This window comes from Candidatus Hydrogenedentota bacterium, from assembly GCA_013359265.1.
Classification (GTDB): domain Bacteria; phylum Hydrogenedentota; class Hydrogenedentia; order Hydrogenedentales; family SLHB01; genus JABWCD01.
The window spans coordinates 57672-173014 of the sequence record JABWCD010000022.1 but is presented as its reverse complement, the minus strand read 5'-3'; the positions used below and the strand labels follow the sequence as shown (position 1 = coordinate 173014).

Here is a 115343-nt window from a genome sequence, read left to right as displayed (position 1 = left end):
GCCCCTGCCGTTGACGCGGAACACGAGCGTGTTCGGCGTGCGCCACTCGTTCACCGTCTTCGCGTTGAAGAACCCAAGCAGGATGTTGCCCCCACCCTTCTTCACGGTGATGTTACCGGACGCGCTCATGGGCGTATCCAGCGTCATCGGCGCAAGTGGCTTGGCATAATACGCGGGATGCCCATCCGGTGTGATTGTCCCGCCGATGGTCCCACCCAACGACGGGGTATCGGAATACGCGGTGTACCCGAAATCTTGAACCACGGGACGCATCTCGATCGTCGAGCGGTTGTTCAGCCCGTCCCACCCGGGATCGGTGTCAAAATGTTCGGTCCGTTCCTCGGCGATTGCCGCAATCGCCAGGAGAAGCGTCGCCAGGAATCGCATCGGATTTTGAGTCGCGATTGACATCGATCGGTCTCCTTCAAGTGACAGGCCCCGACAATACTGCGCTAACCGTCGCCAGCGAACAACCGTGCGCGCGTGCCGAGAAATTCCCTCGCAACTCCCAGTTCCTATCGACACGATCGAGAATTGGCCCCTGTCCTCCGAGGCGCGCTACTTGGGGGCGTCGAAGAATGGAGCTTCGTGGGCGAGGCAATTGCGGCTCACGTACATACCATCACCCGCGCTGCCTGTATACTCGCCACCGTGAGGCGCGTTCGCCGGACGAGGGAGAATGGTATCATGTGCAGCATTCCAGTTAACCGCTATGTTGCGATGTTCTCGGCCGCGGTCCTGTTACTGGCGGGAGGCTATGCGTCCGCCGAGTTGACGGACGAAAGCGTTGGTACGCGATCGCAGCGGCCACCGAAGACAATTCGGGTCGACAACGACGATCTGCAACGCGTGGTTGACGCCGCGCCACCGCATTCGACGGTGGTCTGCAACTCGAACCGGCAACGCACACTCTCGGCGCAGGTGACGATACGAAAGCCAATCACGATCCAAGGGATCAATGCACGTCTTCCGGACGGCCTCGGAAACACGGCGCTCCTGGTCGTCGAAAGCGAAGGCGTTTCGATCACCGACTTTGAACTGACGGGCAACGCCGACACGGTGAACCAGGCCGTGCGCAGCCCGCTCATCATTGTTCACGCGGGGAATTTTCGCATCGAGCGTGGAACGTTCATCAACAGCGCGAAAGACGGCGTAATGGTCAATGGCCCGGGCGCGAAAGACGGTGACATAGTTGGTGGCGTTGTGCGGGATGTAGTAGGCCGCGGCGTGGTGCGCGATGTCGTGTCCATTGGTGGCGGCGGGGCCGCCCATACTATCCGCAACGTGCTGGTCGACAACGTGCGTGCGTACGACAGCAGCTTGCGCGGGGCGGTCGAGGTCAGCGACGGCACGGCGAACATTACCGTGCGAAACGTGTATGCGGAACGCTGCGTGTACGCGGTCGATGTCCAAGACCACGGAAAGCCGGACGAGATTAATACCAACGTTTTGATTGAAGACGTGCGGGCGTTCGACTGTAAACACGCCGTGCGGACCGCCAATCACCCGCACGGGCACTCGAACCTCACCATTCGCGATGTGATGAGCGAACGGTGCGCGCAGCCGCTCAAGATTTCCAATACGTGCGGACTCACGCTGGAAAACGTTCGCATCGCGGACCATCCCGCGGAGACGATTCCCGTCACCGTCACGCGTTGTGACAACGTGTGGATTCACGGCGTAGCCATTACGAACAGCGCGCACGCGGGACCCGGCATCGTTGTCGATGACTGCAACGAAGTATTGATAGACGGTATCGGCGTACACGGCGATGCAAGCGCGCTTACTGCCGCGGTGATTGTTCGCGTTTCGACTGAAATTAGGGGGCTGCATATCCACAACGTATCCGCCCGTGGGGTGAAAGAGGCGGGGATCATCCTCGAAAAGTCCACCGATGCGGCGACGATTTCCGAAGTCATCATTTCGGAGAACCGTGCGACCGTGATCGAGCGCAGCGGGGGATTGGCGACCGAGATCGAGCGGAATGTATTGCCGCCGAAATAAGTTCATATACGGCAAGGGCTTTTCGCGGACCTGACATGGAGCGCGCAGCACCGCGAATTCAATTCCCAGATTGGGCCGCTGTTTGGCCGGGAACGCCGCGGCGACATACAATGGCATGGCCAAACGAGTTGCGGGCAAAACGGATGTGGACGGTGAAGTTATGCTGCAAATGATTCGACACAAATCGGTGATGGTATTGCTGATGGGCGTCGCGCTAATCGCGGCGGGAATCCTCGGTCAGCCGCGGATCGCGGTGCAGGGCGCGGAGGCGGAAACGGCGAAAGAACAATCCGGGAGTTCATCCATGGTGACGGTGCGCATCATAAACAAGGAAGGCAGACTCACGGGGCCGGTCAGCGTCCCGCGCTTGGAACTTAGCGACGACGAGTGGCAGAAGCGCCTGACGCCGGAGCAGTTTCGGATTGTCCGCGCGAAAGGGACGGAACGGGCATTCTGCGGCACACTGCTCGACAACAAGAAGCACGGCTACTATCTTTGCGTCGCGTGCGGATTACCGCTGTTCCACTCCGGCGCGAAGTTCGACTCGGGCACCGGCTGGCCGAGCTTCTTTCAGCCGGTCGGAAAAGAGAACGTGATTGAAGAGTCGGATGTCTCCCACGGCATGGTCCGCACGGAGATTCTCTGCGCGCGGTGCGACGGCCATCTCGGGCACGTGTTCGAAGACGGACCGAAACCCACGGGCCTGCGCTACTGCCTCAATTCGGAATCGCTGAAGTTCGTTGACGATGCCGATGCGGCGTCGGCGGGCGAGGAAGTTCCGCCGCAGGCGTCGCTTGGTCCGGAAAAATCGGATGCCGCCACGGAACCCAAAGCAGTGACGCGCCTTCCCTTGCCTGCGAATGACACGGCGCTTGCGGCGGCGCCGGGGGAAGCCAAGGCCGTGTTTGCGGGGGGATGCTTCTGGTGCACTGAAGGTGTGTTCGAGAAGTTGGACGGCGTGAACGATGTAATGTCGGGCTACGCGAACGGCGATCCCGAGCGCACGACCTACGAAGAAGTCTGCGAAGGCGACACCGGCCACGCCGAATGCGTCCAGATTACGTACGATCCGTCGAAGATCACGTACGGGCGTCTGCTTCGCATCTTCATGGGCACGCACAATCCGACGCAACTCAACGCGCAAGGGGCTGACCACGGCACGCAATATCGTTCGGCAGTGTTCTACACGGACGACAAACAGAAAGAAGTCGCCGAATCGTATATCAAGGAACTGTCCGGCACGACGCTTTTCGGCGGCAAAAAGATCGTCACCGTGGTCGAGCCGCTCAAGGGCTTCTACCCGGCGGAGGACTACCATCAGGATTTCGTGAAGAACAATCCGAACTATCCCTACGTCCGGGCATACATGCCGGAAAAGCTGAAGAAGCTCGAGGAATTACTGAAGGATTGAGCGCGGATGCGGCGATGTTGCTGCATGTGAGTGGAAATGTTCTCGCGACAGGGCGGTAGAATGGGCAGTCGTTCGGGACGGGGGAAGCAGAATGGAGGTGCGCGACATGAAGCCGATTCGTGTGGTGATGCTGTGCTGCGCTATTGCCATTTGTTTCGGAGTGTCATTCTTTGCCGGGGTCGTGTACGCGGCTGACCAGCGGCTCACTGACGCCGATGGCAACCTGGAAAAGGCCATCGCGCTACTCCAGGCGGCGGAGAATCCCGGTGTTGAACCACCGTTCGGCGGGCACGACAAAAAAGCAATCAGTCATGCCAAGAAAGCGCGCAAACATATCGCCGAGGCGATCGCGTACGCGGACGGTATGCGCTAGGGGTTATCACCGCGTATGCTGATGCCACATTGGCGCCGTTCCACGATAGGGCTTGGTGCGGCGTGCTTTGTGCTACTCATGTTGTGCGGCTATCTCGCCGCCAGGTGGACTTCTCTGGTCGTCCACACCGCGTTCGCCGAAGACCAAATTCGAGTATTTGCGGACGCGGCCAATCGCGCGGCACGCGCCGAGCCGGGGGAAGCCGCCGACAGTCTTGCATACGTGATCGACTACTACCCGTCGGGCACGAAGCAGGCGACCGGATCGCGGCTCGATGCGTTAGTTGAAACAGCGCGGGATTCTGCGATTCTAAGCATCATTCGCTCACTGAAGGCCAAGACGGGAGAGAATCACGGCGAGGACCCAAAAGTTTGGGTAAAGAAATATGGGACAAAGTAATCCGGTCACCGCAGAGGGCTTCTACATTACCAAGACAATCTTTCCGAATTGATCGCCATTTTCCATGCGCTCCTGCGCGGCGCGCGCGTCGGCGAGCGGAAAGACTTTGTCGATGACCGGCTTCATCTTCGCCGCGGACACCGCCGAAACCATCGCGCGGAACTCTTCCTGCGACCCCATAGTCGATCCCATAACGCTGATGTGGTTCCAGTACAGGGCGGCGATGTCGACTTCCGCGGTCTTGCCGGTGGTGACGCCGCAGTGCACGATGCGGCCCCCTTTGCGCACGCTGGCGAAGTTGATGGGCCACGTGCCCGCGCCAGTGGTATCGAGCACCAGATCGACGCCGCGCCCGTGCGTGATGCGCTTTACCTCCGCGCCGACATCGGGCGTCTTCGCGTAGTTGATAAACGCATCCGCACCCATTTCACCCGCGCGTGTCAGTTTATCCTGCTTCGACGACGTTACGATTACGCGCGCACCCATGAGCTTCGCGAGTTGCAGCCCTGCGATTGCGACGCCGCCGCCGATTCCGTGAATCAGCACCGTCTCCCCCGCCTTCAATTGCCCACGCGTGGTAAGCATGCGCCACGCTGTGAGATAGGCCAGCGGGAGCGCGGCGGCTTCCTGCGTGGACAGGTGTTCCGGCGCGGGCACGAGGCATACCGCGGGGACAGCGGCGTTTTCCGCGAACGTGCCCCATCGTCCGAGCCCAACGATGCTATAGCTTGAGCATTCGCTGTGATCGCCGCGCAGGCACCACTCACAGCGACCACACCACAGCCCGGGATTCAGCACCACCCTGCTGCCAATCAGCGTGCGGTCCACCCCGTCGCCCACGTCCAGCACGGTCCCCGCGGCATCCGAACCGAGCACATGCGGAAAGGCCAACGTCAGCCCCGGCCTTCCCTTTCGCACCCAGATATCGAGATGGTTCAGGGCCGCGGCCTCGACATCGACGAGGGCCTCGCCAAAGCCGATTGTCGGGTTTGGCACGTCGCCAACGGAGAGTTGGTCAAGTTCTCCGTGGGAGCGAATATGTGCGGCGCGCATGGCGGTCTCCTCGTTGGATTAGCAACAACGTTGGGTTGCAACAGCCGGCGGTCCGGCTCGGTCGGAGCCTCGCCCCACCCGGCGAGGGACACGGCGTAACAGTAAGTCTAGCAAAGTGTGGAACTTATCGACAAGCGGGGACCCATATTCAATTAAATCAATACCGTATATTCCGCTAATCACGAAAATTCTTGCTAATTGGCGATAAATGTGATAGCCTTTCTCTGGCGTCCGTGGCAGGAGAACCGTCTCATGGAACTGGAACTAATACTCGCGCACATTCAGGAGCACGCAGCACAGTACGGGGTGGTTGCTGCGATTGTGGCGCCCCTGCTTTATTTCACACGCCGGTGGACATGGGGGCCGATTCAGTGGGTGCTCGAGTTGATCGTTTACTTTGGCATCTTCCACACGATCCTGCACTATGTCGTCGCATTGACCGACTGGTTCCAGTTCGAGTCGCAGATGAAGATGCTGGTCCAGGAGAAAGTCCGAATGGGGTACATGACCCCCTTGGCGGCGCCTTGGGAAATGGAAGCGTATAACCCGCAGTGGCTTTTCTATCTTGAGTGCGCTTCCGTCGTGTTGATAATTGCCGCGATGTTCCGGTACCGTCCCATGAAAACGCAGAAGCCTCTGCCAAAGCGCGAGGCATTGCGGAAAGGGGTCGCACCGGGGGTACGTCCGCCGACGTCCACTGTCCGCCCGAAAGGCTAAATCGCGGATGACAGATTTCTTCGTTCGGGGCGCCATCTCGAACGTGTTCACGGTCTGGGACGACCAGGGCCGGTTCGACCCGGATGGCCAGCGCAACCTCCTTGACTATCTCTACGACGCGGGTTCGATTTCCACCTATTTTGTTCGGTCCGGCATGGGCCAGATGTACGCCTACCAGTATGACGACGTGAAGGCGATGGCGTCGTTGGCGTGTGCGCATCTTGCCGGGCGCGCGCCGGTGCTGGTGGGGACCGCGGGGATTTGGGACAAGAACTACGACAAGCGGCCGGACCCCGGCGTGTTCATGCAACAGGCCGTTGAACTCAGCCAGTTTGCGGAGCAGCAGGGCGCGGCGGGCGTGGTCCACACGATGCCGGAAGCGTTATTGCCGCGAGACGGCGAGACGCACGCGGACGTGATCCTGCGTTATTTCGAGCGGATCAGCGACGCCGTCCAGGTCCCGATCTGGCTCTACCAACCGCCGGGCACCCAGAAGGAATACTGCGTAACCATGGATCTCGCGGTACGCCTCGCGGAAATCCCGCGCGTCGCCGCGATGAAAGTGTCCACGGTCGACGCGCAGTACATCTACAACCTGTGCTACGCGATGGCCCCGCTCGGTTTCAAGTTCATCGCCGGATCGGAGTGCGGGTTTCTCGCGGCGCTGTACGCAGGTGCATCGGCGTGCATCGGACAGGGCTGCACGCTGAATCCCGTTACCATCAAGGCCATTCAGGATCGATACGAGGCCGGGGACCAGCAGGGCGCTATAGAGGCGCAGCGCTCGACCAACTATCTCGTCGAGGTAGGCGTGAGCACGGTCGAATGGTTCAAGCGCTACATCACTGACCGCGGCTACCCGGTCTCGACGCATGCGCGCGACATGGGCGCGAACCCGTACGTCGGCGCGCCAGCGCCGTTGACGCAAGACGCGTACGAGTCGTTCAAGGCGGTCTTTGAGGCAGAATTGTTGAAGTTTGACACTGTGCCGCCGCGGCGATAACTCCTCCGCTTAGTTCACGCTCTCACGAGCGGGTAGTCCGCTTCACACCATGCACGGTAGCCGCCGTCCATCGACACGACATTGGTGTAGCCCATCTTCTGAACGGCGTCCGCTGCGAGGGCGCTGCGGTATCCGCCGCCGCAATACAGGACAATGTCCGCGCCGGAATCGGGGACTTTGGTTTCGATGTCGCGTTCGATGACGCCTTTGCCGATATGGATTGCACCGGGCAGGTGGGATTTGGCGAACTCGGATTCCTCCCGCACGTCGACGAGGAAGAACCGGTCTCCCGCGTCAAGCCGCCGCTTCAAATCGGCAATCGTGCATTCGCGAATACGTGAGCGGGCGTCGTTAACAATCGCCTCGAACCCGGGACTATGTTGTTTGGCCATGACACTTCGTAGGCTCCAAAAAAGTTTACTCCGTGTACAATATCATGGAGCGAGGGAAGTCCATGAACGACATCACACCGGCCAATGACGGTCTGACGGGCCACCGAATCGGTCAATTTCAGGTGGCGCGCCGCTTGGGGGCAGGCGGGATGGGCGAGGTGTATCTCGCGCGAGACGTTTCGTTGGGGAGGCCGGTGGCGCTTAAGGTGTTGCGGCCTGCGTGGGCGCGCGAGCCGCAGTTGGTCGAGCGGTTCCATCGCGAGGCGCGCGCGGCGGCGCAGTTGAGCCATCCCCACATCGTGCAAATATACGCGGTGGGCACGACGGACACGGTGACGTACATCGCGATGGAGTTTGTGCAAGGCGCGGCGCTGGACAGCGTACTGCGCCAGCATGGGGCCCTTCCGTGGCAGCGGGCGCTGAGCATCACAGGCCAGATTGCGTCGGCACTGGAAATGGCGCATGCGCGGGGAATTATTCATCGCGACATCAAGCCGGCAAACATCCTCATCGATCAACAGGGCCGTGCGCGGGTCACGGATTTTGGCGTCGCGAAGGTCATCGGGGCGAACACGCAACTGACGACCGACGGCACGCTGATTGGCACGCCGGAGTACATGTCTCCCGAACAATGCGGCCTAGGCAAGGTCACGCCGGCGAGCGATCTCTTTTCGCTTGGCGCGATGCTGTATGAAATGTTGACGGGATCGCTCCCGTTCACCGGCGAAACGTATGCGGGCGTCATTCGAAGTGTCACGCAAGACACGCCACGGCCCTTGGACGATCTCGTCATGGGCGTGCCGAACAGCGTGGTCTTCATTGTCGGAAAACTGTTGGAGAAAGACCCCGCACGACGCTACGCGACGGCGACGGAACTGATCGAGGACCTGTCGCGCATTGCGTCGGGCAGCGCGCCGCTGATCGATGTTACGGCGCAACCGGTTGCGGCCTTGCCGCCGCCTCGCGCCAAGCACCGCCCCCTGGTTACGACGAAAACGATTGGGATGGCTGCAGCGCTTGTCGTCGTGGCCGTCGGCATAGCGGCGGTTGGGTTGAGCGCGCGGTCGGATTCCGGCGCTTCACCGGCGACTGCTCCGACGCCGGCGGCGGACCCGGGCCAGGTCGAGATTGTAGCGCCGGCGACGCAAACGGCGGTTGCGCCGCTCGGACCTCCAGCGGGTATGCCCGGTCCACCTCCGCCGCTTTCCGCGCGGGAAGTGCTTACGCGCCACGACCTGAACCTCGACGGGCAGATCGTGGCGTCCGAACTGCCTGCGGAAGTACGGCCGCACCTGATGATGTTGGACACCGACAGGGATGGCGTGCTGACGCTGAAGGAACTGGAGGCCGCACCGCAGCGGCGGCCACCGCCGCAGGGCGGGCCGGGGGCGCATCCGCCTCCCGGTGACCCGAACTTCCCGTCGCAGGCCGGGGCACAAGGGCCGCCACCCCCGCCGGGGGCACAAGGGTTTGGGGCACCGCCACCTGGACCGCCAGGGCTTGGCGGGTCGAGGCCTCGACCTCGCTAGCGGGGCCAAACCTTCGCGTTTGGTGTTAAAGCCGGGAGAGTTGTTTGCCGAAAACTACGGCATGGTGAAGTTTGGAAGTTTCGATGGAAGAAAAGACTGCGCACCCCGGAAGCCTCGCCGGAAAGCGGCTGGGCAACTACCAAATCCATAGCCGCCTTGGGAAAGGTGGAATGGGCGAAGTGTACATAGCGCACGACATTCCGCTCGATCGGCCGGTCGCGCTCAAAGTGCTTCGCGCGGGTCTGGCGCACGACGAGCAACTGGTCGAACGCTTCCACCGCGAAGCGCGCGCGGCAGCGAAGTTGAACCATCCGAACATCGTGCAGATTTACGCGGTTGGCACGGAAGACGGCGTGCCGTATTTCGCGATGGAATGGATCGATGGCGCACCGCTCGATACGGTGTTGAAAGAGCAGGGCGCAATCCCGTGGCAGCGCGCCATGAATATCGTTGGCCAGGTCGCGTCCGCTCTCGAGACGGCGCACGCGAGGGGCGTCATCCACCGCGACATCAAACCGGCGAACATACTGATCGACAAGCGGGAACAGGCGCACGTCAGCGATTTTGGCGTCGCGAAAGTTCTATCCGCGCGGACCCAATTGACGACGGAAGGCACATACATCGGGACGCCGCAGTACATGTCGCCCGAGCAATGCGGCATGGGCGAGATATCGCCCGCGAGCGATCTTTTTTCGCTCGGCGCGACCGCGTATGAAATGCTAACCGGCGCGGTTCCCTTTGAAGGCGACACGCCGGCGACGCTGATTCGAAAGATCACGCAGGACCCGCCCAAGCCGCTCGATGACATGGTCATGGGCGTACCGGATTCGGTGAAGGTACTTGTCCACCGTCTGTTGGAGAAGGACACGGAGCGGCGGTATCAGTCGGCGCATGACGTGCTAACCGACCTCGCGCTGATCAAAGCGGGCACGGCGTTGAAACAGACTGTCGCGATGCGGGCGCCGGAGAACTCGCCTTCGCGCATACCAACGAGACGGCGCGCGTCAATGCGCACAATCGCAATCGTTGCCGGAGTTCTACTTCTTGCGGTCATGGCCGGTGCGGTGGGCCTTCGCGAAAAGCGGAAGCAGACGGAGCAGCGGAACCAGGCGAAAGCCGAGGCATCCGCGAGCGCCCCGGCAAGCGCCGAGGATGCGCTCGACGGCGCATCGCTGCCCGCGCCAGGCGATGTGATCGCGCGTTTCGACGCCAATCGCAGCGGAGCCGTCGAACCGGAAGAAATGCCGGCCAACGCAAAGGGTGTCCTTTTGAAGGCGGACCGCGACGGCGACGGCACGGTGACGCGCGACGAGATCATGGCGATGCGAAAGCGATTGGCCGGGCAGTTTCTCGGCGCGCGAGACCGCGCGGACCAACGGCCAAATCTGCGGAAGGACACGATCCAGCCGGAGGACGTCATGCTTTTGTATGACAAGAACGCGGACGGCGTCATCACGCTGGACGAAGTGCCGGCGGAACTTGGCAACTTTTTCCGTGCGAACGATCTCAATCGGGATTCGAACGTGACGTTACAGGAGATTGAAGAGAATCGCGCCAGAATCCTGCAGAGGCAACCGAAACGATCCGGCACGCAATGAAGCCGGCACCGTATCGCCCCGCTTGACTTTTGACCGTTCACCCAGATAATCATCCGCAGCGGGGTGAGATAGTGCGCCATATGCGCGCACCCGCAACCGCCCGGGGAGCGACATGGCCGCGACCACACGCGTTTACGTAACGAAGGATAGGCTGTCCGCGCGAGTGGACTGCATCGTGGATTCGGGCAACGTAAACGAAACCGTCGCGGACGTGTTGGTGCAAAGCGCCACCATGGGTATTGATCCGCCGTTGAAGGCGGCGAATATCCAGGCCGCATTGCTTGCGGCGGCGTCGAGCGGTCCGCACGTTGCAGGGTTGGTGTTGTCGCAGGGGACGCCGCCGATTCCGTCCGTGCCCGGCTCGCTTTCGTGGGAGCGCGACTTTTTCTCCGCGCCGTTTGTGGAAAACCCCAAGACGGGCAGGGTGGACTATCGCCAGCACCTCGATAACAGTATTGTTGCGTCGGGCGACATCATCGCCACATTAACCCCTCCGAAGCCCGGCACGCCCGGGTTGGATGTATTCGGAAAGACCATCGCTGTCGCGAAACCGGGAGGACCGAATGTCCGCGCGGGCGAAGGCGTGGAATTCGATGGGGCGACCAATACGTTTGTTGCGACCACGATCGGACGCGTGCGATTTGCGAAGGGCGTTCTATCCGTCGACCGCACGTATTCGGTCAAGGGCAGCATTGGAATCAAGACGGGGCATGTCAATTACCCGGGGGCGGTGGACGTCGCCAAGGATGTCGAGCCGGATTCGATACTCGAGGCGGGCGGTACTGTACACGTGGCCGGGGCCGCGGAGGAATGCATTATAGAAGCGGGCGGCGACGTTCTGATCGGGCACGGAATCATTGGCGGCGGCAAGACCAAGGTCCACGCCGGAGGAAGTATTGAGGCCGCGTTTGCAGAACGCGCCGAGATTGTTGCGGGCCACGACGTTCGAATTCGGCGCGAATTGATCCAATGCTTGACGAACGCGCACGGCGCGGTACTGATTCCGGACGGGCAAATCATCGGCGGCAGGGTGAATGCGGTGTTCGGGATCGATGCGGGACAAGTCGGCAGCCACGGGGACGTGCCCACGACCTTGATCGCGGGGGTCGACGCGACATTGCAGGAGCAGATTGCGTCCCGCCACGCGGATGCGGACGAGTGCCACGAGGAGATCGTACAGCTTAACGAACGAATCGCGCCGTTCAAGGCGCGGGAAAGCACGCTTTCCTCCTATTTGAAGGACAAGATGGATGCGTTGCTGAGGGACCTCGCGAAGGCGGAGGCCCGGCTCGAACAAACGACTCACGAGCTTGAGCAGCTCACGGCGCAGTCCAACGAGCGAGCGAAGTCCGTCATACGAATTCGGCGCAAGGTGTACCCCGACACGCACCTTCGCATCGCGTACGCGAAACTGGACGTGGAGCGTGAGATGGACGGCCCTCTCGTGGCCCGGTTGAACGATGAGGGCGAATTGGTGCTCGAGCCGGATTCGAGCGCATAGCGCTTGGGATTCACGCTGTTGGTCGTCGTTGCGCGCCCGCACGCAAGCATGTAAAAGTCTGTGAATCCTCTCCGTGGCTCACGCCAGCAACCGCACCTACTCCGGCAGCGCTCTGAAATTGCGCACTGTGTAGTGGCAGCCCGCCGGATGTAATTGGCACTGAGTTCCGATTACGATTACGAGTCGCCATAAAGCACTGCTTCACGCAAAGTCGATTGAAATTGGTGGAGACCAAAGGACCGAAGGGACCTAAAGGACGAGAGGCGTGACCACTTGTATCAATGGTAGCACGAGCACGAGAATACGGTACACGCAAGTCTGAAACGATTTTGAAGCGCGCGAAGCGCCGCGGCACATCGCGGTTCAATTAGGGAGGAGGGTCCGTCTGCGCATGTCCAAGCCCGTAGTACTGGCTGTTGCGGCACACCCCGATGATATCGAGCTCATGATGGCGGGGACGATGCTGATGCTCGCCCGCGCGGGCTGGGAAGTGCATTACATCAACCTATGCAACGGATCGATGGGAACTGCCGAGCACGATCGTGACACGATCGTTGCGATTCGCGCTGAAGAAGGGCGCGAAGCCGCGCGAATCCTGGGGGCGACGTGGCACCCGCCCATGGTTGACGACCTTGACCTCTACTACGACCGATCCCTTCCGCGCCGGCTCGGCGCGGTAGTGCGCGATGTGAAACCGGCGATTATGCTCGTGCAGTCGCCGCAGGACTACATGGAAGATCATATGAACGCGTGCCGTGTGGCCGTGACCGCTGCGTTTTGCCGCGGCATGCGCAACTTCATCACCGACCCGATTCGCGAGCCGGTTGCCGGGGAAGTCACGCTGTACCACGCGTTGCCATGGGGTTTGCGCGATCCGCTGCGCCGCGTCATCCGCGCGGGTCAGTATGTGAATATTGAGCCGGTGCTCACGATGAAGCGCGCCGCGCTGGCCGCGCACAAGAGTCAAAAGGAATGGCTCGACCGAAGCCAGGGTCTCGATAGTTACCTCACGACGATGGAAGATATGGCGCGTCAGGTTGGGCGCATGTCCGGCACGTTCGATTGCGCCGAAGGCTGGCGCCGCCATCTGCATCTGGGATTCTGCGCCGAAGGCGCCGACCCGTTGGCTGACGCGCTCGGCAATTCAGTCGTTATTGACGAAGCCTACGAGCGAGCCCTGGACCAATGACGCGCGATTGTCCCGTGCAACGATTCGGCGCTGCGTTCGGCGTCCTTTGCCTGTGTATCTGGAGCGAAGCAGGCGCGGCGAGATTTGACGCGAGCGCTCTATCCCCGGACGAGGCGGGGACCTTGTCGGAGGCGCGCGCGATCATTGAGCGCGTGCGAACGGGCGAGGTTACGCTGCGTGTCATAGACGGTTCCGGCGCGCCGGTCGCAAACGCGCCGATTACCGTCGAACTGAAGCAGCACGCGTTTCTCTTCGGGTGCAACATTTTCGGGTTTGACGAATTCGCGAGCGACGCCGAGAACGAGGAGTACAAACAGCGGTTCGAGGAACTATTCAATTACGCCACGACGGGGTTTTACTGGAAGTCGTACGAACCGATACGCGGCAAGCCGAACTATGCAAAGACGGACGCGATAGTGGCGTGGTGCAAAGCGCGCGGTATTCGCGTAAAGGGGCATCCGTTGCTGTGGGACCATGAGGCCGCGGAACCGGTATGGTCAGACGGCCAGCCGAGCATGGACATCCAGCAGCAACGCGTACGCGAGATCGTGTCGCGCTACAAGGGCGCGATTGACTATTGGGAAGTGGTCAACGAACCGTCGCACGTAACCGGTGTTGCGATAGACGGACCCTACCGTTGGGCGCGAGAGTCCGACCGGAACGCGCACCTCATCGTCAACGACTACCACGTCATGGCGGATGGATACCGCCCGTTCTTCGAGCTTCTTCAGAATGCGATCGACAACGCAATTCCATTTGACGGCGTCGGCATTCAGGCGCACGAACCGCGCACGATGCGATTTCCGCTGCATCGCGTAAAGGCCACGCTGGACACGTATGCGACGCTTGGCAAGTCGATCCACATCACCGAATTTACGCCGACGTCCGCCGGCGCGCCGATTACCGGATCGACGATCAAAGGCAACTGGAACGAACAAAGGCAGGCGGAGTACGCCGAACAGTTTTACACAGTTTGCTTCGCGCACCCGGCAGTCGCGGCGATCACGTGGTGGGACCTGTGCGACGCGAAATCGTGGTTGAAAGGCGGCGGTCTGCTGCGCGATGACCTCTCCCCGAAGCCTGCGTACGACGCATTGAAGCGGCTCATTCGCGAGCAATGGCACACGCGCGAGAGGGGCGAGACCGACGGGCAGGGAACCTTCTCGCTGCGCGGCTATTTCGGGTCCTACCGGGTCGAGGTCGGGAAGGACGACGGAATGCTGTCGGCGGAGATTCGATTGGAGGAGAAGACGAGATCGCCGATGGTAGTCACAGTGGAATGACGCGGTTATCGATCGCGATTTCGAGTGGAAGTTTACGCGGGTATCAGCCGGGCGTGAATGAAGCTGGCGGTGGCCAAAGGACCCAGCGCGGCTTGTGGCCGCAACCAAAGAGTTTTGTCAATCAATTTCAAATTTGAGATTGCAGAATTTCAGAGAGCACCTCGATGAAGCAATGGAGCTTACGCGAGGAGTGCAAAACTTCGTGGATATCTTTGCCGGAATCGATGCAAGGGCCTCTAACATTAATGCCAAAACCCCTTCAGGGTACATTCCCCAATGGGGAGTGGTTGGTACCCAGGGTAGCCCCGCCTGCGTCGGAGCGACTTCGGCGGGCCAACCTTGGGCTGCGCGCCGAAACCCCTTCGGGGTAAACGCAAAGACGTCATGATTGTTAGAAGTCCTAAAGGACCAAGAGCACCCAAACGGCGAGGGACGGATTCGAGTATTTTGCGAGTAGTGATTCGCAGTGGTTCATTCCGCATGGAATTGTTGGTAAAGCCGATGCGCAGTCTGTCATTCACGGAATTCACGTGCTGACCGCGAAGTAATCGGAAAACTTGGAGCCGGGCCGTTAACACCGTACTCGAGATGCTGGGCGAGCGTAACCTGATTCCATCGCTGGGAGCCTTGTATCTCTCGTTCGAGTGGGTCGTGCGAATTGTGATGCTGGTATACGTGCCGCAGCGCCGTAGTCCCGCCGCTGCGCGCACGTGGCTGCTCTTCATCTTTTTTCTACCCGTCGCCGGACTTCTGGTCTATTGGTGGTTCGGCCGCATCTACGTGCCGAAGAAGCGTCTCGACCTGCAGAAGCGCGCGTCGGACTGGGTGCGCGAAGCCATCAAACAGTGGGACGTGCAGCAGGCCCCGGAGACGCGCGTGGTTCCGACGGTGGTTGGGCAGGCCGCGCGCCTTGCGAAAGCCCTCGGGCAGTTTCCGGTTGCGGCGGGCAACACGGTCGAGCTGATCGACGACTACGACAAAAGTATCCAATGCCTTGTGGACGACATCGATGCCGCGCGGTCGCACGTGCATTTGTTGTTTTACATATTTTCGGACGACGCAGTGGGACAGCGCGTGACGGAATCGCTTGGGCGCGCGGTGAAGCGGGGCGTTTCGTGCAGAGTGCTTATCGATTACCTCGGGTCGCGCCCGTACCTGGCACGGCTCACGGCGGAAATGCGCGAGGCTGGAATCGAAGTCACGCCCGTAATGCCGGTGGGCCCGTTCCGATCGAATGCGGCGCGGTTCGATCTGCGCAACCATCGCAAGATTGCGGTGATTGACGGAATCATCGGACACGTCGGGTCACAGAACATCGTGGCCGCCGATTTCAAGCCCGGTCTCGTGTTCGAAGAACTGGTCGCGCGCGTGGAAGGCCCGGTGGTATCGCAGTTGCAGGTGTCCCTGCTCGCGGACCGCTACTTTGAGATAGGAGAGCTCATCGACGACAACTCGCTCTTTCCGCACCCGCACGCCAAAGGTACGGCGCACGCGCAGGTGTTGCCCAGCGGGCCGGGCTTTGCGGGGGGCGGAATACAGAGCCTTATCGTGGCCATGATCCATGACGCGGAAAAGCGCGTCGTTATTACCACGCCGTACTTCATTCCCGACGAACCGCTCTTGCAGGCGATGCGCACGGCGGTGTCCACCGGCGTTGAAGTGCACCTTATCCTGTCGGAACAGCGCGATCAGTTTTTCGTGGGGTTCGCGCAACAATCGTTCTACGAAGAAGTGTTGGAGGCGGGCGTTCACATCCACCTCTACCAGCCCCGTTTCCTTCATGCCAAACACATGACAGTGGACGACTCGATTTCGGTAATCGGGTCGAACAACGTGGACATCCGATCGTTCGCGTTAAACAACGAAGTTTGTCTCATTGTGTACGACGAGGACGTCGTTCGGAAGCACAGGGAGATTGAGGCGCGCTACTTTGCGAACAGCCGTGAACTAACCCTTAAAGAGTGGAACAAGCGCCCGATTGTCAAGCAGGCGTTTCAAAGCGTGTGCCGATTGGTGGATTCGCTGCTGTGACGATCGCTTGGAGACTCGATGTCGTGGAGCAATTTAAGAAACGTCGTAGCCGGTACGTCCCATGAGGCTCGGTGCAAATCGAGTGTGCGATCACGATTACGAGTCGTAATGAACAGAGTTCCCCCTGAGATTATGAAAAGTTGAGCCGTGCGCTTTCAGCGAGCGGTGACAGGGGTGTGGACATTTTCCAGGGGCAATGCCCCTGGCTAGGGTTGCATTGCGCCTTTGGCGCGCGGGACGATTGGTGCGTTTTCGGATTAGTTGTCATACCCCTATCGGGGCACCCAGAAACCGTGAAGATGCAACTTCAGATTTGAAATCTCATATTTCAAACCAACACGAGCGGGATGTCTAAAAGGTCCATTTTCGGAAATACAGGATTACGATTACGAGCACGAGAATTCAGCGATGTAATATCTCGAATTGCATTAGTCGGTCATCCAATTGCGGACCAGATAGACAATCAGCCCAATCAGCAATCCAGTCAGCAGCGCTGTCACGAGCAACGACGCCGCGGCGCCCGCCTTGGTCTGTGTTCCGCGCGCGGATTTCGCTCCCCAGACGTAGGCGATGCTGGGGTCCGCCCTCAGGTTGCCGAGGTTCGCGCGAAAGACTGGTTCGTAAGCGGGAAAATCGGGAGCCAGCGCGAATGCACTCGCTCGGATGAGGCCCTGTTCCGTCGGCGCGCACGCGAGCAACCCCGAAACCGGCCCTACCGTCGCGACGTTCGCCTCAGCGCGAAGCCAGAGCAATTTGGTCTCTTGGTCAAATACCGGCGCGTCGATGCGAAATCCTGTGGCAATCGATCCGAGATTTCGTTGTTCATTGCGGGCCACGGCGGACATGTCGATTTTTTCTGCCTGCTCCAGTGTTGCCTGCGGCAGTCTGCCCGTACGCCGGTTTTCGACGAGGATGTAGGGATAGGTGAACCACTCGCCCGAATTCGCCTGAAAACCGTAGTCGTATCGTTCGATGCCGGCGTTTGGCGCGAGACTCTTAACGGTTGCCGCGTATTCGTCGAGCACATCGCGCGGGATTTCGATCCAACCGTCCGGTATCGTCATCGAGAATTCCGGCTTCTGAATCGCTTGGTCCGCTGACGCAATACCGGCGATTGACAGGACAATCAGGAATACGGAGATTCTCGCGGTAAGTCGGCGGTCCATTCGGGTTGGATGTATCACGCTTACGCATCCCTGTCGCGGCAAGTGTACCGTATCGTCCTATAACAGTCGAGTCTCACTTGTCATGGCGCACGCGCGATGGTAGGTTGATCTGCAATGTCTACCGCCCCTCAATACGCGGCCGAGGGCGCCAAACGGCGCGAACGCGGGCCGTGCGCTGTACGCGCGTCGTCGTTCTTTTCGATCGTTATGCTCATTGGTTGTCAATCGCTTCCGCCACAGCCCGCGGAATCCGACGCCACGCTGTCCGCTGAACTCGCATCGGCATATGAATCGATCGTCGTCCCATTTACGAAGCAATATTGTCTTGCGTGTCACGATGCGGAGGAGATGAAGGGCGATATCGATCTTGAATCGTTCGAATCGCCGGGCGCGGCGTTGGCGGAAACGGAACTTTGGGACCGTGTCCGTGCGATGATTCAGTCGGGCGAGATGCCGCCCAAGAAGCGGCCACAACCGAAGCCGGACGAGGTTGCCTTGGTTGTGGAGTTTTTACTTGAGCACGGGAAATCCCAACGAGTCGCGATGACGCCTGACCCCGGCCGGGTTACGGTGCGCCGGTTGAACCGCGCGGAATACAACAACACGGTTCGCGACTTGCTTGGCGTCGAATTCCGGCCAGCGGACGATTTTCCGGCGGACGACAGCGGGTATGGTTTCGACACGATCGGTAGCGTGCTGTCGGTGTCGCCGCTGCTCTTGGAGAAGTATCTCGCAGCCGCCGAACGCATCGCGCGTGATGTCGTTATGCGCGAATCCTGCGATAACGACGCGAGCACGCGGCACTTCGTCTTGACCTGCGAGCACCCGGACAAGCCGCATACGAAGGCGTGCGCACGGCGCGTACTCGAGCCGCTCGCGCGTCGCGCATACCGGCGTCCACCGACCGCGGAAGAAATGAAAAAGCTAACGGGATTCGTCGGGCTTGCGGCCGAGAGTGGCGACGGCTTCGAGCAAGGCGTGGAGATTGCGTTACAGGCGCTGCTCGTGTCGCCCCAGTTCATCTATCGCATCGAGCACAACGAGCCGGCGCGGTTCGGCAAGCGCGACCGCCGGCTTGAAGACTACGAACTTGCGTCGCGCCTTTCGTATTTCCTGTGGAGCAGCATGCCGGACGACGAGTTGTTGGACACGGCGCACGATGGCGCGCTCCGCAATCCGCGCGTGCTGCGCGAGCAGTTGCAGCGCATGCTTCGTGATCCGAAGTCGGCGGCGCTGGCGGACCACTTCGCGGGGCAATGGCTCGAGTTCCGCAACATGGCCGTGGCCGATCCCGATCCGAAACTGTTCCCTTCCTTCGACAACGCGCTGCGAAGCGCAATGACGCAAGAGACGTCGCTGTTCTTCGGGGCGATCGTCCGCGACGACCGCAGCATTCTGGAATTCATCGACGCCAACTACACGTACTTGAACGAACGACTCGCCCGTCATTACGGCATCGAGGGAGTCACGGGCGACTCGTTCCGGCGTGTCGCGGTGAATCCCGGGCAGCGTGGCGGCGTGCTTACGCACGCGAGTGTTCTTACGGTGACGTCGTACCCCACGCGCACGTCGCCAGTGTTACGCGGGGTGTGGGTGCTGCAAAACATCCTCGCCGCGCCCCCGCCTGCCCCGCCGCCGGACGTGCCGGCGCTCGAGGCGGCGAATATAGACCCCAACGCGCCGATGCGCGAGCGCCTGGAAGCGCACCGGAAGAACGAGAGTTGTGCGTCGTGTCACGCGCGGATCGATCCGCTCGGGTTCGGCCTCGAGAATTTCGACGCGATCGGTGCGTGGCGCACGACCGAGGGGGACCGGCCCATAGACAATTCGGGCACGTTGCCGGACGGTCGCTCGTTCTCAGGGGTAGAGGAACTCAAGAAAATGCTCATGGAGCGCAAAGACGATTTTGCTCGATGTCTGGCGGAGAAAATGCTAACCTACGGACTCGGAAGAGGTCTTGAGCCGTACGACGCGCCGGTGGTCGACAAGATTGTCGCCAACGTGGCGCGGAACGAGTATCGGTTCTCCGCGCTCGCATACGAGATTGTAAGCAGTCTGCCATTTCAAAAGCGCAGAGGCGAGGATGAAATCGGTGGCGACGATTCTGCAGAGGCGAAAACTGGATCGTAGGACGTTTCTTCGCGGCGTTGGCGCTTCGATCGCGTTGCCCATGCTGGACGCGATGGCGTCCGCCGCGCCGAGGCCGCCGGTGTCCGCTTCGCCGGTTCGCATGAGCTTCGTGTACATTCCGAATGGCGTCATCGTGGAAGACTGGACGCCCACTAGCGATGGCACGGAATTCGCCCTGCCGCACATTCTGGAGCCGCTCGCGCCGCACCGGGACCACGTGAACGTCCTGAGCGGCCTCGCGCAATACAACGCGCAATCGCTGGGCGACGGCGGCGGCGATCACGCGCGCGCGGCGGCGGTATTCCTTACCGGGGTACACCCGAACAAGACCGACGGCGCGGACATACGCGCGGGCATTTCGGTGGATCAGATCGCCGCGCAGCAGATAGGCCGCCACACGCGGTTCCCGTCCCTTGAACTCACGTGCGAACCCGGCAAGCTTGCGGGGAATTGCGACACAGGGTATAGCTGCGCGTATTCGAACAGCATTTCGTGGCGCACCGCAACCACGCCCAACCCGCCGGAAGGCAACCCGCGCGCGGTGTTCGAACGTTTGTTTGGCGGCAACGCCGAAAACGTCGATCCGTCCACGCGCGAGAAGCGTAAGAAGTACAGGGGTAGTATCCTCGATTTCGTGTTGGAGGACACGCAGGCGCTGCAAAAAACACTGGGGCCGAGCGACCGGCGTAAACTCGACGAGTACCTGTACGCCGTGCGCACGTTGGAGCGGCGGATCGAGTCCAACGAACGATTTGCGGCGGGCGAGGTAGACCTCGACGTACCCGAGAGTGCACCGAAAGACTTTGGCGAATACGCGCGGCTCATGTTCGACTTGCAGGTCCTCGCGTTCCAGACGGACCAGACGCGGGTGATAACTTTTATGGTGGCGCACGAGGGGAGCAATCGCGCGTACCGCGAAGCGGGAGTCACCGGCGGCCACCACGGCATCAGCCATCACCAGGGCGACCCGGCCAAGATCGCGGACATCCGCAAGATCAACCGGTATCATATGGAGCAGTTCGCGTATTTCGTCGAGCGGCTGAAATCCACCGAGGATGGCGACGGGTCGCTGCTCGATCATTCGATGGTGGTGTACGGCAGCGGCATCGGCGACGGAAACCGGCACAACCACAACGACCTGCCCATACTGCTTGCCGGCAATGCGGGCGGCAAGGTTGCAGGCGGCCGTCATATTTCGTACGCGAAAGACACTCCGTTGAACAACCTGTACCTGAATATGCTCGAACATGCGGGCATTCCCACCGAAAAACTCGGCGACAGCACCGGCAGGCTTGACTATCTCAGCGGAGTCTGACGTTCGGAGCGCTACTGTATCGGCGGTCCGTAGAAGTCCATCGTAAGTTCGTACTGATTTTTGTCGTCCAACGCGATCTTCATTTTCCACGCGTAGGCCGAATCAACGTTGCCGTCGCCCTCCTTATGCACAACTTCCAGTGTCTGCGAGTCGCCGAATACGTCGTTGTTCATCCCCGCCATGTAACCCATAACCGGTACCTTGGAACGGAACTCGACTATGACCTCGTCTTCGGCGACGTCATCCTTGCCGGCGCGCATGGCATTTGACCGCACCTCAAATTTGTTGAACATGGAGTCGTCGTAGTCGGTGAAGTGCTCGAAGGTACATGGCGCGCCCGGCGTATTGCAGGTCGCAACCACACGAACACTGGCGATCTTGTTGACCTGGCCCTTGGGACATCCCATCAAACACAGTGCGGCAATTAGACACAGGAACATCATCCTCATCGCACTTCCCTCGCTTTTAGAAGTACTGCGCCACGTTTAGCCTTGCACCGGCACCTTGCTCGAACGGCACGTGCGGCCGCTTTTGCGACGATAGCACGGGGTCCGAGATTCGGCAATCGAAATCGGTTCCGTGGAGGTGGGGCGCAGTCGCCGGGGGGGCGGCGTCGGGAGCCTGGCACAGCCACAGGGAGTCTGCATACCAACACTTGGAGGCGTGTAAATGCTTTTAATGTGAATTAATATTTTTATTAGTTACGACTATTGATTAATTGTGATACGAGCGTGCCTTACAGGACATAGTGGTAGATAGAGTTGGCGGGCCAATTGTTTCATTTGCGGGGTATTCGGTGTAGAATGTGGTAGTATTTGGACTGGTGGTGGGAGAAGTGGCATGGAAAGACAGGAAAATTATTGACAAAGTTCTATGATTGCTCCATAATACAACGGACTGAGGAGGTTGTGTTTGGGACTGATTGCTTGGCAGCGGCCCCTATGCGAGACGGGCGCTGACCGCAAACGCGCGCGCAATGCGCCATGGGAACTAGTCGCATGAAACGAACGGTAACGGCGATAGCGCTTGTCATAGCGATGGTGTTCGGGGCAACGGGATGCCCCGTGAACTATGCGATCATTGTGAGCATTCCGGACCCGGTCCTGGAGGCGGCGATACGGGCGGAGTTGGGAATGCCGTTGGGCTTCCTCACGCGCGCCGACTTATTGCGTTTGCGCCAGCTCGACTCGCGGGGCACGGGCATTTCCGATTTGACGGGGCTTGAGAACGCGACGAACCTGACCTTTCTTGATTTGAGCGGGAATCCGTTTTCCGACATCACCCCCATTGCCAGTCTCGTCAATCTGCTGAATCTGAACATCGACGGGACGGACGTATTCGAGCTCTCCGCGCTCGCGGGCCTCATCAATCTCGATTCGTTGAGCGCGTGTGGGACTTTGGTGACGGACATCCAGCCGCTTGTGACCAATTCCGTGAATGGCGGGTTGGGCACGGGCGATTTCGTCAATCTCACCTGTAGCGAATTGAGCGACCAGGCCAACGATTTCGATATTCCGTTTCTGCAATCGGCCGGCGTCAACGTAGTGTGCTGCGGAAGCTGATGCATCGCGGCACGTCAACATACGCAAGTACCTAGCGATACGGCCGCGGGCCCGCGCCTGCGGCTGCTTGCCGGACCACGGCGCGGTCCGGCCTAGGGCTTGTGCCAGTGAAGTGGCGGCACGGTAGCGCTGCTTCGTTTCGGAGGTACGTCAACCATGTATCGACTAACGGGTTGGGCGAAAGCGGTCGCCGTCGTGCTGGGCTGCGCGGCGCTGATGGGCTGTCCCACCGGCGGCGGAACGGTATCCGGGCTGGCTGTGAATCCTGCTGCGGTCAATTTCGGCAGCAACGGCACGAAGGAAGACATATCGATTTTTAACACGGGTGCGGGTGTGATCGCGTGGACGTTAACGGAGAATATTGCGTGGCTGAGCGCGAACGTTACGTCGGGCACAGTGACGACTGAAATTGACCATGTGAAACTTACGGTCGACCGCGACGGACTGGCCCCGGGCACCTATACCGGCAAGATTGCGATTTCTTCTGCGACGACAACGAAACAGATCAACGTGGCGATGACGGTTGCGGGCGACCCTGATTTCGAGGTCGATCCGTTGACGATTAACCTCTTGAATAACCAGGAGGAAGCCGAATTCACGATTACGAACACGGGCGAGGGTCCTCTAACGTGGAACGTGAAACTGCAGGACCCTGACGACCCGAATTCGACCATCCCCTTCCCCGATTACCTCATGATCGATCCCGCGTCCGGCACAACGCAGCCGGGTAACACTTCGACCATTGACGTCGCGATCGATCGCGACTTGTTGGATGACGGGATTTTTGGGCTTGTGCTGCTGATCGACACGAACGCAGGCGACACGCAGGTCACAGTCAACATTACGCAGGGCGCGAGCGCGTCGATTGGTGTAGAGCCGTCGGTGCTTGATTTCGGCGAGACGGAAAATACGCTGACGTTTGACGTGTTTAACAACGGCGAGCCGGGCAGCGTGCTCGATTTCACGCTGTCGACGGACCGCCCCGATCTGATTTTCTTCGATCCCGCGGACGGCACGAGTATCGGCACGGACAATATTCTGGACTACGATCGTGTGCCCATCACGGTGACGATCGACCGAAACGCGCTGACGGGTTCGAGTGACGGCGGCACGATCACCGTGTCCGGCATTGGCATCGACCCGGTGGACGTCGTGATCAGCGTGACGGCGGCGCCACTTGGATTCGAGGGCGCCGAGAACCGTACACGCGCGCCGTTCATCATGCGCTTCGTGTTCCTCATGCGGGACGCCTTGGGCGACGCCATCGATTCGACCGACCCGGACGTGTTCGCGGAACTGCAGACCGCCTTCTCGATTCAGGAAGACGGGATCGATCTCGATACGGACGAAACGAACCTGTTTGTCACGTCGGCGGAGAACCTGCGGTACAACATCGCGCTGCTGCTGGACTATACGGGCAGCATGTTCAACGCCGGCCCGGGCAATGGCGCGGTTATTGAACAAATGGTCACGGCATCGCTGGACTTCATCGAAGACCTGCCCGATTCGTGGCGCCTGGCGATCATGGAATACCACGACCGTCAGCAGACGGACCGCTTGGTACACAACTTCTCGACGTCCAAGGACTCGTTGAAGGCGGGACTTCAGGCGTTCCAAGTGCCGATCGGCGAGAACGGCGCGTCCGAAGTCTATGACGCGATCATCGACGCGTGCCAGCGCATCGAGAACGAAGATATCGGCGTGCCGTCCTTCGACGACGCAGACGTTCGGGCGCTCATCTTTATTTCGGACGGGCGCGACACATCGAGCATCGCAAGCCTCGAAGAGTGCATTACCGCCGCGACGGACCGCCGCGTGCGCTTGTACCCGATTGGGTTTGGCCAAACGGTGAATGCTTCGCCGTTGATTCAGATTGCGACGCAGACCGGCGGGCATTACTACGCGGCGCCAAATGCGGCCGAACTCGTCAATCTGTTGCAGAGCGAAACCGGCGCGCCAGGAAATCCGCCGGGCCTGATCATTACGGAACTGCTGCGCCAAATTGTGCTGACGTACATTTCTCTCTTCCAAGAGGGATCGCACAACTATCTGATCACTGCCGAGTACCAGGGCATTATGGGTTCGTTCCAGCGGGATGCCGTGATCGCAATCGGCGGCGACGTGCGCGCGGGCCAATTGAGCCTGCGCACCGCGGGCATTCAGCCGGATGGCACGGCGGACCTATTTATTCGGGCCGATTACGTACCGCGCAACATCAGCCAGATCAAGATCAAATTGCTCAGCACGGAGCAGTACACGCTCACGATTGATCCGGACGGCCTGTTGGACGGTTGGTTCCTCGTGAACAATGGAGGCGGCGTGTACACGGCGTTGACGTCCGAGACCACGCCGTTGAGGTACGGCGCGTTTGGCAACATGTTCCGGGTTCAATTCACCGGCCTGAACACGACCGACATCGTTCCGGTGGTGTTCCGAGTGGACAACCAGATTTACGTGAACCCGCCGTTCACGAAGTTCTTCCAGTACCCCGACGGAATTCTCGTGCAGGAAGGCTCGACGCAGGCTTCGGTCATCCCGATTCTGCTTGAAGACGGGTTCGATCCCGACGCGGTAAACGCGTGGGACCGCGACGAAGACGGTACGCCGGACTTCGATGATTTGTTCCCGGACGATGATACGCAGTCATAACGGAAAGGTGGAGACATCACAGCCTCACGCGAACCAGGCAAATCGCCGCATACGCGTTTAGGGAGTAGGTCCATGAGTCGTCGATCAGTAGTAACGCTGCAAATTACCGCGCTGATTGCCATGTTGGGCGCGGCGGGCTGTCCCCCTGGAGGTGGCACATCGAGCACGCCTGTTTTGTCGGTAATTCCGGCGGCGTTCAATTTTGGCGTGAACAAGGACGAAGACAACTTTGCAGTACAGAACGCGGGCTCGGGCGTGCTGGTGTGGTCGGTAAACGAATCGATCGATTGGTTGTCGGTTTCCCCTAGCAACGGCAGCACGCCGGTGGGCGGGCCGTCGATAGCGACGATAACGGTAGACCGGACCGGCCTTGCGCCGGGCACGTATACGGAGGAATTCTCCATCGCGTCCAACGGTGGCACGCGGACGATTTCCGTAACAATTAAAGTCAGCGAAGAGCCGCTCCCCCCCACGCTGTCGGTAAATCCGACCGAACTCGACTTTGAAACGACAGACACACTAATCGAGTTGGATGTCGAAAACGACGGAGAAGGTACGGTTAATTGGCAATTGACGGAAAACATTCCGTGGCTGACGACGTCGGTAACGTCGGGCGCGACGACAATGGCGACGCCCACGACGGTTGTGGTGACGGTGGACCGCACGGGGCTTGCTCCGGGTCAGTACACCGAGAATATCGAGTTTACGTCGGATGGCGGAGACATCACGGTACCGGTAATGATGCAGGTGCCGGGGCCGACGCCGCTGTTGGCCGTGAACCCGACCTCGTTGGATTTCGAAACGAACACGACGCAGTTGCAGTTCACCGTGCGCAACTCGGGCACGGGCACGTTGACCTGGGACATTGACGAGTCGATCGCGTGGCTCACAGTGGACGTGACGAGCGGATCGACGACGAACGAGACCGAAACCATCACCGCGACGATTGACCGGACCGGTCTTGCGCCGAACGATTACAGTGGCATCATTGCCGTGACGAGCAACGGCGGCGCCGCAAACATCGCGGTAGACATGACGGTCGCGCCGTCGCAACTCGTCGTCGTACCGACCACGTTGAACTTTGGAAAGTACGCGACCGACAAACTGCTGACAATCAGCAATGGCGGCACGGGCACCGTAAATTGGTCCATCGACAATTCGGGCTTCCCCGGCTGGCTTATTCTAACGCCTCCGCTTTCCGGCGATGTGACCGGCGAGACAGATGGCGTAATCGTGTCAGTCGATCGCACCGGGCTGTCGCCTGGGCAGTACTCACACACGTTTGCCGTAACATCGGACGCCGGAGACGTAAACGTGACCGTGAACATGACGGTCGCGGAAGTGCCGGTGCTCACTATTGACACGGGCTTCCTTAACAACAGCAACGGTCCGCTCGCGCCGCTCGGCGACGAAGACACGGAGTTCGATTTCACGATTACTAACAGCGGCACAGGTACGCTAAATTGGAACATCGATCCTAACGACTTCCCCGAATGGCTGAACATCGCGCCGGTAGCGGGCGAGGTACAGGGCGCCCTCGAGGTAGATACGGTCACGATAACCGTCAGCCGCATCGGTCTCGCGCCGGGCGGATACTCGGCGATGATTCCGGTAACGTCGAATGGCGGCAACAAGACGCTGGAAGTGACCATGCAGGTCCCGTTACGTCCGATTATTGGCGTCATACCCGACAACCTGGACTTTGGGCTCAACGCCGATACAGGGTCGGTATTTGTCGGCAACGTCGGCGATGCCGGCACGGTGCTGAACTTCCTCGTGGTTTCCGATCGGCCGTGGCTCTTCCTAAGCCCCGCGACGGGCACCAGCATCGGCACCGACAGCATCATAAAGGACTATCAGACGATAAACGTCTCGATAGATCGCAGTGAACTCGAGAGCTCCGGCGGCACGGGCACGATTACCGTATACGCGCTCGACGCGCTTGGAGAGATTGACCCGAATATCGAACCGGAAACGATTACCGTATCCGTTGAGGCGGCAGAATTGTCCTTTCAGACGCCGCTGGTCAGCACGCGCATCCCGTCGATGATGCGTTACTCGATGATCATGCGCGACATTCGCGACGAATCGTTCATCATGGACCCGCTCCTGATGACGGACGTGTTCCGCATCTTTGAGGACGGCATCATCATCGAAGAGCCGTCGGAAACGACGCAACAGGTCTTCCTGCAGAACAGCACGCTGACCGAGGCGTTATCGGACGAACGAATCGATCTGCGCATCCGTACGGTGCTGTTGCTCGATTACTCGGGTAGTATGAGGGACTCCGCGATTGCGGCGGGAACCGATATTCAGAGCCTTTACGAATTGCTGGGTTCGCAGTTTATCGACGACTTCTTCGACTACTTCGTGAACGTGGAACGCGGCTTCGCCACGATGGCAATCATGGAATACCACGATCGGAACACGGCTGCCACCCTTGTCCAAGGGTTCACGAGCGATCCGATCGTGCTGAAGACAGCCCTTCAGAACATCAACATCGTGGACAACGGCGCGTCGGCGATCCTGCCCGCGGTCCAGTCGGCGAGCCAGGCCTTGTCCGACGCCGACTTCCCGTACATAGGGTTCGACAACGCCGACATCCGCTCGATAGCGCTGTTTTCGGACGGACGATTGACGACTCCTCCGGGCGAGATTCAGGACTATGTGGACATACTTGTCGCGCGCCGGGCGCGCGTCATGCCGGTGGGCTGGGGCCTCGAAGTCAACCACGAACCGCTGGCGCGCCTCGCGTCGAGCACGGGCGGCCACTACTACCTGACCAAGCCCGACACGAACAACATTCCGACGGTGGCGAACTTTTCGAATCGCATTCTCGATCTGAACCGCGATCTCGCTTCGCACACGGTGTTGAGTTACGTGACCCTCGGAGAGGAAGAGAGTGTGCCGATTCGATTTGACGGCGCGCTGAACGATCCGAACGACGACCCGGATCAGGGCTTGATTCAGGGCATATCCGACGAGCAGAACATCAATCTCGCCGGGATCGTGGGCGACATCCTGATGGGCCAGATATCGATGCGGACGACGGGTGTCGTGTCCGGCTCGACCACGGTGACGCTGCGCGCGGATTATGTTCCGCGAAACGTGAACAAATTCCAGTTTACGCTCACGACAACGGAAGCCTTCGCCATTGGCATCGTGCCTCACGCCGAGGGCGGGCTGGTAGAAGGCTGGACGCTGACGCCGTTGGGCGGGGGCGTGTATTCGCTGACATCCCCCACTCCGCAGGACGTATTGCCCTATGGGTCCTACGGCGATCTTGTACGCCTGACCTTCGGGGCGGTGGGATCGACACCGTTCACCGTGGCGTTGAACGTCGACAACACGATTTACAGCAGCGACGCGGAACCGAAGTACTTTATTTATCCCGACACCATTGACGTGGATACGGCGCCGTTCCTTGCACCCGCGTTCCCCACGCCATCCATTACGCCGACAACGATCGCGTTGGGCACGGCGACCAATTCCACAATTATTAACGTGCGCAACATCGGCGGCACGTACCCGTATGGCGCGTCGCCGACGGTGTTGTTGAACTGGTTCGTAGACGAGATTCCGGTGTTTGTATCGAACGTTACGCCGGACAGCGGCTCGCGGTCGACCACAGTCGGTACAGACAGTGCGCTCGTAACGGTGAATCGCACGCTCAATCAGGGCACGTACACGGGTACGCTGGTCATCAATTGGGAAGACGGCGATCTGAACGTGAGCGGAAGTTGGCCGATTGTCATGACCATGACGATTCTGCCGCCGGTCTTGGCAACGAACAATGTCGGCAACCTCGCTTTTGGAAGCATCTCGCAATCGGGCGGGAGTGTGACGCAGACGTTCGACGTGCTGAACACCGGCCAGAGCACGCTGGACTGGGCAATCGTGACTGCCGGACTGCCGGCGTGGATCGAATCGATTCTGCCCGCGAGCGGCACGACGATCAACGGCGAGATCGACGTCGTCAGTGTAACGGTCGATCCGACAGCGGTCGCGCCGGGTAGCTATAACACGTCGTTTAACCTGCTGAGCGACGGAGGAAACACTTCGGTACCGGTGAGCGTGACCGTAACGCTCTGAGTACCCCTTACGAAGGAATGCGGCGGCTTGGCCCTCGTTGCCAAGCCGCCGCGTTTTTTCGCCGGTGCGCTTGTGACGGTTATGGTCCGAGGTATGCGGATTTGTCGCCGGTGTCGAACAACTGATTGTTCTCCGGCCCAAACCACCCCACGCCGTAGCGCCGGTTCTGGCCGCCGTAGATATTCTCGTCGGTAGTCCAGCCGTAACGTTCGCTGGTGATGTGACCATCGCACCAGACGACATTCACGCGGAAATCGTGGCGGAAGTGTATGCTTGGCGACGCGAAGCCCCACGCGGGGTTGCCCTGGGGCGAGTCATTCGTCACGAAATGCGGCGGTTCGAGGAATCCGTACTCCGCAATGTACCCGTCCTGCGTGATGGCCGCGTCGGCGAACATGATCGTGCGGGTGGGTTCGCGGATGCTGCTATCGAGCGCGGTCTTGCGCGGCGCCTTCATCCAGTCGAACTTGTCGTATTTCCCGCCCACGTATGAGCCGTTGTAGCCGTAGCCGCCCGTCCCCGATTCGAACGCATTCGGCACTTCGCCACGCCGGCGGAATTCGGTGAACACCGGGCATTCCTTCACGCGCGCGTCCGGCAGGTACTCGGCCAGCGGCCCCTTCTTGGGGTCGAAATCGCTGTCCGGGCTGTCCGTTTCGCGTACGCCGTGCCAGCGCGTGCGCCCACCGAAGCCGTTATTGATGTCCGGCGCGGCGGGCACGTAGTAGCCTTTGTGCTCGTCTGCGTACATGGTGTTTGCCAGGTAGAGTTGTCGCAGGTTGTTGATGCACTGGGTGGACAACGCCTTGCGCCGCGCCTTGGACAGGGCCGGCAAGAGCAGCGCGGCAAGAATACTGATGATGGCGATTACGACGAGGAGTTCGACGAGAGTGAAGCCAGAAGTTCGATAGCGATTACGGGCACGAATTCGAGCGCGGAGGGCAGCGAACGATCCGGGCCTCGGGATTCCCCGCGCCCAGCGAATGGACAATACGTGATGCATACATTTTCCCCTGCGGCAAGGCATGCCTTACCGCCCTATTTGCGGTGCGCGATTGGGCGCACCATCAATTCGGTTTCACGTGCGTGAATAGGGGGATCAAAGAAGGCAGGAACGCAGGCGGTTGTGCCCGTCCTGCTGCAACTTTTTTCCCGCGAAGTTGCGCATGGATGCCGCCCGCCCGGAAACCTTTAAGGCGGGGGCGATGCGTTCGTGGGCTGGTCTTCTGGCTTCCGGATCGTCCTACCTCCCGCGTCTTCCCATCCATGCTCGAGCCTTTGCTCGGTGGCGGACAGTGACATTGTGCGGGTTTCGTCCCCGGTTACAGCAGCGCGTCTGCGACGGACTTGCACCGTCTTCCCTTAAGCCCACGCGCTAATGTCTGGTCTCGAGTGGTTCCCTCCTTTCTTCGCTCTTCTTGCGACAAGTCGAGTATACGGTCAACCTGGGCGACTGTCAATGGACGCGCAGTTGTTGAACAATCATGATCTTCTGCCAGATTTTCTGGGAGAGTCCGGTTGTGAGGTCTTCGAGTTCCGTCACTGCGTCGAGCGCCACGGAGTCGTCGAAATCCTGAACGTAGAATGCGCCGATTTTGCCCGTAAGCGAGAGCATTTCGCTACAGTAATTGAGGTAGCGCGCAAGGGCGGCGGGTGTCAGCTTAACGTTCGGCGAGTGTGCGGTCGGTTCGGCGCCAATGATGCGGTCCGGGTCTTTGGTGAGTTGGTGCATGTCGATGACGTGGGCAAGCGCGCGCAACTCGTGTGCGGCCCTCAGGGCCCGCGAGCGGCGCACGCGATTCTCGATGGTAACCAAACTGAAGATTGCGCCGCCGGACAGGACGGCGACGTTCATCGCCCCGTCAAGAATCTGAACGAACTGCGCAATGTCGAAGGGCCCTACGTGCGGGCGCAGTCTGACAAACATGATCACGCATGCGACGAGCATGATCGCGATGAACACAAACACGGCATACCGCAGCCACACGATTGGTTTGACGATTTCCGCCGCCCGCGCTTCTGCGTTTTTCGCGATGTCGGTGAGTTCGGCGGCGACTTTGCTGAGGCCGGAATCGGGAAAACGCTCGCCAATGCGAAGGCGCAATTGTTCGGCCGTCGCGGCAATGCCGGTGGTCCTCAATCTGCGGTACATACCATCCCCCAAAAAATCCCGAACGCAACTATATCACCGATGCATTGGACATGGGACCGTTGACAATTCACGTGGCCGGAACCATACTCCACGCCTGTTCAGATGTCGGGACGTCCGCAATGCCACTTTCCAGCACACAGCGCGATTTCTTGAAGCGCATCGCGCACCATCTTAAGCCGACGGTGTACATCGGCAAACAAGGCGTTACGCCAACAGTTGTCCGCGCCGCCGACGAGGTGCTCACGGCTCAGGAATTGGTGAAGGTGAAGTTCGTCGACCGCAAGGACGAGAAGCGCGCGCTGGTAGACGAGCTTTCGGCGGCGACGGATTGCGAGGTTGTCGGGATTTTGGGGCATATAGCGACGCTGTACAGGCGGCAGCCGGACGACGATAAGCGACGGATTGACTTGCCGCGTTAGGAGGGGGCGCGCCGCGCAAAGTGCGAATTCTGCGTCCATTGCGTTTGGTGGCCACTAGCGGTAGAATGACAGTAAGTCAAATGTGCAGAGGAGCACGACGCTAATGAAGACTCTGGCGCCACGAATTCTCGCAGTTGCCGTGCTGGCATGCTTCGCTATCGTGATGTTTGCCATCTGTTTCCCCGGTGTTGCCAACGCGGGCGACGCCGGTACGGGCGGCGACAAGGCGCTGGCCGAGAAGAAGGGCCTGGAAGGGCTTTTCAAAGGCAAGGGAGTGAAGGCAGGCGATCCGCGTCTTGCCAAACCGTGGCAGAAGTATCTCGCGTTGGGATCGGTCGCGGTTACGGTAATCGTGTGGAAGTTCCTGTAATCCGAGCGTTTGTCAGCGGGGTGACGGTCCATTCATACCTTCGGCGCGCAGCCGTAGATACGCCTTGTAGAATGCCCAGACGGTGAGCACGGCGGACACAGAAATCCTCCTACTCGACGACGAGGTCGCCGTGTGTGAGGTGATGCGCGCGCATTTGGACACGTTGGGCTTCCGATGCGCCGTGGAAACGTCGCCCGCCAAGGCCCTTGACCGCCTGCGCCAGCACACCTACGGGCTGTTAATCACCGACCTGCGCATGCCCGGGATGGGCGGGTTGGAAGTCGTCCAACGCGCCAAGGAAATCGACCCGGACATGGCGATCGTCGTGGTGACGGCGATGATGGACATCGCGAACGCAATTGACGCGATGCACACGGGCGCGGACGACTACGTCGTCAAACCTTTCAATCTGGGGGAGATTGGCCGGGCGGCAACGCGCGCGCTGGAAAAACGCGCGATCACCATCCAGAACCGACAGTACCAGGAAACGCTGGAGAACCGCGTTCACGAAGCCACGGAAGACCTGGAACGCGTCACCGCAGAGCTTCGCGATACGAAGCAGTACCTCGTGAACCTGCTGCACAGCACGGTCGACGCGATTGTGACGACGGATGGCGCCAACCGGATCGAATTCATTAACGACGGGGCGCTGCGGATGCTGGGATACTCGGAACGAGAGCTGCTTGGCCTCGATGTACAACACTTGTATTCGGGCGGTAAGAATGAAGTCGCCCATTTGCGGCTGAAACTGCGCGAGGAACAGGTCATCCAGGATTACGAAACGGAACTACTGCGTAAAGACCGATCGCGCGTCCCGGTCAACGTATCCTTGTCGGGCCTGCTTACAAACGACGGCAAACATACGTCGATACTGGCCATTTGCAAGGACATTACGCGCCAAAAGCAACTCGAACGGGAATTGAAAGAACTGTCGTCAAAGGACAGTCTCACCGGCCTGTATAACCAGCGTTGCTTCTATGATCGAATCGACGACGAGATTGAACGCGCAAAGCGGCAGGGCCGTCCCCTATCCCTGCTGTTGTTCGATATTGACAAATTCAAGGGGTATAACGACACGCGCGGCCACCTCGAGGGCGACAAGGCGTTGCAGGCGGCGGCAGTCGCCATCATGCGGAGCACGCGCACGCACGTCGATGTTGGGTTCCGGTACGGCGGCGACGAATTCACGGTGATACTTCCGGAGGCGGACGAGCAGGTTGGTACGACGATTGCCGAGCGTATTCGCCGCAGTTTCGAGGCGCAGTTGCTCGACAGCCTGACATTGAGCATTGGTCTCTGTACGTACCGCGGCGAGATGGACGTACAGACGCTTATACGCACGGCGGATGAAATGATGTATGAATCGAAACGCGCCGGTGGAAACCGGGTAACGGTGCATCGCGCGGCGGCGCAGGCCGCATCGTAACGGGAACGGGGGCTGAGCGGAACGGGTACGTTTCGCACATCGGGGTGCAATGAAATTCGGAATTTGCAGCGAGATTTTCAAGGATTGGAACGACATTGGACGCACGATCGACTACGTGAAACAGGTTGGATACGACGGTCTCGAGATCGCACCGTTCACGTTGTCGAAATACGTAACCGATATCCCCGCGTCGACACGCCGCGAAATCGTATCGCGCGCCGAAGGGGCAGGCCTCGAAATCTTGGGCATTCATTGGGTGCTCGTCGGCCCGGACGGCATGTACCTCACGCATCCGGAGCAGGAAGTGCGCGATCGGACGGCACAGTACCTCGTCGATCTGGCGCATTTTTGCGGTGACGTTGGCGGACACATCATGGTGTTTGGATCGCCCAAGCAGCGCAACGTGATGGAGGGCGTCACCTATCGGCAGGCGTTCGGTTACGCGGCCGAGGTCTTCGAAAAGGCCATGCCTACGTTCGCGGAACGCGGCGTTACGTTGTGTATGGAGCCGCTGGCGACGACAGAGACGAATTTCTGCAAGAACGCGGCGGAAACCGTGGAACTGATCGAGCGCATCAATCATCCCAATTTTCAATTACTGCTCGACACGAAGGCGATGACCGACGAACCGGAAGGGCGCCCCGCGACCATTCGGAAGCACGCAAAGTACCTCAAGCACTACCACGCCAATGACGCGAACCTCGAGGGACCGGGATTCGGCGACGTGGACTTCGCGCCGATTTTCGAGGCATTGCATGACATCGGGTTCGAGGGCTATGCCTCGGTGGAGGTGTTTAAGTTCGATCCCGGCCCCGAAGCCATCGCGGCGCGCAGCATCGAGTACATGAAGCGCTTCAACTAGTGCGCGCCGTCGAGGGCCCACTCACGGCGCTTGCGGCAGGCCCCGCCGTGTAGTAGACTCCACTCCAACCGGGCGCTTCCACGAGAGGTGGGAGTGCCCGTGTATTTTTTTGCGAGTGGGATTGTTCTGGCTCCCGCCGTATTTGGTAAAATTGGTGTTTCGTGAGGGGTTGACCGCTGTGTCCCGGCGTGTGGTGGACGCGAGCCCGCGTTGTCCGCGCAGTGGGGTTGGAGAATGGCATGCCGAAGGTTTCCACGTTTACCGTTGTTCCCAAACTGCCGCCGGCCTTGGAGCCGCTGCTGGCCCTGGCCAATAACCTCTGGTGGTGTTGGGACCACGAAGCGATCGAACTGTTCTACCGCGCCGACCGCGCGTTGTGGGAGTCGACCGGGCAAAACCCCGTGAGCATGCTCGGGCAAGTCACGCAGAACCGGCTCGAGGAACTCGCGCAGGACGAAGGTTACCTCGCGCAATTGAGCCGCGTGTTCCAACGGTTCGAGCAGTACATGAAAGCGACGCCGTGGCACGACAAACACCCGGACATGCCGAAGGACTTTAATGTCGCCTACCTTTCCGCGGAGTTCGGACTTCACGAATCCGTCTGCGTTTACTCGGGCGGCCTGGGCCTGCTCGCCGGAGACCATTTGAAGTCCGCGAGTGACCTGGGACTGCCGCTCGTGGGTGTGGGAATGTTTTATCGCGAGGGCTATCACCGCCAGTATCTGAACGCGGACGGCTGGCAGCAGGAGCGCTATCCGCGCAACGACGTATATCAGTTGCCGCTCAAACTCGTGCGCGACAAATCGGGCGCGCCGCTCATTATTTCGCTGCCGTTCCCGGAGCGAGTCGTGAAGGTCCGCGTGTGGCGATGCGACGTTGGGCGCACACCGCTGTTCTTACTCGATACGGATTTCGACGCAAACGATCCGGACGACCGCGAGATCACGGGGCAACTGTACGGCGGGGACCGCGACACGCGCATTCGCCAGGAAATCGTGCTGGGCATGGGCGGCGTGCGCGCGTTGCACGCCATGGACATTCACCCGACCGTCTACCACATGAACGAAGGGCACGCGGCGTTCATGACGCTCGAGCGCATCAAAGACCTCATGCGCGGCGAGGGGCTGACCTTCGATCACGCCGTCGAGGCCGTGAAGACCGCCAGCGTGTTTACGACACACACGCCGGTTTCCGCGGGTAACGACATGTTTGCGCCGGAAATGATTTCGCATTACTTCAAGAAGTTCTGCGACGAGACCGGCGTCAAGACCGACGATTTGCTTGCGTTGGGTCGACAGGACCCCAACGACGCGCGCGAGCCGTTCTGCATGACGGTGCTCGCGCTGAGACTTTCGACGTACGCAAACGGTGTGAGCAAGCTTCATGGAGAGGTGGCGCGCGATATGTGGGCGCGCACGTGGCAGGGGGTGCCGGTGGAGGAAGTGCCGGTCACGTCCATCACGAATGGGGTCCACTCGAAATTCTGGATTTCGCGGGACCTGAGCGGGCTGTACGATCGCTATCTGGGACCGTCGTGGATAACCGACCCGAGCGACACGGAAATCTGGTCGCAGATCGACGACATCCCCGATGCGGAACTGTGGCGGACGCACGAGCGGCGCCGCGAACGGCTCGTGAATTTTGCCCGCCGGCGGCTCGCATCGCAATTAAAAGCGCGTGGCGCGTCGAACTCGGAGATCGCGGCCGCGAGCGAGGTGCTCGATCCGGAGGTGTTGACGATCGGCTTTGCACGCCGGTTCGCCACGTACAAGCGCGCAACACTCTTTCTCGCGGACCAGGAGCGGCTCGTGCGCATCATGAAGAACGAGAAGCGGCCGATTCAGTTCATCATCGCGGGAAAGGCGCACCCGCAGGACAACCTGGGCAAAGAAGTCATCCGCGCGATTGTCCATTTCGTGCGCGAGCGCGACATGCGCAATCAACTCGTGTTCATCGAAGATTACGACATCAATGTGGCGCGCTACCTTGTGCAGGGCGCCGATTGCTGGCTGAACAATCCCCGGCGCCCCATGGAGGCAAGCGGCACGAGCGGCATGAAGGCCGCGGCCAACGGCGTGCTGAACATCAGCGTGCTCGACGGGTGGTGGTGCGAGGCGCAACCGATGGGCGACGTGGGTTGGAGCATCGGCCACGGCGAGACGTACGCAAACACCGACGAACAGGACCATGTCGAAAGCCAGATGCTGTACGAACTACTCGAACGGGAAGTGGCCCCGACGTTCTATGACCGGACGCGCGACAACCTGCCGCGCAACTGGATTCGGATGATGAAAAACTCCATCCGCACGATCTGCCCGATGTTCAATACGCACCGAATGGTGACGGAGTACGCGGACCGGTTTTACCTGCCGTGCACCGTTCGGAGAAACGAATTGCGCGCGGACAAGCGCAAGCGTTCGTCGGTGCTCACCGCGTGGAAGCAGAAGGTGAAGACGAGCTGGGAAAAGGTTCATTTTCTCACCGTCGAATCGGGGCCGACGGAAGCGTTGCCGTTTCACTCGCACTTGCCGGTCCGCGCGGATTTGTTCCTGGACAAACTCGTCGACGCTGACGTGGAAGTCGAAGCGTATTACGGCGACGTGGACACGTTTGGACGAATCACGGCCGGCCGGGCAACACCGATGCGGTGTATCGAAAAACTGGACGGGAGCATTTACCGCTTCGAAGGCTCCATATTGTGCGACAAAACGGGGCAGCAAGGATTCACGGTGCGTGCGGTCCCGAAACACGCGGACCTTGCGCAAAAACACGAAACCGCACTGATCTGTTGGGCGTAGTTTTGCTGGCCGTCGAAACAACCGTCTTGACGAGGATTACCGGGCATGATCATCGTTATGGCGACGCGCGCGAAGGATGACATCGCGCGCGTCGTCGGCAAAATCGAGGAATTGGGGTACAAGGCGCACCTGATCGAGGGGGTCGAACGCACCGTCATTGGCGCGGTCGGCGACGAGCGTACCAAAGCGACGCTGCTCGAGGCGATCGAGTCCATGCATGGCGTCGAGAGCGTCATGCCGATCCTGAAACCGTACAAACTCGCGAGCCGCGAGATGCAGCCCGAGGACACCGTTATCACCGTCAACGGTGTGCAAATTGGCGGCGGCACGTTTTGCGTCATGGCGGGGCCGTGCTCGGTCGAATCGCGCGAGCAAATCCTCGCGTCGGCGCGCGCGGTGCGGGATGCCGGCGGCCGCATGCTGCGCGGCGGCGCGTACAAACCACGCACGTCGCCGTATACGTTTCAGGGCATGGAAGAGGAAGGTCTCCGACTGCTCAAAGAGGCGCGCGAAACGTCGGGCCTTCCCGTCGTCACGGAAGTGATGACGCCGGAGCAAGTAGCGGTGGTTGAATCGTATGCGGACATGCTCCAGGTCGGGGCGCGCAACATGCAGAATTTCGCGTTGTTAAAAGCGGTGGGTAGAGCGCGCAAGCCCATCTTTCTCAAACGCGGGATGATGGCCACGATCTCCGAATTGCTGATGTCGGCGGAATACATCATGTCCGAGGGCAACCGCGACGTGGTTCTGTGCGAACGCGGCATCCGCACCTTCGAGACGGAGACGCGCAATACGTGCGACATCTCCGCGGTGCCGGTCCTGAAAAAGTTGACGCATTTGCCCGTGTTCCTGGACCCAAGCCATGCTACGGGCCATTGGGACCTGGTTGCGCCCATCGCGCGCGCCGCAGTGGCTGCCGGGGCCGACGGGCTGATGGTTGAAGTGCACCCGCGTCCGGTGGAAGCATTGTCGGACGGCGGACAGTCGTTGAAGCCGGAGCGGTTCGCGGAGTTGATGAGGAACTTGCGGCCGTTGGTCGAACTAATGGGAAAGAAGCTCTAACACGCCATGACCGAAAACGAGATTGACGAACACGACGAACTGGAAGCGGTCGAAACGCTGGGCCGCGACGAATCGCGCCAGGCGATCCACGCGCTTCTGTTTGTAAGCGACCGGCCCGTGAGCGCCGAGCGCATCGCGGAAGCGCTGGGCGACGTCGACAAGGAAGTCGTCGTGAACTTGCTCGACGAAATTCGCGAGGAACTACGGGAGTCCGAGTCCGCGTACCAGTTGCGCGAGATTGCGGGCGGTTATCAGCTTGTTACCAATCCGAAGTTTGCGCCGTACATTCGCCGCATGCTGCAAATCAAGAAGAGCAACAAGCTCTCGAAGACCGCACTCGAAACACTGGCGATTATCGCGTACAAACAGCCGGTCACGCGGGCGGAAGTCGAGTCCGTGCGCGGCGTAAGCGTGGCGTATGCGTTCGATACGCTCCAGGAAAAGCGGCTCATCAAAGTCGTCGGGGTGGCGGAAGTGCCGGGCCGGCCCAAGCTGTACCGAACAACCGAGGAGTTTCTGGTCCACTTCGGCATCAAGAGCCTTAAAGAACTACCCTCCATGGAAGAAATCCGCGAGATGGCGTAGGGCCTATGCGGCTGCAACAGTTCATGGCAGCGTGCGGCGTGGCGTCGCGCCGAGCGTGCGAATCGATCATCACCTCTGGGCGCGTAACGGTCAATGGCCAGACCGCTTCACTGGGCCAGAGCGTCGATCCGGCGCGCGACGATGTGCGCATTGACGGGAAGTCCCTCCGAACGGATCAGAAAGTCTATGTCCTGCTGAACAAGCCGCGCGGGGTTATCACGAGCGCGCGAGACACACACGGGCGGAAGACGGTGCTGGACTGCGTGCAGGACGTGCGTGCGCGAGTATTTCCCGTTGGACGACTTGACTACGATGTCGAGGGCGCTCTCCTGATGACCAACGACGGCGAATTGGCGTACCGGTTGACGCACCCCAAGTATGTGATTGAGAAAGTCTATCTCGCCTGGGTCAAGGGGAGGATGACGCCAGAAACTGCGATCGCGCTGGAGAAGGGCGTCAAACTCGACGATGGCATGACGGCGCCGGCAAAGGTGCATATCCTCTCCGTCGGCGAACGCTCGACGCAGGTTCGCCTTGTGCTCACCGAGGGGCGCAAGCGCGAGGTCAAGCGCATGTGCTTGCACGTCGGGCATCCCGTGATTGAGCTGCAACGCATCGCGATTGCCGGCGTGAAGGTAAAAGGAATGCGGCCTGGCGAATGGCGCTACCTGTCCGGTGCGGAAGTCGAGGGGCTGCGGAAACTGACGGGGCTATCCGCGTCGAAGTGACATCCGTCACATTGTACGCCTACTTTGCGGCAAGCAAGTTTGGCTTCGACCAGACAATACGGGCGAGCAACACGCGCGCCGTAACTCCGGGCTTCAGCGCGTCGCCAAAAACTCCTTCGGCGTCGGTGACCCAGGACTCGTTCTGATTAACCGTTGTCGCGCCGAAGTTCCCGAAAGTCGCGCCAGTGTTCGGCATCAGTATCTTTTCCGTTTCACGCATTACGACGAGCTTTTCCGGGTCAACCTGTGCCATAAAAAGCGGCGCGCGGTTGCGGAAGACGTTGTCGTTATTCGCGCCGCGCCGTGTATAGATGAGGAACAAGCCGTCGCTGTGCGTGAGCCAGTGCTGCTGCGTGTTGTAGCTGCCGAGTTCCGCCCCGTCGTCGAACGTCCAGTCCTTGATTGGTTCATAGTGCATGCCGTCTTTGCTGGTGGTGACGTATCCTTTCACGTCGTTGCGAATCGTCAGATAATAGGTTCCGTTGTAGAGCGCGATGGACGGCTCGCATAGCCCCCGCTCGACATTCAGATGCATGTCGTTGCCGTACTCGATGACGCGTAACGTGTCGCCGTCGAAACTGCATTTGAGCACGGTCACGGAATAGACGCCGTTCGGTGAGCTCTTATAGTAAATGGGCAGGAGGATATTGCCGTCGTCCTGAACAATCCATTGCGAGCAGCCCGGGCCGGAGATGTAGAATTTGGTGTCGTTGTCCGTGAGTTCGACCGTGCGCCAGCCGGACCACGCGCGCGTGAAGGGATCGTGCACGGCGTACGCGGTTTGCAGCGATCGCGGCTTGTCCTCGAGTTGCTCGCCGGTCTTGCTGTAGCGCAACTGCAGTCCAAGCACGATGATTTTGCGCGACTGCGGATGCCAGCCCGGCGTTGCATCGCACACGGCGATGGTTTCGCCGCTATCGCCTTCGCGCCACGCCAACTCGGGAACTTCTCTCGGCCCCTTCCACGTCTTGCCAAGGTCCTCCGTGAGCATGACGTACATGCCGGAGTAGTAATCGCTGGCGTTCAGATGGCGCTGCAATGTGATACCTACGGATGGCATGCCGTCATTACCGTCGCCGGGCACGGCGGCGGCGCGCGGGTGGAACCAAATCCAATCGCCGCCGTCGTAGGATGTGACGGTTTCGAGCTTAACGTCGAAGGGAAGGACGCTTACGTCTGCGAAAACGGGAAGCGTCCACAGATTGCACGCAAGAACAGAGCATAAGAATAAACTAAGCTTCCCCTTTTTTGACACATCCATCATTCGTGCAATCCGTTCCTTTCTTTCGCCTCTGTCCTCGTCAACCGAGTCATGTGAATGCCGCCGGGACGCCCGTCCATTGCGCGACCGTGAAAAGCCTGGACCCGTGTACGCGGTGGGTGTTGTGTCCGGCTGAAGTGACAAACTCGACCTCGGCAGTACGCATTGCGTAACCCACTACTGACTCTCGGCAATAAAGCCGTGGTAACGGCCCATCCAGTAGGGCAGCAGGAAGGCCGCGCCATCGTCTTCGCTCCGGCCGTCGCCGCCGCGATCGGGTTCGTAGGGGTCCCCGTTCCATTTTTGGAAGCAGCGTTCATCGGCGGGAAGGACGCGGGTGAGGACGGGATCGCCGAACCGGTTTGAACGTCCAAGAAAGTCGACGTCGGCGCGGCGGCTGTTCTTTTGTTCCCACGTACGGCGGTCTGTTGGAATCTCGATTAGATTCTGGATTGCCTCCATCATTTCAACTTGCTGGGGATCCACCGTCGCTGTGACGAAGGCATAGAAACTCGGCTTTTCAGGCCACACGATGCGGTAGTGACGGCGGACGCCTTGTGTAAGCGCGTTGAGAATAACCGGGTCCTTCTCCAGTTGCAGGATTGGATACCACGCGACGTAGCCGAGTTGATCGTCGGAGTGGTTGTTTTCATCCGGCCATTCCTTCTTCGAGAGCAGTACGTTGCTCAGGTAGTGGTGGTCGAGAATCAAAGTTTTGTAGTGGTCGAGATACTTTTGATCGCCGATGACATGATAGCTGGTACGCAGAAACGAGAGCATCTGGAGCGCGTTGAGGCCATGTTCCGCGTAGTCGCGCGGCTCGCCGTTGAGGTTTTCGGGATTCCAGAATCCCCAGCGCGTGCGTTCGCCGTTCCAATCGATGAGCCGGTAGTTGTTTGCGATAAGGTAGTCGATAAGCTTCCGGCATTGCTCGACGCAAAGGGCCTTTTCTGCGGCGTCATGCCGCGCAACGTGCTCGAAATACGCGAAGAATGCCAGAAAATGGCCATCGATCTCGTCGCTTGACGTATCGCTTTTCCAATACATCTTTCCGTCGGGCGTAGGCCGCCATTGCCTGCGGTTTTCAGGTCGATCCGCATCGCGCTTGCTCCCTTCTTCCGGCGGCAGTACGCTGCGCGCAACGAGGCCGGGTATGCCGGACGCATTTTGCAGCATGTAGAGCGCGTGCATGCCGCGCTTGGCGGATTCCATCGCAGCCGGATTCTTGGTCGCGCCGTAGGCAAGAGACATCGCCGCTACGTGGTATGCCGTCCACAGTCCGTCATTGTCGTTGTCCCCAATCGTATGCGAGGTGGGATTCAGCGCGTCATTGAGGACGCATTCGGCGACAAGGTCGTAGCGCCGGTGGCGTTGGTTGACCAGTTTTTCGATGGTGTGGGCGCGCTCGAGTAGCGTGGTTGTTCTCACTTCGATGGCGCCGATGCCGGCTGATGTGCCGGCATAGACTCTCTTTCCGTCCGGGCTGACCGCGATCGCGGTGACGTTGTCGTCGGGGAGGTAGCGTTTGCCCTGACGATAGAACCATTGGCGTCCTTCTTCATATGGGCGGTAGTGGACGACGCCCATGGACGTTCCGATCCATAGACGATCGCTTTTGTCGAGCGTCAGACAAGTGATGTCCTCGTATGGAAGCCCATCGCGGCCACGAATCGCCACCCAGGTACCGTCGGCATTTCGCTTGCTCAAACCGACGGGCGTGCCCACCCAGAGCGTACCTCTTGAATCCACCGCGAGGCCGGTGATCGTTGTGGAAAGCGGTCCATTGACACCGTAGTAGGGCCACTTCTCGGACTTCACGCCTGTCTGCCCGTGGGCTAAACCGTTGAGCGCATTTCCAACTGTCCAAACAGTATTTCCAGTTTGCGCTATCAACATACGCGTTGTTTTGTCCGTACGCGCGACCCAACCGGAAGCCATAAGGTCATACGACGTTGCGACGCCTGCTTCGTCGGCATACGACGCGACCAAGCCGCCGGAGTTGTTGATGGCAAGGCTACTGACCGCCGTGTTGCGCGGATTGGGAATCGACTCGCCACGCACATGTTCTTCGAACGGTGGGACGACGATTGGAAACTGCCACGGCTGCGAGGACCGTGGGTCACGCGTCATATGGTCCGACGCGTCGAGCGGGGGCACGACATTGTCCAATGGCGGCGCGGCGCCCAACAAATCGCTTCTCGCGGCGGTAGTGATTTCGGCGGCCAGCGCGGACGCGCAAACCAGTAGCAGTGAAAGCCAACGCATAGGTTTCCCTCCCGGCGCGTTTCCCCCTAAGTGTCCTGCTGCGCCGGAGCACGACGCATAAAGCATATCAAAACTACTGCTCGGCGTTTAGCCGGCGGAATTTCTGAACGCGGTGGGTTTTGTCTTCGTCGGCCACGTCGGAGAGATAGAGATTGCCTTTGGAATCGATAGCGGTCCCGTGGACCCAGGCGGTCATGCCGGGTATCCAGTTGCCGTCTGCGCAGAGGGGGAAGGCCCATTGCTCGAGGGCGCGGCCGGTTGTATCGAACTTCATCACGATTTGATCGTGTGGGGGGTTGCCGAGGTTGCCGCGGTCGGTCCAGCGCGCGGGCGTCGAGCCGCTGACGACGATTTCGTCGTTCGGCAGTATCACGATTCCCCAGGGATTGATCAGATTGCGCCATTGCGCGAGCGACTTGCCGGATTGGTCGAAGACCTGAATGCGGCAGTTGTTGCGTTCACAGACGTAGAGCAGTCCCTTTGAGTCCATCGCGATCGCGTGCGGCTGGCTGAGGTCGCCCGCACCAACGCCGATCTGCCCCCAGCTCTTGATGAAGGCTCCGTTCCTGTCGTAGTGGACAATGCGGTTGTTGCCGTAGCCGTCGGTGACGAATACGTCGCCGTTGGGAGCGATGGCCATATCTGTCGGCATGTTCAGGTGGGTTTCGTCGCGCCCGGGCACGTCGGGCGTACCAAGGGTGAGGAGTAGTTCGCCCTTCTCCGTGTATTTGCGCACCGTGTGGCGGCCATAGTCAGCACACCACACGTTGCCGTCAGCGTCGATCCGAATGAAGTGCGGACGCTTAAACTCGCCCGTCCCCCAACTGAACAGGAAGTCGCCGCTCTCCGCGTCATAGACCTGTACCGGCGGGTCCTTCATGTTAAACGTCCACACGCGGTCCTGCTTGTCCACGGCCACGCCGGTTACGACGTACCATTCGACATCGGCGGGTTTCTTGGGCCAGTCAGGTACGAGGTCGTAGCCGTTCGCGAGATTGATCTTTGGATACGCTGCGAGGACGGTGGTGGTGAGAGCAATCGAAGTAATGAATACGCGAGCGATCGTTCCACATCCCCCTTTATCCCCCTTCCAAGGGGGACTAAGCATTGATTCGCTCATGGGTATCCTCACTTTGCATTGGACTCCGTTTCTTTTGCGGGACTCGAGGGCACATCCGCGGAATTTGGTTTGACGATTGCCGCCAGTTTCGGGAGTACTTCAAAGGGCGGTTCCTTTCCATTTTCGCGGCGCGTGAAGAAGTTGAACATGGAGATGCCATCCGCGCCTTCCGATTTCAGATGCTTCGCGATTTCTATGTAGGTATTCGGATCCGGCTCGACTTCGATTGACGCGTAGAGCGGCATCGTCGCTGGAATGGATTCGCGGTACGGCTTTAACGCGAGCGGGAAATCGTTCCGAAGGTAGTGCGAGACGATGATGAAATCCACCAGGCCTTCATTTGCCCATGCGATCGGATCGAGTCCGACGGCGCGGTTTTGTTCGACCTTCGCCAGCACACGCGCGGAAAGCAGTAACGGCCGGCCGCGCTTCTCCCCCACCTCGCGCGTCATCGTGCGGACATCGCGAAGCCAGGCCGTCATTGTGGCGATGTGTTTCTCGCCTTGGTCCTGCGGGAAGTAGATTGGAAACCGCTGAAAATCGAGGTCAAGGCCGTCCATATTCGGGTACCGTTCGCAGCACTCTCGCAATTCCGCAAGCCGCAGCGCGCGGACTTCCGGCACGGCGAAATTCATTGCGCCCGGAAACCACGTCCCCACGATTGGACTTGTCCGCGGCCCCAAGATTTCGATAAAGACCGGCAGCAGGGGATCGCCGAGTTTGCCGACGCGCCACTCCGGGTGCTCGCGCCAGAACTTCGAAACGATGAGGCTCGTATCGCCGTTCTCGACGTCGTGAATCTCGTTGAGCCTCCATGTGACGAACGCCTCCATACCTTTCGATTTCGCGCGGTCGAGTACCAGGCCGATGGGATCATGGCCGGCTTCCGCCAGCGCGTATAGATTGGCGATTCCGCGCTCGTTACTCGATTTCTTGGCCTGCCCATCCTCGATCAGCTTCGCCAGTTCTGCTTTCGGTAGCAGGCCGCCAATCTTTTCGGTGATTTTACTCGGGTACATTAGCGTCATGCCGTAGTTCGGACAGATGAAATACGTCGTGACCCCGGTGCCCGCCACTTCGTCGACGTAGGTGTACACGTCTTCAGGTTTCATAGGGGGCTGCTTGTCGATGAAGATGTTGCCGCCGTCGCTGTTGTAGATGAAGCGGAATGCCCGCTCCTCCGCTTCGACGAAGGCACCCAATTGCGCGACAAGCGCGAGCGCAACTGCCGCCCTCACAGATACGCCAGGCATCACGCAGACGCTCCCATCCCGAGTTTGCCGCACGCTGGAGCTATGCGGCGTTTTCCGCGGACACGACCCGATACGCAAGCCCGGCAAGCGCCGCACCGAGAATGGGACAGACCCAAAACATCCACAACTGTTGCAGCGCCCAGCCGCCTTCGAAGATGGCGGTGGCCGTGCTGCGCGCGGGATTGAGCGAGGTGTTGGTCACAGGAATTGTCACGAGCAGGATCAGCACGAGACCGAGGCTGATGGCGATCGGCGCGAAACCCGCGGGGGCGCGTTTGTCGGTAGCGCCGAGGATGATCGTCATAAACATGAATCCGGTGACGACCTCGGACACGAAGCCTGCAACCATCGAATAGCCGCCGGGCGAATGATCGCCGTAGCCGTTCGAGGCGAAGCCGGCGGCCGCGGAGAATCCGGCCTTGCCGCTTGCTATGAAATAGAGTACGGCAGCGCCGGCTATCGCGCCCAGCAACTGCGCGATGATATAGGGGACCAAGCGAGCGGAGGGGAATCGCCCGCCGAGCATCAACCCGATGGACACCGCGGGATTCAGGTGGCAGCCCGACACATGCCCGATCGCGTAGGCCATCGTCAGCACTGCAAATCCGAACGCGAACGATACGCCAAGAAGCCCGATGCCATTCGCCGGAGATGACAACGCCATCACCGCACTGCCGCACCCGCAAAACACCAACCACCCTGTCCCGATGAATTCAGCCGCAAGACAATTGCCCAGTTTCATTGCCGCCGCCTTTCGTTGTGCGCGAGACGCGCCGAACCCAGAACCCATGCACCGTTACACAACCGCGGAACAAGAATCGCCAGCAAGATTGACTAGCGAAACGCACCAAGACAGATCGGAACGAGCCTTGCCCTATGTCGGCCCGCCCAACATTATTCGACGAATCTATTCTAACGGCTTCAGAGCGATCTTGCGTACAAAAACTTCGGCGCCTTCGGATTGGACCTGAATGCGGCCATTCGTAGGTTTGACGTCGAGGGCTTCATTCACAAGAACACCGTTCAACTCGACGCGAATCGTGTTTCCTCGCGCGACGACGCGAATCGTGTTCCACTCGCCGTGCGGCTTCTCGACATCGTCTTTGCCGCGAAAGTCGATGGTGTCGGTCCATTCCGGGTCGCGTCCCCACCAATCGATGCGGCCCTTGTTGATGGTGTACGGTTTGCCGTCTTGCTTGTAAACGTGGGGTGTTCCCTCGGTAACCTCCGCGGTTGGACACGTCAACTCGAAGGTTTTCGAGCCGTCGCCCACAACCAGGAGGTCTCCGGTGCCCCCCTCGATCATCTGCACTTCGATGCCGTGCATCCAGACGCCGCTGTAGCCGCCGTCTTCGCCGATGGAATGAATGAGAACGCCGCTGTCGCGCGCCGCCTTTTCGCGGTCGCCCCACGTTTTCTGGCCCCACTTGAACTCGACCGTGAGTTCGTAGTTTGCGAACTCGTCCTTCGACGTGATGCAGCCCCATTCCTCGCCCGAAATACGGATCAGGCCATCCTGAACGGTAAACACATTCTTCGGGTCGGCGTCGCGGCCACGGTCGCGAAGAAAGGTGTAAAACTTCGACAGGTCTTTCCCGTCGAACAGCACCACGGGATCGGCTGCTTGCGATACCAACGCCCCCAAGCTGGCACCGAGCATGAACAGGAAGGCGAATCGGCGCATGAAACTGCCCTTGTAGGTTGATGGAATTGACGAAAGCCAGTGTAGCGGCGATGGGACAGCAGTTCCAATTGGCTGGCCTTCAGATTATGGGGTCGGCACAAGCGGGCGGATTCGCTGGCGCGCGGCGGCATTCTGCCCGCGGCGGTCTAAGTTGCGGAATATGCGGACTATTTCTACAATCATCTCTGGCGGGGTCTAGTTGCTGCAAGGGAGATCGCGATGAAGACGTATTTGCAGGGAAAACAGGGAGCGCGCGTTCGCATGCTGGGCACGGGCTGGCTCGCGTCGGCGTGCGCATTGGTCGCCTTGGGGGCCGGTACTTTGGCCTCGGCGGAAGAGGCCAAAGTCGACTTTAACAAGGACATCGCGCCGATTCTGGCGGCGACGTGCGTGAAGTGTCACGGGCCGGAAAAGCAGAAAGCGGGACTGCGCCTCGATAGCCACGAGGCGATGATGAAGGGCAGCGAAAACGGCCCTGTCATCGTCGCGGGGAAGCCCGGAGAGAGTACGCTGTGCAAGCTTGTCTCGCTGCCTCCCGACCATCCGGACCGCATGCCGGTCAACTCTGACCCCCTGAAACCGGAGCAGCTTGCGCTCATTGCCAAGTGGATCGAACAAGGCGCCATCGTACTCGCGGCGGACGCGCCAGCCCCTGCTCCCGCGCCCGCGCCCGCAGCGGACGACGTGGATTTCGTACGCGATATCTACCCGATTTTTGTCGCGACCTGCATCAAGTGCCATGGACCGGAGAAGCAAAAGGGAGAGCTTCGCCTGGATTCGGTCGAGGCCATTAATGCGGGTGGCGAGAACGGACCAATTGTCGTCGCCGGCAAACCGGGTGAGAGCAAATTGTGTCTGCTGATCTCCAAGCCCAAGGGCGATCCGGACATTATGCCCGCGAACGGCGATCCGCTGACCCCGGAACAAATCGCGCTGGTCGCGAAATGGATTGAGAAGGGAGCGGTCCTGCCCGAAAAACTCCCGGACGCAGCGGCGGCCCCCGCCCCCATTGTTGCGACAGCGCCCGGCGCTGCCGCGGGTTCGGAAGCCGAGGCAGAGACCGTTCTCCTTGCCAAGCTTGCGGAAGGCGTTGAACCGGCCGCGCCGGAGGCAATCGCCCCGGTGAAGGAAATTGGCGGCCTTGCGATGCCGCTTGACCTGAAGTCGCCCCTGCTCTCGGTAAACCTCCAGTACGGGGCGGACAAGGTGAACGACGAAGCGCTCGCGAAATTGGTCGCGCTGGCGCCGCAAATTACGTGGCTGAACCTCGCGGGGACCAAGGTCACCGATGCGGGTCTGCCGCAGCTTGCCAACCTCAAGAAGCTCACGCGCCTCCACCTGGAACGCACGGAGATCACGGACGCCGGAGTCGCAAACCTCGGCGCCCTCGATAATCTCCAGTATCTCAATTTGTATGGCACCAAAGTCAGCGATGCGAGCATCGACGCACTTCAGAAAATGGCGTCGTTAAAGAAGCTGTATGTCTGGAACTCGCAGATCACGAAGGAGGGCGCGGCGAAGCTGAAAGAGGCGCGTCCGGACCTGTACGTCAACCTGGGTATTGAACAAGCGCCGCCCGCGCCCGCGCCTGCCGCTGGCACCGTCGATTTTGCGAAGGACATCTTCCCCATTCTTCAGGCCAAATGCATCGGGTGTCACGGCCCGGAGAAACAGTGCGGCAAGCTGCGCCTCGATTTGCCGGAATGCATCAAGGCGGGCGGACAGAGCGGACAGGTTGTCGTTGCGGGCAAGCCCGGCGACAGCCCCTTGTGCGTTCGTGTGCATCTGCCCAAGGAAGACGAAAAGCACATGCCCAAGGAAGGCGACCCGTTGACGGCGGAGCAGTTGGCGCTCGTGGCCAAATGGATCACCGAGGGTGCGGTATTACCTGAGAAACTGGCCGACGCATCGGCGCCCGCTGATGCAAAGCCTGCAGTCGACCTGGCCCTGTTCTTCGATGCGGACGGGTGTTGCGCAAAGGCAAAGGCCGAAGGCAAGGAGTGCGACCATCCATGCTGTGCCGACGCGAAGGCAAAAGGCGAGGTCTGCGCGAAGTGCAATCCGAATGGCGCGAAAGCCGCCACACTCGCCAAGTCATTCGATGTGGACGGCTGCTGCGCGAAGGCGCTTGCCGCGGGGAAGGCGTGCGATCATCCCTGTTGCGTCGAGGCCGCGGCAAAGGGTGAGTTGTGCGCGAAGTGCAATCCCAACGGCGCCAAGGCGCTGCAAGTCGCCAAATTCGACGCAGATAGTTGCTGCGCCAAGGCCGCCGCAGAAGGCAAGCCGTGCGAACATCCCTGTTGCGTGGAAGCGGCAGGCAAGGGTGAAATCTGCGCGAAATGCAATCCGAACAAGGCCCGCGAGAAGGTGGCGGCGAATTTTGACAAGGACGGGTGCTGTGCGAAGTCCGCCGTGGAGAATAAGGATTGCGAGCATCCGTGCTGCGTCGAGGCGCGCGCGAAGAACGAGATTTGCGCGAAATGCAATCCCAATTTTGCCAAAGCCAAGTTAAGCAAGTTGTTCGACGCGGACGGGTGCTGCGCAAAGGCATGCGCCGACGGCAAGGACTGCGAGCATCCGTGCTGTGTTGAGGCGCGTGGGAAAGGCGAGGTTTGCACAAAATGCAATCCCGGCGCGGCGGAGAAACTGAAGGCCGACGCGGCCCAGCCGCCGGGCGACGCCAAGCCTGCCGTTGCACCCGACGGCGACAAGAAGAAAGTTGCCTCGCTCACCTACAACCGCACGATCCATCCCATCCTCGCCGATAACTGCTTTACCTGCCACGGACCCGACAAGAACTCGCGTAAGGGGGACCTTCGGCTCGACGTGCGCGAGGCAGCAGTCGAAGTGCGTGAGGGCCGGGCCGCCATTGTGCCGGGGAACAGCGCCGCGAGCGAGTTGGTGCGCCGCATAACGTCGTCGAATGCGGACGACGTTATGCCGCCCACCAACTCGGGTCACGCGCTAAAGTCGGACCAGATCGCGAAGCTAACGGAGTGGATCGATTCGGGCGCGGAATACGAGCCGCATTGGTCGTACATCGCGGTGACACGCCCGGAAGTGCCTGCGGCATCCAACGACGGCTGGATTCGAAACCCTATCGACGCATTTGTGCTCGCCAACCTCGATGCGCATGGACTGAAACCGTCTCCGGAAGCCGATCGTGTGACGCTGATTCGCAGGGCAAGCCTCGACCTCCTCGGCCTCCCTCCCACGCCCGAGGAAGTCGATGGGTTTGTGAACGATGCGTCGCCCGATGCGTACGAACAATTGATCGACCGTTTGCTTGCGTCGCCGCAATATGGCGAACGCATGGCGGTTAGTTGGTTGGACTGGGTGCGGTACGCGGACACCAACGGCTACCACGGCGACGAACCGCGCATCGTGTGGCCGTATCGCGACTACGTCATCAAGGCGTTCAACGAGAACATGCCATTCGATCGGTTTACGATCGAACAACTCGCCGGCGACCTGTTGCCGAACTCGACGCGCGAACAGAAAATCGCGTCGGGCTACAACCGCCTGAACCAGCTCACCGCGGAAGGCGGCGCACAGGCGGCGGAATACGTTCAGAAATACATGGCCGATCGCATCCGCACGACTACGTCGGTGTGGATGGGTTCAACGTTCGGGTGCGCCGAATGCCACGACCACAAGTTCGACCCGACCACGATGAAGGATTTTTATTCGTTCGGCGCTTTCTTTGCCGATATTCAGGAAAAGGGCGTCTACGTCGCCGGTGGACCGTGGGACCCAACATTGGAACTGCCGGATGAGGCCCAGGCCACGGAAAAGGCCGAATTGGAGACGGCGGTCGCATCCTTGCGGCAGACGCTTGACACCCCTACCGACGCCCTCGCCGCCGCGCAGAAGACGTGGGAAGCGCGGCACCGCACGGAACTGGCAGAGGCGTACAACGATTGGACGATGCTGTTGCCCGAATCGATTACGGCGGAAGGAGGCGCAGTCCCGACGGCGGGCAGCGATCTCGCGATTGCGCTTTCGGGAGCGGACCCGGCGACAAACATCTACACGGCGATCGTTCCGGTGAACCAACGCGCGATCACCGGAATACGCCTCGAATTGTTCACAAACCCCAAGAGCGGAAAACTGTCGCGCGCGGGCGGAAACGGTAACATTGTCCTTACCGGCTTTGAGGTTTCTCTTTCCGAAACACCCGACCAAACGATACCGATAGCGTCCGCACAGGCGAGCTACGAGCAGCCCGATTTTCCGGTGAGTGCCTCAATCGACGCCGATCCGGCGACCGGTTGGGCCGTGTCCGGACACGAGATTAAAGGCAAGAACCGGTACGCCGTATTCACGTTCGCGGAGCCGGTTGCCGGTGGCCCGGGCACACGGCTCATTGTGCGCATGAAGCAGCAATCGGGATTTGTAAACCACACCATTTACAAGTTCCGTTTGTCGGCGACGACGGTCGAATCACCCGGACTCGCCAGCGCGATCGGTACCGACGCAAAAATCTCGGAGTTACTGCTGAAAGACCCGGCGAGCCGCACCGTCGAGGACAACGCCGAGATTGCGAAGTATTACCGCGGCATTGCGCCCGAATTGGAGGCGACGCGTGTCGAACTCGATGCGAAACAAAACCGCCTTGCCGCGCTGAAAAAAGAAATCCCGACAATGCTCGTGGCGAATGCCGCCGCGCCACGCGAAGTGAAGATTCTGCCACGCGGAAACTTCCTGGATACGACCGGGGAAGTGGTGCAGCCGGCGACACCGCACTTTCTGCCCCAAATGCAGATAGCGGACCGCCGCGCCACGCGGCTCGATCTTGCGCAGTGGCTCGTCGCGCGCGAGAACCCCGTCACCGCGCGCACGACGGTGAACCGGTTCTGGAAGATGTATTTCGGCGTCGGTCTGTCGAAAGTGCTCGACGATCTTGGCGCGCGCGGCGAATGGCCGGTGAACGCGGACGCGCTCGATTGGCTTGCTGCGGAATTCATGGACAGCGGTTGGGATGTGAAGCACATAGTCCGGCTTATGGTCACGTCGGCCGCATATCGGCAGTCGTCGCGCGCTACGCCGGAGCTCAACGCGGTGGACCCCTTCAATCGCCTGGCCGCTCGCCAATCGTCATATCGCCTCGCCGCGGAGGAGGTGCGCGACACGACATTGCGTATCAGCGGGCTGCTGTCGGGCAAGATCGGCGGGCGTACGGTGTTTCCCTACCAACCGGAGGGATACTACGCGGACTGCAACACGTTTTCGGAACCCGCGCGTTGGTTTACCAGCGGCGGCGAGGACCAGTACCGCCGGGGGCTGTACACATTTTGGAAAAGGTCGTTCCTGCATCCGAGCATGCTCGCGTTCGACGCGCCCACGCGCGAGGAATGCACCGCTGAACGTGTGATCTCGAATACGCCGTTGCAGGCGCTGGCCCTGTTAAACGATCCGAGCTATGTGGAAGCTTCGCGCGTGTTCGCGGAGCACATTCTCGAGGAAGGCGGCGCGACACCCGAGTCGCGCATACAATACGCGTACAGCCGCGCGCTGTCGCGCAGCGCGTCAGCGGACGAGGTGACAGTCCTCGCCGCCCTGTGCCGAAAGCACTACGAGGAATTCGCCAAAGACAAGGAGTCGGCAACAAAAGCTATTTCGGTTGGCCAGGCGCCCGTGCCCAAGGAGATTGACTCAGCGGAACTCGCCGCCTGGACGTCCGTCGCGCGCGCAATTTTGAACCTGCACGAAACGATCACAAGGACATAGGCGGGTTACGATGCACCCATTTCAAGAACACGCCCTGCAGCTCACGCGGCGCCATTTCCTCGGGCGCACCGCGAAGGGCATTGGCAGCGTCGCGCTGGCGTCGCTGTTGAATCCGGGCCTGTTTGCCGAAGCGGCGCCGGACGAGTCGTGGCGCGGCGTAGTGCAGCCGCTGCACTTTGCGCCCAAGGCGAAGCGCGTGATCCATCTGGTTATGTCCGGTGGGCCTTCGCACCTCGAAACGTTTGACTACAAGCCCAAGCTCGGCGAGATGGCCGGAAAGCCCATGCCGGAGTCATTTACGAAGGGCCAGCCAATTGCGCAGCTACAGATCGAAGCGCAGCTAAAATGCCTTGCGCCGCAACATGCGTTCCACACATTCGGAAAGTCCGGCCAAGTCATCAGCGAGATTTTTCCACATATCGCGAAGATTGCGGACGACATTTGCATCATCCGCTCGATGCAGACCGAGCAAATCAACCACGATCCCGCGAATACCTTCATGAACTCCGGCACGTCGATTTCGGGACGGCCCAGCATGGGGTCGTGGGTGTTGTACGGACTGGGCAGCGAAACGCAGAACCTGCCCGGCTTTGTTGTGCTCACGTCGGCGGGCGGCGGGCAGAACCAGCCCATCGCGGCTCGCCAGTGGCACAGCGGTTTTCTGCCGAGCAAATTCCAGGGGGTAAAGCTGCATTCCTCGGGCGATCCGGTGAACTACGTCGCGAACCCGCCGGGCGTGTCCGACGCGCAGCAACGCGATGTCGTCGATGCGATTGCAGAGCTGAACGCGATCCGGCAGGATTCGGTCGACGACCCCGAAATCGCCACGCGCATCAGCCAATACGAAATGGCGTTTCGCATGCAATCGAGCGTACCCGACCTCGTCGATTTTTCGGACGAGCCACAGCACATACGGGACCTGTACGGCACAGCGGGCGGGGACGGAACCTTCGCGTCGAACTGCCTGCTTGCGCGCCGGCTCGCCGAACGCGGCGTGCGGTTCATTCAGGTGTACCATCGCGGTTGGGACCATCACGGCGGCGTGAAGCAGGGCACGGCCACGACGGCAAAACTCACCGATCAGGCAAGCGCGGCGCTGGTAACCGATCTCAAACAGCGCGGTATGCTGGACGACACGCTCGTGATTTGGGGCGGCGAATTCGGGCGCACGCCGATGGCGCAGGGTGACGGCCGCGATCACCACATCAAGGGCTACTCGATCTGGATGGCGGGCGGCGGCATCAAACCGGGATTCAGCTTCGGCGCGACAGACGAACTGGGTTACAACGCCGTTGCCGACAAGGTCCACGTGCATGACTGGCACGCGACCATCCTCCACCTGCTCGGCATCGATCACCTCAAGCTTACCTACCGCTTCCAGGGCCGCGACTTCCGGCTCACCGACGTATTCGGAAACGTCGTTACTCCGATCATCGTGTGACGGCGGGCGCGCCGCATGTCCAGCGCGGAACCTCCCCACCTCGAGCGCACGCTCGGATTCTGGGCCCTCCTCGCGTATGGGGTGGGCGACATGCTTGGCGCCGGCATCTACGCGCTTGTCGGCAAAGTCGCCGGCTTGTCCGGAATGTTGTCGTGGATGTCCTTTGCCGTCGCGAGCGTTGCGGCCACGCTGACGGCGTGCGTGTACGCGGAACTTGCGACGCGGTTCCCGCAGAGCGGCGGCGCGGCCTATTACTGCGAACGCGCGTTCCGAAAGCCCGCGTTGTCCGTGTTCATCGGATGGCTTGTGCTGTGCTCCGGTGTCGTCTCGATGGCGACGTCGTCGCTCGCATTTGCAGGATATTTGACTAAACTCGTCGAGCCGCTTCCAGCGCCCGTGGCCGTCTGCGGGTTCCTTTTCGTCGTGGGAACGATCGCAATTCGCGGCATTCGGGAATCTTCCACCTCGAACATTATCTGCACCATGATCGAGCTTTCCGGTCTGCTTATCGTGGTGACGACCGGGCTGGCGCTGTTTTTCGGCGGCGGTCCGCCCAAGATTGAACTCGCAACACCGCCGCCGGAAGTAACGACATGGGCGCCATTGCTCATCCTGCAAGGCGCGGGGCTTGCCTTCTTTGCGTGCATCGGGTTCGAGGACATCGCGAATGTCGCGGAAGAGGTCAAGAAGCCGGAACGCACGATTCCAACGGCGCTGCTGTCGGCGATGGCAATCGTCGGCGCGGTCTATATGCTGGTCGCGTTCGTGTCGACGCGTACGCTTCCGCCGCACGAACTCGCATCGAGCGAGGCGCCGTTGCTCTCGGTTGTTGAACGTACCGCGCCATGGTCATTGAAGTTTTTTGGCGTTATCGCAATGTTCGCCGTTGCGAATACAAGCCTCTTGAATTGCGTAATGGGTTCGCGCCTACTCCACGGGATGTCGCGCGAGGGCTTGGTGCCGGAGTGGCTGGGCCGAATCCATCCCACGCGCCACACGCCTTACGTAGCGACGGTCATTGTCATCGCCATCGCGCTCGTGCTCGCGTTGACGGGCACTGTCGGGCACCTTGGCGGCACCACGAGCGTATTGCTGCTGGCCGTATTCATTGTGATCGACATTGCGCTCCTGAAGATTCGGCGCCGGGAGACCGAATATTTCGGCTTTCGCGTTCCGTGGTTTGTCCCCGTCGCGAGCATGGCAATATGTTTGGTGCTTATCGTGTTTTCTCAGCAGGCGTCGATTCGGATCGCCGCGGTGCTGGGCGCGCTGGGGGCCGTAATTGCGTGCACGCGTTGGAACCAACGGTCGCGCATTACATGAGAACGGGGTCAGCTCCATGCGAATTGTTATCGGTGGCGCAAGCGGCTTAATCGGGTCCGCGCTGGTCAAGACATTGCGCGCGGATGGGCACGACGTACGCAGGCTGGTACGAGGTCAGCCAATGGGTGGGGATATTTCATGGGACCCCGGCGCCGGTCGGCTCGACGCGTCGGCCTTGAATGGCGTGGAAGCGCTAATCCACCTCTCGGGCGAAAGCGTCGCGAGCGGGCGGTGGACTGCCGCAAAGAAAACGGCGATTCGCGACAGCCGTGTAAAGTCCACATCACTTCTGGCTTCCGCGCTTGCGTCCATCGACGAGCCTCCGAAAACGTGGCTCTGCGCGTCGGCGATCGGGTACTACGGCAATCGCGGCAGCGAATGGCTCGACGAGGGTTCCGCGGCGGGTGCGGGGTTTCTCGCGGAGGTCTGCAAGGAATGGGAGACGGCGACGAAGCCCGCGGCGGACGGCGGCCTTCGCGTCGTCAATTTGCGTTTCGGCGTCGTTCTCAGCGTCGAGGGCGGGGCATTCAGGCAAATGATGATGGCGTTCAAGATGGGCGTCGGCGGCGTTATTGGCAGCGGCGAACAGTACATCAGTTGGATTACGCTAAACGACGCTGTGCGCGCAGTCGTATGCGCCCTGGAAAACCCGTTCATCGCCGGCCCGATGAACGTTGTGTCCCCGAGTCCTGTCACGAACCGCGAACTGACTCAGACGCTGGGCCGTGCGCTCCGCCGCCCCACGATCCTTGCGGTGCCCGCCTTCGCCGCGCGACTTGTGTTCGGCGAGATGGCGGACGAAATGTTTCTCGCCAGCACGCGCGTCCGCCCCAAACAACTCCTCGATTCCGGTTTCACTTTCTCAGCGCCGGACCTCGCGTCCGCTCTGGAATCGTTGTTGAAAGTTGCCCCGTAGCCATTTTCGATCCGACCGGCTTTAACTCCATACCGAACCATCTCCACCCGTCACCACGTGTAATGCACCAGGTACGTCACCTTCTTCTCCTCGTCCGGCTGCAATGGCACACGGAACTCGACGGTCTGTGCGTCGGTCTTCTCGAATTCCATCGACGGCCCCCGAATTTCCCAATTTACGCCACGGTATAGGTGTTCTACGACGCGGATTTCGGCGGCTTCCTTCTTACGGTTGCGCACCGATATCTCGAACATCTCGTCAACCCAGTGCGCGTTGTAGTCGATGTTGTAGTTGAGCCGCTTCCGTTCGCCGACGAGATCAAACGCATCGCCGGTGTAGACGCGAATGGTTTCGCCCTGCGGCGTGTGCGCAATGACATTCTCCCCGGTGAATTCCAGTTGACCGTCGTCGTCGCGCTGATAGAACCGCGTCTTGCCCGCCGGCAACGGGATGCCAAGCCCATTTTCCTTCGTGTTTGCGAATTCGCGCATCACCCACACGAGCTTGTTGGACTGCGTGCCGTAATCGCGTTGCTGCATCAATTGCTCCGTGCCCCAGCCCCGGTACTGATTGGGATCAATCTGAACGCCGTCATACACATAGAAGCGTGTTGAAATAATCCCGTCCGCACGGACGAACTCGATTTGCTTCGTTTCGCGGTCACGCAGCGTAACGGGGCGCTCAACGGAGTAGAGATGATACTCATCGAAGGACTTCTCCGTGACCGCCGGTTGGAAGTACGCTCCCCCGCCAAATCCCCCCGAGCGCAAGGCTTCCATCTCGTAGGCCTGCGCCCCATGCGGGCGCAGCTTGTTCACGTTTCCTGCCATGAGTTTAATCTGTGCGTTTTCGAAGGTCTTGCCGCTCTGGTTGTCCATGGTCACCCAACCCACGAGATCGACCTTCTCGCCTTCGGCAGGCGCAACGAGGTTGTAGCTCGAATCCCAGCTCATGCCTCCGGTGATGTAACCAATCTCCGCGTCGAGTGGGCCCGCGGTGTCGGACTCCAGCGTCCAGGTCAATGTCGGCTTCAGTATGGTGTCGTCGGGAATTCCGGGGAACAGCGGCTGGCCCGGCAATCCAAAATGGAGCTTGCCATAAATCTCGATAATCGGTTGCGAGCCGCCGCCACCGTACGCCATAGCCTGCTGCATCATCTGGTACTGCTGGCCGTAGCGTTGCATGGCCGCGGCGCTGTGCGGCGCGTAGTTGCTGCGCACAACGCGCCCCTGAACGATGTCGCGCTGATCTCCGGTTTGGATGATGAAGTCGATGAACTTTCCTTCATTGAGCTTTAACAGCAACTCCGGCGAAAGCTGGTCTGCGCGGTAGTTCTGCTCCAGAATGCGGATCGCCACCTTCCCCGCCGGATCGCGCAGCATGACCGAGTCCGGCTCGAGGTGGGCGGTCGTGTCGTTGAACGTGACTTGGTTTGTGCCCTGCTGCAGGTCAAGGCGAATGTTTTCGCGCACAACACCAAATTGCTGGTTGTAGATTGTTACCGACGGCTCGGCGGCGGCAGTGGCGATAACAACGACGGCTACCAGAATGTGACGCATGGTTGACTACTCCTTATTCGATGGGAGCTATGCGAACTATGGGACCAGTGTGGACCTTACGATGTATGCGACACCATAATACCGTTCCGAGTTCGCACCGGGCCGGGGCGAGGTTCCGCACTCGAGTAAACATGCCGCCCGTCCGACACATCACGTCCCCCCATTGTTCCTATTGCTCCCATTCCTCCCATCTCTATCTGTACAATAGTTGACGTACAACGGCACGGTATTTCTAACGTATGGACACGCAATTCTTGGGACGCGCCCTGATTGGCCTGGGAGTCGTAATCGTGATAGCCGGGTTGGTCGTGTATTTCGGCGGCAAGGCGGGGTTCTTTGGGCTGGGTAAGCTGCCGGGGGACGTGCGCATCGAGCGGGAAAGCTTCAGCTTCTATTTCCCGATTACGACGTCGATCATTGTCAGCATAATTCTGACCCTTCTACTGGTTGTCCTATCGAAGTTCCGCTAGAGGTGGCGCACTTTTTCGTCCGGCGCGGCTACCGCCGGTCATTGTGTCCCTATCCATGCGGGTTCCTGCAAACAGCCGGATTCCTTGAGAAGTGTGTTGAGCCGGTTCGTCATGTCCTCGAACAGGGCCTTCACGTCGTCCGGCGCTTTCTTGCGAATAATTGCTTCGAGGATGCCGCCCTCCGAATCCTGAATGTAGCCTGCCAGCAGATTCGTCATTTCGTCCGGGTCCTTCTCGACGTCGTAGAGTTCGTAGAAGTCCCACACGCCGTGGTAGCGGATATACTTGTGCGTCTTCGTGCGCACTCCCAGCATCGTCGGCGTTTGCGGAAACGACCGTTCCCAGAGGTATTCGTACAGGATCGAGTCGCGCCACTCCGGCGATTCGCCCCTCATTAAGGGCAGCAGCGAGCGCCCCTGCATGCTCGACGGCACGGGCAGGCCCGCAGCTTCAAGAAACGTCGGCGCAAAGTCGATGTTCGCAGTCAACTCGCCGCACTTCGCTCCCGGCTTGATGAAGTCCGGACAGTGCGCGATGCACGGCACGCGGATCGACGCTTCGTACATGGTTCGCTTGTCGATCAGCCCATGCTCGCCGAACTGAAAACCGTTGTCCGACGTAAACACGAACAACGTCGAATTGAGCAGCCCCTGTTCACGCAGGGTCTCGACAATTCGTCCGACGCTGTCGTCCACCGCGCGCATCGTCTCGCAATAATCGCGCGCGAATGAGTCAAAATCAGTCTCCTTGTTGTACATACCGTCCACGCCATGCCAACTGTGGCGTTGCGCGCGCACCCACGCGGGTTTCCCGCAGTAGTTCTCGTCCGTATTCGCCATGCTCGCGGGATGCGGATACGTCTTGTCCGCGTAACAACCCTTGTGCCGGCCGGCGGGATGAAACTCGGCATGCACAGCCTTGTGCGATACATAGAGGCAAATCGGACTGTCGCCCCGCTCGCGCAGAAACGCCACTGCCTTGTCCGTGATTAAATCGGTGACGTAGCCCGCCTCCTGCTTGCGCTGGCCGTTCGTATTGAATGTCGGATCTACGTATACGCCTTGCCCGCGGAATGACGACCAATAATCGAAGCCCGGCCGCGGATCGTCGGTGTCGCCGCCCATATGCCACTTCCCAACGAACGCCGTCCGATAGCCAGCTTCCTGCAGCATGCGCGGAAATGTCGGGATTGCATCGTCGAGCGGCGACTTGTTGTCATAGACCTTGTGCGAATGCGCGTAAAGCCCGGTGAGCATCGACGCCCGGCTGGGCGAGCACAAGGACGTGGTGACGAACGCGCGCTCAAACACTATCCCGCCGCGCGCAAGCGCATCGAGATTCGGCGTTTCGAGAAAGGGATGCCCCATAAAACCCATCGAATCGAAGCGCATGTCGTCGATCAAAATGAAAACGATGTTGCGCCGCGCAGGCGTAGACGCTGCGTGGGCGTGAGTCGCGACGGCAACGGCGGCAGCCGCCTGCGCCATGAAGTCGCGCCGTGGAATGGAATCTGTCACCTCATGCCCTCCGCATTGCCGGTGGCCGACCGTCTGGCAAGCCCAGAATAAGCGGTCATTGCAGCGCCTTATAGGACCGTTCTTTGATACACGTCAACTTTAGCACTGCGCCGGGGTCGTTTGTCACAACGTAGATTGCGCCGTCCGGGCCGCAGCCAACGTCGCGCACGCGCCCTACATTCTTGAGGATGACTTCCTGGTGCATTACGCGCTTGTCCGTGACTCGGACTATACGGAGCTCCTCGTTTCGCAGCGCAGTGACAAGAAGGCTGTTGTTCCATTTGGGAAACTGATCGCCGGAGTAGAAGTCAATGCCGCATACTGCAATCGAAGGACGCCAGAATGACGCCGGCTGCTCCAAGCCGTCCTTTTCCGTCAAGTCCGAGACAATCGCGCCGCTGTAGTCGCGGCCCCAGGTAATAACGGGCCATCCGTAATTCTTTCCCGGCTCGATCACGTTGATTTCGTCGCCACCCATGGGGCCGTGCTCGGTCTCCCAGAGGTAGCCGGTCTCGGGATGGATCGCGAGGCCCTGCGCATTGCGGTTGCCGTAGGAATAGATGCTGCGCATTGCGCCGCGCTTTCGCGCGAAGGGGTTGTCCTTCGGGATACTTCCGTCCGGCCGGATGCGGTGAATCTTACCATTTGGACGTCCCAGGTCTTGCGCGTGTTCCTTCATGCCGCGCTCGCCGATAGAGAAGAATAGATGGCCCTTCGTATCGAACACGATTCGGCACCCGTAGTGTATACGCGTGGTCAAGTACGTCTCGTGCGGCGCCTCGAACACGGTCTGCTCATCAGTCCAGGCGCCGTTCGCAATCTTCCCGCGCACGATCTTGGTCATCGCCAATGCCGGCTTATCCTCTTGTTCCGGCAGCGCGTGGCTGAATGCGAGGTACACCCAAGCGTTCTCGGCATAATCGGGGTCCACCGCAACGTCCATCAGGCCCCCCTGGCCCTCAGGCAAGACTTCCGGAGTGCCGTTTACCGGCGCCGGGTCCAGCGCGCCTTTCCTCACGATGCGCAGTCGCCCTTCCTGTTCCGTCAGCAAGACGGTGTCGTTGTCCGGAAACGCGATACCCCAGGGGTCCTTCAAACCCTGTACCCATTGGTCGACCTTGACGTGATAATCCTGCGTCTGCACTTCCGCGGGCGGGGGCGGCTTCGCCGCGCCGGTGGATTTTTCCACGCTGAGAATGTAATCGACCACCGCCCCGATCTGGGCGTCACTCATCGACGATTCGTACGCGGGCATACCGAGGTCCGTGATGCCGTGCTTGACGTTGCTCGTCAAATACCATTTGCCGTCGCCGAACTGCCATACGCCGTCCACCATGCTCTGCGCATTGCCACCGCGCAAGTCCGCGCCGTGACACTGCGCGCAGAACTGCTGGTATAATGCCGCCCCGCCCGGCGCGTCTTGCGCAAACGCCTGTGCGGCGAGAACCGAAATTATCGAACCGAATCGAGTTAGTTGCATATCAGCGCTCCCGTTTCCGCCGCAAACTCCTCGACACACTCGGCCGTCACAAATTACCGACGAACAGCCGGTTGCGTCCACGCCATTTCGAAATCGCCTTCCTTGAACGGGTCGGCCTTGAGTTTGGACGAAACGACTTTGGCGCGCACGTACATTTCGTCGCCTTTGAACGCGTAGACGGCCGGGTTCGTGTGGGATTCGGCGAGTACGACGCCGATATCCGCGCTGTATTGGCGCGGCGTGCTTGGAATTTCAACGCCATTCTCGTCCAAAGTTGGTTTGCTTGAGAGGTCTGCACCCTTGCGCGTGCCGTAAAAGATTGTCTTGTAAGGAACGTCATGTTCCGCATCGATAGTGACGCGGTATTCCTTTTCGTCCCACTCGATTGCGTTCAACAACACGCCGGAACTTGCATAGAAGTCGCCGCGATTGAATGCTTCCATGATCGAGTCGGCTTCGAGGTTCTCGGCCAGGACCATGCACCAGCCGCGCCCGGGGATCGAGTGGCCCGCGCCGCGCACGAAATAATCGTGGGCGTCGTCCGTAGCGACGCCGTAGAGGATGTTCTCCGGGTTTTCCGCCAACCGCACCGCGAGCACGATGTCCCAATAGCGGTCGGTGTTGACGCGGTGCAACTTTTCGTCGCCCCAATTCTTCACACCGCCGTGGCCGTTGTAGACTTCGAAGAACCGGCTGGTATCGACCGCAATGAGGTCCTCCGGCGGTACGCCGTAATCGCCCCAGTTCGGGTGGTTCACGTGGGCAAGCATAGGCGCATTGTGCTGGCGGCTTTGTTCATCGACCGCATGAACGTGCTCGCGCACGACACCTTCGGTCGTGTCTGCCTTAGACTGAGGAATCTTGTCGCGAATGTTCAGTCCGTTGACGTGCGCCTTCGCCGTAATTTCCTCGCCTTCAATCAGGATGAACTTGCCAGGTTCTTCGAATCGCTTGCGCAGTTCCTCGTAGGTCTTCAGGCGCATGACGGTTTCGCCGCCGGCCTCGGAAGTCTCAACCCAGTCGTCGCCAAATTTTTCCTTTAACTGCGCGAGACGCTCGGCCGTGAGGCGGGTCTTCTCTCCCGCGATGAATAGTTTTTCGCCGCGCAGCATTACGTTGTGGTCCGTGATGGAAAGGAAGTCGTAATCCCGTTCTTTATACCAGTCCACGGCGAGTTCCGGCGCGGCGTCCCCGTCGCTCCAGAGCGTATGCGTATGCGTATTCCCTTTGTACCACCGTCTATCGCCTTCGGGCTTAAGCGATTTTGTCGTTTGCGCGTGGGCGGCCAGGATGGCGAATGCCGCAACAAGAACGATAGCGCGACGTACGATTGACATGGGAATCCTCCGGAATTCTGGGTTGCAGTCACCGGACGCAGTGTACTTCCGAAGTATGAGCACGATGCAAGTGGACAATCCGGCAATTCCCGCGGGGACGTGAGGCTTCGCGGCGGGCGCAGCGCTATTGCTTGTCTTCGTGCCCCGGCACGCCGGCCTTCGTCGCAAATTCCAGCAGTTGATCATGGGAAGGCTCTTCCGCCACCAGGTGGCGGACGATTGCGCCATCGCGAATGACGTAGAAGCACGGCGGTGCGCTCGCGTCCTCGTGGAGCAGGTTCATGAACGTGAGCACTTCAATTGTCTGAATAGGGAACTGCGGATCGGTCAGCGACATGAAGTCATTCATTTCGCCGTCCGTGCCCATCATGATCGCCACGACCATGGGCGCCCCCGGGGCCTGCATCAACTCGTTAAGTGTGCGCGCGACCGCCTGGCAGTGTTCGCACGAGGCGCTCAACATGGCAACCAGGTACTCCCCTTGCGCCAACGGCACGGGCGCGCCGCCGAGCCGCGGCACGAACTCGGCGAATGGTTTCGCCTCTGCGATTGCCGTGTTGACCGGAGTGTTCGCCGCGCTCGTGGGCGCAGGCGCAGGCTCACCCATAGCGAGTGCGCCGGCCACAATAAGAATCCCAGCCAGCGCCAACCCGACGGCGGCAGTCTGATTCGACTTTCGCGGTTTCTCGACTGCTGGATCGCCTTCTTCCGCTTGCGCAGCCACAGGCCTATTGCGAAAGCCGAACCACGCCATGCCCGTCATGCCCAGCAGTACCACGTTCTTGGCAATCGACGTGCCCGGCCCCATCTTGATGTATTCGCCGAAGCACCCACAATCCGCGAGGCCTTTGAAGGCCCACGCGTAAGCGATGAGCGCGGTGAATCCGACGAGCAAGCCGGACGTGAAAACCAGCGTACGACCACCGAAACGAAAACCGCCGAGCAATGCCGCGCCGAGCGCAGTCTCCAGCGCGACCATGCAATACGCTATCGTCAGTACCGCGGATTGATCGCGCACGATTCCGTAGGCGCGGACCTGCACGGCAAAACTGTACACATCGAGCGCCTTCGACGCGGCGCTTACGATGAACAACACGCCGACGGCAATTTCGATCGGGCGGGCAACGCGGCTCAGCACGACAGACTACTCCTTGCTGGGTACTTCATTTGGTACCGTAGGCATAAATGCTGCGAACATGTGCTCGAGTTCCGCGAGGCCTTCGTCAATCGAATACGGAAGCGCATGCGCGAACAGGTCGAGGATAACCAACGCGTTCAGGTGCGCGTCGCCCGCGGGGATCACACGCAGTCGATTCGCCAACCCGACATTCACTTCGTGAATCAAATCGTACGTTTCCCGAAGACCGCGCAAATCGATATCCGGCGCCGCGCCGCGCAGCTTCAAGAAATATTGTCCGAGCAAATACGCGCCGACCGAACGAAACATCGTCTCCTCACGCGTCGCGAGCGGCAAATGAAACCGCGCCATCGGCTTGAACCGCGCGAGAATCGGGCACCCGCTCGTGGCCATGCTCAGCCCGACGAGCGAGCTTAGCGCGCGCTGCACCGAGGTCTTCGAGGTCACGGTCCGTTCGCGTGTGACAATCGTGACTTCGACCTCGGTGAACGACAACAACGGCCCGAACTCGTTCAGAATATCGACAAAGGCGAGCGCCGCGGGGCAATGTGCGTGTTCGGGCGCGCTGAGCGGGCAAACGCGGCATTGGTGTACATCGAGTTTTGCCCAATCAGGCGGCGTCTCCGCGCGTTCCCGTTTCGCCTCCAACGTCTTCGCATCGAGCTTGATGCACAGCGCCGCGTCAAGTTTCTCGCCGTCGGCGCAGCGAAATTGGTATGCGATATCGATGGTGCCGTTCGTCACGTCATTACGCAGCCCGGGTTGCAGGACAATTGGTCATCCAGCCAGGAAAACATTCATTCCATGATCGCCCTTCCGCGGGTGGATGTCCAATTGCCCGCTGACGGCAGGATTCATGGGCTGTTGCGCAGGATATCGAAAACGCGTTCCTCGCCGCCCCGGTAAATCAGGTGATCATCGATCGCGAGCGTCTGCTCGGCGGACAACGGAATGAACGACCCCTCCGCGCGCGCGAACTCCTCCCCCGTTTCGTCGATTACCGCCCCGTTCCCATAGGCGATGCGCCGGTTCGACTTCGTAATTTCGGCCCACACCAGCATTTTCCGGTCGCCGGGCACGGGCTTACGGTAGCGCAGTTTCAATTCCGCGGTGACCGTCATGCGCGCGAGCGCGCGGTTCGCGGCCCAGGCAATTGTCTCGTCCAACAGCGCGGCCACGACGCCTCCGTGGAGCACGTTCGGATAACCGCAGTGGTGCGCCTTGGGTTGAAACCACGTCTTGATTTTGCCGTCTTCCACGAAAAACCGGAGCTGAAGGCCGGCAATGTTCTCCTCGCCGCAGACAAAGCACGACCGCGAATTCGGCAGAAAGACTCGGCCATTCTCGGCAGTATTCATGTTCGAATTCCTTGCAGCGCCCGCACACGCGGCGCTCGTTCAGCGGGTAGTGTGCATCGCGTCGGGATAGTCCGTCAACGCGGCTTGCTGCAAGCCAGGTACCGGATCAAGAATGGAGCGCCGCGAACGCACCACAGACTTTAAGGAGGCAGCATGGCGGAAGCACCGGACCCGGACATTCGCGAACGGACGTTTCTCTATTCCGTGCGGGCGGTCCGCATGTACGAGTACATCTGTAAGGAGGGCAAGAGCGCGTCAGGCGTCATACTCGGCGAACAGTTCCTGCGTTGCGCAACGTCGCTTGGGGCCGCGGTGGACGAGGCGCAGCATTCGGAATCGCGCTCTGAGTACATCGTCCGGATTGAAGAGGCCGCGAAGGAAGCGCGCGAGGCCCTGTACTGGCTGCGGCTCATGAAGGATACCGACACGGTGCCGTCGAGAAGGATTGTCCCGTTTGAACAGGATACGCGCGAAATCATTGCCCTGTTGTCCGCGCGGGCCAGCGGGTCTCGTGCCCGCACCGCGCCCCGGCGGGGTAGGTAAACGGCGCATCGTGCGGCGGTAACGGGCCATCGCATATACTCGAAGCATGATCGGGAAAGTGCAGCGCGCGTTCGATGCATTGAAGCGCGGCCGCCGGTTTGTCACGCACGACGTGTGGTACATCGGCCGCCCGGGCGAGGGGGTCCCCCACGGCTTCGTGATCAAACAGGTGCGCGTCCTCATTCTCCTCGTGCGCAACCTGCTGCAGGGCGCGTTCCTCATGCGCGCGGCCGCGCTCACATTCACGTCGTTACTGTCCGTTGTTCCCTGCGTCGCGATCCTGTTCATCGTTATTCAAAAGCTCAATCTCGGCTATCACGCCGTCGACTTCGTCACGGAGCTCGCCTCGCGGGTAGAAGTCTCGGAGCAGGACCCGGGCAATCCCACTCCGCAGCCCTTGCTCTCACTTGATTTGAACGAGGAAGTCAGCCGGCGCAACGAAGAGGTCATCCGCAGACTGTTGCGCTTGATGTTTGCAGATGTCCGCCCCGTTAACGTCGCGGCGGCTGCCGGTTCGAACGAAGACTTGACCGACCCGATCGAAGTCCTGATGAAGTTCGCAAAAGACGTATCCAAGACGTGGCAGGGCGCCAATTCCCGGACCGTAATCGCGTTGAGCGGCTTTGTGCTTGTTACCGTTTTTGGAATGATGTGGAATATCGAGTCCGCCTTTAACTCCATCTGGGGCGTGCGGCGCACGCGCTCGTGGTATCGCATTTTCAGCGACTACCTTCTAATCATGCTGCTCATACCGTTTGTCGTTGCGGCCGTGCTGGGCTTCATGATTGCGATGCAAAGCCCGGCCGACCGGCGCTATTCCGTCGATCTCGCGTTGCGCACTCTGCCGTATCTCTCGATTTGGGCAATCTTCACGTTGGTTTACGTAATCGTGCCGAACACCAAAGTGAAATGGCGGTACGCGCTGCTCGGTGGGATCATTGGCGGGACGCTTTGGTGCCTGGGTTCATTGGCGTACGTCAATCTGCAGATTGGCGTGACGCGGAACAGTCTCATTTACTCGAGCTTTGCGTTGTTCCCACTGTTAATGACATGGATTTACGTGAGCTGGATCATCGTGCTGTTCGGCGCAGAACTCACATTTGCCTGCCAAAACGAGCGCACGTTTGCCATGGAACGCCTCGCGCAGGGTGCGAGCCATGCCTACCGCGAAGCGGTCGGGCTCCGCGCAATGGTCGAGGTCAGCCGCCGGTTCGACGAGGGGCTGCCCGGCATGGCGACCGAGGATGCCGCGCGCGAGTGGAACGTGCCCACCCGCGTCATCAACGAGACGATGAATCAACTTGAGGAGGCGGGCCTCGTCTGCGCGCGCGCGACGGAGCCCATTACCTACGCGCCCGCGCGGTCGCTGGACAAGATCACCGTCGGCGACGTCGTGAACGCGCTGCGCGAGGCGGGCAGGGAACCGTCCGCGCTTCGCGAGGATGAATCGCTGCGCCCGCTGCTGGCCGAAATCGAAGGGCGCGGCAGTCGACTGATGACCGCGTCGCTGGATACCTTTGTGCGGCGATTCTATCCGCAGCACGAGGCGATTGAAGTTGTCGTGTCTGATTCGAAGGAGCTTCCGTCGCCCGAGTGAACATCCGGCGCTGGTGCGGACTATTGAGAGCGAGGAAAGGCAGGAGAGCGATGGGAGCAATAATGCGTTCGTTCGTGGCCAATCGTGCCGGGATACCGTTGTACCGCGTTTGCAGCTCATTTCCGTTGGCGTTTTTGCTCGCGCTGTCTGCCTGCCGTCCGGCCGACAGAGCCCCCGGCGGCGAAGGGACCCCCTCAGGTCCGCCGAGTACGGCGGCTGTCCTCAAACTCATGCCGGAAGGCGCGGTGACCGCGCTCGCACTTCCGTCCGTCGAGTTGGCTGAGGAACAGATTCACGCGTTGCTACTTCGCGGCGCACCAGATGATGTCGATATGAGGGCCGAGATCAAAGTACTTACAGGACAGTTTGCACGCGGCGCCAACGCGTTCGAGGCCGAATCCATTGCTGACATCGCCGCAATCAAGGGCCTCGATCCGGAGAAGCCCCTTGCGCTGTTCTTCGGCGCATCGAAGGAAATCAAAACTGAGCCTTCGCCGCTGGGGCAAATCGAGTTCGAGCGGCAAATAATGGCGTATCTCGGTTTCGGAGCGCTGCCACCGATGGCCGCGGTGTTGCCTTACGCAAAGCGGCAAGACGCGGAGAAGTTCGTCGTCGATTGGGGTGGTTCTGGAACTATGAATCCCAAAGACCTCGACGAGCCCAAGACAACGATCTTCTCCCGCGATGACGACAGCTTCGCGTACTTCTTCACGGACGATCTGCTCGTTGCGGGAACGAGTGCGGCGCTCGTGCGCGGGATCGCCGGGCGCATGAAATCTCCGGCATCCGTCCGCTACGGCACGAACGACTGCCCCGCGGACAGCACCGACGAAATCGTGCAACTGATACGGACGGACAAGGTAGCCGCCGGTGTCGCTGCTTCAACGTCTCCTTTCTTCAGCGGTTCGTTGCCGCGAAATCTCGGAGACGCAGCGTCGCAACTTTGGAGAGGCTGGATCGAGCCTTACAAGGGCGATGATCCAATGGTCGTGACGTGGAAATTCGACGGCGATCGGCTATCGGTCCGCTCGCGCCTTGACTATGCCAAGCATCCGGAGGCGAAAGCCGCCCTGGCGCCCGCCGCTCCCCTGACACACCTAAACGCTTTGCCAGAATCCACCATCGCGGCGTGGAGCATACAACTCACGCCAAAAACGCGGGCAAGCCTCAAGGAGTCCGCGGGCACGAGCATGGGTGCGCAAGGCGGGATGATCGGTCAATTGGGCGGTTCGATCGGCAAGGTCATTGACCTCATGGGCGACGCGGCGACGATCGCCGTAACGGGACCGGGCGCCGATACGTCAAAGTTGGCTGTACTCATTTCATTTCAGGATGGCGACGCCGCGCGAAGCGTATTGCGCGATCTCGGCATGACACCGTTGAAGGCGGAGACGTACAACAATACGGACATCTTCTCGTTTGTGTTTCCGCCCGCGACGGTCTACTACGCGATTCCGAAGAGCACATTCGTGCTCGCCGGAAATCTTGATTCTGTGAAGGACCTGATTGACCGGATCGATTCCGGGAAACCCGGACCATTTGCATCAGGATTGAACCCGCCGCTCGACGTCAACCCACCGCGTCAGCAGGCGTTTGTAGCCAAACAGGAATTCTTCGCCGGGGCGTTGTTGCCGGCACTGGAGGCCAACGGCATGGCCTCGAAGGATCAAACCCAGTACACAACGAAAGCATTGGGCAAGGTGCGCGACGCGCGCATGACCACGGAAGTCGTGAAGGATTGGCAGGACACGCACCTTGTCGTCCAGTTCGAGTAGTTCGCGGCGGAACGACGCACAACGACCTACGCGTCGAAATTGCGAATGAGCTGCACATAGAACCGGCAGACTTCGCCGAAGTTCTGGACGCGGATGTGTTCGTTCGTCCCGTGCAGCATCTTGATTTCGCCTTGGCGAAACCGCGTTGGTGTGAAGCGGTACACGTTCGGCGTAACGTCGTAAAAGAACCGCGAATCCGTGCCGCCCAGCACGAGGAACGGTCCGACGACAACGTCGGGACTCACTTCGCGAATAGTCTTCTCCAGTATCCCGTACGGCGCGGCGTTGATATCGGATACCGGCGATGGATCGCGCGGTTCCTTTTCGATTGATTCAATTTTTACACGCTCGTCGTCGACGATCCTGGTTATGCGATCGCAGACGGTCTTCACCGTTTCGCCAGGAAGGATGCGGAAATTCACGACCGCCTTCGCCTCCGGCGGCAGCACGTTGTCCTTCACGCCACCGGAGATCATCGTCACGGCGGTCGTCGTACGCACCACCGCGTTCGTCTCCGGCGACCCGGATAGCATGCGTTCGACGAGTGGCCCAAACAACCAGAGGTTCGCGAACACCGCGCGCTGCCCGAACGGCATTTCCGGCCCGAACGCGTCGAACATTTGCCTTGCGGGGCCGGAGAGTCCGCCCGGGAACGGGTTCGCTTCGAGCTTCGCTATCGCCTCGGCGAGTATGCCGATGGCGCTATGCGGGGGCGGAGTCGACGAATGACCTCCGGGCTGGTTCACGGTAAGCGAGAAACTCGCGTACCCTTTTTCGGCAATGCCAATTAACGCCGCGGGCGCGTTCAACCCGGGCATCACGTCGTGAATGATCGATCCGCCTTCATCTACGACGCATTCGGGTGTAATCTTCCGTTCGACCAACAGGTCGACGATCTTCTGCGCACCCTCGGGGCCTCCCAATTCCTCGTCGTGGCCGAAGGACAGCATGATTGTGCGCTTCGGCCGAAAGCCTTTCTCGATCAGCCACTCGACGGCTTCCATCGCGCCGATGACGTTCTGCTTGTCGTCCGCCGCACCCCTTCCCCACACCGCGCCGTCCGCAATCTTCCCTTCGAACGGCGGGTGCGACCAGTCAGTTTCGCTTCCCGGCGCCACGGGCACTACGTCGAAATGGCCCATGATCACCAACGGTTTCAACGAGGCGTCGCTGCCCGGCCACGTATACAGCAGGCTGAAACCGCCCACCTTCTCGCGCGTTAGCGCAGCGTGCGACTTCGGGTACGTCTCCTCAAGATAGGCGTGAAACGCTTCGAACTCGTCCTTGCTGATAGGCGAAGGCACGCCAAACGAAATGGTTTCAAACGCGATCGCTCTTGCCAGGCGCTCCGCGGCGCGATCGACATCGAGGTCAATATCCCGAACCGGAGTCGCGGCAATCTGCTTCGACGTGAACATCAGCGTGCGGCCAACAATCACACACACGAGAATCGCGACGATACTCGCGACGATCGACACCGCTCGCTTCACCATGGCGCCCTCCGGCTTGCACGCCCCACCCTGCCGAGAGCGTAGCACGCGGCCCAATCTGAATGCAGCAGGCCGGCGGCCCCTTTGACCGTTTGCCGTTCATGGTGGTAACATCTGCCGGTCGAACCCGACCGCTGCCTCCAACACAGGTGCACGAGTCCGCTCCAGCTATGCTGTCCTTGACTTCTCGCAAGACAAGATCGTACCGCGTGCTCGCGTTGGCGCTCGCGGCGTACTCGCTGTTGGCCAGCGCGCGCGAATTGGTGCCGGGACTCTGCGCGACTCTGGCCGCGGTACAGGACGCCGACGCCGCTTGCCGTTTTGTATCGCACGCCTGTTGCGCTGAAACGCAATCGCCGTCGCGGCCCGGCGACGTCACCAGCATACACGCCAAGGGCGCGGCCCACCCCAAGTGCGCTTTTTGCGCGCTGGCCAAAGGACTACTCAAGACCGAAACCGCGGTTGACGCGCCCGCGAATCCATTGTCATTCGTAGCGTCCAGTCCGCGTGCGGCAACCGATCCAAGTTTGGACCGTGTGTGCGCGGAATCGCGCCCGCGCGATCCTCCCTCCCTTACTTTCGCAACGTAACCTCGAACCATCAGACCGAGTGACGCGCCGGAGTGTAGTGCCGCGCTGCGTCCGGTTCCATCGTCCCATCAATTTGCAGGGTCAATTCCGTGCGGCGAAACGAACGTATCCGTTTCGATGCACATAACGAAATGAGGAAGTTAATACCATGAAGGAACGTGGTTTTACGCTAATCGAACTCTTGGTTGTCATTGCGATCATCGCAATCTTGGCTGCAATCCTGCTTCCCGCGCTGGCCCGTGCGCGCGAGGCCGCCCGCCGAGCAAGCTGCCAAAACAACCTGAAGCAAATGGGTATCGTGTACAAGCTGTACTCGGGCGAGAGCAGGGGCGAAAAGTTCCCCGCGATGCAGGTCTTCAATTGCGAAGGCGACGTAACGCCGTTCAACGCCATTTTCGACGCGACGCAGGTATACCCCGAATACTTGACCGATTTCGACGTCCTGATTTGCCCGAGCGCCGCGGGGCCCTCGACCGCGTTGGAGGCGTGGGACGAAGGCGAAACGCCTTCCGTGCATTGGCACACGAGCCCGTTCGCGAACAACGGACGCGTCGAGCCATGCGAGGTGACCGACCACCCGTACTTCTATCTGGGGTACGCGCTTGCGGATTCGATGTTCGTCGCCGACGACGATTTCGAGGCGCTCGAACACGAAGCGCCGGTCTTGTCCGAGGCGATCGAGATGGACCCCGCCGCGGCAGACCAGGACTGGGAGTTGGACCACCACACCTTCAACGGCACAACCTTGGTGCGGCGTTTGCGCGAAGGTATCGAGCGGTTCTTCATCACCGATATCAACAACCCCGCGGGTTCGTCCCAGGCGCAGTCCACGGTCGCGACGATGTGGGATATGCTCGCGCCCGGCGCGACAATGTTCAATCACGTCCCCGGCGGCTGCAACGTGCTGTACATGGACGGTCACGTCGCGTTCATCAAATACGCGGGCGAACGTGGCGCGCCGTTCCCGATAAACGGGGCCGGCCTCACGCTGCACGTACAGGCGATGGGCGGCGGCCCTCACCACTGACGTTTCGACGGGATAACCGGGCGGCCGGCGCGCGTCACGCCGGCCGCCCGCCCTATTCTCTCCGCGGCATGCGTTAGCAACTTGTTAGCCCCGCATTCGAGTTGTATACTCTGAAGTCCGGCCGCGGAGTTTGGGTGCTCGGGCTGGCGCCGCGGCCATTTTGCGCAATGCAACACTTGTGCGGGAGGGCATCGTCATGGCGCTCGATGGGGCAAAGGTACGCAACGTTGGCATTCTAGGTCACGGCGGGACGGGAAAGACATCGCTTATCGAGCACGTCCTTCACGCCGCCGGAAAAACCAACCGCTTAGGCCGCGTCCAGGACGGCAACACCGTCTGCGACTATCTCGAAGAAGAAATCCAGCGCAAACAAACGATCAGCATGAAACTGGCCCATGTCGACTGGGAAGGCATCCGCATCCACATGGTCGACCATCCCGGCTACGCCGACTTCCTCGGCGAGGTCGCCGCGTCCGCTCCTGTGCTCGACAACATTATCGTGATGGTCGATGCAACGACTGGCGTGCAAGTGGGCACGGACAACGCCATGGCGTTTGCGGACAAATACGAAACGCCGCGCGCGATTTTCGTCAACAAGCTCGATCGCGAACATTCCGATTTCGATCAGATCGTCGAGCAGCTCCGTAAGACCTATGGAAACCAGTGCGTTCCGCTCGTCATACCTGTCGGAAAGGCCGAACAACTCAAGGGCGCCGTGAATATTTTGACCGGCGACACAAGCACCGTCGCCGATGAAGTCGCCCAACTCAAATCCGAAATGACCGACGCCGTCGCGGAAAGCGACGATGCGTTGTTGGAAAAGTTTCTTGAAACCGGCGAACTTTCGCACGACGAGTTCGACGAGGGACTGCACAACGGGATTAAATCGGGTAAGATCGTGCCGATCATTGCCGGCAGCGTGGACAAAGACGTGGGCGTTCGTGAGTTGCTCGAGGTGATCACGCACGCGTTCCCGACGCCGTTCGAGCGGTCTGTCGTTGTATCCAACGGCAAAGCCGATAACATTGAATTGAAAGTCAGCCCGGACGCGCCGTTCGTCGGGCAGGTATTTCGGTCCGTGGTGGACCCGTACGTGGGCCAATTGACCCTGTTCCGCGTCTTCACCGGCACGCTGCGGTCGGACTCGGAGTTCTATAATTGCACCACGCAATCGAAGGAGCGCACGGGCAAGCTCTATTTGATGAACGGTAAAGAACAAAAGCAGGTAGATTCCGTCGGCCCGGGCGACCTCGCCGCGATGACCAAACTAAAGCATACGCACTTCGGCGACACCATCGCCGCGCCGGGCACGGACGTGCGCCTGCCGAAGATCGAATTGCCCGAATCCATGGTGAAACTGGCGATTATGCCGAAGTCCCGCGCGGACGAAGACAAAATCGGCGAGGCGTTGAACCGGCTGGCGGAGGAAGACCCCACATTCAGCCATTACCGCGATCCCGCCACGCACGAACACATCGTGCGCGGCATGGGTGACCTGCAGCTCGATATCCTACTCGATCGCATGAAGCGGAAATTCCACATTGAAGCGGCCACCAAACCGCCAAAGGTGGCGTTCAAGGAAACGGTCAAAGGCAAGTCGGAAGTCCAGGGCAAGCACAAGAAACAGTCTGGGGGCCACGGGCAGTACGGTGACGTGCACCTGCGCATTTCGCCGAACGGCCGTGGGGAAGGCTACAAGTTTGTCGATAGCATCGTCGGTGGTGTGGTCCCGAAGAATTTCATTCCAGCGGTGGACAAAGGGTGCATCGAAGCGCTCGAACGCGGCGTCATCGCCGGGTATCCGGTGGTCGATATCGTCGTCGATTTGTTCTACGGGTCATATCACGACGTGGATTCGTCGGAAATGGCATTCAAGATCGCCGCCTCGATGGCGATCCAAAAAGGCGTGCGCGAGGCGCGGCCTTGCTTGCTCGAACCAATCATGGAGATCGCCATCACCATCCCCGACGACTTCATGGGCGACGTCAACGGCGATCTCAACAGCCGGCGCGGCCGCATTCTCGGCATGGACGGCGCCGGGCCGGGACGCCAGCGCATCCGCGCGATGGTGCCCGAAGCCGAGGTGCTCACGTATTCGACCACCCTGCGCAGCATGACCGGCGGCCGCGGCAGCTACACGCTCAAGTTCGATCACTACGACGAAGTGCCCGAGCATATCGCCCAGCCCCTCATCGCGGAATACGAAAAGAAACGCGCGGCCGGCGAAGCGACGCATTAGTCAGCGATTGGATTTCCACGCGCGGCGCCTTGGATATGCTCCGGGGTGCCGCGTTGTATTTGTGCGCGATGCCACGCCCGAAGGTTTTGGTGGTACAGTAACAGGGAACCAACCGGCGGTGCGGGGTATCGAACTTGGGCATCCGGGCGGTGTCTAACACAGCGGGTTCCGGCATCGAATCGAACGGTCTCGTCATAACGGGAGTAACAGCAATGATTTGTCGTGGCATGGCTTTGGCATTGGCGGCGGCGTCCGCGGTTTGGGCGCAGGCCCCCACTTCTTCAACCACACTCGCCGACCAGAAAGACGTCGCGGTGACCGCCTACAACAACGGTCTGGCCCTGGTGCGCGACACGCGCGCGGTGAAACTGCCGACCGGCGAGTCGCAATTGCAGTTCGAAGACGTGGCGCAACAAATCCGCCCGGAAACGGTCGGACTAAAGTCCACGTCCGATCCGGGTAGCGTGGCGATTCTCGAACAAAACTACGAATACGACCTCATCAGCCCGAACAAGCTGATGGAGAAGTACGTCGGCAAGAAGGTGAAACTGCAAAACTTCAATAGCGAGATTACGAGTGGCACGGTCGAGGCAGAACTGCTCAGCATGAACGAAGGTCCTGTCTACAAGGTCGGCAACGAAATCTTCCTCGGACATCCCGGGAACGTCGTGCTGCCTGAGATTCCGGAAAACCTCATCGCAAAGCCGTCGCTCATCTGGACGTTGAACAACACCGCGGGCGACCAGACGCTCGAAGTCACGTATCTCACCAACGGCGTGTCGTGGTCAGCGGATTACGTGATCACGCTCGCGAAGGAGGAAACGTCGCTGGGCGTCGCGGGCTGGGTAACGATGAACAATCAGTCTGGAGCGACCTTTACCAATGCGCAGCTCAAGCTCGTCGCGGGGGAAGTGAACATAGCGCCACCGGACATGCCTCGGTTGGAAATGATGTACGCGGCCAAGGCGATGCCAGCCGCCGCGCCGCCGATGCCGCAGGAAGAGGCGTTCGCCGAGTACCACCTGTACACGATGCCGCGCCGCACTACCATCAAGCAGAACCAGTCGAAACAACTTGCACTTCTTAACGGCGAAAACGTGAAGTGCGGCAAGAAATACGAGTATCGGGGCCAGGAGTATTTCTACAGCCAGCAGGTACCGCCCACCGGTGAAGAGCACGTCGGCGTGTTCCTCGAATTCCGCAACGAGGAGAAGAACGGCCTCGGCATACCCCTGCCCGCGGGCGTCATGCGCGTGTATCAGGAAGACTCCGAAGGCATGCTGCAGTTCGCCGGCGAAGACCGAATCAAACACACACCGAAGGATGAGAACGTAAAGTTGCGGCTTGGCGAAGCGTTCGACGTGATCGGCGAACGCGTGCAAAAGGACTATCAGGTCATCGGATCGAACGTCCACGAGTCGGCATACGAAATCGCCCTGCGTAATCACAAGGAAACGGACATTTCCATCGACGTCGTCGAGCCCATGCCCGGCGACTGGCGCATCCTCGAAAAGTCCCATGAGTTCGTCAAGAAAGATGCGCGCACGGCCGTGTTCAGCGTGCCCGTGCCGAAGGACGGCGAGGTGAAGTTGACGTACCGCGTGCAGGTCAGATTCTAGGTTCCGGCTTTTGGACATCGCATCGAGGACACACGGGCCGGAGATTATTGCGTGAAAGACTGGATTACACGGTGTGGATGGAGCGCCATAATTGCGGCTTTCGTCGCGTCAGCAGAACTGCAAAACGTTCAGGCGGGCTCCGTGATGGTCCTCCCGCCGAACGTGGCCGTAACGGTTTACAACAATGGTCTTGCACTTGTGCGTGACGAGCGTCATTTTCCAACAATCGAGACGGGCGAGTTGTCGTTTCGCTTCGACGGCGTGGCGGCGCAAATCCGGCCACAGACCGTAAGCATTCGATCGACGTCGGCGCCCGGCTCGGTCCATATCCTCGAACAGAATTACGAATACGATCTCATTAGCCCAGACAAGCTGATGGAAAAATACGTCGGAAAACCGGTCACGCTGCAAAACTTCGACAGCACCGTTACCTCGGACACGGTCGAGGCCGAATTGCTCAGCACCAACGAAGGCCCGATCTATCGCGTCAACAACAAAATCCACATCGGGTATCCCGGAAACGTCGTCCTGCCGGAAATTCCAGCCAACCTCACCGCGCGCCCCACGCTGATTTGGCAATTGGAAAATGACGCGCCCAATCAGCGAATCGAAGTCAGCTACCTCACCGGCGGCATCTCGTGGAGCGCGGACTACGTGCTGACGTTGGTGAAGGGCGAGAAGTCATTGGGAATCGAAGGATGGGTGACGCTGAGCAATCAGTCCGGCGCCGCGTACGAAAATGCCAAACTAAAACTCGTCGCGGGAGAAGTGAACATTATTACAGACCAACCCAGGAGAAGAGCGGTCGATACCAATGAAGCTGGAATTGTTATGGACTTCTTTGACGATCGGACCGCCCGCGAGGAAGCGTTTGGCGAATACCATCTCTATGCGTTGCCCCGTCGCACGACCATCAAAGAGAACCAGACCAAACAGGTGAGCCTGCTCTCCGCCGAAGGCGTGACCGTCGCCAAAAAGTACGAGTACCGCGGCAATGCGTCGTACTATAGCCAACGGATCGCACCGGTAACCGGCGAGAAGGTGGGCGTATTTCTCGTCTTCCAAAATGAAGAGGCGAACAAGCTCGGAATTCCACTGCCCGCGGGCGTAATGCGCGTCTACCAGGAAGACGAGAGCGGCGCGCTGCAATTCGCAGGCGAGGATCGGATCAAGCATACGCCCAAAGACGAGGAAGTAAAGCTCCGGCTCGGCAACGCGTTCGACATCGTCGGCGAGCGCGTCCAAACCGATTTCCGCATCATCGCCGACCAGGTCTTCGAGTCGTCCTACGAAATCAAGGTTCGCAACCACAAGGACGAAGAAATCGTCGTGGATGTGGTCGAACCCATGGACGGCGACTGGGCAATCCTGAACAAATCGCATGAGTTCGACAAAAAAGACGCGCGCACCGCAGTCTTTACGCTCGCCGTGCCCGCCAGTGGCGAAACAGTCTTGACCTACTCCGTCCGTATGTCGCACGGCGCGCGCATCGGTATACCACTTCCGATTTCAAGGCCGCGCGCAGTTACCGTGCGATAAGACTACTCGAACCACAGCGAGTAGAGCTTTCCGTTCGTCAGCGTCAGCATTAATAGTACGTGGGTTCCCGGCGCCGCCGCCGGCGGTAAGGCAAGTGGCACGGCCTCTTTGATCGCGTCGCGCGCTGACAGCGTTGAAACGATTGGCGGCCTGAATTGCTGTCCGTCTTGCTGCAGCATCTCAATGCGAAGCGAACCATTACGCGTGTCGGCATTCACATGCAGTGAGCCACCGGGATATGCGAAGGGTTTTGTGAGCAGTGTCCCCGGCGTCTCGCCGGCATCCAGCGAAACCCAACCGTCGCGGCGCAGCGTCGCGAGGCCGATGTCCATACCAATGCGCAGCTTGCTTCCGAGACCGTGTATGGCGGCGGATCCGGCGTAATAAACGAGCACTCGGTCATCCAGGATTACCGAACGGCACGCCGCGCGCATATCTCCCCAGTCCCATGCGCCTTCGGGACCCCCCGGCATGAATACGCGACGCTCCGGATCGCGGTGCCACGCGATGCCGTCGTAAGAGTGACACAATTGAAAGTCGAGCCGGCCCACGCTCGCTTCCTCGATATAAAACATCCACAACATACCAATGTAGATGCCGTGATACAGGTCCACCGATACGCCGTAGAACTGCGTATTGGGGCCATCTTTCTCGTCCGGCTCCAGAACCAGTTTCGGTTCGCTCCAGTGGATGAAGTCCGGAGAATCCGATCGCGCGACCTTGCGGCCTCCCGCGCCAAAACGCCCATACGCGACGTAGCGCCTGATCGCCGGGTCCCACAACACCACTTGCCCGGTATCGCTGCCATGCTTCATCACCGGGTTCTTCGCATACGGAGTCCAATGAATGCCGTCCGGCGAGAAGGCAACGTGCATTCCGTCATCCGGCCCTTCGCCGTAGATTTCCTGGCCCTCGTACATCATCAACGGCCCGCGCCCGTGGTCCCAGTAGAACGCTTTGTAGCGTCGTTGCGGATCGGATTCGTTTGGCTCGTATAGGACCGAAAACCCTTCGGGATTGTAGAGATCGGGAGCGATCATGTTGTTCGCTGTCGATCCCTCAAAATCCACGAGGTTAAGGACCGGCTTCTCCCAGACGATGCCGTCTTTCGACGTCGCATACGAGAGCAGCGTTGCATGCCCTGGCCGGCGCTGGCCCTGCACGGTGATCTTTTCCGCCGCCGTCGCGGGTATGTTCATGTACCACGCCTTGAACAGGTCCGCCTCGGGATCGTGAATCACGGTCCCATACACCTGCACGCGATACCCTTCCCACGAATTTTCGCGCCGCAGTACCGGATTCGAAGGATGCTTCACCGGTTGATTGACCGTGCGGGTGATGTTTTCGCGCGACTCCAGGAACGCGTCGTCGAATAACAGAATTCGCTGCCCTGCTGCAACGGAAATCGGTTCTTCCGCCTCCACACCGAGCGGCGCGATCCACATGCCAATACATGCCACCTGCGCCGTCAACCACCAGAATGTGCGACCGTATTCATTCATACCATCGTTCCCCCGACTGGAAAAGAGCATACACGCAGGACTCGCCCGGATCATCTGCACGACGTCGTCTAATCCGCTGATTGCCGCCAGTCCCCTGCGTTCGCTCCTTTGCATCAAGACGCCGATGCCGGTAGCATTCCTTCCGGGGATTCCACGGGAGGGCCAATCATGCGATGGAACCTAATCGTGCTCATTTCTGCCGCTTTAATCCTCGGCGCCGCGCCAAACTCGCCTGCGCCGCCGGAGGGAATGGTCTACGTTCCGGCGGGCCCATTCATCATGGGCAGCAACGTCGGCGACACCGACGAGTCGCCGGAGCACCTCGCGACGACGAAGGCGTTCTTCATCGACAGGTACGAAGTCAGCAACTCCAACTTCAAAAAGTTCGATTCCTCATACACGTATAAGGAAGGGTGGGACAACCACGCCTGCATCGTCACGTGGGAGCAGGCGGCCGCGTACGCCAAGTGGGCCGACAAGCGCTTGCCCACCGAAGTGGAATGGGAAAAGGCCGCCCGTGGCACGGACGCGCGCCTGTATCCCTGGGGCAACACCTGGGATACGACATTTGTGGCGTGGGACGAAACCATTCCGCGCGGCGGGACCATCATGAACGCGGCGAGTCCGTACGGCTGCTTCGACATGGCCGGAGGTGTACGCGAGTGGACCGACAGTTGGTACAAACCCTACTCGGGCAACGAAGTCCCCTGCGAATCCTACGGCGAACAGTTCAAGGTCTGCCGTGGCGGCTCGCATTTCTGCGATCCCTTCTCGTTCCGCAGTTCGCACCGGTTCTACCTGCCAACCAACACCACCGGCAACTACTACACGGGCTTCCGTTGCGTAAAGGACGCCGAATAATGCATCGAATAGTCAACATGGATTCAAATCAAAATCGAAAATCCAAAGTCCAAAATTCCATCTCGCTCGTAGTGCCGCTGCTCGTGTTGCTCGCGCCCGCCGCCTCCGCGCAGAAGAACGACACCTTCCCCAAAAAAGACGATCCGCTTCACGTGCGCGTCGCGATGTTCGATCAGCTCATGCGCGACAACCATTGGAACGAGGGCATCTTCATGCAGCAGGTGATCTTCCCCCCCGCCGGCACGGAAAGACCCCTCGTCGCCAGTCAGGAAGACGGGTGCGGCGTGACCGCCGAATACCTCGCGGGCTACTCCCATATGTACCACGCCACCAAAGACCCGAAGGCCCGGGAGTACGCAAACAAGGTCTTCGCCGGCATCGAGCAACTCGAACGCGTCACCGGAATACCCGGCGTGGTCGCGCGCAGTTTCAACAAAACAGACAAACCGCTCTGGCACGAGAAGGTCTACTTCTTCTCAACCGAATGGCATTGGTCGAAATCGATGCCCGGTTATCGCTGGCAAGGCGACCTGAGCAGCGACAAATTCGTTGATCTCTGTTACGGCCTCAGCACCTACTTCGACCTCTGCGCCGACGACGAGCACAAGGCGCGCGCCGCCGCGTTCATCGACCGCTTCGTCGGCCGTTGCGTGGACCACAACTTCAAACTCGTCGATTACGACGGAAAGATGACGCTGTGGGGGAATTTCTGTCCCGATCTGCCGCACGAGCCGCTCAATGCGCTCGAGATGCTCGCGGGCCTGCGCACCGCGTACCACATGACCGGCAAGCCGCGGTACCTCTCCGCCTACCAAATGCTCATCGAGCGATACCATTACGACGAGCAGGCCATGTTCGCCAAGGTGCTGTTCCCGAAAGAATGGACGGTGCCGTGGGACGATCATCTCGCCGCAAAGTCGTACTGGCAATTATTGCGCTACGAGACCGACCCGCTCCTGCTGAACCGCTACCGCACCGCAATGAATCGGCACTGGTGGGATTGGAAAAACAGCGAGCTCCGGCGTCACAACGAAATCTGGTACCACATGCTCTATCAGGTGCTCACCGGAGAACAGGTCGTCGGGGAAAAATGCATTGCCGCGATCAAGAACATGTGGGGATTTGACCGCGACACGCGAACGTTCGACATTCCTCAGGACGACGGAACAACGAAGGCGGTCGAATCGGAAATTGAAGGGAACTCGACAGATTTGTTCGTTACGTATTGGTTCGGCCGCGATCACGGGATCATCGATCCGGCTTGGTAGGCGCAGCGCAATAGAAAAATCTTAGCGGGGACGCCCATCGTTGTGGGCGCCCCCGCTTGTGTCGATTGGCACATTGTCCGAGGGGTGTGGCCTGTGCCTGGAGAGAGTGTGGCTGAGCGTTATTCGCTATACGGCCTCGTACGCGGCGGACCGGACGTGTCCCGTAAGAAACCCGAGCAATCCGCTCTGTTCCTCCTCGGACAAGTCCACAAACCGCACGCCATACTCGTGCAAACGGTTCGGCATGTACTTCGACCACACAACGCGGCCCTTGCACTCCATCGGCGTTTGCGCGCGCCCGAGTTGCATGCGCACAATCACCGGCTCGCCCACGAGCGTCGGGCGGATGCTCGAGAACCGAGCGCCCTCCGCGCTCACGTCGCGCGAGATGGTGCCGCGCGTGTTGGTGTCGCCGTAGAATTCAATCCACGCCGCCACCGGCACCGCGTACCGTTCATGCCGTCTGTTACACTGCTTGGTGTTCATCGTTCCAACTCTTCCGTTGCCGTCAGAGTCCCCGAATAGATCGACGATCCGTCCGTCGAATTTCTTGAGTTGATCCTGTGTCTTCGCCGAGAGTTTCATTTCGCTGGTACCGAGCATTTCCTTCTAACCGATCCTTCGTTTATTAAGACACCCCAAAATCGCAATTCGTTTACGAGGTGCACTCTTCCACTGATCAAACACGTATTCAGTTAACGTTGTTCCTGATTTCGCGTTGACTCTATATATACCTATTCCCCGGTATGCGCACCATCACGGCGGCAGGAATTTGCGTAAAGCCTTTAGGAATAAGCACAAACGAAGTGAAGCCCGAGAGCGGGGATTACAGCGGAAAACTTTGCCGCGTCTCGGCAGTCAGGCAAGTTTTACTCGAATAGCCGCCCTTGCGGTTCCTGCGGGGCGGCAAGTCCGAAGTGTCTGTACGCCAGCGGAGTGGCGACGCGGCCCTGGGGCGTGCGCTTCATAAAGCCAATTTGGATGAGATACGGTTCGTGAACTTCCTCGAGTGTCTGCGATTCTTCGCCTACAGCGACCGCGAGCGATGACAACCCGACCGGCCCGCCACCGAATTTTTCGATAACGGTGTGCACAATCTGCTTGTCCATGTCGTCCAAGCCAAGTCCGTCGATGCGCAAAAGTCTCAACGCTGCGTCGGCGATTGGCTTCGTGATCGTGCCGTCGCCTTTCACCTGCGCATAATCGCGCACACGGCGCAGCAGACGGTTCGCGATGCGCGCGGTGCCGCGCGAACGCGACGCGATCTCGAGCGCGCCGTCAAAATCGATCGCGACGTTCAGGATGCGCGCCGAGCGCTGCACGATCGCTTCCAACTCCTCGGGATGGTAAAAGTCGAACCGGCACGTGTCGCCGAACCGCGCGCGCAACGGCGGCGTGAGCAGGCCCGACCGCGTTGTCGCGCCGATCAGCGTGAAGGGCTTCAATCCAATCTTCAGCGAACGCGCCGTCGGCCCCTTGCCGAGCATGATGTCGACTTCAAAATCCTCCATCGCGGAATAGAGTGTTTCTTCGACGGCGTGATTGAGCCGGTGGCATTCGTCGATGAACAGCACATCGAACTCTTCGAGGCTGGTGAGGATCGCGCTCAAGTCGGCCTGACGTTCCACCACCGGCCCGGATGTCGCCTTGAACTCGACGCCCATCTCGTTCGCGATAATCCGCGCGAGCGTCGTCTTGCCCAGCCCCGGCGGGCCGGACAACAACAGATGGTCGAGCGGTTCACGACGGTTCTTCGCCGCCTGAATCGCGATCCGCAACTTTTCCTTGATGGGTTCCTGCCCGGGAAAATCGTCGAGCCGCTGGGGGCGTATCTTGTCGTCAAACTCGCGGTCGTCCGCAGTCGGCTGCCCGCTGAGAACTTCGTCGTTCGCCATGCGTTACACCTTCGCCATTGACCGCAGGGCGGCCTTCACCAGGTCTTCCACGGACGCGTCGTCCCCCACTTTCTTTCGGGCGGCCGCAGCCGCCTTCTTCGCCTCGCCAAGCGTACAGCCCAGCGCACACAACGCGGCGATCACGTCATCGGAATCCGCCGACGCTTCCTCCTTTTCGCCAAGGATCGCGCCGAGCTCGGCGTCTTGTCCCAGCTTGGTCTTCATCTCGAGGATGATCCGTTGCGCGCCTTTCTTGCCGATGCCGCTGATACGCGTGAACGCGTTTACGTCGTTGTCGAGCACTGCGCGTCCAAACGCCTGCACGGTCATGCCCGAGAGCACGGTGAGGGCCACCTTCGGCCCCACGCCGCTCACGGACAGCAGGGTCGTGAACAGGGCTTTCTCCTCTTCGCGGAGAAAACCAAAAATCTGAAACGCGTCCTCGCGAATATGACAGTAGGTCAGCAACGTGGCTTCCGAACCGGCGACAAGGCGGCGGTGTACTCCGTCCGGCACGTGGACCAAGTACCCCACGCCGTTTACGTCCAATTCGATGGCGCCGGACGGCTTGCGCGCGATTACTCCCCTGAGAAAGGCAAACATGCCGCGTATGGTATTGCGGACACCGGGATTAATCCAAATGCGTTTTGCGTTTACCGCGGTACAGGGAGGGGCACCGGGATATCCATCCATCTGCACAACACCGGCGTGCTCGTTCGTCTATATGGCTGCACAGGGGACGCGAACAACGATGAAACCAGCGGCGCAACAGTGGGAATACGAAGTTCAATCGTGGTGGAATAACCTCGCCGTAGACCCGCCACCACTAAGGATCACACACGCGGCCATGCGGGGGCTGTTCTCCGTTAGTCCGTTTTCGGGTGTAACCGTCAGCACCGATCAGGCCGAAGGCATTTCTCTGTTTGCGGGGATCTCGCCCGTGAAATTCCTGTGCGTATGCGCCGCGCTCGGTCTCACGCAGTGGCGCGCGCTTGACCTGAACGCGATGCTCGTTGCCGAAGACCTCGCGCACGTCGAACCCGGCGAATGCCTATTTGCGCCGCGCTCCCATCGTTCGGATTACGCGCTCGCCTTCGAGGACCCGTTTCTATGTGCGGGTTGTTTTGACTTCTACCACTGTCTCGGCGCGGACCGCGAAATCGTCGCCGCCGCCGAACTCCTGCGGTCGCTCCGCAAACCTACGCTTGGTAATCCGATTCCGGCTCCCGTTCGCCACTAAAGGTTGGGCGGCCTTCGACTTGGTCGTAGGCTAAGGCCAGGATCACGGCGCTCATTGGCACCGTAATGAGCAGTCCCAAGCCGCAGGGCAGCGCGGCAACAGCGTTCACAACAATCAGCACCAAGTAGAGGACAATCCAAGGGCCAATTGCGTTTGTTACAGTTCGTTGACTCGACTGCATTGACGGCCAAAAATCCAGCTTCTTATCGCCCATGTAGAAATAGGTGAGACAGAATACGAACGCAAAGACAAGGCTGACCAGCGCCATTACAACGCCGATGAGCCCGCCACCTGCCAGAGTCCCAACCAGGTTAGGCGCGGAGATGGCCAACGACGCCAAAAACGCGGGTAAATATCGATTGAACCCCTCGAATATGGCGGGAAATTGAGGCGTTCCGCCCCGAGCCGCCGACAACGCCACGCCAAAGTACCCCAAAGCCAACGGACCTTGGACAAGAGCGACGCCAATACCGGCAAACCTGCCGCCAATTAAACTCGCAATGAAACCAGCCACCGCGAGTATGACGCAGACGACAATCAACCCCAGTACGAAAACGAGCGCATTTCGCTGAAAGACAGTCCAACTCTTTTGAAACAAGGCACCCAGATCAAGACTCGGTTGTGCGGACGGCTGCGCCATGAGATGGTCTCCTCCCTTGGTCGGAAACGATTGAACCCCACGGATCGAGTATTTCAAAGTTCGCGTGGCCCTGCAACAGAAAACTTTCTATACTTCCCAATCCAAGTAAATGGCGCGACCCGGCGCGCCGCACCGAAGAAAAGAGGGGAATCAAATGCTATTGGAAGGTAAGTCGGCGCTGATTACCGGCGCTGGTCGCGGCATCGGCCGCGGGATCGCGCTGGCGTTGGCACAACAGGGCTGTGACATCGCCGCGGCGGCCCGCACGGCCGACGACGTAAACGGGACGGTCGATGCAGTCAAGCGCACCGGCCGCCGTGCGCTGGCGCTCATCGCGGATGTATCCAAAGAAAGCGACGTAAGGTCGATGGCCGATGAGACGCTGACGGCCTTCGGCCACGTCGATATCCTCGTGAACAATGCCGGGTACGCCTGTTTCAAGCCGTTTACCGAACTGTCGGTCGACGAATGGCGCCGCACCATCGACGTGAACCTGACCGGCGCATTCTTATGTACAAAGGCGGTGCTGCCGTCGATGATCGCTCGCGGGGGTGGCCGCATCATCAACATCTCCAGCGTCGCCGGCCTGAAACCGCTCGTGGACCAAAGCGCCTATTGTGCCTCCAAACACGGCCTGAACGGTCTCAGCAAGGTCCTTGCTATGGAGCTACGGCAATACAACATCGGCGTTCACACCATCTGCCCTGGCGGCGTCGACACCCGCCTCGCCCAAGAGGCCATGCCCGATCGCGACAAGTCCGACTGGATGACCCCTGAGGACATCGCCCACGCCTGCCTCTACCTCGCCACCCTCAGCCCCCGCGCGACAACGGATGAAATCGTCGTGCGCCGTTTCAACAGTGTGCCCATCGGTGGCTAAACGGGTTTCGGTAATAACAAAAACCGCGCGTTGACTGACAGTTCAGGACTCGCATCGCTCGGGCTCCGATACCCGGTTCCCGTTCATCGCACAAAAGGAAAGGCACGTACCGCGTAGGCGGTACGTGCCACGAACAAGAAAATTGATTTCTAGCGCTTGGAGAACTGGAAGCGTTTGCGTGCGCCGGGGCGGCCGTACTTTTTGCGCTCCACCTCTCGCGCGTCGCGCGTGAGCAGGTTGTAGCGGCGAAGGACCGAAATGTACTTCGAGTCTATCTTCGCCAGCGCGCGCGCAATGCCGAGGCGAAGCGCCCCCGCCTGGCCCGCGACGCCGCCGCCCGCGCAATTCGCGCGCACGTCCCATTTGCCCGCGTTGTCGGTCGCGTCAAACGGCTGGTGCGCCATCATCACGAGGATGTCGCGCGCCATGTATTCGTCGATGCTCTTGCCGTTCACCGTGATAACGCCGGTGCCGGGCTTCAGGCGCACGCGCGCCGTCGAGGTCTTGCGCCGGCCGACCGCTACAATTTCGTTGGAAGCTGCCACAGGTATATTCCCTCTCCCTTAAAAGGTGTACGGTTCCGGTTTCTGGGCGGCGTGCTCATGCTCCGTACCCGCGTACACGCGCACGTGCGTCGCCAGCTTGCGGCCAAGGCGGTTGTGCGGGAGCATGCCCTTCACCGCCAAAAACATCGCCCGTGTCGGGTGCTTTGCCAACAGCCGGTTATACGAATACTCCGTCAACCCGCCGGGGTACCCGGAGTGGCGGTAGTACATCTTCTGGTCGCCCTTGTTGCCGGTCACCCGCGCCTTGTCGGCGTTGATGATGATGACGTGGTCGCCGCAATCCAGGTACGGCGTATATTGCGGCTTGTGCTTGCCGCGCAACAACTTGGCCGCCTCGACCGCCACGCGCCCGAGCACTTTGCCCTCGGCGTCAATCACGTACCACTTCTTTTGCACTTCCCCATCTTTGGGGACATACGTCTTCACGGTCCAATTCCTCCGGGTATTACCCGCTTTCAGGCATAATTCAGGCGTCTTCACGCCAGAAGGAAGTAGGAGCCTACCAAACGGGCATCCCCCAAGTCAAGCCGATTCCGCCCCTTAGGTTGTACAGGCTATGCCGTCGTCCTACATTCGCGCCGGTTAAAGTTTAATGATGTACCCCTGTTTGTGCAGTCGCAAGGCGGCGGCATAGCAGAACCCGAGGACCCCTGCGAACAGCAGAATTCCGTAGAGATAGTCCGCGGAAGTCTTCGTCTCCTCGATATAGCCACTGTTCATCTCGAACAAGGAGTATTGGATGAGGTAAATGACCAGCGGGTTCTCGCCAAGGATTGGCAGCATCGGCACTTCTTTCTCGTACACGTCGCAGACCATGTAGAACGCAAGGAACGCAATCCACGCGAGGCCGACGGACAGGAGTTCGACCGGCGCGGCTTTCCACCGTGCGGCGAACGCCCAGTACGCGCCGTGCGCGGTGGTGTAGGGTTCAAGCGGGTCAGGCAGTAGCTTCCAGACGACATAGCTCAGTGCGACCATACCCAGCCCCGCGGCCAGCGACCAGCGCACAATCTTCTGTTGCTCGCCGCTATCGAGAAGGTCGTATGCTACGGTGCCCATCAATAGCGCGAATCCCGAGCACAACATCCCCAGCGGCCCGCCATTCATACTTTCGTGGAACAGCCACGTCCCGTACGGCGTCGCCAGAAAGATGAACATATACAGTCCGAGGTAGAACCACGCCGCGACCGCGCGAACGACGGTGCCCAGATTGATCAGCGGCAGCGTGATCATCCCCGCGAGCGCGATGTCCGTCAGCGCGTCCCACCAATCCTTCTTGTAGTCCGGGCCATAGAACACAACCGCGACAATGAACAACGTAAGATAGCGTTTGAACGCGCCCCAGCGGGCGGGCCAGATTCCCTCCTTCTCGACGCGCCGCGCCATCGACAAACGGAACCCCATGCCGACCACAAACACGAACAGCGGCGCAATGGTGTCCGCATACGAATACGCGTCGCGATGGTGGTGCAGAAAGCCCGGAAAGATATCGAAGTTGCCCAACGCGTCCACGAGGATCATCCCGAAGATCGCATAGCCGCGCAGATGGTCCATCGACGCGATCCGGCCCACAGCCGATGCAACGCGTTTTGGCGCCGTGGCCGCTGCGGTCTGCGCCGCAAGTTTGTTCCGGCTCGGCACGGTCGTTTCGCCGGTTGGCGTACGGGCGGGCGCGGCGGCGTCTTCGAAGCGCGTCGAGTTCTCTTGTGTGACTTCGAATACGGTGCCGCACACCGTACAACGCCCGCGCTTGCCCATTGCGCCTAACGGCACCGGCATTTCGTGGCTGCACGTCGGGCACACAACGTTGAGCTTGGTCATTGGCATTCCCCTATGCGGTGTAGTGAATCGTCGCTTGCAAGTTCCCCCCAAGCAAGCGCGCGGGGAAGGCGGTTAAATCGATGCAATTCTATAATAAACGGAGATCAAAATCACGCCACATTCACGAGCGTTCATCCGCTCTCGGCCTTCACGTCCATCGCGTTCATGCTGGCCGTGAAGCCCATCGCGCGTACAGTGCCGCTACTTCGACGCTCGCATCAAGTAACCCAGTGCATCCAAGAACTCCGTCTCCGGAATCGCTTGCGCCAATCCCGACGGCATCGGCGAAATCCACTCCCTCCGCGTCTCCAGTACGTCGCCGCGCGGAAATACCGTCTCGTTGCCTTCGGCATCGGCCAGCACCATTTCCGACGGCGTTTCGCGCACCAGCAGCCCGCTCATCACGACGCCGTCATTCGTCGTGATCACCGTCGTGCGAAACGCGGGGTCCACGTCCTGGCTTGGCGTCACCACGTCCTGAAGCACGCGATCGATCCCCCGATTGCCGACGCCATCGAGGTTCGGACCGCGCATCGCCCCCTGTCCGCCGAGTCGATGGCACACCATGCAGTTCTTCTCGAAGACGGCCTTCCCGCGCGATGCGTCGGGCGTGTGCGATTGAAGTTTCTCTTTCAGATACGCGATGGTCTTTTCGTTCTCGTCGCTGACGGATGGCGCGCGTGCCACGAGCGCGTCGAATCGCGCCGTGATCGCGGGATCGCGGTGCGCCCAGTAAACAAAGATGTCGAACAACGGCGCGGTAAGGTGCGCGGGACTCAACTTTTCCGCCTCAATCGCATCGAACAACAACGTGACGCCGGGCTTCTGCTGCAGCAATCGCTGCACGGCGCCCAACTTCACTTCGCCTGGCGCATCCTTGATTGCCGCAATCAGCGCGTCCACCTGCTCCGTCGTCTTCGATCGCGTCGCCAACTCCTCCGCCATCGCGCGCCGCGCCGGAATCGAATCACTCGGATCGCCTACTAGCGCCGCGATCGCCGGCGCGTACCGATCGAAATCTAACCGCATCAGGGCAACAGCCGCGTTCCGCCGCGCATGTGCGTCTTGGTTTGCATCGCGGATGACGTTATCCGCTGCAGGCGCCAGCGCAGCACTCCGAAATAGTGTCCCAGCCTCTGCCGCAAGCCGCCGGGCATCCGGCTGCGACGAGTCCAACATCGCAAGCACAATTCGCTCCAACGGATTCGACAATGCCGGTGTCCGCTCGGGCTTCGCGCGAATCGTGTTGATAATTGCGGCTGCAATCGGGCCCAGGTCGTTTTCGTAGGTATCGAGATTTGCAAGCATCGGGCCCAAACCGCTCATGACTGCATCTGAATCGCCGTACGTGAGCGCATTCTCCGCAGCCGGCGCCAGGAAATCGCGGGGAACAAGCCGATCGAGGATCAGGCGTGCGAGGGCATCCGCGGCCGGCCGTGTCGGCGTAGCCGTCAGCGCCTTGGCCAGCCGCTCTCGAGCCGCGGAATCGAGTTCTGCCGCGTTCGCATCCAGCAGCACGTCAGTCGTCATAACATGCGCACCGAGCGACACCGCGACGGCGTGATGCGTCAATGGATCGGTTTCAACCGCTGCAAGCTTCGCGTTCAATAATGCCGTCGCAGACTGCGCGGTCGGTCTCGCTCGCATGGACAGCATTGCGTTCGTGCGTACCGTAGGGTCCGCATCGTCAAGCAGCGCCAACAGAGCTTCATCGACATGCAACAGCTCGCGTTCGGTCAATTGGGTCAATTGGGAATCATCCGCCAACGCCAACAACCGCACTGACTGCGCCCGTACAAGCGCGCTGGAAGCATGTGTCAGTTTTACCAGATCGGCGGCGTGCGCCGCGGCGATGCGCCACGCCAGCCATAAGGCTTCAGCACGCTGCACGTCGCTTGCTCGCTCGTTTCGCGCGAGGCGCATCGCTGGCCGACGCAACGAGTCGGCAAAGCGATAACTCAATTGGTTCGCGGCCATGCGCCGAATCCACGATTGCGAGTGGCCAAGCGCATCGATCAATGCGCGGCGATCTGCGCTGCTCCAGTCGATCGCCATCGGCCCCGCAAAAGGCCGATCTATCTGCTCGCGCCGCCTCGCGTCCGCTCGTTCCTCATCCGTGCCCCGATACACCACGCGCCAGATGCGCCCACGCGATTTGTCGCGTCCGGGATGATCGAGTCGAACCTCGACGTGCGAGATGATGCTGTTGTACCAGTCCGCGATGTAGAGCGCGCCGTCCGGCCCCAATTCGAGATCGACCGGGCGGAACCAACGATCGCTCGATGCGATGAAGTCCGGCTTGCGATCCGCGAACCGCGTGAACCCCTCCCCCTTCAATCCATCCGAATGGACTCGCCCCAGCATCGGGTTGCCAAGATACAAGTGGCCGCGATATTCCTGTGGAAACGTCTCCGCGTCGAAATACACTAACCCGGCAAAACCGCTCGCGCCGTGATTGTCCGTCGTGATGTTCGGCGCATATCCCGCGGGCGCCTTCGGCTGATTGAATCCCTGGTACGCGAACGCCTCGACAATCTGCCACAGCGGCCGCGACTCGCAATCCGTCGCGAACAGGTTGTAACGCTCGTCGAACGCGAGGCCCCACGGGTTGCTCATGCCCGGCGCGTATACTTCGATCTTCGATCCGTCCGGCCACATGCGAAACGTATTGCCGAAATGCACTGGCGTGATTGTGCCGTTCTTGTCTTTCACGTCCGACTTGTTCACGTGGCCCTGCAATCCATAGAGCCATCCGTCGACGCCCCACGTAAAGGAATTCGGCAGTTCGTGCGTGTCGTCGCGCGCAAAGCCCGTGTAAAGCACCTCGCGCGAATCGACCACTCCGTCCGTGTGGTGCAGCAACAGTGTGTCCGGCGCGTGCGCGAGTATGATGCGATTGCCTGGAAGCGTCTCGACGCCGGACGGAATGTTCAGGCCGTCGACCAGCGTCGTAATCGATGCAGCCTTTCCCGTCTCGCCGTCGATCTCAATCATCATCAACTTGTCCGATGGCGCCGCGCCTTCCGCGGGCCCGAGCGGATAATCGGTCGACGTCGATACCAGGAGCCGACCCTTCTCGTCGAACGCCAACTGCATGGGCTTGCGAATGTCGGGTTCGGATGCGACGAGTTGGACCTCAAATCCGGGAGGAAGCGTAAAGCAGGCCCGCTGTTCCTCAGGCAACTTCGGTGGGTCCTGAACGACGAACGAGTTCGATTGAGCAATGCCGCACGCGCACGCGAAATACACGGCAAGCGCCGGGCGCAATACGAATGTCATGCGTGCCCCCACAGGTCGATTGGTTTTGCGGGGTCGATGGTATAAGGCAATTCGATTCGTTTGCCGGCGCCCGCGGACGCATAGGCCGCTTGTATGATTTCGAGTACGGCGCGCCCATCGTCGGCGGTAACCGCGGGCGGTGTACCGTCGCGGATGCAATCGACGAAGTGCTGCATCTCTTGCGGGAACCCGTAGTTCCAGAGTTCTTCAAACGCGGTGAATGTCCATCCCTGCGTGGTGGCCGCTTTCTCGACCGCGTAACCGTATCCGCGCGTGCTGTACGTCTCGAGCGAATTACCGTGGATGAGATCGGCGTAGGTCACGCCCTCGCTTCCATAGATCTCCGCGCGATCGTCCATGCCGCCGTGCCGCGCCCAGCTTTCCTCGATGAGCGCCATGGCATTGTTCTCAAACTCCACGATCAACACCGCCGTGTCCTCGCCGCGCGTGCGTTCCCCATGCACATACGTGGCGCAATGCGCGTACACCCGCGTCGCCTTCGGACGCCCCAGTACCCATCGCGCGAACTCGATTCCGTGGCACCCCATGTCGAACAACACCCCACCCCCGCTCTGCTCGACGTTCCAGAACCAGTCCGCGTGCGGTCCGAAATGTTTTTCGCTTTGTTTCACGAGATACACCCGCCCCAGCGCGCCCTCGTCCGCGAGTTGCTTCGCGCGCACGTATTTCGGCGCAAAACACAACTCCTCCGCGTACATGAACGTAACACCTGCATTCGCGCACGCGGCCATCATCGTGTCCGCCTCGCGCAAGTTCATGCACATCGGCTTTTCGCAGAGCACGTGCTTGCCCGCCTCCGCGGCCAGCACCGTGGCCTCGCAGTGCAGATAGTTCGGCAGACAGAGCACCACGCCGTCAATGTCGTCGCGTTTCAACAGCTCGCGATAGTCCGTAAAAGCGTGCGCAATGCAGTGCTTGTCAGCAAACCTGCGCGCATTGCCCGGCGTTGGCGACGCAACCGCAACACACCGCGCTCCGCGTGCGTGCTTGAACGACTCCGCGTGGATGTCCGCGATGAATTGCGAACCGATGAGTCCAATCCCGATATCGCCCATTCCTGCCCCCCTATCCACGGTTGCGACATGCCCATAGTTTATCCGGCCGCGCAGATGCGCTAGATTATAGGCAAAACGAGGCTACAACCAACTGGGGACACTGTGATGCTACGTTGTGCGATTCCGAACGCGTTATACAATCTATTTGGAAACATCGGTGTATTTGACCTGCCGCTCGTTGGCGACCCGCTTCTGAACCTGTTTACGTTTATCTTTGACGCGATCGGGTGTCACTAACCCGGTGTACGGAATCGTGCAGGCGCGGGGCACGCCGACAAGCCGGTGTTGGACCGTCGCTCCCACCGTGTTGGCCGATTGGTAGCGGCGATCCATGAGTCCCGGCACTCTTCATCCGCAGGCCAAAGTCGCTTTCGTACTGGCAGGGCTCTATAACGCCGCCGAGGCCTTATGCCAGGTCTTCGTCAGCGTCTACTTCTGGCGAAACAGTCACGACCTGATGGTATTGTGTTGGTATTACCTCGCCCTGTATTCGGTGACGCCAATCGTATTCGTGCTCTCCGGTTGGTACTCGAAAGTACACGACCGGCTCCATGTCTATCGCATCGGAATCATTCTCCACGCCGTCTATTACGCGACGCTGCTGATCCTGCAGGAGAACTCCGTCAACTACACCCTCTTGCTCGGCGTATTGTTGGGCGTTACCTGGGGTGCATTCTGGGCCGGCGCGAACACGATCAACTATGACGTCACCACTACGGGGCGCCGCGAATACTTCATCGGCGTGATGAACGCCATCAGCCACGCGTCACGCATGATCGCACCGCTCGTCAGCGGATTCATCATCACGCGCACCCCCGACCGGTTGCACGGCTACCACATTGTCTTCGCCGTAGTGTTGGGCCTCTACCTCCTCTCGTTCCTCGCCAGTTTCATGCTGACGCGCGATCCGCAGCGCACCGCATTTCGAATCAAGCGCGCGTTGTTCCCATCGAAGGAACATCGTGACTGGCGCTACGTCATGCTCGCGTCGTTCACGCTCGCGGGGACTTTCGAAATCCCGACCATCTTCCTCGGCATCCTCATGTACATGGAAACCCAAGACGAGCTTTCCGTTGGCAGCTACTCCGCGTACCAGGCGATCATTGCCATCGTTGTGTCGTACCTCTTCGGCCGCTGGGCGCGTCCGGAAACGCGAAAGGGCCACTTGTTCTGGTCGTCTATCCTGCTCGCCGCAAGCGGCGTCGTGTTCTTCTTCCCCTTGACGCTGGCGTCCCTGCTCGTGTTCGCAATGCTCCGCTCCGCGGCGATGGCGATGTTCGGTATCGGCCATTTCAGCACGCGCATGGAAGTCATCATGAACACTGCCGAGGATTCGCTCCAGCGCATCGAATACCTGTGCGCGTGGGAAGTCCCCCTCGCCCTCGGACGCATACTCATGATGCTGCTCATGGTTGCCCTTGCGATCGCGTTCGACGATCCCAGCCTCGGAATCCGCATTGTGATTATCGTCCTCTGCGCGCTGCGCCTGGCGACCTATTACTTCCTCGCGCAAACGTCTGTGCTGCGAAATCCGGGTCAGGTTGTGTAGGATTCCAGGCATGAAGAAACGCTGCGAATGGGCCCGGCTCGAACTCGATATCGCGTACCACGACGCCGAATGGGGCGTTCCCGTGCACGACGACCGGACGCTCTTCGAGTTCCTCATACTCGAAGGCGCGCAGGCCGGTTTGTCCTGGTCCACCATATTGAAGAAGCGCGAAAACTACCGCGCTGCGTACGATAACTTCGATCCCGTGAAAGTCGCGAGATACGACGCGCGCCAAAAAGCCAAGCTCCTCCAGAACGAAGGCATCGTCCGTAACCGCGCAAAGATCGAGGCCTCAGTGCTGAACGCGAAAGCCTTCCTCGCAGTCCAAGATGAATTCGGCTCGTTCGACAAATACATCTGGCAATTTGCCGGCGGCAAACCCAAGGTAAACGCGTGGAAATCCCTGCGCGACATACCCGCCCATACGCCGGAATCGGACGCGATGAGCAAAGACCTCAAAAAGCGGGGATTCAAGTTTGTGGGCACCACTATCTGTTACGCCTTTATGCAAGCCGTCGGTATGGTCAACGACCATACGGTTGACTGTTTTCGATACAGGCAAGTGCAATCGCCGCGTCGCAAGTGAGTGCATTCGCATGCAAGTCGTCACGAATGCATTGCTCGTCGGTATCGGTGGATTCGCCGGTTCCGTATTTCGCTATTGGGTCAGCGGCTGGGTGCAATCGCTCGTGAGTCAATCGTGGCGGCCGGTTGGCACCTTCGCGGTGAACGTAATCGGATGCTTCCTCATTGGCCTGCTACTTGGCCTCGCGGAGTTCCGGCAGGTGCTCAAGCCCGAGGCGCGCCTCCTGCTCATCGTCGGTGTGCTCGGCGGTTTCACTACGTTCTCCACCTTCGGCTACGAGACGTACGCGCTCGCGCGCGATCGCGAATTCGCCGCGGCGCTCGTTAATATCGGCGCGCAGGTTGTGTTCGGCCTGGCCGCTGTTTGGGCCGGTTACACCCTGGCGCGGTTCGCGTAAGGAGGCGAAAATGGAATTCAAGCACGGCTGCCTTCTCCGCATCTTCCTCGGCGAAAGCGACAAGCACGGCGGCATGGCGCTCTACGAATGGATCATCGAACAGGCCCGTGAACGCGGTATCGCCGGCGCAACCGCCGTTCGCGGTGTCGCCGGCTTCGGCGCGCACCACCGCATTCACACCGCAAAGGTGCTGCGTCTCTCGCTCGACTTGCCCATCGTCGTCGAAATAGCCGATGCGGAGGAGAACGTCAAGCAGTTTTTGGACGCAATCCGGCCTGCATTGGCGGACGGCCTCGCCACCTTGGAGCCAATCGATTTCTGCTCGTTCACGCGGCCTCGTGGCGGCACATAGCCGCAGCCTATCCATGGCATGCAGTTTGCTCCCCACACCCACCTGCACAGTCGCTTATCCGCACCTTCGCCCGGGCATCGGCGCATGTCTCGTCCAACCGTGAGGACACCCCCGCGGTTGACAGCCGCCGCGTCTAATCCGTAAGCTTTCGCGTTTGTTGATCCGTGCGTCACAAGGAGTTGTAAAGGGTGGTCGTTCTGGATAAAGTCCGCCGCAAACTCGGCCCCGGGGTCGAGTTTTACTGCGAGGAATTTCACGCGCCCGAGGCATCGCAGATCGCCTTGTGGGGGCCGAGCGGCTGCGGCAAGAGCACCATGCTCAACCTCATAAGCGGTTTGCTTCGCCCGAGTTCGGGCGTCATAAAGATTGACGGTATCGAAACACAGGGCCTGCGCAGCGGCCAACTCGACCGGCTCCGTGGCGAGCGGTTTGGCTTCGTGTTCCAGACGTTCAACCTGCTTGGGCCGTTTACGGCACTGCAAAACGTCATGCTCGGCATGCGCTTCAGCGACACCCGGCCCGCGCGCGAATGGCGCGAACACGCTACGCACCTGCTCGAACGCGTTGGCCTCGGCCACCGGCTTCATGCGCGGCCGGGCACCATGAGCGTCGGCGAACGCCAGCGCGTCGCCATCGCCCGCGCCCTTGCCGCCGGCGTGATGGACCTCCTGCTCGAATTGTGCGGCGAAAACAAAGTGACGCTGCTGCTCGTCACGCACGACCAGAAGATTGCCGAGCACCTCCCCAACCGGTTCGACTGCACCGGACTCGCGCGCGAGACTGCCCAATGACGCTTTGGCACATTGCATGGAACTATCTCTGGAACCGAAAACTCACGACGTTCCTCACCATTCTCTCGGTCGCGCTTGGCGTCGGCCTTATCACGTCGGTGCTGCTGTTAAGCTACGAAGTCGAGCGGCGCTTTGTGCAAGAGGGCCAGGCATTCGACATCGCCGTCGGCGCGAAGGGCAGCACACAGCAACTCGTGCTCAGCACCCTGTATTACATCGGCATGCCCGCCGGCGTGATGCCCTCGAAATACTACGAGTCGCTCAAAGAGGAACCGTCCGTAGCGGCCGCGTTCCCAATCACAATGGGTGATTCCTACAAAGGCCACCGAATCGTAGGCACAATCCGCGAAATGCTCGCATACGAATGGCGCGACAGCGTCACCGGCGATCGGCGCGGCACCTTCGACTTGGCGGACGGCGATTACTTCACGAAACCGCTCGAAGCCGTCCTCGGCCACACCGTCGCGCAGGAGACCGGACTGCGCGTTGGCGATCAATTCGCCAGCACACACGGAATGTATGTCTACGAAGGCATGGAAGAACACCACGAGGACTCGCCCTTCACGGTCATCGGGATTCTCAAACCGTCCGGTACGCCGAACGACCGCGCCATCTTCGTGGACTACCGCTCGATCTACGACGTGCACGAACACGAATACGGAACGCCCAGCCTCACCGGCGTGGATATCGAGTCCGACACCGGCGATGAAGTGAATAACGAGCACGCCGGCGAAGACGCCCAACACGAAGATCATGACGCGGAGGAGCATCCCGAAGACGAAGAAGACCACGATCACTTCGACCCACGCGAAAAACTGACCGCCGTCCTTCTCGTACTTGACAGCCCGGCCGAGCGATACGAGTTCAAACAGCGCATCATCGAAGAGTATCCCAACGCGGTAGCAGCCGTTCCCGTTATTGAAATTCAGACGCTGTACAACCAGCTCCTCGGCACCGCGCGCCAGGTCATGCTCTACATCGGATTCCTCGTAATCGTCATCAGTTCGATTTCGATCCTGATCGGCCTCTACCTCTCCATCATCCAACGCAAACGCGACCTCGCCATCATGCGTGCGCTCGGCGCGTCTTCAGGCGAGGTATTTGGCGCGGTGCTGATCGAGGCCTTTTGGGTCACGCTCCTGGGAATCGGCTCAGGCTACGCCGCCGGTCTCGCCCTGACCTGGACTATCGGGGCGTACCTCGTCCAGCGGATCGGGTTTAAGGTCTCGATCTTCAGCCCCTCGCCGGACATGATCTCCGCCTATTCGGCGATTCTCATCATGGGCATGATCGCGGGAATTCTCCCCGCGTGGCAGGCCTACCGGACCGATGTGGCCCGCGACTTGGCCGAATTATGATGGAATTATGTTACAATATCAGCCGTTTTCGGGTGTAAGGAGTCAGTTTCGTGAGAACGCGCGTAGTACGGGACCTGGGCACCATCGCGGGCATTATCGTCATCCTCGCCGGTGTAGTCGGACTGAACATCTACTATCGGCTGGACAGCCTCAAGACGAAATACGACCGCATCCGCCGCGGCGTCGAGCACCAACGCAAAGCATCCGGTATGGAACTGCTCGATTGGGAGTTGTTGCGAAAGACAAAAGGCAGCCTGTCGAGTGGTCCCCGTTTCGATCCGGAACTCGTCAAGTGGGCCAAGCAAGGACGTTCCTCGAATCTCATGGGGTTCATGACACCGATTGATCAGTTCAAGGACGCGACCCACTTCATGCTCCTGCCGCTCCCGATAGAATGCTACTTCTGCCAGATGCCGCCGGTACGTGACGTCATGCTCGTGCGCATGACGGAAGGCGAAGTCGTGCAGATGGCCCCGGAGCCGGTCCTCGTCACGGGTGGTCTAAGCCTTCATGAAGGGCCCAAACAGAAATTCTTCTATAGCATGGCCGATTCCAATTTGCAGGCCGGCGAAAGCGGACAAAAGCTCAGCATCAAGAGTTTCGCACGGGAACACCGCGAACAAGGCTACAAGGAAGGCGCAAAGCTGATGCAGGATGCCGGCGGCGGTCATCAGCCGCAGGCCGCACCCGAGGCCGAAATGTTACCCGCCATCACGGACGGGCCGGATGCCGCGCCAAGCGCCGGAGACTCGGCGCCAGCCAACGGTCAGTAGACGTTCGGGCTGCACGACACCGAATACGTTTTGTTCCGTCAGGTGCATACCGTCCTTTTCGTCCTTTGCCCCCCGGCATCAAGCAATGAACCGGTAATCGCGCGATTCTTCGTACCCGCGCGGCGCAAACCAGCCTCGTATTTCTTCCCGCGCGCCCGGCGCGCCCACCGCAACGAGCACATACGCCGATCGCGATGGTGGAAGGCCCTCCGGGGCAATTACCGGATACCCATGAATACGCGTGCCGATCTTCCTCGGGTGAATATCGACAACTGCGCTCGGCCGGACCGTGTCCCACGCGCGCAACCAGCGCTTGCCCACTTCTCCCGCGCCCCATTGCACGAACGCGCGCGACCCCAACGACGCGAGTTCGGACACCTCGAGAAAATGCTGCTTCAGTTTTTGAAACTGTCCGGGCGAATACCGCGAATCGGTCTGCGAGAGTCTGTCCGGCGCGTTACGCCAATCCAGCAAGACCTCGGGGATTTTCGCGAATCGCTCCCCCGCTTGCCACAGGCGCAGCACCAGATCGTAGTCTTCCGCCCATCCCCGGTCCTTGTACCCGCCAATACGCTCGAACGCGCTGCGCCGCAGAAAAAATGTCGGGTGCGCCAACGGACACTCCACAAATATCTCGCGCGAGATTGCATCGTGTTCGACAATCGAATTGATCCACTCGTGGTACCGCCGCCCGCCCTCGCCCAAGTCGGCGCCCGTCGCGCGCACAAGGCACCCGCATAACGCGATCGATTCGTCTTGCCGCATTAGACTCAACTGCCGCTCGAACCGCGCAGCGTGCGAAATGTCGTCCGCATCCATCCGCGCGATATAGGCGCCGCGCGCCGATTCGCAAGCGTGCTGCAACGCGGCAACGATGCCGACGCGCTCATGGCCGACAATCCGAATGCGCGAATCGGTATTCGAGCATTCCGCCGCGATCGCCGTAGAACCGTCGTCCGAACCGTCGTCGTACAGAAGCAGTTCCCAATCGGCGAATGTTTGCGATTGAATCGATTCGATGGCGGTGCGAAGGGTTTCCACCGCATTGCGAAAGGGCAAAACTACACTAACCAGCATTTCTTACCGCCCCACGACGTCGCAGTGGATGTAAAATGCTTCGGTGCGGTGAGAAATGCTCACGTGTAAGCCGTTGGCGTTGAAATCATGACGCCGCAACCGCGTCAGCGCGCGTCTTCCACCGGCACGTCGAACTGATCGAGATAGGGATAAATGTGCCCGCTAATGAAATCCCGGACCAACCTGCAATTCTCGCGAAGCGGCCGTAATTCGCCCGCCGCGATCGGCTCGCGCGCAAATACGCCCTTTACCTCGACGAAGATTTCGTTCTGGCTGTACCGGTAGGACTCGATCGTCGTGTGCAACGTTCCCGGGTGGTCCGGCGTCTCCGGCATCACAAACCGCAATCCGCCCACGGCAATTGGCCGGCCCAGATGCGGCCCGATTTTGCCCTCGAGCCCGCACATCTGTTCAAACACGAACACGCGCGCATCGGAAAAGTGCGTCAACGCAAAGGTCGTGCGAATCGTGACCGCGTGGGCAACGAACGACGGGATTCCAAGTTCGCGCGAGGCAAGCTCGGCGACCGCGTCCAGCCGCTCCAGGAACTGCGCGAACGGAACGTCTACCCACTCCTCCGCCACCAGAACGCGATCCGGCAGGAACACCGCCGTGGATTGTGTCTTGCGCCCGCGCTTGGTAAAGAATCGCGGTGGGCCGGTGGGGCTGAAATCGCTGCTCAGGTAGTTCGCGTGCTTCGTCTGGGAAAGTTCGTAGTACAGCTTCTGGAGCGGCGGCAGCGCGTGCTTGTGCGGAGCGTGGATCAATTCGGACGAGAAATGAATTGGGCGGTCTTCGGATTGCATTCCCGGATCGTACTACACGCATGCCGCCGGGTGAAAACTCGCGTCACGAACTTCCGTTCAATGTAGCATCCCCGCGCGACAACACTGCTCGAGAGCCGCAGGGGCCGGGTTGCCGGAACCCCTTCGTCCTCAACCCATCTTCTGGCCGACGGCCGCGGCCCGCGGCGTATCTCCCGCTTTCATATAGAATTCTTGTGCCAACTTGTAACGGCGCTTGCTCAACTTAAACAGCAACAGTTTCGCCTCGCGGTCGGCCTGTAACTCGTTCGCCATCGCGGCCCGTGCCCAGAACTCCGCCTGCCGATCCGGTTGCGTGACCGACAACGCGCCCGCAATTCGTTGGGACACCGTCGCGATCAAACCGTAGTATCCGGCCTTTTCCGCCAAGGGCGCCACTTGGTGCAGGAAAGTCAGGCACCGTTGTGCGATCGCCGCATCGGGAGGCACCGCCCCGACGTGAGGCACCGGCACCGCTGTACACACGCCAAACGACTTCACGAACCCACTGATACGTTCGCCCATTTCCTTCGTGTACTCGACCGTGTCCCCATCGAACGTGTGCGCCGGGTCCTCGATTGCCGTGCTGCTGCCGCTCTTCGATCCGCTTTCCGTCTTGCGCTCCTGCCGGCGCCGCGCGCGCTCCCGCTGGTCCGCTTCGTATTTCGTGAGCACTTGCGCGTACGCGCTGTCCAGCGCCTGGAGAATCAAACTCAAGTAGGTGTCGCGGTGCTCGGCCGCGGAAAGCGCCCGATCAAGCAGATTGTCTATCAGGATCATCGGCACTTCCACCGCGCGCCGCACGTTTTTCCCGCTGACAAGGCATGCCACCAGTTCGTTGCAGTAGCTGCGGAAGATGTTCGGGCCGATCTCGCGCCCTTCCGTGTCGATGCCGTTCAGTTCGCGTGTTACGTGCTGGAAAATAAAATCCGCCGCAAGCACATACCCACGGTCCTTGTGGATGACCTGACCGTCCGTCCGTTTCGCGTCGAGATAAATCCGCATCTTCGCCGCGGCGACATACAGGCCCATCACTCCGCCGATGCGTTTCAACTCCGCAATCGAGAGCATCGCGTCGGGGCTGTTCATGTCGCCCGCTTCGATTAGCTTCTGCAACTCCGGCACAAGCTGGGACGCCGCCTTCGCGTCAACATCCGGCTCCTCCGGCACAGGTGTCTCATGCCGAGCCGAATCCGATTGCGATGGCGGTGGCGTTATTAGGTCGGAAATTCGTCGAAAAAAGCCCATAGGGCAGAGTACTCCGCTCCCGCGAACTCTACCTTGCTCCCTCCCCAGAAAGCATAACGGCGTTAAACCAAACCCGTGCGCTCATTCTACAGATTCAGCGGCCGTTTGCAACCTAGAATTCCGTTAGCACCGTAAGCCGTTGCGCTACACCGAACCCAACCCCTGCGCAGACCCCGATCTCGAGCGCTCGTCCACACGCATCGCGCACGTTGGGCTGGCGCCTCGAAGTCCCAACGCTCGGGTCACATCAGCGGCGCGTTGCGGCGGTTCCCTCCGTGGCCAGGCGCTCGTTCAACGGAATACGGATGGTACAATTCCATAATCGAGGTTGCGCTATGGCCAAACTCCAATCAAGAACAAATCGTAAAGCCGTTACTTATCAATAGGTTACACAGGAAAATTATAACGCTTGATTTCTTACTGTTTTATATGATACATTATGTGCAGGCGAGACTAAGTTGGAGGTCTACCAGTCGTGTCATTGGAGCGCGAACTAAACCTCGAGGTCCCCTTCCGGGATCGATACCACGAGGCAGTTCTCAGCATCGTGCGCACGGGCAGCGTCCTCACAAACGTGGGCGAACAACTGTTCCGTGAGTTCGACCTTACCGAGGCCCAGTTCAATGTGCTGTTCTCGCTCAAGTACAACCCGCACAACGTCACGCAGTCCGACCTGGGAAAGCGCCTCGTAGTGACGCGCGCGAGCATTACGTCCGTGCTGGACCGGCTGGAAGGTAAAGGTTTGGTGGCGCGCGTGGACGTGCCGAACAACCGGCGCATCTATCACGTTGAACTGACGGAAAAAGGCAAGGCGTTGATCGATGAAGTCGAACCGCTCTACCGCGAGAAAATCCGCGAGGCAATGCAAGGATTGAGCGAGCGCGATTGCCGCGACCTTATCGCGGTACTCGAACGCGTCCGATCGCATGCGGGCGCGCAAGCAGAATTGGCTGTTCCTTAACAAGGCAAACTACTGTAGACTTATGCTGCGGCATTGCTGCGAAGGCCGCGTAAGTCGGGGACATTGACCATGCATACCGAAGAGACCGTAGTGTACAACGGTCACGTTAGGCGCTATCGACCGATCGGCTTTTGGGCGTTCGTCGCGACCCAATTCCAAGGTGCGCTCAACGATAACCTGTTCAAAGGTGTGATCGTATTCTTTCTTGCCGCGGTGACAGGACAGGGCCGCGACTCGCTTGGCGCGATCGGCACCGTGGTCATGGCGCTGCCGTTCATTTTGTTTCCCGGCTTCTTCGGCGTGCTTGCCGACCGATACTCGAAAAAGGACATCACCGTCTGGTCGAAGTATCTCGAAGTATTTATTATGGCAGCGGGCATGGCCGGATTCCTGACGCAATCGCAATTCTTCCTGTTTGCATTGCTATTCCTCATGGCTGCGCAGTCCGCAATGTTCGGCCCAGCGAAGTACGGCGTCCTTCCTGAAACGCTCGCGGAAGAACTGCTCTCCTGGAGCAACGGCATCGTCCAGATGACAACCATGATAGCCGTCATACTCGGCCAGGTACTTTCGGGACATTTATACGAGTACCTCGGTCCGGACCGCGTGTATCTCGCAGGTCTGGTGCTGACGGCACTTTCGTGCGTTGGTGTTTTCACCTCCTGGAATATGACCCGTCCGGAGCCCGCGAACCCCTCGGCGGCGTTCCCGCTGAATCCGTGGAAAGGTATGGGGCACGACTTGGCGACCATTTGGAACAATCGCTGGCTGCGCATGATCGCGTTCGGATACAGCTACTTCTGGTTTGCCGGCGCAATTCTGCTCAGCGCGATTCTCGGGCTGCAGGATGAATTGGGCCTGCGCGAATCGCAGACCGCCAACCTCACCGGCTTGCTGTCGCTCGGTATCGGGCTCGGATCCTTCGGCGCGGGTGTGGCGTCCCGCGGAAAAATCGAGATGGGACTCGTTCCCATCGGCGCGGGTCTGCTGGGCCTCTCGTGCATTCTGTTCTACTGGTTTGGCCAATCGTACGAGTCGTCCATCGTTTTGCTCTTCCTGATGGGGTTCGGCGGCGGCGTCTTTGACGTTCCGCTTGCCGCGGGCTTGCAGTACCTCAGCCCCAAGCAAACGCGCGGCAGTATTATCGCGGCCGCGAACATGCTCACCTGGGTCGGCATCTTGTTCGGCGGCGGCGTATACATGCTGCTGCCATACACCGGCCTCGGCATTCACGGCACGTTCGTCGCCGTCGGCGTGACGACGCTCGCCGTGCTGCTCGTAGTCTGCGCGCTCACCCCCATCATGCTCGTGCGCGCCGTGCTGTGGGTCCTCGCGAACACCTTCTACCGGCTCAACGTGCGCGGCCGCACGAACATCCCCGAAGAAGGCGGCGCGCTGTTGGTCGCAAACCATGTGTCGTTCATCGATGCGCTGGTCGTCAGCGCGGCAATCGATCGCCCAATCCGCTTCATCATGCACGACGAGATTTATCAGACGTGGTGGATCCGTCCAATCGCGCACATGCTCGGCGCGATTCCCATCTCCGCAATGGGCGGCCCGCGCGAACTCGTCCAATCGATGCGCACCGCCACGCAAGCGATCCGGGACGGCGAGATTGTCTGCATCTTTGCCGAAGGCCAAATATCGCGCACCGGCCAGATGCTGCCTTTCCGCAAAGGCTTCGAGCGCATCATGAAAGACGTCGAAGCGCCCATCATCCCGGTGCAACTCGACAGGCTGTGGGGCAGTATCTGGAGCTTCGCCAACGGGCGCTTCTTCTGGAAACTGCCGCGCCGCATTCCCTATCACATCACAATCAGCTTCGGAAAACCGCTCGCGCACGACGCGGACACCATTGCCGTGCGTTACGCAATCATGGAACTCGGCACCGAAGCGTGGATGGCCCGCAAGCTGGAACAGCCGCTGCTGCACCGCGCGTTTATTCGTACGGTGCGCGCACACCCGTTTGCGATGGCCCTCGCCGACGGCCGCACACCGAAATTGTCCTTCTTCATGGCCTACGTCGGCGCCATTGCGTTGGGCCGAAAACTGAAAAATATCCTCGGCCCCGAAGAAATGACGGGCATCCTGCTGCCGCAATCCGTCGGCGGCGCGGTCACCAACATCGCGCTGCAAATCATGGGCAAGGTCGCCGTCAACCTCAACTACACCGCGTCAAACGAATCTGTCGCGTCCGCCGCACGGCAGTGCGGCATCCGGCACGTGCTGACCGCGTCCGAGTTCCTGCAACGCGTGCCGATTGCCGTGCCGGGAGAGACGGTGCTTCTCGACGATGTAAAGAAGACGATTACGCCGCGGGACAAACTGATCGCCGTCTTTCTCGCGGTATTTTGCTCGATGCGCTTCGTCGAACGCGCGCTCGGCTCGCCGAAAGGCCGCACCGAAGACGACCTCTGCACCGTCATCTTCTCGAGCGGCAGCGAAGGCGAACCCAAGGGCGTCATGCTCACGCACAAGAACGTGCTGACCAACTGCGAAGCTGTCGCGCAAGTCTTCCCGCACGAAACCGGCGACGGTTTCATGGGAATCCTGCCGTTCTTCCACTCGTTCGGATTTATGGGCACACTGTGGATGCCGCTGTGGCGCGGTTTCTTCGCCGTCTACCATCCAAACCCGCTCGAACCGAAAATCATCGGTCAATTGATCTACCGATATCGACCCCGTTTCCTCATCGCGACGCCTACGTTCCTGCAGGGGTTCATCCGCCGTTGCCTGCCGGAAGAATTGAGCAGCCTCGACTATGTCGTCACCGGCGCGGAAAAACTGCCGCAGCGAGTACGCGAAGCCTTCCTCGCGAAGTTCGGCGTCGAACCGCTCGAAGGCTACGGCACCACCGAATGCGCGCCCGCAGTTTCCGTCAGCGTGCCCGACTTCCGCGCGCCGGGCTTCTACCAGGTCGGCACCAAACACGGTTCGATCGGCCAGGCGTTGCCCGGAATTAGCGTGAAAATCGTCGACCCCGACACCGAGGAACGTCTCCCGCACGGTGAACCCGGCCTGTTGCTCGTCAAGGGCCCGAACATCATGAAAGGCTACCTCGGACAGCCCGAGAAGACCGCCTCGGTGTTGAAAGACGGTTGGTACAACACCGGCGACATCGCGGCCATCGACGAAGAGGGATTCATCGTCATTACCGATCGTCTCGCGCGTTTCAGCAAGATCGCGGGCGAAATGGTCCCCCACACCAAAGTCGAAGAGACGCTCCACAAACTGCTCGACATGAACGAACAGACGTTCGCGGTCACGAGCGTCCCCGACGAACAAAAGGGCGAACGCCTCATCGTCCTCCACACGCTCATGGACGGCGAACTCGAAGTGCTTGTCGACAAACTGAAAGACTCCGAGCTGCCCAACTTGTGGCGTCCGAAACCCACGTCGTTCTACCGCATCGCCGAAATTCCCGTCCTCGGCACCGGCAAAATGGACCTGAAGAAGATTAAGGCGCTCGCCAAGGAAATGGACGTCGGCGAGTAGCTCACGAGCCGTTCCATGGGCGATACCGCCAACGCACCACGACGACGACGCGGACGTACGTTCATCATCGTCTCCGCGGCGCTCGTCTTACTCAATGTCGGCTGCAATACCCTCGCGACCCGTTTAGTGGATCGATGCGATGCAGTCGTGCCACGAAATCCCGACGGCATAATGATCGGCGCGGAAGCCCGCGAACTCGGCGATCCAAACTCGCCAAACGCAGCCCTATTCGTCCACGGCTTTGTTGGTGCGGGAACAAACTTCAATCAACTCCCACAGAAATTCGCGGACGCCGGTTGGTTCGTGCGCGTCATGCGCCTGCCCGGCCACGGCACCAGCCCGCGTGACGTTGAGATCGTCACCGCGGACGAACTGGAAGCGGCAGTGCTGGACGAAGTTGCGCAATTGCGCGAACGGCACGAACGCATCGTGCTCGTCGGCCACTCGATGGGCGGCACGCTCTGCACGCTCGCCGCATCGAAGACCAACGTCGACGGCCTCATCCTCGGCGGTGCGTACTTCGGCGTGACCTACCGATGGTATTACGTGCTGCCGCCGGAAGTGTGGACGGACCTGTCCAGCCATGTCATCCGCTGGGTGTACAAAGGCCACTTATTCACACAGGTCAACGACCGCTCGCAGCTCCCCAACATTCTGAGCTACACGTGGGTACCCACCAAGGCCGGTGTTACGTTGAATGAACTCGGCCGCCGCGTGAACAAACCGGAAACGCTTGAACACGTTACCTGCTCCATAATCATGTTCCACTCCCACCACGACATTGCCGCGTCACAGGAAGCTGCGTCGAACGCACTCAAGCGTATGCGCTCGAGCGACAAACAAATGATCTGGGTGGACAAATCGAACCACCACGTCTTCTGGGACTTCGATCGCGATTTGATTCTGGATGAATCGCTGAAGTTTGCCGCCAAGGTCGCGCAAGGTGACGACGAGGAACCCATCGAGTTGCCTTCGATTCGCTGATCCCATACCCGATCCCAACTCGCGCGAAGGACGCTGCTGGACGACGAACGCTAGGGTCCACCTGCGCCCATAAGCCGTTTCGTAATCATTCCGATATCCGTGTTATCGATGTACTTCCCGCGCTTCGGGTCCTCTTGCTTCGCGGCTTCGGCAAACAGCTCCGATCCGGCGCCCTTCACGAAACACGGTATCAACTGGTTGGTGTGGCTCTTGTGATGAAACTCGAAGCCCGGCATGTTCCCCTTGCCGTTGTTGACAATCGGCTTCAGTTCCGGCTTCGAGCCCGGCCCGAGCACAAACCCGCATTCGTGATCGCCGGTAACGACGACCAGCGTCTCTTCCCACGAGCTATGCTGCTCGACCCATTGCACCACGGCTTCAACGGCCTTGTTGTAATCGATCATTTCCTCGATCATGCGGCCGGCCGCGTTCGCATGGCACGCCCAATCCACCGCACCGCCCTCGATCATCAAGTAGAACCCGTCCGGATCGTCGTCAAGCACATTAATCGCCGCCAACGCCATTTCCTGCAGCGTCGGTACGTTCGCCAGCAGCGGCGTTTGGAACGGCATATCGTCTTCGCGCGTATCGTCCACGCCCTTGCGCGACGCCTGCAGCGTCTCCGCCGCTTCCACGGTCGCGAGCACACGCTTTGGTGTTCTACCGGTCATCAACTTCGCGACGTCATCCTTCGATTGCACGAGCTTCCAATAGTCCGCCTTGCCGTCCCCGTCGCAATCGCCGCCGGCTTTACCCGCCTTGAGTTCGCGCCACAACTTTTCGCCGCCGACAAAACGGAACGAATTGTCCGGCTTGGCATCGTCCGCCTTCTTTACGTGCTTCCGTTTGATTGGCTGGCCTTCGTTGTCGTAGTCCGGATTGCCCGCGCCCATAATCACTTCGCACGCGCTTTCCCGAATCATCTGCTGCGCGATAATCTCGTATTGTCCGCGGCTCTTGTCGTGCGCCACAAACGCGGCCGGCGTCGCGTGGCTCCACTGCACGCTCGTAACCACGCCAGTCGCCTTTCCCGCGCGTTCCGCCACTTCGATCGCATGCTCAAGCGGTTTTCCGTCCGGCCCCATTCCAATCGCGCCATTCAACGTTTTCACGCCGGACGACATCGTCGTTGCCGTTGCCGCACTGTCCGCGGCGCCCTTCTTCAAGTACTCGTAATCCGTCCACGCCTTCGCCGGATCGTACCCGTCGCCGCTCACCGAGTACGTCGACATGGGATAGAGCGTGAACTTACGCTGGTAGACTTGCTTGCCCTGCTCGCCGTATTGGTAGTAGTCCGTCGCCTCGATGTGGTTGAAGCCCCATCCGTCGGCGACCATCACGATAATATTCTTCGCGCGTGGCCCGTCCGCCGCGTTTGTAGGAAGCACAAAACTTACAGTGAGCGCGCAAAGCCCGGCTATTCGACTGCACAACATGCGGGAATTCCTTCTGGGCGTGTTCAGACTGGCGCGCTATTCTGGCAAATGGACCGAACGCTTTCCAAATCCGCACAACAGACCAAGCACATCCGATTGCGCGCCATTCGGCGTGTGGGTATCGTGTAGGTTTCAATCCGAGGGAGGGTGTCCCGATGCGAGCGATTCCTGTGTTTACGTTGTCGTGTCTTTGCATTGTGCTTGCGTGCTCCGCAGGTCCACTGCCGCCGCTCTCGAACTCGGACGCAATCGCTCTCGTTGAGTTCAAGTCCGGCGCGCTCGCCGGCGCCCGCGTCGAGACGTCGCAATCGCAGTACACCGTAACCGGTAACGCTCCAGACGGCGCAATCTCGGCGCAAATCGATCCCGTCGCGGCGCGCGTACTCTCCATCTCACAAGCGGGAAAGGAAACCTACACGTTTCCCGGCGTCATCGCGGTGGGCCATCGCGGCACAGTCAAGTTCGCACCGGAGAACACCATCGCCGCGTTCAACAAAGCCATCGAGATCGGAGTTGACCTGCTCGAGATGGACGTGCGCGAAACAAAGGATGGCAAGCTGGTCATCATGCACGACATCAGCATCGCACGGACCACGACCGGCCGCGGCAATGTCGCCGAAATGACGCTCGATGAAATACGCAGTTTCGACGCGGGCTCAAAGTTCGGCGCGAAGTTTTCCGGCGAAAAAGCGCCCACCTTCGCGGAAGCGCTCGAAGCGATCAAGGGCCGTGCGCTTCCAGACATCGATTTCAAGGCCGGCGATCCCCGGAAGGTCATAGACGCAGTCCGCGCCGCGGGGCTTGTTGGAAAATGCACGCTCTACTGCGGCGACTGGGCAAGGCTCCACGACACGCTCGAACTCGAGAAAGGTTTCGTAATCCGCCCTACTTCGCCGAAAGGTATCGATGGGCTGGAAAAGGTAATTCAGGAATTCGATCCGCCCATCATCAATATCGACTGGGCGAACTTCTCCGAAGAATTTATCCGCGCAATTCACCTCAAGGGAAAACTCGCATTCGTCAACACGATGGGAAAAACCGATGGAAGGGAGAGCATCGTCCGCGCGATCGACGCAGGCGCGGACTACATCCAATCCGACGAAATCGATGTCCTGATTCACGTCCTGCGCGAGAAAGGTTTGCACAAGTAGCGAATGGAGGATTGTGGTCCCAACTAGCCGGCCAAATCCGCCACAGACTGCCGCATCGCGTCCATCGGACACAACACACCTGTCCACCGCTCGAACTGCAGCGCGGCCTGATACAGCAACATGTCGATGCCATGCACAATCGCGCACCCCGCCGCGCGAGCCTCGCGCAGCAACCGCGTCTCGTGCGGACGATAGATCATGTCGAACACGACTTGCCCGGGGCAAAACAGTTCCTGCGGCACACATGACTCGCCTTCGTTCGGCTCCATGCCCACCGACGTGCCCTGAATAATAATGTCCGCCGACGCAATGGCGTCGCGCAGATCGCGTTCGAGCGATCCACCCGAAACGCGCAACAACTTCGCCGCGTGAAGGTCGCCGACCAGTTCCTCAACGTGACGTGCCGTACGCCCGAGGATGGTCACGTGCGCGGCCTTCGTCAGCTCCGCCACGGCAAATGCCACCGCGCGCACCGCCCCACCCGACCCGAGAAACAACACGCGCCGTCCCGTTAGATTGACGCCGCTTTCCGTCAACGCGCGCAAGGCGCCGCGCCCGTCCGTCGTCGAACCGACCAGCCGGCCGTGCTCGTGCGTGATCGTGTTCACGCTGCCCACAAAACGCGCCATCGGTTCGATCTCGTCGAGGTGCGCCATCACCGCGCGCTTGTGGGGTATCGTCACGCTTACCCCGCGAAAACTCGGCATCGCGCGTACGCCGCTCAGAAACGCCTCGACCTGCTCAACGTGAAATGCGAGATAAACGTAGTTCAACCCCGCGGCGCGGAACGCTGCATTGTGCATCCGCGGGGAAAGTGAGTGGGCGACCGGGTTGCCGATCACCGCGCACAACGCCGTGCTCGTGTCAATCGCGTGCATGGAGGCGCGCGCGCGGTCTAACCCGGCGGCCAATAGAATTCGCGCCCGGCCAGCAGGTGCAGGTGAATGTGGTAAACGCTCTGCCCGGCCTGCGGACCGCAGTTGATCACATAGCGAAAGTCGCTCAGCCCTTCCTGCTCGGCCACTTTGTTTGCCGTGAGAAACAACCTGCCAAGCAACTCGATGTCCGCTTCGGCCGCTTCCGAAATCCGTTCGATGTGTTTGCGGGGAATGATCAGGATGTGCGAAGGGGCGGCGGGATTAATATCGCGAAACGCATAAAAATGAGTGTCGTTATACACCTGCGACGACGGAATCTGTCCGTTCGCAATCTTGCAGAATAAGCAATCGTTAGACATACATGCGGTTCCCTCGGTACCGCTGGAGCGTATCGCACGCCAGCCAACCTTCGCAAGAACACCGATGCGCACGCGCCCCCACTCGCAGACATCCGCCGTCGAAATCGGCCACGCGCTCAACCGCTCGGTGGTATCGACAATCCCGCCCAATTCGACGACCGCGTCCGCACCGGACCCAACAATCCCAACTCGTACATCACCAGCGCCGCCGCCAGCACCGCCGCCACCTCCGATCGGTACGTCGCATCCCCCAACGAAATGGCCTTCGCCTCTCGCGCGACAAACGCGCCAAGCTCCTGCTCGGTGAAATCGCCCTCAGGCCCGACAAACAACGATACCTCCGGCGAGGTGATCGCCTGCGCGACCGGCACGGAAGGCAGCTCGGCCGTCGCCACCAACAGCGTCCCGGTTGCGCGCGCCAGCGCGTCCTCCAACGAATCCGCCGTGTCGAATTCAGGAAGCCACGCCCGCCGGCATTGCTTGCACGCCTCGATGGCCGTCCGCCGCCACTTGTCGCTCGCGCGAGGCTGTCGCTCCGAATGGTGCGATGGGAAAAACACAATCCGGGTAATCCCGATCTCCGAGCCGTGCCGAATAAGCTCCTCGGTCGCCTTGTCACGGTGAAGCCCGGCTTGAAACAGCGTAAGCCCCGCCGGCGCGCGCCCGGTCGCGCGGCACTCCCACACCTCGACCTCCACGTCATGGCGGGTCATCTTGACCACGCGCCCCTCCCATTCCCGGCCCGCCCCGTCGAAAATTTCGATTGTGTCCCCCAGTTTCAGGCGTACAACGTGCAAGGCATGGTGCGCCTCGTGCCCGGTCAACTGAATCAAGTTGTTCCCGTCGGGTGTCACGTCTGTGTAAAAACGATGAAGATGCGGCATGGCGCCAGCGTAACAAACTTGCGCAGCCTTGATCAGCACCGCCCCGATTCGCCATGTGTTCTCCAATTGCCGGCACCCTGACGCATGATGAATGCTTCCTACTGGGTATGAGAGCATTGAACTTAACAAAGTCGGGCGCGTCGCCCTTGGGCGCTGGGCTTCGTGTAAACTTTTTGCCAACCCGGAGCGTTTGACCAAGTGAACTGGATGCAGGGAATGGACTTGGAGGCCGCGGACGACGAGGCGTTGGCCGAGGCGCTCAAGCGCGGGGACCGGCAGGCGTTCGACGAATTGGTTCGTCGACACCAGGGCCGTGTCTACGCGATTGCCTACCGCATCACCTGCAACCGGGACGACGCACTCGATGTCGCCCAAGAGGCCTTCATCAAGGCGTTCCGAAAAATTGAATCGTGGCAGCCCGTGGGCGGGTTCCTCCCCTGGCTCTTGCGCCTCACAACCAACCAGGCCATCGACGCCGTCCGGTGGCGCAAGCGCCGCCGCACGGAACCGCTCGAATCGGTGGACGCCGAGGGTCAGATCCGACAGGCGGAGCACGCGGCGCCGGGCGGCACCGGCCGCGACATTCGCGCACAGGAGATCGAATCGCGCGTGCAGGCTGCACTCTCGGCGCTGTCCCCCGCGCAACGCGCGGTCTTCGTCATGCGGCACTACGAAGGGCTTCAACTCGCGGACATCGCCGTCGTGCTGGGGTGCAGCGTGGGAAGTGTGAAAGTCCATCTTTTCCGCGCGCTGCGCAAGCTTCAGAAGGAACTGCGTGACTTGCACGGGCTGGGCGAAGAAAAAGCAAATGAAGGGCAATGATGTTTCACTGGAAACGAGATCGAATTCAGGGATTGGCAGCGAAATCTCTTTACGAACCGCTGGACGAATCCGAGCAGCGTGAGTTGGACCGTGCACTCGAATCCGATGCCGCGCTGGCCTCGGAGTTGGTAGCGTTTCGCGCATTCGTGAAGGGCGTCCCCGCGGCGCCGGTTGACCGAATCCCGAATCTCCTGCCGCTCTTGCACGAACGGCTCGATGCGCCTGCGCGGCGTGGCGCGTATCGACTGGCGTTTGTCGGCGCTGCGGCCGTGTTGGTCGTCGCGATTGCTGTCGCGGCGTGGTATTCGGACAACCAGCCAAGCGATTCCGGAGTAGGTCTCGTGGCCCGCTCGGGCGCTCCAAACACCTTGGTCTCACAGGCCCTGGCTGAGGCGAACACCCTGTTGGCGAAGCACGACACCCGGACTGCGTACGAAGTGCTGCGCCAGGCCCTCAATCGACAACCCCGCGATACCCATGCCGGCGAGGCGCAGTGGCTCCTGACCGAGTGCGCCTTCAACCTCAATCGATACGCCGAAGCCTACGAAGCCTGCTCGACGCTGTTCGCGGACTATTATCCATCGCTCGAAAACCACGCCGACCGCCGCGCCCGAGCGATCGAATTGCGCGAACTCCTCGTCGAGGCCAAGAAAGTCGATTTCGCGTCGCTCCAGGCATTCGACGTTGCAAAGCGCGACCGCGTCAACACCTTCGCCGCGTTGGAAAACGTGGCGACCGAGTACGCCAAGTATCTGGGCACGGAACAGTATGCCCTCGGCGATCTCGTGGCGAAGGAAATGGCGTCGACAATTGCGAAGGAAATTGGCGTCGACGCCGCCACGCCGGCGGGCGTTATCGCAGCCTATCGGGCCGCGCGGGAGCGGTGCACGTCGCCATTCGCGGTCGCGTTCCTCGATATCAAGATCGGCGACGCCTATGCGCAATCCATGAACGACCCCGCCGCCGCGAAGGAACACTACGAGCGCGCCGCGGAAAACCCGGTCCTGGCAAGCCTCGCGACAAAAGCGCTCGAACGGATCAAATAGAACACTCCCCGCCGGCCGCGCTCCCGCTAGTCCGGTCATTCAGATCCGGTCGACTGTCTGGTCGTTTACCCAATCCGCCCCGCTACCGTGGCGCCTTCGGCTCGCGCAACGCCAACTCCTGCGCAAGGTTCTTTACCTCGGTCTCCAACCGCGAAATCTTCACGCTGAACTGCAACGACAACGCGAGCACGAAGAATATCCCGAAGAAGAATAACGTCGACGACGTCCAACCAGCCCCAATGAATTGCGTAATCCACTCGAGCAAGGGATAGTTCAAACCGATCACGACAATCGCAACGCCGGCCAATATCCATAGCCACGAATACTCGACGCGCAGTTTGCGTCTGCGCACCAATTCGAGAATCGTTACGAGCAACGTCAACCCGAACGCGGCCGCAAGTACTTTCTGACGTATATCCATGTCGCTGCGCCCCTATGTGCCGTCCCCGCGCCGAATCAGGTTCAGCGGTATATCCAGGCCCATCCGAAACAAGTAATACACCGGCCGCAACCCAGCGTGCATCGACTTCCCTCCGCCGGGGAACATCGTGACCGGCAACTCGGCGATGCGAATTCCGTGGCGATGCAGCATCACGATCACGTCAACATCGGGATAATCCACGGGATACGAATCGTGACAGTACAACGCGATGACGCGCCGGTCCATCGCCTGAAATCCGCTGGTCGGATCGGTAATCGTCTGCCCCAGCAGCACCGATGCCACGCGTCGAAACACGTACATACCCGCCCGCCGCGCAAACGGCACCGCGTACGTGCCGCCTTCGAGAAAACGCGATCCGATACACAGATTGCTTCCGCCGCCACGCACGTAATCCAGTAATCGCGGTATGCACTGCGGATCGTGTTGACCGTCCGCATCGAGTTGAACGAGGTAGGAATGCCCCATGCGCAGCGCGTATTTGTAGCCCGTCTGCAGCGCCACGCCGTAACCAAGATTGTAGGGCAACGTCAATACCGTCGCGCCCGCGTCGAGGGCCCGTTCGCCGGTCTTGTCCCGCGAACCATCGTCCACCACGACTACCGTCGCCTCCGGCACGGCATCCTTCACCCTGCCGACCACGCGCGCAACGTTCGCTTCTTCGTTGAATGCGGGCAGCAGGATCATCGTGTCGGACGACATGACGCAAGTGTAATCGCGGGGTGCGGCGGCGTCAACGGTGCAAAGCTATCGTGACCGAACGACGATGCGATCATCGAGGACCTGGTAGCCGTAGTTCGGTTCGAGCCACTGCCGAATCAACAGGTCCATCGCGGTCTTCACGGAAACCTCGCGA

97 protein-coding genes, 4 pseudogenes and 1 riboswitch (2 of these 102 cut by a window edge) are annotated in these 115343 nt (G+C 60.1%); of the genes and pseudogenes, 59 read left to right on the top strand and 42 right to left on the bottom strand.

The annotated features are described in order from the left end of the window. Window positions 1–411, bottom strand: the 5' portion of a protein-coding gene (locus tag HUU46_18620) for a hypothetical protein (GenBank protein ID NUM55661.1). The gene continues 1032 nt to the left of window position 1, outside the view; 411 of the gene's 1443 nt are visible here — the first part of the coding sequence; the start codon lies at window positions 409–411; its stop codon lies beyond the left edge, outside the window. Window positions 412–687: 276 nt separating this feature from the next. On the opposite strand from HUU46_18620, the gene HUU46_18615 reads away from it, so the two are divergent. The 4 genes from HUU46_18615 (at window position 688) to HUU46_18600 (ending at window position 4187) form a co-directional block, all read left to right on the top strand. Next, complete coding sequence (locus tag HUU46_18615; GenBank protein ID NUM55660.1) at window positions 688–2004, top strand: hypothetical protein; 1317 nt, start codon at window positions 688–690, stop codon at window positions 2002–2004. A gap of 115 nt (window positions 2005–2119) precedes the next feature. Then, on the top strand, window positions 2120–3415 hold the full coding sequence (locus HUU46_18610) for a bifunctional methionine sulfoxide reductase B/A protein (protein NUM55659.1): 1296 nt from the start codon (window positions 2120–2122) through the stop codon (window positions 3413–3415). Window positions 3416–3506: 91 nt separating this feature from the next. Continuing rightward, window positions 3507–3788: a hypothetical protein gene (locus tag HUU46_18605; GenBank protein ID NUM55658.1), complete on the top strand. Its 282-nt coding sequence runs from the start codon at window positions 3507–3509 to the stop codon at window positions 3786–3788. A 15-nt stretch (window positions 3789–3803) separates the two neighbouring features. Next, window positions 3804–4187 (top strand): hypothetical protein, encoded by a 384-nt coding sequence (locus HUU46_18600; protein NUM55657.1) that lies wholly within the window; start codon window positions 3804–3806, stop codon window positions 4185–4187. 21 nt (window positions 4188–4208) lie between these two features. Here the strand turns inward: HUU46_18600 and HUU46_18595 are convergent, their stop codons facing one another. Next, window positions 4209–5240: a zinc-binding dehydrogenase gene (locus HUU46_18595; protein ID NUM55656.1), complete on the bottom strand. Its 1032-nt coding sequence runs from the start codon at window positions 5238–5240 to the stop codon at window positions 4209–4211. 252 nt (window positions 5241–5492) lie between these two features. Between HUU46_18595 and HUU46_18590 the strand changes: the two genes are divergently transcribed. Then, complete coding sequence (locus tag HUU46_18590) at window positions 5493–5957, top strand: hypothetical protein (protein ID NUM55655.1); 465 nt, start codon at window positions 5493–5495, stop codon at window positions 5955–5957. 7 nt (window positions 5958–5964) lie between these two features. Then, window positions 5965–6960, top strand: coding sequence for a dihydrodipicolinate synthase family protein (locus tag HUU46_18585; GenBank protein ID NUM55654.1), 996 nt, complete (start codon window positions 5965–5967; stop codon window positions 6958–6960). Window positions 6961–6974: 14 nt separating this feature from the next. Here HUU46_18585 and HUU46_18580 read toward each other — a convergent pair whose 3' ends face one another. Continuing rightward, window positions 6975–7352, bottom strand: coding sequence for a sulfurtransferase (locus HUU46_18580; protein ID NUM55653.1), 378 nt, complete (start codon window positions 7350–7352; stop codon window positions 6975–6977). A 62-nt stretch (window positions 7353–7414) separates the two neighbouring features. On the opposite strand from HUU46_18580, the gene HUU46_18575 reads away from it, so the two are divergent. From HUU46_18575 to cls, 6 genes are all read left to right on the top strand, one after another. After that, a complete protein-coding gene (locus tag HUU46_18575; GenBank protein NUM55652.1) occupies window positions 7415–8881 on the top strand; it encodes a serine/threonine protein kinase in 1467 nt (488 codons plus the stop codon). Between the two features lie 83 nt (window positions 8882–8964). Continuing rightward, on the top strand, window positions 8965–10479 hold the full coding sequence (locus HUU46_18570; protein NUM55651.1) for a protein kinase: 1515 nt from the start codon (window positions 8965–8967) through the stop codon (window positions 10477–10479). A 112-nt stretch (window positions 10480–10591) separates the two neighbouring features. Beyond that, on the top strand, window positions 10592–11980 hold the full coding sequence (locus HUU46_18565; protein ID NUM55650.1) for a DUF342 domain-containing protein: 1389 nt from the start codon (window positions 10592–10594) through the stop codon (window positions 11978–11980). 391 nt (window positions 11981–12371) lie between these two features. Then, window positions 12372–13169, top strand: a complete 798-nt coding sequence (locus HUU46_18560) for a PIG-L family deacetylase (protein NUM55649.1) — start codon at window positions 12372–12374, stop codon at window positions 13167–13169. Continuing rightward, the gene (locus HUU46_18555; GenBank protein ID NUM55648.1) at window positions 13166–14452 is read left to right on the top strand and encodes an endo-1,4-beta-xylanase; all 1287 of its coding nucleotides are present in this window, start codon (window positions 13166–13168) and stop codon (window positions 14450–14452) included. Before HUU46_18560 ends, HUU46_18555 begins: the two co-directional genes overlap by 4 nt. Before the next feature lie 588 nt (window positions 14453–15040). Beyond that, the gene (gene cls / locus HUU46_18550; GenBank protein ID NUM55647.1) at window positions 15041–16483 is read left to right on the top strand and encodes a cardiolipin synthase; all 1443 of its coding nucleotides are present in this window, start codon (window positions 15041–15043) and stop codon (window positions 16481–16483) included. 428 nt (window positions 16484–16911) lie between these two features. Here cls and HUU46_18545 read toward each other — a convergent pair whose 3' ends face one another. Then, window positions 16912–17667, bottom strand: a complete 756-nt coding sequence (locus tag HUU46_18545; GenBank protein NUM55646.1) for a hypothetical protein — start codon at window positions 17665–17667, stop codon at window positions 16912–16914. Between the two features lie 96 nt (window positions 17668–17763). Here HUU46_18545 and HUU46_18540 point away from each other — a divergent pair, with 96 nt between their 5' ends. Beyond that, the gene (locus HUU46_18540) at window positions 17764–19779 is read left to right on the top strand and encodes a DUF1592 domain-containing protein (protein NUM55645.1); all 2016 of its coding nucleotides are present in this window, start codon (window positions 17764–17766) and stop codon (window positions 19777–19779) included. Then, a complete protein-coding gene (locus tag HUU46_18535) occupies window positions 19733–21094 on the top strand; it encodes a DUF1552 domain-containing protein (protein ID NUM55644.1) in 1362 nt (453 codons plus the stop codon). Before HUU46_18540 ends, HUU46_18535 begins: the two co-directional genes overlap by 47 nt. An 11-nt stretch (window positions 21095–21105) precedes the next feature. On the opposite strand, the gene HUU46_18530 is transcribed toward HUU46_18535, so the two are convergent. After that, window positions 21106–21543 (bottom strand): hypothetical protein, encoded by a 438-nt coding sequence (locus HUU46_18530; protein ID NUM55643.1) that lies wholly within the window; start codon window positions 21541–21543, stop codon window positions 21106–21108. A 549-nt stretch (window positions 21544–22092) separates the two neighbouring features. Between HUU46_18530 and HUU46_18525 the strand changes: the two genes are divergently transcribed. The 3 genes from HUU46_18525 to HUU46_18515 all read left to right on the top strand — a co-directional run bounded on the left by HUU46_18525 (window position 22093) and on the right by HUU46_18515 (window position 29397). Continuing rightward, complete coding sequence (locus HUU46_18525; protein ID NUM55642.1) at window positions 22093–22656, top strand: hypothetical protein; 564 nt, start codon at window positions 22093–22095, stop codon at window positions 22654–22656. Window positions 22657–22812: 156 nt separating this feature from the next. After that, window positions 22813–25305 (top strand): VWA domain-containing protein, encoded by a 2493-nt coding sequence (locus tag HUU46_18520; protein ID NUM55641.1) that lies wholly within the window; start codon window positions 22813–22815, stop codon window positions 25303–25305. Between the two features lie 72 nt (window positions 25306–25377). Continuing rightward, window positions 25378–29397, top strand: coding sequence for a VWA domain-containing protein (locus tag HUU46_18515; GenBank protein ID NUM55640.1), 4020 nt, complete (start codon window positions 25378–25380; stop codon window positions 29395–29397). A 79-nt stretch (window positions 29398–29476) separates the two neighbouring features. Here HUU46_18515 and HUU46_18510 read toward each other — a convergent pair whose 3' ends face one another. Then, window positions 29477–30400, bottom strand: coding sequence for a type II secretion system protein (locus HUU46_18510; protein NUM55639.1), 924 nt, complete (start codon window positions 30398–30400; stop codon window positions 29477–29479). 195 nt (window positions 30401–30595) lie between these two features. Further along, window positions 30596–30784: riboswitch (cobalamin riboswitch) on the bottom strand. Between the two features lie 69 nt (window positions 30785–30853). Next, window positions 30854–31549 carry a hypothetical protein gene (locus HUU46_18505; GenBank protein NUM55638.1) on the bottom strand — a complete coding sequence of 232 codons (696 nt, stop codon included), beginning with the start codon at window positions 31547–31549 and terminating at the stop codon, window positions 30854–30856. A gap of 119 nt (window positions 31550–31668) precedes the next feature. Here HUU46_18505 and HUU46_18500 point away from each other — a divergent pair, with 119 nt between their 5' ends. The 8 genes from HUU46_18500 (at window position 31669) to HUU46_18465 (ending at window position 39799) form a co-directional block, all read left to right on the top strand. Further along, window positions 31669–31968: a YhbY family RNA-binding protein gene (locus HUU46_18500; protein NUM55637.1), complete on the top strand. Its 300-nt coding sequence runs from the start codon at window positions 31669–31671 to the stop codon at window positions 31966–31968. 103 nt (window positions 31969–32071) lie between these two features. Further along, a complete protein-coding gene (locus HUU46_18495; protein NUM55636.1) occupies window positions 32072–32338 on the top strand; it encodes a hypothetical protein in 267 nt (88 codons plus the stop codon). A gap of 82 nt (window positions 32339–32420) precedes the next feature. Further along, complete coding sequence (locus tag HUU46_18490; protein ID NUM55635.1) at window positions 32421–33764, top strand: diguanylate cyclase; 1344 nt, start codon at window positions 32421–32423, stop codon at window positions 33762–33764. Between the two features lie 49 nt (window positions 33765–33813). Continuing rightward, window positions 33814–34626, top strand: coding sequence for a sugar phosphate isomerase/epimerase (locus HUU46_18485; GenBank protein ID NUM55634.1), 813 nt, complete (start codon window positions 33814–33816; stop codon window positions 34624–34626). A 239-nt stretch (window positions 34627–34865) separates the two neighbouring features. After that, a complete protein-coding gene (gene glgP, locus HUU46_18480; GenBank protein ID NUM55633.1) occupies window positions 34866–37424 on the top strand; it encodes an alpha-glucan family phosphorylase in 2559 nt (852 codons plus the stop codon). Between the two features lie 45 nt (window positions 37425–37469). Beyond that, on the top strand, window positions 37470–38486 hold the full coding sequence (gene aroF, locus HUU46_18475) for a 3-deoxy-7-phosphoheptulonate synthase (protein ID NUM55632.1): 1017 nt from the start codon (window positions 37470–37472) through the stop codon (window positions 38484–38486). A gap of 6 nt (window positions 38487–38492) precedes the next feature. Continuing rightward, window positions 38493–39071 (top strand): SMC-Scp complex subunit ScpB, encoded by a 579-nt coding sequence (gene scpB, locus HUU46_18470; GenBank protein NUM55631.1) that lies wholly within the window; start codon window positions 38493–38495, stop codon window positions 39069–39071. Between the two features lie 5 nt (window positions 39072–39076). After that, window positions 39077–39799 (top strand): rRNA pseudouridine synthase, encoded by a 723-nt coding sequence (locus tag HUU46_18465; protein NUM55630.1) that lies wholly within the window; start codon window positions 39077–39079, stop codon window positions 39797–39799. A gap of 19 nt (window positions 39800–39818) precedes the next feature. Here the strand turns inward: HUU46_18465 and HUU46_18460 are convergent, their stop codons facing one another. From HUU46_18460 to HUU46_18435, 6 genes are all read right to left on the bottom strand, one after another. Next, window positions 39819–41063, bottom strand: a complete 1245-nt coding sequence (locus HUU46_18460) for an exo-alpha-sialidase (protein ID NUM55629.1) — start codon at window positions 41061–41063, stop codon at window positions 39819–39821. A 174-nt stretch (window positions 41064–41237) separates the two neighbouring features. Then, window positions 41238–43325 (bottom strand): hypothetical protein, encoded by a 2088-nt coding sequence (locus tag HUU46_18455; GenBank protein NUM55628.1) that lies wholly within the window; start codon window positions 43323–43325, stop codon window positions 41238–41240. 73 nt (window positions 43326–43398) lie between these two features. Continuing rightward, window positions 43399–44445: a hypothetical protein gene (locus HUU46_18450; GenBank protein NUM55627.1), complete on the bottom strand. Its 1047-nt coding sequence runs from the start codon at window positions 44443–44445 to the stop codon at window positions 43399–43401. Window positions 44446–44453: 8 nt separating this feature from the next. Beyond that, entirely contained in the window at window positions 44454–45698 is a 1245-nt protein-coding gene (locus HUU46_18445) for a hypothetical protein (protein NUM55626.1), read from the bottom strand. A 40-nt stretch (window positions 45699–45738) separates the two neighbouring features. Continuing rightward, window positions 45739–46440, bottom strand: coding sequence for an aquaporin Z (aqpZ, locus tag HUU46_18440; GenBank protein NUM55625.1), 702 nt, complete (start codon window positions 46438–46440; stop codon window positions 45739–45741). Between the two features lie 165 nt (window positions 46441–46605). Next, window positions 46606–47382: a DUF1080 domain-containing protein gene (locus HUU46_18435; protein ID NUM55624.1), complete on the bottom strand. Its 777-nt coding sequence runs from the start codon at window positions 47380–47382 to the stop codon at window positions 46606–46608. A 261-nt stretch (window positions 47383–47643) separates the two neighbouring features. Here HUU46_18435 and HUU46_18430 point away from each other — a divergent pair. The 8 genes and pseudogenes from HUU46_18430 (at window position 47644) to HUU46_18395 (ending at window position 56792) form a co-directional block, all read left to right on the top strand. Next, a pseudogene (locus tag HUU46_18430) lies at window positions 47644–47829 on the top strand (hypothetical protein). Window positions 47830–47832: 3 nt separating this feature from the next. Next, window positions 47833–47940 (top strand): annotated as a pseudogene (locus tag HUU46_18425) (hypothetical protein). Beyond that, window positions 47935–48228 (top strand): annotated as a pseudogene (locus HUU46_18420) (hypothetical protein). Before HUU46_18425 ends, HUU46_18420 begins: the two co-directional pseudogenes overlap by 6 nt. Window positions 48229–48528: 300 nt before the next feature. Then, a pseudogene (locus tag HUU46_18415) lies at window positions 48529–49206 on the top strand (hypothetical protein). Continuing rightward, entirely contained in the window at window positions 49192–53112 is a 3921-nt protein-coding gene (locus HUU46_18410) for a DUF1553 domain-containing protein (GenBank protein NUM55623.1), read from the top strand. Before HUU46_18415 ends, HUU46_18410 begins: the two are co-directional and overlap by 15 nt. Window positions 53113–53122: 10 nt before the next feature. Beyond that, on the top strand, window positions 53123–54553 hold the full coding sequence (locus HUU46_18405; GenBank protein NUM55622.1) for a DUF1501 domain-containing protein: 1431 nt from the start codon (window positions 53123–53125) through the stop codon (window positions 54551–54553). A gap of 15 nt (window positions 54554–54568) precedes the next feature. Further along, a complete protein-coding gene (locus HUU46_18400) occupies window positions 54569–55876 on the top strand; it encodes an amino acid permease (protein NUM55621.1) in 1308 nt (435 codons plus the stop codon). Between the two features lie 16 nt (window positions 55877–55892). Then, the gene (locus HUU46_18395) at window positions 55893–56792 is read left to right on the top strand and encodes a TIGR01777 family protein (protein ID NUM55620.1); all 900 of its coding nucleotides are present in this window, start codon (window positions 55893–55895) and stop codon (window positions 56790–56792) included. Window positions 56793–56842: 50 nt separating this feature from the next. Here the strand turns inward: HUU46_18395 and HUU46_18390 are convergent, their stop codons facing one another. Beyond that, window positions 56843–58351: a hypothetical protein gene (locus HUU46_18390; GenBank protein NUM55619.1), complete on the bottom strand. Its 1509-nt coding sequence runs from the start codon at window positions 58349–58351 to the stop codon at window positions 56843–56845. Between the two features lie 239 nt (window positions 58352–58590). Between HUU46_18390 and HUU46_18385 the strand changes: the two genes are divergently transcribed. Next, complete coding sequence (locus tag HUU46_18385) at window positions 58591–58821, top strand: DUF2905 domain-containing protein (GenBank protein ID NUM55618.1); 231 nt, start codon at window positions 58591–58593, stop codon at window positions 58819–58821. A gap of 38 nt (window positions 58822–58859) precedes the next feature. On the opposite strand, the gene HUU46_18380 is transcribed toward HUU46_18385, so the two are convergent. The 6 genes from HUU46_18380 to HUU46_18355 form a co-directional block, all read right to left on the bottom strand. Beyond that, window positions 58860–60338: a sulfatase gene (locus tag HUU46_18380; protein ID NUM55617.1), complete on the bottom strand. Its 1479-nt coding sequence runs from the start codon at window positions 60336–60338 to the stop codon at window positions 58860–58862. A gap of 55 nt (window positions 60339–60393) precedes the next feature. Continuing rightward, window positions 60394–61818 (bottom strand): PQQ-dependent sugar dehydrogenase, encoded by a 1425-nt coding sequence (locus tag HUU46_18375; GenBank protein ID NUM55616.1) that lies wholly within the window; start codon window positions 61816–61818, stop codon window positions 60394–60396. 53 nt (window positions 61819–61871) lie between these two features. Beyond that, window positions 61872–63155 carry a hypothetical protein gene (locus HUU46_18370; protein ID NUM55615.1) on the bottom strand — a complete coding sequence of 428 codons (1284 nt, stop codon included), beginning with the start codon at window positions 63153–63155 and terminating at the stop codon, window positions 61872–61874. Window positions 63156–63279: 124 nt separating this feature from the next. Next, window positions 63280–64293, bottom strand: a complete 1014-nt coding sequence (locus HUU46_18365) for a hypothetical protein (GenBank protein ID NUM55614.1) — start codon at window positions 64291–64293, stop codon at window positions 63280–63282. A 6-nt stretch (window positions 64294–64299) separates the two neighbouring features. Beyond that, the gene (locus tag HUU46_18360) at window positions 64300–65037 is read right to left on the bottom strand and encodes a hypothetical protein (GenBank protein ID NUM55613.1); all 738 of its coding nucleotides are present in this window, start codon (window positions 65035–65037) and stop codon (window positions 64300–64302) included. 110 nt (window positions 65038–65147) lie between these two features. Then, complete coding sequence (locus HUU46_18355) at window positions 65148–65651, bottom strand: PaaI family thioesterase (protein NUM55612.1); 504 nt, start codon at window positions 65649–65651, stop codon at window positions 65148–65150. A gap of 153 nt (window positions 65652–65804) precedes the next feature. On the opposite strand from HUU46_18355, the gene HUU46_18350 reads away from it, so the two are divergent. The 3 genes from HUU46_18350 (at window position 65805) to HUU46_18340 (ending at window position 69566) form a co-directional block, all read left to right on the top strand. Further along, window positions 65805–66194: a four helix bundle protein gene (locus HUU46_18350; GenBank protein NUM55611.1), complete on the top strand. Its 390-nt coding sequence runs from the start codon at window positions 65805–65807 to the stop codon at window positions 66192–66194. Between the two features lie 46 nt (window positions 66195–66240). Further along, on the top strand, window positions 66241–67791 hold the full coding sequence (locus HUU46_18345; protein ID NUM55610.1) for a YihY family inner membrane protein: 1551 nt from the start codon (window positions 66241–66243) through the stop codon (window positions 67789–67791). A 62-nt stretch (window positions 67792–67853) separates the two neighbouring features. Then, window positions 67854–69566: a hypothetical protein gene (locus HUU46_18340; GenBank protein NUM55609.1), complete on the top strand. Its 1713-nt coding sequence runs from the start codon at window positions 67854–67856 to the stop codon at window positions 69564–69566. A 26-nt stretch (window positions 69567–69592) separates the two neighbouring features. On the opposite strand, the gene HUU46_18335 is transcribed toward HUU46_18340, so the two are convergent. Continuing rightward, window positions 69593–71059, bottom strand: a complete 1467-nt coding sequence (locus tag HUU46_18335; GenBank protein ID NUM55608.1) for a M20 family peptidase — start codon at window positions 71057–71059, stop codon at window positions 69593–69595. Window positions 71060–71226: 167 nt separating this feature from the next. Between HUU46_18335 and HUU46_18330 the strand changes: the two genes are divergently transcribed. The 5 genes from HUU46_18330 to HUU46_18310 all read left to right on the top strand — a co-directional run bounded on the left by HUU46_18330 (window position 71227) and on the right by HUU46_18310 (window position 78070). Further along, window positions 71227–71646: a hypothetical protein gene (locus HUU46_18330; protein NUM55607.1), complete on the top strand. Its 420-nt coding sequence runs from the start codon at window positions 71227–71229 to the stop codon at window positions 71644–71646. 148 nt (window positions 71647–71794) lie between these two features. Next, window positions 71795–72673: a DUF1559 domain-containing protein gene (locus HUU46_18325; protein ID NUM55606.1), complete on the top strand. Its 879-nt coding sequence runs from the start codon at window positions 71795–71797 to the stop codon at window positions 72671–72673. A gap of 196 nt (window positions 72674–72869) precedes the next feature. Beyond that, window positions 72870–74912: an elongation factor G gene (gene fusA / locus HUU46_18320; GenBank protein ID NUM55605.1), complete on the top strand. Its 2043-nt coding sequence runs from the start codon at window positions 72870–72872 to the stop codon at window positions 74910–74912. 212 nt (window positions 74913–75124) lie between these two features. After that, window positions 75125–76531, top strand: coding sequence for a DUF4139 domain-containing protein (locus tag HUU46_18315; protein ID NUM55604.1), 1407 nt, complete (start codon window positions 75125–75127; stop codon window positions 76529–76531). A 51-nt stretch (window positions 76532–76582) separates the two neighbouring features. Continuing rightward, window positions 76583–78070, top strand: coding sequence for a DUF4139 domain-containing protein (locus tag HUU46_18310; GenBank protein ID NUM55603.1), 1488 nt, complete (start codon window positions 76583–76585; stop codon window positions 78068–78070). A gap of 2 nt (window positions 78071–78072) precedes the next feature. On the opposite strand, the gene HUU46_18305 is transcribed toward HUU46_18310, so the two are convergent. Continuing rightward, a complete protein-coding gene (locus HUU46_18305) occupies window positions 78073–79572 on the bottom strand; it encodes a hypothetical protein (protein NUM55602.1) in 1500 nt (499 codons plus the stop codon). A 168-nt stretch (window positions 79573–79740) separates the two neighbouring features. Here HUU46_18305 and HUU46_18300 point away from each other — a divergent pair, with 168 nt between their 5' ends. Both HUU46_18300 and HUU46_18295 read left to right on the top strand, forming a co-directional pair. Further along, window positions 79741–80433, top strand: a complete 693-nt coding sequence (locus HUU46_18300) for an SUMF1/EgtB/PvdO family nonheme iron enzyme (protein ID NUM55601.1) — start codon at window positions 79741–79743, stop codon at window positions 80431–80433. Between the two features lie 17 nt (window positions 80434–80450). Beyond that, entirely contained in the window at window positions 80451–81701 is a 1251-nt protein-coding gene (locus HUU46_18295; GenBank protein ID NUM55600.1) for a hypothetical protein, read from the top strand. A gap of 126 nt (window positions 81702–81827) precedes the next feature. Here HUU46_18295 and HUU46_18290 read toward each other — a convergent pair whose 3' ends face one another. The 3 genes from HUU46_18290 to ruvA form a co-directional block, all read right to left on the bottom strand. Next, on the bottom strand, window positions 81828–82304 hold the full coding sequence (locus HUU46_18290; GenBank protein NUM55599.1) for a PilZ domain-containing protein: 477 nt from the start codon (window positions 82302–82304) through the stop codon (window positions 81828–81830). Between the two features lie 266 nt (window positions 82305–82570). Further along, a complete protein-coding gene (ruvB, locus tag HUU46_18285) occupies window positions 82571–83596 on the bottom strand; it encodes a Holliday junction branch migration DNA helicase RuvB (GenBank protein NUM55598.1) in 1026 nt (341 codons plus the stop codon). 3 nt (window positions 83597–83599) lie between these two features. After that, window positions 83600–84199, bottom strand: coding sequence for a Holliday junction branch migration protein RuvA (gene ruvA / locus HUU46_18280; GenBank protein ID NUM55597.1), 600 nt, complete (start codon window positions 84197–84199; stop codon window positions 83600–83602). 148 nt (window positions 84200–84347) lie between these two features. Between ruvA and HUU46_18275 the strand changes: the two genes are divergently transcribed. Continuing rightward, window positions 84348–84836 carry a hypothetical protein gene (locus tag HUU46_18275; protein ID NUM55596.1) on the top strand — a complete coding sequence of 163 codons (489 nt, stop codon included), beginning with the start codon at window positions 84348–84350 and terminating at the stop codon, window positions 84834–84836. Here HUU46_18275 and HUU46_18270 read toward each other — a convergent pair. Further along, complete coding sequence (locus tag HUU46_18270) at window positions 84796–85476, bottom strand: hypothetical protein (GenBank protein NUM55595.1); 681 nt, start codon at window positions 85474–85476, stop codon at window positions 84796–84798. The genes HUU46_18275 and HUU46_18270 overlap by 41 nt on opposite strands. 154 nt (window positions 85477–85630) lie before the next feature. Between HUU46_18270 and HUU46_18265 the strand changes: the two genes are divergently transcribed. Next, window positions 85631–86356: an SDR family oxidoreductase gene (locus HUU46_18265; GenBank protein ID NUM55594.1), complete on the top strand. Its 726-nt coding sequence runs from the start codon at window positions 85631–85633 to the stop codon at window positions 86354–86356. Between the two features lie 149 nt (window positions 86357–86505). On the opposite strand, the gene rpsI is transcribed toward HUU46_18265, so the two are convergent. The 6 genes from rpsI to HUU46_18235 all read right to left on the bottom strand — a co-directional run bounded on the left by rpsI (window position 86506) and on the right by HUU46_18235 (window position 93431). Further along, window positions 86506–86901, bottom strand: coding sequence for a 30S ribosomal protein S9 (gene rpsI, locus HUU46_18260; GenBank protein ID NUM55593.1), 396 nt, complete (start codon window positions 86899–86901; stop codon window positions 86506–86508). Window positions 86902–86919: 18 nt separating this feature from the next. Continuing rightward, the gene (gene rplM / locus HUU46_18255; GenBank protein NUM55592.1) at window positions 86920–87348 is read right to left on the bottom strand and encodes a 50S ribosomal protein L13; all 429 of its coding nucleotides are present in this window, start codon (window positions 87346–87348) and stop codon (window positions 86920–86922) included. A gap of 156 nt (window positions 87349–87504) precedes the next feature. After that, window positions 87505–88743 carry a DUF1624 domain-containing protein gene (locus HUU46_18250; GenBank protein ID NUM55591.1) on the bottom strand — a complete coding sequence of 413 codons (1239 nt, stop codon included), beginning with the start codon at window positions 88741–88743 and terminating at the stop codon, window positions 87505–87507. A gap of 201 nt (window positions 88744–88944) precedes the next feature. Continuing rightward, window positions 88945–92022, bottom strand: coding sequence for a c-type cytochrome (locus HUU46_18245; GenBank protein ID NUM55590.1), 3078 nt, complete (start codon window positions 92020–92022; stop codon window positions 88945–88947). Then, window positions 92019–93098 (bottom strand): Gfo/Idh/MocA family oxidoreductase, encoded by a 1080-nt coding sequence (locus tag HUU46_18240; protein NUM55589.1) that lies wholly within the window; start codon window positions 93096–93098, stop codon window positions 92019–92021. Before HUU46_18240 ends, HUU46_18245 begins: the two co-directional genes overlap by 4 nt. A 141-nt stretch (window positions 93099–93239) precedes the next feature. Further along, entirely contained in the window at window positions 93240–93431 is a 192-nt protein-coding gene (locus HUU46_18235) for a hypothetical protein (GenBank protein ID NUM55588.1), read from the bottom strand. Here HUU46_18235 and HUU46_18230 point away from each other — a divergent pair. The 7 genes from HUU46_18230 to HUU46_18200 all read left to right on the top strand — a co-directional run bounded on the left by HUU46_18230 (window position 93430) and on the right by HUU46_18200 (window position 98904). Then, complete coding sequence (locus HUU46_18230) at window positions 93430–94647, top strand: MFS transporter (protein ID NUM55587.1); 1218 nt, start codon at window positions 93430–93432, stop codon at window positions 94645–94647. The genes HUU46_18235 and HUU46_18230 overlap by 2 nt on opposite strands. 10 nt (window positions 94648–94657) lie before the next feature. After that, window positions 94658–95233: a DNA-3-methyladenine glycosylase I gene (locus HUU46_18225; GenBank protein NUM55586.1), complete on the top strand. Its 576-nt coding sequence runs from the start codon at window positions 94658–94660 to the stop codon at window positions 95231–95233. A 10-nt stretch (window positions 95234–95243) separates the two neighbouring features. Beyond that, window positions 95244–95630, top strand: a complete 387-nt coding sequence (gene crcB / locus HUU46_18220) for a fluoride efflux transporter CrcB (protein NUM55585.1) — start codon at window positions 95244–95246, stop codon at window positions 95628–95630. Window positions 95631–95640: 10 nt separating this feature from the next. Further along, window positions 95641–95982 (top strand): DUF190 domain-containing protein, encoded by a 342-nt coding sequence (locus tag HUU46_18215; protein NUM55584.1) that lies wholly within the window; start codon window positions 95641–95643, stop codon window positions 95980–95982. Window positions 95983–96170: 188 nt separating this feature from the next. Further along, window positions 96171–96773 carry an ATP-binding cassette domain-containing protein gene (locus HUU46_18210; GenBank protein ID NUM55583.1) on the top strand — a complete coding sequence of 201 codons (603 nt, stop codon included), beginning with the start codon at window positions 96171–96173 and terminating at the stop codon, window positions 96771–96773. After that, complete coding sequence (locus HUU46_18205; GenBank protein ID NUM55582.1) at window positions 96770–98131, top strand: ABC transporter permease; 1362 nt, start codon at window positions 96770–96772, stop codon at window positions 98129–98131. Before HUU46_18210 ends, HUU46_18205 begins: the two co-directional genes overlap by 4 nt. A gap of 50 nt (window positions 98132–98181) precedes the next feature. Further along, window positions 98182–98904: a DUF3299 domain-containing protein gene (locus HUU46_18200; protein ID NUM55581.1), complete on the top strand. Its 723-nt coding sequence runs from the start codon at window positions 98182–98184 to the stop codon at window positions 98902–98904. Window positions 98905–98982: 78 nt separating this feature from the next. Here the strand turns inward: HUU46_18200 and HUU46_18195 are convergent, their stop codons facing one another. The 3 genes from HUU46_18195 to HUU46_18185 all read right to left on the bottom strand — a co-directional run bounded on the left by HUU46_18195 (window position 98983) and on the right by HUU46_18185 (window position 102032). Then, on the bottom strand, window positions 98983–99981 hold the full coding sequence (locus HUU46_18195) for a glycosyltransferase (protein NUM55580.1): 999 nt from the start codon (window positions 99979–99981) through the stop codon (window positions 98983–98985). Window positions 99982–100085: 104 nt separating this feature from the next. Then, window positions 100086–100787 (bottom strand): hypothetical protein, encoded by a 702-nt coding sequence (locus HUU46_18190; protein NUM55579.1) that lies wholly within the window; start codon window positions 100785–100787, stop codon window positions 100086–100088. 129 nt (window positions 100788–100916) lie between these two features. Beyond that, window positions 100917–102032, bottom strand: a complete 1116-nt coding sequence (locus HUU46_18185; protein NUM55578.1) for a hypothetical protein — start codon at window positions 102030–102032, stop codon at window positions 100917–100919. 475 nt (window positions 102033–102507) lie between these two features. Between HUU46_18185 and HUU46_18180 the strand changes: the two genes are divergently transcribed. The 3 genes from HUU46_18180 to HUU46_18170 all read left to right on the top strand — a co-directional run bounded on the left by HUU46_18180 (window position 102508) and on the right by HUU46_18170 (window position 107472). After that, entirely contained in the window at window positions 102508–102993 is a 486-nt protein-coding gene (locus tag HUU46_18180) for a MarR family transcriptional regulator (protein ID NUM55577.1), read from the top strand. 69 nt (window positions 102994–103062) lie between these two features. Continuing rightward, the gene (locus HUU46_18175; protein NUM55576.1) at window positions 103063–106488 is read left to right on the top strand and encodes an MFS transporter; all 3426 of its coding nucleotides are present in this window, start codon (window positions 103063–103065) and stop codon (window positions 106486–106488) included. A 147-nt stretch (window positions 106489–106635) separates the two neighbouring features. Then, complete coding sequence (locus HUU46_18170) at window positions 106636–107472, top strand: alpha/beta fold hydrolase (GenBank protein NUM55575.1); 837 nt, start codon at window positions 106636–106638, stop codon at window positions 107470–107472. A gap of 50 nt (window positions 107473–107522) precedes the next feature. Here the strand turns inward: HUU46_18170 and HUU46_18165 are convergent, their stop codons facing one another. Next, on the bottom strand, window positions 107523–108908 hold the full coding sequence (locus tag HUU46_18165) for an alkaline phosphatase (GenBank protein NUM55574.1): 1386 nt from the start codon (window positions 108906–108908) through the stop codon (window positions 107523–107525). Between the two features lie 155 nt (window positions 108909–109063). Here HUU46_18165 and HUU46_18160 point away from each other — a divergent pair, with 155 nt between their 5' ends. Then, the gene (locus tag HUU46_18160; GenBank protein NUM55573.1) at window positions 109064–110059 is read left to right on the top strand and encodes a glycerophosphodiester phosphodiesterase family protein; all 996 of its coding nucleotides are present in this window, start codon (window positions 109064–109066) and stop codon (window positions 110057–110059) included. A gap of 23 nt (window positions 110060–110082) precedes the next feature. Here the strand turns inward: HUU46_18160 and HUU46_18155 are convergent, their stop codons facing one another. The 3 genes from HUU46_18155 to HUU46_18145 all read right to left on the bottom strand — a co-directional run bounded on the left by HUU46_18155 (window position 110083) and on the right by HUU46_18145 (window position 112180). Then, window positions 110083–110937, bottom strand: a complete 855-nt coding sequence (locus tag HUU46_18155) for a shikimate dehydrogenase (GenBank protein NUM55572.1) — start codon at window positions 110935–110937, stop codon at window positions 110083–110085. Window positions 110938–110954: 17 nt separating this feature from the next. Continuing rightward, a complete protein-coding gene (locus tag HUU46_18150) occupies window positions 110955–111296 on the bottom strand; it encodes a histidine triad nucleotide-binding protein (GenBank protein NUM55571.1) in 342 nt (113 codons plus the stop codon). A 116-nt stretch (window positions 111297–111412) separates the two neighbouring features. Continuing rightward, window positions 111413–112180 carry a 16S rRNA (uracil(1498)-N(3))-methyltransferase gene (locus HUU46_18145; GenBank protein NUM55570.1) on the bottom strand — a complete coding sequence of 256 codons (768 nt, stop codon included), beginning with the start codon at window positions 112178–112180 and terminating at the stop codon, window positions 111413–111415. 216 nt (window positions 112181–112396) lie between these two features. On the opposite strand from HUU46_18145, the gene HUU46_18140 reads away from it, so the two are divergent. Next, window positions 112397–113002, top strand: a complete 606-nt coding sequence (locus tag HUU46_18140; GenBank protein NUM55569.1) for a sigma-70 family RNA polymerase sigma factor — start codon at window positions 112397–112399, stop codon at window positions 113000–113002. A 32-nt stretch (window positions 113003–113034) separates the two neighbouring features. After that, window positions 113035–114048 carry a hypothetical protein gene (locus HUU46_18135; protein NUM55568.1) on the top strand — a complete coding sequence of 338 codons (1014 nt, stop codon included), beginning with the start codon at window positions 113035–113037 and terminating at the stop codon, window positions 114046–114048. Between the two features lie 82 nt (window positions 114049–114130). Here HUU46_18135 and HUU46_18130 read toward each other — a convergent pair whose 3' ends face one another. The 3 genes in view from HUU46_18130 to HUU46_18120 are tightly spaced (at most 45 nt apart) and all read right to left on the bottom strand, a layout consistent with a single transcriptional unit that may run on beyond the window. Then, the gene (locus HUU46_18130; GenBank protein NUM55567.1) at window positions 114131–114469 is read right to left on the bottom strand and encodes a DUF2304 domain-containing protein; all 339 of its coding nucleotides are present in this window, start codon (window positions 114467–114469) and stop codon (window positions 114131–114133) included. 12 nt (window positions 114470–114481) lie between these two features. Then, window positions 114482–115189, bottom strand: a complete 708-nt coding sequence (locus HUU46_18125) for a glycosyltransferase family 2 protein (GenBank protein ID NUM55566.1) — start codon at window positions 115187–115189, stop codon at window positions 114482–114484. A 45-nt stretch (window positions 115190–115234) separates the two neighbouring features. After that, a protein-coding gene (locus tag HUU46_18120) for a hypothetical protein (protein NUM55565.1) crosses the window boundary here: on the bottom strand, window positions 115235–115343 show its end. It continues 971 nt past the right edge of the window; only the last 109 of its 1080 coding nucleotides appear in the window; the start codon falls outside the window, past its right edge; its stop codon occupies window positions 115235–115237.

Coding starts and splice junctions, on each gene's coding strand:
- HUU46_18615 (NUM55660.1), top strand. CDS start 688: ATGTGCAGCATTCCAGTTAACCGCTATGTTGCGATGTTCTCGGCCGCG.
- HUU46_18610 (NUM55659.1), top strand. CDS start 2,120: ATGGCCAAACGAGTTGCGGGCAAAACGGATGTGGACGGTGAAGTTATG.
- HUU46_18605 (NUM55658.1), top strand. CDS start 3,507: ATGGAGGTGCGCGACATGAAGCCGATTCGTGTGGTGATGCTGTGCTGC.
- HUU46_18600 (NUM55657.1), top strand. CDS start 3,804: ATGCTGATGCCACATTGGCGCCGTTCCACGATAGGGCTTGGTGCGGCG.
- HUU46_18595 (NUM55656.1), bottom strand. CDS start 5,240: ATGCGCGCCGCACATATTCGCTCCCACGGAGAACTTGACCAACTCTCC.
- HUU46_18590 (NUM55655.1), top strand. CDS start 5,493: ATGGAACTGGAACTAATACTCGCGCACATTCAGGAGCACGCAGCACAG.
- HUU46_18585 (NUM55654.1), top strand. CDS start 5,965: ATGACAGATTTCTTCGTTCGGGGCGCCATCTCGAACGTGTTCACGGTC.
- HUU46_18580 (NUM55653.1), bottom strand. CDS start 7,352: ATGGCCAAACAACATAGTCCCGGGTTCGAGGCGATTGTTAACGACGCC.
- HUU46_18575 (NUM55652.1), top strand. CDS start 7,415: ATGAACGACATCACACCGGCCAATGACGGTCTGACGGGCCACCGAATC.
- HUU46_18570 (NUM55651.1), top strand. CDS start 8,965: ATGGAAGAAAAGACTGCGCACCCCGGAAGCCTCGCCGGAAAGCGGCTG.
- HUU46_18565 (NUM55650.1), top strand. CDS start 10,592: ATGGCCGCGACCACACGCGTTTACGTAACGAAGGATAGGCTGTCCGCG.
- HUU46_18560 (NUM55649.1), top strand. CDS start 12,372: ATGTCCAAGCCCGTAGTACTGGCTGTTGCGGCACACCCCGATGATATC.
- HUU46_18555 (NUM55648.1), top strand. CDS start 13,166: ATGACGCGCGATTGTCCCGTGCAACGATTCGGCGCTGCGTTCGGCGTC.
- cls (NUM55647.1), top strand. CDS start 15,041: ATGCTGGGCGAGCGTAACCTGATTCCATCGCTGGGAGCCTTGTATCTC.
- HUU46_18540 (NUM55645.1), top strand. CDS start 17,764: ATGTCTACCGCCCCTCAATACGCGGCCGAGGGCGCCAAACGGCGCGAA.
- HUU46_18535 (NUM55644.1), top strand. CDS start 19,733: ATGAAATCGGTGGCGACGATTCTGCAGAGGCGAAAACTGGATCGTAGG.
- HUU46_18530 (NUM55643.1), bottom strand. CDS start 21,543: ATGAGGATGATGTTCCTGTGTCTAATTGCCGCACTGTGTTTGATGGGA.
- HUU46_18525 (NUM55642.1), top strand. CDS start 22,093: ATGAAACGAACGGTAACGGCGATAGCGCTTGTCATAGCGATGGTGTTC.
- HUU46_18520 (NUM55641.1), top strand. CDS start 22,813: ATGTATCGACTAACGGGTTGGGCGAAAGCGGTCGCCGTCGTGCTGGGC.
- HUU46_18515 (NUM55640.1), top strand. CDS start 25,378: ATGAGTCGTCGATCAGTAGTAACGCTGCAAATTACCGCGCTGATTGCC.
- HUU46_18510 (NUM55639.1), bottom strand. CDS start 30,400: ATGCATCACGTATTGTCCATTCGCTGGGCGCGGGGAATCCCGAGGCCC.
- HUU46_18505 (NUM55638.1), bottom strand. CDS start 31,549: ATGTACCGCAGATTGAGGACCACCGGCATTGCCGCGACGGCCGAACAA.
- HUU46_18500 (NUM55637.1), top strand. CDS start 31,669: ATGCCACTTTCCAGCACACAGCGCGATTTCTTGAAGCGCATCGCGCAC.
- HUU46_18495 (NUM55636.1), top strand. CDS start 32,072: ATGAAGACTCTGGCGCCACGAATTCTCGCAGTTGCCGTGCTGGCATGC.
- HUU46_18485 (NUM55634.1), top strand. CDS start 33,814: ATGAAATTCGGAATTTGCAGCGAGATTTTCAAGGATTGGAACGACATT.
- glgP (NUM55633.1), top strand. CDS start 34,866: ATGCCGAAGGTTTCCACGTTTACCGTTGTTCCCAAACTGCCGCCGGCC.
- aroF (NUM55632.1), top strand. CDS start 37,470: ATGATCATCGTTATGGCGACGCGCGCGAAGGATGACATCGCGCGCGTC.
- scpB (NUM55631.1), top strand. CDS start 38,493: ATGACCGAAAACGAGATTGACGAACACGACGAACTGGAAGCGGTCGAA.
- HUU46_18465 (NUM55630.1), top strand. CDS start 39,077: ATGCGGCTGCAACAGTTCATGGCAGCGTGCGGCGTGGCGTCGCGCCGA.
- HUU46_18460 (NUM55629.1), bottom strand. CDS start 41,063: ATGATGGATGTGTCAAAAAAGGGGAAGCTTAGTTTATTCTTATGCTCT.
- HUU46_18455 (NUM55628.1), bottom strand. CDS start 43,325: ATGCGTTGGCTTTCACTGCTACTGGTTTGCGCGTCCGCGCTGGCCGCC.
- HUU46_18450 (NUM55627.1), bottom strand. CDS start 44,445: ATGAGCGAATCAATGCTTAGTCCCCCTTGGAAGGGGGATAAAGGGGGA.
- HUU46_18445 (NUM55626.1), bottom strand. CDS start 45,698: ATGCCTGGCGTATCTGTGAGGGCGGCAGTTGCGCTCGCGCTTGTCGCG.
- aqpZ (NUM55625.1), bottom strand. CDS start 46,440: ATGAAACTGGGCAATTGTCTTGCGGCTGAATTCATCGGGACAGGGTGG.
- HUU46_18435 (NUM55624.1), bottom strand. CDS start 47,382: ATGCGCCGATTCGCCTTCCTGTTCATGCTCGGTGCCAGCTTGGGGGCG.
- HUU46_18410 (NUM55623.1), top strand. CDS start 49,192: ATGCCCAAGGAAGGCGACCCGTTGACGGCGGAGCAGTTGGCGCTCGTG.
- HUU46_18405 (NUM55622.1), top strand. CDS start 53,123: ATGCACCCATTTCAAGAACACGCCCTGCAGCTCACGCGGCGCCATTTC.
- HUU46_18400 (NUM55621.1), top strand. CDS start 54,569: ATGTCCAGCGCGGAACCTCCCCACCTCGAGCGCACGCTCGGATTCTGG.
- HUU46_18395 (NUM55620.1), top strand. CDS start 55,893: ATGCGAATTGTTATCGGTGGCGCAAGCGGCTTAATCGGGTCCGCGCTG.
- HUU46_18390 (NUM55619.1), bottom strand. CDS start 58,351: ATGCGTCACATTCTGGTAGCCGTCGTTGTTATCGCCACTGCCGCCGCC.
- HUU46_18385 (NUM55618.1), top strand. CDS start 58,591: ATGGACACGCAATTCTTGGGACGCGCCCTGATTGGCCTGGGAGTCGTA.
- HUU46_18375 (NUM55616.1), bottom strand. CDS start 61,818: ATGCAACTAACTCGATTCGGTTCGATAATTTCGGTTCTCGCCGCACAG.
- HUU46_18370 (NUM55615.1), bottom strand. CDS start 63,155: ATGTCAATCGTACGTCGCGCTATCGTTCTTGTTGCGGCATTCGCCATC.
- HUU46_18355 (NUM55612.1), bottom strand. CDS start 65,651: ATGAATACTGCCGAGAATGGCCGAGTCTTTCTGCCGAATTCGCGGTCG.
- HUU46_18350 (NUM55611.1), top strand. CDS start 65,805: ATGGCGGAAGCACCGGACCCGGACATTCGCGAACGGACGTTTCTCTAT.
- HUU46_18345 (NUM55610.1), top strand. CDS start 66,241: ATGATCGGGAAAGTGCAGCGCGCGTTCGATGCATTGAAGCGCGGCCGC.
- HUU46_18340 (NUM55609.1), top strand. CDS start 67,854: ATGCGTTCGTTCGTGGCCAATCGTGCCGGGATACCGTTGTACCGCGTT.
- HUU46_18335 (NUM55608.1), bottom strand. CDS start 71,059: ATGGTGAAGCGAGCGGTGTCGATCGTCGCGAGTATCGTCGCGATTCTC.
- HUU46_18330 (NUM55607.1), top strand. CDS start 71,227: ATGCTGTCCTTGACTTCTCGCAAGACAAGATCGTACCGCGTGCTCGCG.
- HUU46_18325 (NUM55606.1), top strand. CDS start 71,795: ATGAAGGAACGTGGTTTTACGCTAATCGAACTCTTGGTTGTCATTGCG.
- fusA (NUM55605.1), top strand. CDS start 72,870: ATGGCGCTCGATGGGGCAAAGGTACGCAACGTTGGCATTCTAGGTCAC.
- HUU46_18315 (NUM55604.1), top strand. CDS start 75,125: ATGATTTGTCGTGGCATGGCTTTGGCATTGGCGGCGGCGTCCGCGGTT.
- HUU46_18305 (NUM55602.1), bottom strand. CDS start 79,572: ATGAATGAATACGGTCGCACATTCTGGTGGTTGACGGCGCAGGTGGCA.
- HUU46_18300 (NUM55601.1), top strand. CDS start 79,741: ATGCGATGGAACCTAATCGTGCTCATTTCTGCCGCTTTAATCCTCGGC.
- HUU46_18295 (NUM55600.1), top strand. CDS start 80,451: ATGGATTCAAATCAAAATCGAAAATCCAAAGTCCAAAATTCCATCTCG.
- HUU46_18290 (NUM55599.1), bottom strand. CDS start 82,304: ATGCTCGGTACCAGCGAAATGAAACTCTCGGCGAAGACACAGGATCAA.
- ruvB (NUM55598.1), bottom strand. CDS start 83,596: ATGGCGAACGACGAAGTTCTCAGCGGGCAGCCGACTGCGGACGACCGC.
- ruvA (NUM55597.1), bottom strand. CDS start 84,199: ATGTTTGCCTTTCTCAGGGGAGTAATCGCGCGCAAGCCGTCCGGCGCC.
- HUU46_18275 (NUM55596.1), top strand. CDS start 84,348: ATGAAACCAGCGGCGCAACAGTGGGAATACGAAGTTCAATCGTGGTGG.
- HUU46_18270 (NUM55595.1), bottom strand. CDS start 85,476: ATGGCGCAGCCGTCCGCACAACCGAGTCTTGATCTGGGTGCCTTGTTT.
- HUU46_18265 (NUM55594.1), top strand. CDS start 85,631: ATGCTATTGGAAGGTAAGTCGGCGCTGATTACCGGCGCTGGTCGCGGC.
- HUU46_18250 (NUM55591.1), bottom strand. CDS start 88,743: ATGACCAAGCTCAACGTTGTGTGCCCGACGTGCAGCCACGAAATGCCG.
- HUU46_18245 (NUM55590.1), bottom strand. CDS start 92,022: ATGACATTCGTATTGCGCCCGGCGCTTGCCGTGTATTTCGCGTGCGCG.
- HUU46_18240 (NUM55589.1), bottom strand. CDS start 93,098: ATGGGCGATATCGGGATTGGACTCATCGGTTCGCAATTCATCGCGGAC.
- HUU46_18230 (NUM55587.1), top strand. CDS start 93,430: ATGAGTCCCGGCACTCTTCATCCGCAGGCCAAAGTCGCTTTCGTACTG.
- HUU46_18235 (NUM55588.1), bottom strand. CDS start 93,431: ATGGATCGCCGCTACCAATCGGCCAACACGGTGGGAGCGACGGTCCAA.
- HUU46_18225 (NUM55586.1), top strand. CDS start 94,658: ATGAAGAAACGCTGCGAATGGGCCCGGCTCGAACTCGATATCGCGTAC.
- crcB (NUM55585.1), top strand. CDS start 95,244: ATGCAAGTCGTCACGAATGCATTGCTCGTCGGTATCGGTGGATTCGCC.
- HUU46_18215 (NUM55584.1), top strand. CDS start 95,641: ATGGAATTCAAGCACGGCTGCCTTCTCCGCATCTTCCTCGGCGAAAGC.
- HUU46_18205 (NUM55582.1), top strand. CDS start 96,770: ATGACGCTTTGGCACATTGCATGGAACTATCTCTGGAACCGAAAACTC.
- HUU46_18195 (NUM55580.1), bottom strand. CDS start 99,981: ATGCTGGTTAGTGTAGTTTTGCCCTTTCGCAATGCGGTGGAAACCCTT.
- HUU46_18190 (NUM55579.1), bottom strand. CDS start 100,787: ATGCAATCCGAAGACCGCCCAATTCATTTCTCGTCCGAATTGATCCAC.
- HUU46_18185 (NUM55578.1), bottom strand. CDS start 102,032: ATGGGCTTTTTTCGACGAATTTCCGACCTAATAACGCCACCGCCATCG.
- HUU46_18175 (NUM55576.1), top strand. CDS start 103,063: ATGCATACCGAAGAGACCGTAGTGTACAACGGTCACGTTAGGCGCTAT.
- HUU46_18165 (NUM55574.1), bottom strand. CDS start 108,908: ATGTTGTGCAGTCGAATAGCCGGGCTTTGCGCGCTCACTGTAAGTTTT.
- HUU46_18160 (NUM55573.1), top strand. CDS start 109,064: ATGCGAGCGATTCCTGTGTTTACGTTGTCGTGTCTTTGCATTGTGCTT.
- HUU46_18155 (NUM55572.1), bottom strand. CDS start 110,937: ATGCACGCGATTGACACGAGCACGGCGTTGTGCGCGGTGATCGGCAAC.
- HUU46_18150 (NUM55571.1), bottom strand. CDS start 111,296: ATGTCTAACGATTGCTTATTCTGCAAGATTGCGAACGGACAGATTCCG.
- HUU46_18145 (NUM55570.1), bottom strand. CDS start 112,180: ATGCCGCATCTTCATCGTTTTTACACAGACGTGACACCCGACGGGAAC.
- HUU46_18140 (NUM55569.1), top strand. CDS start 112,397: ATGGACTTGGAGGCCGCGGACGACGAGGCGTTGGCCGAGGCGCTCAAG.
- HUU46_18130 (NUM55567.1), bottom strand. CDS start 114,469: ATGGATATACGTCAGAAAGTACTTGCGGCCGCGTTCGGGTTGACGTTG.
- HUU46_18125 (NUM55566.1), bottom strand. CDS start 115,189: ATGTCGTCCGACACGATGATCCTGCTGCCCGCATTCAACGAAGAAGCG.